Origin of the sequence: Luteibacter jiangsuensis, from assembly GCF_011742555.1 — a bacterium.
GTDB lineage: Bacteria > Pseudomonadota > Gammaproteobacteria > Xanthomonadales > Rhodanobacteraceae > Luteibacter > Luteibacter jiangsuensis.
Map to the genome: position 1 here is coordinate 1 of NZ_JAAQQR010000003.1, position 113,862 is coordinate 113,862.

Annotated in this window: 109 protein-coding genes and 1 pseudogene (1 of these 110 only partly in view); 67 read left to right on the forward strand and 43 right to left on the reverse strand. The window is 65.1% G+C overall.

Annotated features, from left to right (window positions below):
* Nucleotides 1-466: 466 nt before the first annotated feature.
* Both HBF26_RS06820 and HBF26_RS06825 read right to left on the reverse strand, forming a co-directional pair.
* Nucleotides 467-1,339, reverse strand: coding sequence for a DUF481 domain-containing protein (locus tag HBF26_RS06820; protein ID WP_167124429.1), 873 nt, complete (start codon nt 1,337-1,339; stop codon nt 467-469).
* 28 nt (nt 1,340-1,367) lie between these two features.
* The gene (locus tag HBF26_RS06825) at nt 1,368-2,300 is read right to left on the reverse strand and encodes a hypothetical protein (RefSeq protein WP_167124431.1); all 933 of its coding nucleotides are present in this window, start codon (nt 2,298-2,300) and stop codon (nt 1,368-1,370) included.
* A 193-nt stretch (nt 2,301-2,493) separates the two neighbouring features.
* Here HBF26_RS06825 and HBF26_RS06830 point away from each other — a divergent pair, with 193 nt between their 5' ends.
* Together HBF26_RS06830 and HBF26_RS06835 are read left to right on the forward strand one after the other, a co-directional pair.
* Complete coding sequence (locus HBF26_RS06830) at nt 2,494-3,483, forward strand: helix-turn-helix transcriptional regulator (protein WP_167029695.1); 990 nt, start codon at nt 2,494-2,496, stop codon at nt 3,481-3,483.
* 10 nt (nt 3,484-3,493) lie between these two features.
* Complete coding sequence (locus HBF26_RS06835) at nt 3,494-4,438, forward strand: patatin-like phospholipase family protein (protein WP_338039641.1); 945 nt, start codon at nt 3,494-3,496, stop codon at nt 4,436-4,438.
* A 365-nt stretch (nt 4,439-4,803) separates the two neighbouring features.
* Here the strand turns inward: HBF26_RS06835 and HBF26_RS06840 are convergent, their stop codons facing one another.
* The 5 genes from HBF26_RS06840 to HBF26_RS06860 form a co-directional block, all read right to left on the reverse strand.
* Nucleotides 4,804-5,520, reverse strand: coding sequence for a glycosyltransferase (locus HBF26_RS06840; protein ID WP_167029692.1), 717 nt, complete (start codon nt 5,518-5,520; stop codon nt 4,804-4,806).
* A 180-nt stretch (nt 5,521-5,700) separates the two neighbouring features.
* Entirely contained in the window at nt 5,701-6,435 is a 735-nt protein-coding gene (locus HBF26_RS06845; protein WP_167124433.1) for a DUF3379 family protein, read from the reverse strand.
* Nucleotides 6,432-6,965, reverse strand: coding sequence for a sigma-70 family RNA polymerase sigma factor (locus tag HBF26_RS06850; RefSeq protein ID WP_167124435.1), 534 nt, complete (start codon nt 6,963-6,965; stop codon nt 6,432-6,434). Before HBF26_RS06850 ends, HBF26_RS06845 begins: the two co-directional genes overlap by 4 nt.
* Nucleotides 6,966-6,994: 29 nt before the next feature.
* Entirely contained in the window at nt 6,995-7,867 is an 873-nt protein-coding gene (locus HBF26_RS06855; RefSeq protein WP_167124437.1) for a ParB/RepB/Spo0J family partition protein, read from the reverse strand.
* Nucleotides 7,868-7,882: 15 nt separating this feature from the next.
* On the reverse strand, nt 7,883-8,737 hold the full coding sequence (locus HBF26_RS06860) for a ParA family protein (RefSeq protein WP_167124439.1): 855 nt from the start codon (nt 8,735-8,737) through the stop codon (nt 7,883-7,885).
* Nucleotides 8,738-9,016: 279 nt separating this feature from the next.
* On the opposite strand from HBF26_RS06860, the gene HBF26_RS06865 reads away from it, so the two are divergent.
* Together HBF26_RS06865 and HBF26_RS06870 are read left to right on the forward strand one after the other, a co-directional pair.
* On the forward strand, nt 9,017-10,336 hold the full coding sequence (locus HBF26_RS06865; RefSeq protein WP_167124441.1) for an ABC transporter permease: 1,320 nt from the start codon (nt 9,017-9,019) through the stop codon (nt 10,334-10,336).
* Between the two features lie 10 nt (nt 10,337-10,346).
* Nucleotides 10,347-11,606: an ABC transporter permease gene (locus HBF26_RS06870; RefSeq protein WP_167124443.1), complete on the forward strand. Its 1,260-nt coding sequence runs from the start codon at nt 10,347-10,349 to the stop codon at nt 11,604-11,606.
* Nucleotides 11,607-11,612: 6 nt separating this feature from the next.
* Here the strand turns inward: HBF26_RS06870 and rsmG are convergent, their stop codons facing one another.
* On the reverse strand, nt 11,613-12,242 hold the full coding sequence (gene rsmG / locus HBF26_RS06875; RefSeq protein WP_167124446.1) for a 16S rRNA (guanine(527)-N(7))-methyltransferase RsmG: 630 nt from the start codon (nt 12,240-12,242) through the stop codon (nt 11,613-11,615).
* Between the two features lie 139 nt (nt 12,243-12,381).
* Nucleotides 12,382-12,816 carry an SPFH domain-containing protein gene (locus tag HBF26_RS06880; RefSeq protein WP_167124448.1) on the reverse strand — a complete coding sequence of 145 codons (435 nt, stop codon included), beginning with the start codon at nt 12,814-12,816 and terminating at the stop codon, nt 12,382-12,384.
* A 246-nt stretch (nt 12,817-13,062) separates the two neighbouring features.
* On the opposite strand from HBF26_RS06880, the gene HBF26_RS06885 reads away from it, so the two are divergent.
* From HBF26_RS06885 to HBF26_RS06935, 11 genes and pseudogenes are all read left to right on the forward strand, one after another.
* Nucleotides 13,063-13,332 (forward strand): hypothetical protein, encoded by a 270-nt coding sequence (locus tag HBF26_RS06885; protein WP_167124450.1) that lies wholly within the window; start codon nt 13,063-13,065, stop codon nt 13,330-13,332.
* Nucleotides 13,332-13,592: a hypothetical protein gene (locus HBF26_RS06890; protein WP_167124452.1), complete on the forward strand. Its 261-nt coding sequence runs from the start codon at nt 13,332-13,334 to the stop codon at nt 13,590-13,592. Before HBF26_RS06885 ends, HBF26_RS06890 begins: the two co-directional genes overlap by 1 nt.
* A 2-nt stretch (nt 13,593-13,594) precedes the next feature.
* The gene (locus tag HBF26_RS06895) at nt 13,595-15,193 is read left to right on the forward strand and encodes a PepSY-associated TM helix domain-containing protein (RefSeq protein WP_240151249.1); all 1,599 of its coding nucleotides are present in this window, start codon (nt 13,595-13,597) and stop codon (nt 15,191-15,193) included.
* A 293-nt stretch (nt 15,194-15,486) separates the two neighbouring features.
* Nucleotides 15,487-16,509 (forward strand): substrate-binding domain-containing protein, encoded by a 1,023-nt coding sequence (locus HBF26_RS06900; protein WP_167124454.1) that lies wholly within the window; start codon nt 15,487-15,489, stop codon nt 16,507-16,509.
* A 235-nt stretch (nt 16,510-16,744) separates the two neighbouring features.
* Nucleotides 16,745-19,774: a TonB-dependent receptor gene (locus tag HBF26_RS06905; RefSeq protein WP_167124456.1), complete on the forward strand. Its 3,030-nt coding sequence runs from the start codon at nt 16,745-16,747 to the stop codon at nt 19,772-19,774.
* A gap of 102 nt (nt 19,775-19,876) precedes the next feature.
* Nucleotides 19,877-21,397, forward strand: coding sequence for a tryptophan halogenase family protein (locus HBF26_RS06910; protein ID WP_167124458.1), 1,521 nt, complete (start codon nt 19,877-19,879; stop codon nt 21,395-21,397).
* 119 nt (nt 21,398-21,516) lie between these two features.
* On the forward strand, nt 21,517-22,995 hold the full coding sequence (locus HBF26_RS06915) for a glucoamylase family protein (protein WP_205287600.1): 1,479 nt from the start codon (nt 21,517-21,519) through the stop codon (nt 22,993-22,995).
* 8 nt (nt 22,996-23,003) lie between these two features.
* Entirely contained in the window at nt 23,004-24,275 is a 1,272-nt protein-coding gene (locus tag HBF26_RS06920; RefSeq protein WP_167124460.1) for a sugar ABC transporter substrate-binding protein, read from the forward strand.
* The gene (locus HBF26_RS06925) at nt 24,272-25,150 is read left to right on the forward strand and encodes a carbohydrate ABC transporter permease (RefSeq protein WP_167124462.1); all 879 of its coding nucleotides are present in this window, start codon (nt 24,272-24,274) and stop codon (nt 25,148-25,150) included. The genes HBF26_RS06920 and HBF26_RS06925 overlap by 4 nt, the downstream gene beginning before the upstream one ends.
* The gene (locus HBF26_RS06930; protein ID WP_167029643.1) at nt 25,147-25,968 is read left to right on the forward strand and encodes a carbohydrate ABC transporter permease; all 822 of its coding nucleotides are present in this window, start codon (nt 25,147-25,149) and stop codon (nt 25,966-25,968) included. The genes HBF26_RS06925 and HBF26_RS06930 overlap by 4 nt, the downstream gene beginning before the upstream one ends.
* A 1-nt stretch (nt 25,969) precedes the next feature.
* A pseudogene (locus HBF26_RS06935) lies at nt 25,970-28,726 on the forward strand (discoidin domain-containing protein); the annotation flags it as partial.
* Between the two features lie 376 nt (nt 28,727-29,102).
* Here HBF26_RS06935 and HBF26_RS06940 read toward each other — a convergent pair.
* The 12 genes from HBF26_RS06940 to HBF26_RS06995 form a co-directional block, all read right to left on the reverse strand.
* Nucleotides 29,103-29,459 carry a hypothetical protein gene (locus HBF26_RS06940; protein WP_167029637.1) on the reverse strand — a complete coding sequence of 119 codons (357 nt, stop codon included), beginning with the start codon at nt 29,457-29,459 and terminating at the stop codon, nt 29,103-29,105.
* Between the two features lie 88 nt (nt 29,460-29,547).
* Complete coding sequence (locus HBF26_RS06945; RefSeq protein WP_167029634.1) at nt 29,548-30,231, reverse strand: HAD family hydrolase; 684 nt, start codon at nt 30,229-30,231, stop codon at nt 29,548-29,550.
* A gap of 126 nt (nt 30,232-30,357) precedes the next feature.
* Nucleotides 30,358-31,191, reverse strand: coding sequence for a pirin family protein (locus tag HBF26_RS06950; protein ID WP_167124466.1), 834 nt, complete (start codon nt 31,189-31,191; stop codon nt 30,358-30,360).
* 240 nt (nt 31,192-31,431) lie between these two features.
* A complete protein-coding gene (locus HBF26_RS06955; protein WP_167124468.1) occupies nt 31,432-32,103 on the reverse strand; it encodes a YecA/YgfB family protein in 672 nt (223 codons plus the stop codon).
* Nucleotides 32,100-32,867 carry an exodeoxyribonuclease III gene (gene xth, locus HBF26_RS06960; protein WP_167124471.1) on the reverse strand — a complete coding sequence of 256 codons (768 nt, stop codon included), beginning with the start codon at nt 32,865-32,867 and terminating at the stop codon, nt 32,100-32,102. Before xth ends, HBF26_RS06955 begins: the two co-directional genes overlap by 4 nt.
* A gap of 53 nt (nt 32,868-32,920) precedes the next feature.
* A complete protein-coding gene (locus HBF26_RS06965) occupies nt 32,921-34,966 on the reverse strand; it encodes a M3 family metallopeptidase (RefSeq protein WP_167124473.1) in 2,046 nt (681 codons plus the stop codon).
* Nucleotides 34,967-35,043: 77 nt separating this feature from the next.
* Complete coding sequence (locus HBF26_RS06970; RefSeq protein WP_167124475.1) at nt 35,044-35,583, reverse strand: gamma carbonic anhydrase family protein; 540 nt, start codon at nt 35,581-35,583, stop codon at nt 35,044-35,046.
* Between the two features lie 59 nt (nt 35,584-35,642).
* Nucleotides 35,643-35,978: a hypothetical protein gene (locus tag HBF26_RS06975; protein ID WP_167124477.1), complete on the reverse strand. Its 336-nt coding sequence runs from the start codon at nt 35,976-35,978 to the stop codon at nt 35,643-35,645.
* A 144-nt stretch (nt 35,979-36,122) separates the two neighbouring features.
* Nucleotides 36,123-36,419 carry a hypothetical protein gene (locus HBF26_RS06980; protein WP_167124480.1) on the reverse strand — a complete coding sequence of 99 codons (297 nt, stop codon included), beginning with the start codon at nt 36,417-36,419 and terminating at the stop codon, nt 36,123-36,125.
* A 98-nt stretch (nt 36,420-36,517) separates the two neighbouring features.
* Nucleotides 36,518-37,051, reverse strand: a complete 534-nt coding sequence (locus HBF26_RS06985; RefSeq protein WP_167124482.1) for an energy transducer TonB — start codon at nt 37,049-37,051, stop codon at nt 36,518-36,520.
* A 186-nt stretch (nt 37,052-37,237) separates the two neighbouring features.
* A complete protein-coding gene (locus HBF26_RS06990; protein WP_167124484.1) occupies nt 37,238-38,152 on the reverse strand; it encodes an alpha/beta fold hydrolase in 915 nt (304 codons plus the stop codon).
* 27 nt (nt 38,153-38,179) lie between these two features.
* Nucleotides 38,180-39,109, reverse strand: coding sequence for a PNPOx family protein (locus tag HBF26_RS06995; protein WP_167124486.1), 930 nt, complete (start codon nt 39,107-39,109; stop codon nt 38,180-38,182).
* 162 nt (nt 39,110-39,271) lie between these two features.
* Here HBF26_RS06995 and HBF26_RS07000 point away from each other — a divergent pair, with 162 nt between their 5' ends.
* The gene (locus HBF26_RS07000) at nt 39,272-40,171 is read left to right on the forward strand and encodes a LysR family transcriptional regulator (RefSeq protein ID WP_167124488.1); all 900 of its coding nucleotides are present in this window, start codon (nt 39,272-39,274) and stop codon (nt 40,169-40,171) included.
* A gap of 10 nt (nt 40,172-40,181) precedes the next feature.
* On the opposite strand, the gene aroE is transcribed toward HBF26_RS07000, so the two are convergent.
* Nucleotides 40,182-41,018 carry a shikimate dehydrogenase gene (gene aroE / locus HBF26_RS07005; protein WP_167124490.1) on the reverse strand — a complete coding sequence of 279 codons (837 nt, stop codon included), beginning with the start codon at nt 41,016-41,018 and terminating at the stop codon, nt 40,182-40,184.
* Nucleotides 41,019-41,270: 252 nt separating this feature from the next.
* Here aroE and HBF26_RS07010 point away from each other — a divergent pair, with 252 nt between their 5' ends.
* On the forward strand, nt 41,271-41,489 hold the full coding sequence (locus HBF26_RS07010) for a hypothetical protein (RefSeq protein ID WP_167124492.1): 219 nt from the start codon (nt 41,271-41,273) through the stop codon (nt 41,487-41,489).
* 116 nt (nt 41,490-41,605) lie between these two features.
* On the opposite strand, the gene HBF26_RS07015 is transcribed toward HBF26_RS07010, so the two are convergent.
* The gene (locus HBF26_RS07015; protein ID WP_167124495.1) at nt 41,606-43,090 is read right to left on the reverse strand and encodes a RimK family ATP-grasp domain-containing protein; all 1,485 of its coding nucleotides are present in this window, start codon (nt 43,088-43,090) and stop codon (nt 41,606-41,608) included.
* Nucleotides 43,091-43,313: 223 nt separating this feature from the next.
* Here HBF26_RS07015 and HBF26_RS07020 point away from each other — a divergent pair, with 223 nt between their 5' ends.
* The 14 genes from HBF26_RS07020 to rbsB all read left to right on the forward strand — a co-directional run bounded on the left by HBF26_RS07020 (nt 43,314) and on the right by rbsB (nt 54,514).
* A complete protein-coding gene (locus tag HBF26_RS07020; RefSeq protein ID WP_167029597.1) occupies nt 43,314-43,784 on the forward strand; it encodes a GNAT family N-acetyltransferase in 471 nt (156 codons plus the stop codon).
* Nucleotides 43,785-43,827: 43 nt separating this feature from the next.
* The gene (gene lptM, locus HBF26_RS07025) at nt 43,828-44,040 is read left to right on the forward strand and encodes an LPS translocon maturation chaperone LptM (protein ID WP_167124497.1); all 213 of its coding nucleotides are present in this window, start codon (nt 43,828-43,830) and stop codon (nt 44,038-44,040) included.
* 7 nt (nt 44,041-44,047) lie between these two features.
* Entirely contained in the window at nt 44,048-44,875 is an 828-nt protein-coding gene (gene dapF / locus HBF26_RS07030) for a diaminopimelate epimerase (protein ID WP_167124499.1), read from the forward strand.
* Between the two features lie 68 nt (nt 44,876-44,943).
* Nucleotides 44,944-45,630: a DUF484 family protein gene (locus tag HBF26_RS07035; RefSeq protein ID WP_167124501.1), complete on the forward strand. Its 687-nt coding sequence runs from the start codon at nt 44,944-44,946 to the stop codon at nt 45,628-45,630.
* A complete protein-coding gene (locus HBF26_RS07040) occupies nt 45,627-46,544 on the forward strand; it encodes a tyrosine-type recombinase/integrase (protein ID WP_167124503.1) in 918 nt (305 codons plus the stop codon). The genes HBF26_RS07035 and HBF26_RS07040 overlap by 4 nt, the downstream gene beginning before the upstream one ends.
* 205 nt (nt 46,545-46,749) lie before the next feature.
* The gene (gene hslV / locus HBF26_RS07045) at nt 46,750-47,283 is read left to right on the forward strand and encodes an ATP-dependent protease subunit HslV (RefSeq protein WP_167124505.1); all 534 of its coding nucleotides are present in this window, start codon (nt 46,750-46,752) and stop codon (nt 47,281-47,283) included.
* Nucleotides 47,284-47,287: 4 nt separating this feature from the next.
* Nucleotides 47,288-48,625, forward strand: coding sequence for an ATP-dependent protease ATPase subunit HslU (gene hslU / locus HBF26_RS07050; protein WP_167124507.1), 1,338 nt, complete (start codon nt 47,288-47,290; stop codon nt 48,623-48,625).
* Between the two features lie 39 nt (nt 48,626-48,664).
* On the forward strand, nt 48,665-49,282 hold the full coding sequence (locus HBF26_RS07055; RefSeq protein ID WP_167124509.1) for a hypothetical protein: 618 nt from the start codon (nt 48,665-48,667) through the stop codon (nt 49,280-49,282).
* A 124-nt stretch (nt 49,283-49,406) separates the two neighbouring features.
* Nucleotides 49,407-49,760: a gamma-butyrobetaine hydroxylase-like domain-containing protein gene (locus HBF26_RS07060; protein WP_167124511.1), complete on the forward strand. Its 354-nt coding sequence runs from the start codon at nt 49,407-49,409 to the stop codon at nt 49,758-49,760.
* 82 nt (nt 49,761-49,842) lie between these two features.
* Complete coding sequence (gene rbsK / locus HBF26_RS07065) at nt 49,843-50,739, forward strand: ribokinase (RefSeq protein ID WP_167124513.1); 897 nt, start codon at nt 49,843-49,845, stop codon at nt 50,737-50,739.
* Nucleotides 50,736-51,134, forward strand: coding sequence for a D-ribose pyranase (gene rbsD / locus HBF26_RS07070; protein ID WP_167124515.1), 399 nt, complete (start codon nt 50,736-50,738; stop codon nt 51,132-51,134). The genes rbsK and rbsD overlap by 4 nt, the downstream gene beginning before the upstream one ends.
* Nucleotides 51,134-52,615, forward strand: a complete 1,482-nt coding sequence (locus HBF26_RS07075) for a sugar ABC transporter ATP-binding protein (protein ID WP_167124517.1) — start codon at nt 51,134-51,136, stop codon at nt 52,613-52,615. The genes rbsD and HBF26_RS07075 overlap by 1 nt, the downstream gene beginning before the upstream one ends.
* Nucleotide 52,616: 1 nt before the next feature.
* The gene (locus tag HBF26_RS07080; RefSeq protein WP_167124519.1) at nt 52,617-53,561 is read left to right on the forward strand and encodes an ABC transporter permease subunit; all 945 of its coding nucleotides are present in this window, start codon (nt 52,617-52,619) and stop codon (nt 53,559-53,561) included.
* Nucleotides 53,562-53,578: 17 nt separating this feature from the next.
* A complete protein-coding gene (gene rbsB / locus HBF26_RS07085) occupies nt 53,579-54,514 on the forward strand; it encodes a ribose ABC transporter substrate-binding protein RbsB (RefSeq protein WP_167124521.1) in 936 nt (311 codons plus the stop codon).
* Between the two features lie 152 nt (nt 54,515-54,666).
* Here the strand turns inward: rbsB and HBF26_RS07090 are convergent, their stop codons facing one another.
* Nucleotides 54,667-57,180, reverse strand: a complete 2,514-nt coding sequence (locus tag HBF26_RS07090; RefSeq protein ID WP_167124523.1) for an FtsK/SpoIIIE family DNA translocase — start codon at nt 57,178-57,180, stop codon at nt 54,667-54,669.
* A gap of 157 nt (nt 57,181-57,337) precedes the next feature.
* Nucleotides 57,338-58,132, reverse strand: coding sequence for an SDR family NAD(P)-dependent oxidoreductase (locus HBF26_RS07095; RefSeq protein ID WP_167124525.1), 795 nt, complete (start codon nt 58,130-58,132; stop codon nt 57,338-57,340).
* 80 nt (nt 58,133-58,212) lie between these two features.
* Here HBF26_RS07095 and HBF26_RS07100 point away from each other — a divergent pair, with 80 nt between their 5' ends.
* Nucleotides 58,213-58,656 carry a winged helix-turn-helix transcriptional regulator gene (locus HBF26_RS07100; RefSeq protein ID WP_167124527.1) on the forward strand — a complete coding sequence of 148 codons (444 nt, stop codon included), beginning with the start codon at nt 58,213-58,215 and terminating at the stop codon, nt 58,654-58,656.
* Between the two features lie 102 nt (nt 58,657-58,758).
* Here HBF26_RS07100 and HBF26_RS07105 read toward each other — a convergent pair whose 3' ends face one another.
* Nucleotides 58,759-59,808, reverse strand: a complete 1,050-nt coding sequence (locus HBF26_RS07105) for an NAD(P)-dependent alcohol dehydrogenase (protein WP_167124529.1) — start codon at nt 59,806-59,808, stop codon at nt 58,759-58,761.
* Between the two features lie 109 nt (nt 59,809-59,917).
* Between HBF26_RS07105 and HBF26_RS07110 the strand changes: the two genes are divergently transcribed.
* Together HBF26_RS07110 and HBF26_RS07115 are read left to right on the forward strand one after the other, a co-directional pair.
* Nucleotides 59,918-60,808 (forward strand): LysR family transcriptional regulator, encoded by an 891-nt coding sequence (locus tag HBF26_RS07110; protein WP_167124531.1) that lies wholly within the window; start codon nt 59,918-59,920, stop codon nt 60,806-60,808.
* 258 nt (nt 60,809-61,066) lie between these two features.
* The gene (locus tag HBF26_RS07115) at nt 61,067-62,287 is read left to right on the forward strand and encodes an MFS transporter (protein ID WP_167124533.1); all 1,221 of its coding nucleotides are present in this window, start codon (nt 61,067-61,069) and stop codon (nt 62,285-62,287) included.
* Between the two features lie 131 nt (nt 62,288-62,418).
* Here the strand turns inward: HBF26_RS07115 and dinD are convergent, their stop codons facing one another.
* The 5 genes from dinD to rpmH form a co-directional block, all read right to left on the reverse strand.
* Nucleotides 62,419-63,288, reverse strand: a complete 870-nt coding sequence (gene dinD / locus HBF26_RS07120) for a DNA damage-inducible protein D (RefSeq protein ID WP_167124535.1) — start codon at nt 63,286-63,288, stop codon at nt 62,419-62,421.
* Between the two features lie 181 nt (nt 63,289-63,469).
* Entirely contained in the window at nt 63,470-64,813 is a 1,344-nt protein-coding gene (mnmE, locus tag HBF26_RS07125) for a tRNA uridine-5-carboxymethylaminomethyl(34) synthesis GTPase MnmE (RefSeq protein ID WP_167124537.1), read from the reverse strand.
* 52 nt (nt 64,814-64,865) lie between these two features.
* Nucleotides 64,866-66,572 carry a membrane protein insertase YidC gene (yidC, locus tag HBF26_RS07130; RefSeq protein WP_167124539.1) on the reverse strand — a complete coding sequence of 569 codons (1,707 nt, stop codon included), beginning with the start codon at nt 66,570-66,572 and terminating at the stop codon, nt 64,866-64,868.
* Nucleotides 66,573-66,637: 65 nt separating this feature from the next.
* On the reverse strand, nt 66,638-67,018 hold the full coding sequence (rnpA, locus tag HBF26_RS07135; protein WP_167124541.1) for a ribonuclease P protein component: 381 nt from the start codon (nt 67,016-67,018) through the stop codon (nt 66,638-66,640).
* 14 nt (nt 67,019-67,032) lie between these two features.
* A complete protein-coding gene (gene rpmH / locus HBF26_RS07140) occupies nt 67,033-67,167 on the reverse strand; it encodes a 50S ribosomal protein L34 (RefSeq protein ID WP_008211413.1) in 135 nt (44 codons plus the stop codon).
* Nucleotides 67,168-67,358: 191 nt separating this feature from the next.
* On the opposite strand from rpmH, the gene dnaA reads away from it, so the two are divergent.
* From dnaA to HBF26_RS07185, 9 genes are all read left to right on the forward strand, one after another.
* A complete protein-coding gene (gene dnaA / locus HBF26_RS07145; RefSeq protein WP_167124543.1) occupies nt 67,359-68,714 on the forward strand; it encodes a chromosomal replication initiator protein DnaA in 1,356 nt (451 codons plus the stop codon).
* A 213-nt stretch (nt 68,715-68,927) separates the two neighbouring features.
* Entirely contained in the window at nt 68,928-70,028 is a 1,101-nt protein-coding gene (gene dnaN, locus HBF26_RS07150; RefSeq protein WP_167124545.1) for a DNA polymerase III subunit beta, read from the forward strand.
* A 131-nt stretch (nt 70,029-70,159) separates the two neighbouring features.
* Nucleotides 70,160-71,239, forward strand: coding sequence for a DNA replication/repair protein RecF (gene recF, locus HBF26_RS07155; RefSeq protein ID WP_167124547.1), 1,080 nt, complete (start codon nt 70,160-70,162; stop codon nt 71,237-71,239).
* Between the two features lie 271 nt (nt 71,240-71,510).
* Complete coding sequence (gyrB, locus tag HBF26_RS07160) at nt 71,511-73,955, forward strand: DNA topoisomerase (ATP-hydrolyzing) subunit B (protein ID WP_167124549.1); 2,445 nt, start codon at nt 71,511-71,513, stop codon at nt 73,953-73,955.
* A 285-nt stretch (nt 73,956-74,240) separates the two neighbouring features.
* Entirely contained in the window at nt 74,241-75,542 is a 1,302-nt protein-coding gene (locus HBF26_RS07165; protein WP_167124551.1) for a tetratricopeptide repeat protein, read from the forward strand.
* Between the two features lie 197 nt (nt 75,543-75,739).
* A complete protein-coding gene (locus HBF26_RS07170; protein ID WP_166700194.1) occupies nt 75,740-76,402 on the forward strand; it encodes an energy transducer TonB in 663 nt (220 codons plus the stop codon).
* A 59-nt stretch (nt 76,403-76,461) separates the two neighbouring features.
* Nucleotides 76,462-77,232, forward strand: coding sequence for a MotA/TolQ/ExbB proton channel family protein (locus HBF26_RS07175; RefSeq protein WP_167029502.1), 771 nt, complete (start codon nt 76,462-76,464; stop codon nt 77,230-77,232).
* A gap of 13 nt (nt 77,233-77,245) precedes the next feature.
* Nucleotides 77,246-77,665, forward strand: a complete 420-nt coding sequence (locus HBF26_RS07180; protein ID WP_167029499.1) for an ExbD/TolR family protein — start codon at nt 77,246-77,248, stop codon at nt 77,663-77,665.
* Between the two features lie 5 nt (nt 77,666-77,670).
* Nucleotides 77,671-78,078: an ExbD/TolR family protein gene (locus HBF26_RS07185; RefSeq protein ID WP_072323403.1), complete on the forward strand. Its 408-nt coding sequence runs from the start codon at nt 77,671-77,673 to the stop codon at nt 78,076-78,078.
* Between the two features lie 168 nt (nt 78,079-78,246).
* Here HBF26_RS07185 and HBF26_RS07190 read toward each other — a convergent pair whose 3' ends face one another.
* Together HBF26_RS07190 and HBF26_RS07195 are read right to left on the reverse strand one after the other, a co-directional pair.
* A complete protein-coding gene (locus tag HBF26_RS07190) occupies nt 78,247-78,990 on the reverse strand; it encodes a pyridoxine 5'-phosphate synthase (RefSeq protein ID WP_167124553.1) in 744 nt (247 codons plus the stop codon).
* Nucleotides 78,991-79,132: 142 nt separating this feature from the next.
* On the reverse strand, nt 79,133-79,762 hold the full coding sequence (locus HBF26_RS07195; RefSeq protein ID WP_167124556.1) for a 4'-phosphopantetheinyl transferase family protein: 630 nt from the start codon (nt 79,760-79,762) through the stop codon (nt 79,133-79,135).
* A gap of 89 nt (nt 79,763-79,851) precedes the next feature.
* On the opposite strand from HBF26_RS07195, the gene HBF26_RS07200 reads away from it, so the two are divergent.
* Nucleotides 79,852-83,334 (forward strand): NahK/ErcS family hybrid sensor histidine kinase/response regulator, encoded by a 3,483-nt coding sequence (locus HBF26_RS07200; RefSeq protein WP_167124558.1) that lies wholly within the window; start codon nt 79,852-79,854, stop codon nt 83,332-83,334.
* Between the two features lie 3 nt (nt 83,335-83,337).
* On the opposite strand, the gene HBF26_RS07205 is transcribed toward HBF26_RS07200, so the two are convergent.
* Together HBF26_RS07205 and acs are read right to left on the reverse strand one after the other, a co-directional pair.
* On the reverse strand, nt 83,338-84,003 hold the full coding sequence (locus HBF26_RS07205) for a response regulator transcription factor (protein WP_167124560.1): 666 nt from the start codon (nt 84,001-84,003) through the stop codon (nt 83,338-83,340).
* Nucleotides 84,004-84,019: 16 nt separating this feature from the next.
* Complete coding sequence (acs, locus tag HBF26_RS07210) at nt 84,020-85,960, reverse strand: acetate--CoA ligase (RefSeq protein ID WP_167124562.1); 1,941 nt, start codon at nt 85,958-85,960, stop codon at nt 84,020-84,022.
* Nucleotides 85,961-86,118: 158 nt separating this feature from the next.
* Between acs and HBF26_RS07215 the strand changes: the two genes are divergently transcribed.
* The 3 genes from HBF26_RS07215 (at nt 86,119) to HBF26_RS07225 (ending at nt 89,729) form a co-directional block, all read left to right on the forward strand.
* The gene (locus tag HBF26_RS07215) at nt 86,119-87,588 is read left to right on the forward strand and encodes a bZIP transcription factor (RefSeq protein ID WP_167124564.1); all 1,470 of its coding nucleotides are present in this window, start codon (nt 86,119-86,121) and stop codon (nt 87,586-87,588) included.
* 12 nt (nt 87,589-87,600) lie between these two features.
* The gene (locus tag HBF26_RS07220) at nt 87,601-89,265 is read left to right on the forward strand and encodes an MFS transporter (RefSeq protein ID WP_167124566.1); all 1,665 of its coding nucleotides are present in this window, start codon (nt 87,601-87,603) and stop codon (nt 89,263-89,265) included.
* Between the two features lie 89 nt (nt 89,266-89,354).
* Nucleotides 89,355-89,729, forward strand: coding sequence for a VOC family protein (locus HBF26_RS07225; protein WP_167124568.1), 375 nt, complete (start codon nt 89,355-89,357; stop codon nt 89,727-89,729).
* Between the two features lie 23 nt (nt 89,730-89,752).
* Here the strand turns inward: HBF26_RS07225 and HBF26_RS07230 are convergent, their stop codons facing one another.
* The gene (locus HBF26_RS07230; RefSeq protein WP_167124570.1) at nt 89,753-90,505 is read right to left on the reverse strand and encodes a DNA/RNA non-specific endonuclease; all 753 of its coding nucleotides are present in this window, start codon (nt 90,503-90,505) and stop codon (nt 89,753-89,755) included.
* Nucleotides 90,506-90,770: 265 nt separating this feature from the next.
* Between HBF26_RS07230 and HBF26_RS07235 the strand changes: the two genes are divergently transcribed.
* A complete protein-coding gene (locus HBF26_RS07235) occupies nt 90,771-91,589 on the forward strand; it encodes an alpha/beta fold hydrolase (RefSeq protein WP_167124572.1) in 819 nt (272 codons plus the stop codon).
* 44 nt (nt 91,590-91,633) lie between these two features.
* Here HBF26_RS07235 and HBF26_RS07240 read toward each other — a convergent pair whose 3' ends face one another.
* On the reverse strand, nt 91,634-92,410 hold the full coding sequence (locus HBF26_RS07240; RefSeq protein ID WP_167124574.1) for an alpha/beta fold hydrolase: 777 nt from the start codon (nt 92,408-92,410) through the stop codon (nt 91,634-91,636).
* Nucleotides 92,411-92,592: 182 nt separating this feature from the next.
* Between HBF26_RS07240 and HBF26_RS07245 the strand changes: the two genes are divergently transcribed.
* The 9 genes from HBF26_RS07245 to HBF26_RS07285 all read left to right on the forward strand — a co-directional run bounded on the left by HBF26_RS07245 (nt 92,593) and on the right by HBF26_RS07285 (nt 100,269).
* A complete protein-coding gene (locus HBF26_RS07245; RefSeq protein WP_167124576.1) occupies nt 92,593-93,657 on the forward strand; it encodes a PA0069 family radical SAM protein in 1,065 nt (354 codons plus the stop codon).
* 372 nt (nt 93,658-94,029) lie between these two features.
* A complete protein-coding gene (locus tag HBF26_RS07250) occupies nt 94,030-94,689 on the forward strand; it encodes a hypothetical protein (protein ID WP_167124578.1) in 660 nt (219 codons plus the stop codon).
* A gap of 53 nt (nt 94,690-94,742) precedes the next feature.
* Nucleotides 94,743-95,114: a radical SAM family protein gene (locus HBF26_RS07255; RefSeq protein WP_167124424.1), complete on the forward strand. Its 372-nt coding sequence runs from the start codon at nt 94,743-94,745 to the stop codon at nt 95,112-95,114.
* Nucleotides 95,042-95,359 (forward strand): DUF4265 domain-containing protein, encoded by a 318-nt coding sequence (locus HBF26_RS19950; RefSeq protein WP_167124580.1) that lies wholly within the window; start codon nt 95,042-95,044, stop codon nt 95,357-95,359. The genes HBF26_RS07255 and HBF26_RS19950 overlap by 73 nt, the downstream gene beginning before the upstream one ends.
* 293 nt (nt 95,360-95,652) lie before the next feature.
* Nucleotides 95,653-96,237 carry a methyltransferase family protein gene (locus HBF26_RS07265; RefSeq protein ID WP_167124582.1) on the forward strand — a complete coding sequence of 195 codons (585 nt, stop codon included), beginning with the start codon at nt 95,653-95,655 and terminating at the stop codon, nt 96,235-96,237.
* A 300-nt stretch (nt 96,238-96,537) separates the two neighbouring features.
* Nucleotides 96,538-97,659: a hypothetical protein gene (locus tag HBF26_RS07270; RefSeq protein ID WP_205287601.1), complete on the forward strand. Its 1,122-nt coding sequence runs from the start codon at nt 96,538-96,540 to the stop codon at nt 97,657-97,659.
* Nucleotides 97,660-97,947: 288 nt separating this feature from the next.
* Complete coding sequence (locus HBF26_RS07275) at nt 97,948-98,433, forward strand: Ig-like domain-containing domain (RefSeq protein ID WP_167124586.1); 486 nt, start codon at nt 97,948-97,950, stop codon at nt 98,431-98,433.
* Nucleotides 98,434-98,435: 2 nt separating this feature from the next.
* Nucleotides 98,436-99,452, forward strand: coding sequence for an MBL fold metallo-hydrolase (locus tag HBF26_RS07280; protein WP_167124588.1), 1,017 nt, complete (start codon nt 98,436-98,438; stop codon nt 99,450-99,452).
* A gap of 67 nt (nt 99,453-99,519) precedes the next feature.
* Nucleotides 99,520-100,269, forward strand: a complete 750-nt coding sequence (locus tag HBF26_RS07285) for an SDR family NAD(P)-dependent oxidoreductase (protein ID WP_167124590.1) — start codon at nt 99,520-99,522, stop codon at nt 100,267-100,269.
* Nucleotides 100,270-100,288: 19 nt separating this feature from the next.
* On the opposite strand, the gene HBF26_RS07290 is transcribed toward HBF26_RS07285, so the two are convergent.
* Complete coding sequence (locus HBF26_RS07290) at nt 100,289-101,212, reverse strand: LysR family transcriptional regulator (protein ID WP_167124592.1); 924 nt, start codon at nt 101,210-101,212, stop codon at nt 100,289-100,291.
* 112 nt (nt 101,213-101,324) lie between these two features.
* Between HBF26_RS07290 and HBF26_RS07295 the strand changes: the two genes are divergently transcribed.
* Nucleotides 101,325-102,128, forward strand: a complete 804-nt coding sequence (locus HBF26_RS07295) for an alpha/beta fold hydrolase (RefSeq protein ID WP_167124594.1) — start codon at nt 101,325-101,327, stop codon at nt 102,126-102,128.
* Between the two features lie 141 nt (nt 102,129-102,269).
* Here HBF26_RS07295 and HBF26_RS07300 read toward each other — a convergent pair whose 3' ends face one another.
* Both HBF26_RS07300 and HBF26_RS07305 read right to left on the reverse strand, forming a co-directional pair.
* Entirely contained in the window at nt 102,270-102,968 is a 699-nt protein-coding gene (locus HBF26_RS07300; protein WP_167124596.1) for an outer membrane beta-barrel protein, read from the reverse strand.
* Between the two features lie 96 nt (nt 102,969-103,064).
* Entirely contained in the window at nt 103,065-103,667 is a 603-nt protein-coding gene (locus HBF26_RS07305; protein ID WP_167124598.1) for a DUF3011 domain-containing protein, read from the reverse strand.
* Between the two features lie 207 nt (nt 103,668-103,874).
* Here HBF26_RS07305 and HBF26_RS07310 point away from each other — a divergent pair, with 207 nt between their 5' ends.
* The 7 genes from HBF26_RS07310 to HBF26_RS07340 all read left to right on the forward strand — a co-directional run bounded on the left by HBF26_RS07310 (nt 103,875) and on the right by HBF26_RS07340 (nt 111,529).
* On the forward strand, nt 103,875-104,519 hold the full coding sequence (locus HBF26_RS07310) for a hypothetical protein (RefSeq protein WP_167124600.1): 645 nt from the start codon (nt 103,875-103,877) through the stop codon (nt 104,517-104,519).
* A 170-nt stretch (nt 104,520-104,689) separates the two neighbouring features.
* The gene (locus tag HBF26_RS07315; RefSeq protein WP_167124602.1) at nt 104,690-105,259 is read left to right on the forward strand and encodes a fimbrial protein; all 570 of its coding nucleotides are present in this window, start codon (nt 104,690-104,692) and stop codon (nt 105,257-105,259) included.
* 93 nt (nt 105,260-105,352) lie between these two features.
* A complete protein-coding gene (locus tag HBF26_RS07320) occupies nt 105,353-106,093 on the forward strand; it encodes a fimbria/pilus periplasmic chaperone (protein ID WP_167124605.1) in 741 nt (246 codons plus the stop codon).
* A 107-nt stretch (nt 106,094-106,200) separates the two neighbouring features.
* Nucleotides 106,201-108,894 (forward strand): fimbria/pilus outer membrane usher protein, encoded by a 2,694-nt coding sequence (locus tag HBF26_RS07325; protein ID WP_167124607.1) that lies wholly within the window; start codon nt 106,201-106,203, stop codon nt 108,892-108,894.
* Between the two features lie 31 nt (nt 108,895-108,925).
* Nucleotides 108,926-109,462: a fimbrial protein gene (locus tag HBF26_RS07330; protein ID WP_167124609.1), complete on the forward strand. Its 537-nt coding sequence runs from the start codon at nt 108,926-108,928 to the stop codon at nt 109,460-109,462.
* 13 nt (nt 109,463-109,475) lie between these two features.
* Nucleotides 109,476-110,051 carry a fimbrial protein gene (locus HBF26_RS07335; RefSeq protein ID WP_167124611.1) on the forward strand — a complete coding sequence of 192 codons (576 nt, stop codon included), beginning with the start codon at nt 109,476-109,478 and terminating at the stop codon, nt 110,049-110,051.
* A 23-nt stretch (nt 110,052-110,074) separates the two neighbouring features.
* Entirely contained in the window at nt 110,075-111,529 is a 1,455-nt protein-coding gene (locus tag HBF26_RS07340; RefSeq protein ID WP_167124613.1) for an APC family permease, read from the forward strand.
* Here HBF26_RS07340 and HBF26_RS07345 read toward each other — a convergent pair.
* The 3 genes from HBF26_RS07345 to HBF26_RS07355 all read right to left on the reverse strand — a co-directional run bounded on the left by HBF26_RS07345 (nt 111,518) and on the right by HBF26_RS07355 (nt 112,863).
* Entirely contained in the window at nt 111,518-111,727 is a 210-nt protein-coding gene (locus HBF26_RS07345) for a hypothetical protein (protein ID WP_167029422.1), read from the reverse strand. The genes HBF26_RS07340 and HBF26_RS07345 overlap by 12 nt on opposite strands.
* Before the next feature lie 22 nt (nt 111,728-111,749).
* Nucleotides 111,750-112,508: an EAL domain-containing protein gene (locus HBF26_RS07350; protein WP_167124615.1), complete on the reverse strand. Its 759-nt coding sequence runs from the start codon at nt 112,506-112,508 to the stop codon at nt 111,750-111,752.
* Nucleotides 112,509-112,575: 67 nt separating this feature from the next.
* Nucleotides 112,576-112,863 carry a hypothetical protein gene (locus HBF26_RS07355; RefSeq protein WP_167029416.1) on the reverse strand — a complete coding sequence of 96 codons (288 nt, stop codon included), beginning with the start codon at nt 112,861-112,863 and terminating at the stop codon, nt 112,576-112,578.
* A 119-nt stretch (nt 112,864-112,982) separates the two neighbouring features.
* Between HBF26_RS07355 and HBF26_RS07360 the strand changes: the two genes are divergently transcribed.
* Together HBF26_RS07360 and HBF26_RS07365 are read left to right on the forward strand one after the other, a co-directional pair.
* Nucleotides 112,983-113,417, forward strand: a complete 435-nt coding sequence (locus tag HBF26_RS07360; protein ID WP_167029412.1) for a hypothetical protein — start codon at nt 112,983-112,985, stop codon at nt 113,415-113,417.
* Between the two features lie 280 nt (nt 113,418-113,697).
* Nucleotides 113,698-113,862, forward strand: partial view of a response regulator gene (locus HBF26_RS07365; RefSeq protein WP_167029409.1) — the beginning only. The gene runs 495 nt beyond the window's last position; only the first 165 of its 660 coding nucleotides appear in the window; its start codon is at nt 113,698-113,700; its stop codon lies off the right edge, out of view.

Consider the following 113,862-nt stretch of genomic DNA (forward strand, 5'->3'; position numbering starts at 1 on the left):
TCGTAGCCACCGGTCGCCTCGATCGTGATGTGCCGGACGTCCAACGTCGCCAGGGCAAGCAACAAGGCCCGGTGCCCCTGGGCGGTGTTGGCGAAACACTCGTTGCGGCCGGTGGGATAAAAACCCACCTCCAACAAGGATTTGCCGGTATCGATACCTACATAGATGCTCATGAACTCACTCCGGAGTACGATTGGAAGTGAGAGCACCTCCACCATGCCCCGGCTTGTGAATTCGAGGTACGACTCGAGCAACTGTTCGGGCTATAGCGGAGGGAGTGCGGCGGCCCTAGCTCCCACACGTGCTCGCAGCACCGCCGCTAAAACGGCTTGCCGCACTCCGCTCTCACCTCAAGCCTACCCCGACGCAAAGACACAAGCCGCTTCAGCGGCGATGGGTGCTCGCGGCAAGCCTGCCCGCTACCGCGGGATCGCCGCTGAAGCGGCTCCCACAAGGATGGCTGCCGTCAGAAGTTGTAGACCAGGTTCGTCGTCGTCAGCTTGTCGGTGCTCTGCGTGCCGGGCTGCGTGTCGCTGTTGTAGCGGATCTGGTAGCCGACCTTCAGCGCCATCTTCTTCGTCATGCTGACGGAAAGACCGATGTCGTTCTGGTAGTACTGGTTCTTCGAGCCCGCTTCCACCAGCAGCGTGTCTTCCAGCGCCGTGTTGTCGGTGAGGCGGTACTTCGCGTTGACCAGGCCGCGGCCGACCACTTCGCTTTCCGCATCGGGCTTGTACGTTTCCGACACCGCGTTGCCATCGGCGTCGAGGATGGGCGTGCCGTCGGGATTCAGGGCGGCACGTTCCGATTTCGCCGGCTGGTAGCGCTTGAAACCGGGGCCGATTTCGAAGGACAGCTCGGCACGCTCGTTCTTCAGCGCGATGTAGCCGTAACCCACCGAGACGATGCCCTGCCACAGGTTGGCGCCGAAGTCGTCGTGCTCATAGCGTGCCGCCGTAACGATGTAGCTGCGCGGGTCGAACTTGTAGCCCACGGACGCACCGGTGTCGTAGCGGTTGGCCGTGGTGCTGAACTTGTCCACGGTATTGCCGTTTCCGTCCTCGACCGATACCTCGCCCTTGGAGCGCAGGCCGTTGAGGAAGAAGTTGTTCTTCCAGACCTCGTTTTCCTGGCTCAGGCCCAGCTTGGCGTTGGCATTCTCGGACCGCGAGTTGCCGCGCGAGGAGGCGAAACCGAACTCACCCGAGCCGGTCCAGCCGCCGTTCTGCGCGGCGTCCGACGAATTGGCGTTGGCCGTGGTGTTGGCGTTGGCGTCCTGGGCCGATGCCGTGAAGGGCAGCGCGGCGAGGACGAGCGTGGCGATAAGGAGCTTTTTCATCGTCTACCTGGAAGTGGAAGGGAAATCGTCATGCCTGGCCCGCGACGAGCCGTCCATATGCGTGGCCGTAGAGCCTCTGCTCGAGGCATTGACCGACAACGCAGCTTAACGCGGCCAGACCGGCGGCCATGGCCTGGGCCGAGCCGCCTGGATGGGAAATGAGGAGCAGGCTGGGCAGGCCCACCGACAGCATGGCGACCGCGACGCGTCCGCCGAGGAGCGTCATGGCTCCACGGCCCCCGGCCAGGTGCCCGCTCATGCCCCGGTCCTGCGCCAGCTGCCGCAGCGCCCGCCAGCGCATGCCCTCGACGATGCCGAGCGCCAGTGCCACGGCGAGCAGGGCCAGCCGCCAGGGGTTGAACGGCTCCATGGGGGTGTCCGTCTGCAACGCCACGCAGAGCCAGAACCACAGCCCCCCGGCGAACAGCGCCCAGGTGGCGCGGCCAAGGGGCAGCGTGTTCGCGACCGAGGCCATCGCGACGGACAGACCGCGGGACAGGCCGCGGGCGGTCTGAATCAGGGTGGCCAGGCTGCACAGCATGAGCGCCGCGCCAGCGAGGCGGGTCGCCCAGAAATCGTTCCCGCCGCGGGCCAGTCCCGCCAGGGCAAGCATCGGGAGGAAGTTCACCATCGCGACCATGCCTTCGACGGTAGGCATCATCCGCTTGGCCGGATTCCACCCGTGCCAGTCCGCGGCGAACGGCAGGCGCAGCCACGTGGCCACGAGGCCGGATGCCACGAAGACGAGGCCGATGCTGAGGGGCACGAGAACTTCGCCACGGCCGTCAGGGTAGGTGCCGAGCGCCAGCGCGGTACCGAGCACCATCCACAGGCCGTAGCCGGTCGCGGTGGCCGTCTGGACGACCACGCTCGGGATGGAAAACAGGTCGTGGGCAGCCCCCGCGCCGTCGGACTGTCCATGGTCCATGACGGCGGAAGAGGTGTCGTTCGGTTCCGCCATGGTCGGGGAAGGCCTTCGGCGAATCGCAAAGCAGCATTTTTGCGCCTTACGCCGCCGGGCGCAAACTCGGGGGCTCTTCCGGGCGATGCTCCCTTGCGGAGCGGCCCTGCCGACGCCATGCTTCGGGCCGTAGATACGGGCGTCACGCCCACGCGGACACACTTACCCGAAGCTCCATCTGCCGGCGACACCCATGGACCGCTACGAGCGCATTCTCACCCTGCACCGCCTGCTGAAGTCCGCCCATTATCCGGTGCCGCTGTCCCGCCTGATGGACGAACTGGAATGTTCGCGCGCCACGCTGTATCGCGACGTGGCTTTCCTGCGTGACGCGCTCGGCGCGCCGGTGCAGAGCGTCGCCGGCGAACAGGCTTCGTTCCGCTACGAAGCGGGCGAGGGCGACAGTTTCGAACTGCCCGGCCTTTGGCTGACCAGCGACGAACTGGCCGCGCTGATGGCCCTCAACGAGTTGATCGGGCGCTCCGATCCGGGCGTGCTGGCCGGCGCGCTCGCGCCGTTCAAGGCACGCATCGAGCGCCTGCTGTCCGACCACGGCAGCGGCAAGGCCCTGCCCGTCGACCGCATCCGGGTCATTTCCTGGGGCGCGCGCAAGATGGACCAGCAGGTGTTCCGCATCGTCGCGGGCGCCGTGCTCGAACGCCGGCAGCTCAGCTTCCGCTACCGCGCGCGCACCACGAATTCCGACACGAAGCGCACGGTGTCGCCGCAGCGGCTCACGCATTACCGCGACAACTGGTACCTGGACGTCTGGGACCACGATCGCGAGGCGCTGCGCAGCTTCGCTGTGGATCGCATCGCCGATCCCACCGCACTGGACGCAAAGGCGAAGGACGTCGAGGAAGCCGAGCTCAACGATCTCCTGGCCTCCAGTTACGGCATCTTCGCCGGCAAGCCGAAGGCCTGGGCCACCATCCGTTTCTCGTCGCACGCCGCGCGCTGGGTCGCCGACGAGCACTGGCATTCGCAGCAGAAGGGCGAGTGGCTTCCTGACGGCCGTTACGAGCTGAAGGTGCCTTATTCGAATTCGCGGGAACTGCTGATGGACGTCCTGAAGTACGGGCCCGATGCGGAAATCGTCTCGCCGTTGCCGCTGCGCGAGGAAATGAAGATCCTCCTGCAGCTCGCGCTATCGGGCTACCAGGCCAACGGAAACCACCACTGAAGGCCGGTTCGTGAGCGACTTCGACATCGCCGATCCGGGCGCGCTTCCCGTCGCGAACGCGGTGTCGCGCAAGCCCCGCATTGCCCTCGCGCTTGGTGCCGGCGCGGCAAAGGGGCTGGCCCACATCGGCGCGATCGAGGCCCTCGAAGAGCACGGCTACGAAGTCGTGGCCGTGGCGGGCACCTCGATGGGCGCGCTCATCGGCGGCATCTACGCCATGGGCAAGCTCGACATCTACCGCGATTGGGTGTCCACGCTGGCCCGCTTCGACGTGCTGCGGCTGGTCGACTGGAGCTTCTCCGGTGGCGGCTTCATCAAGGGCGACCGGATCATGGCCGCGCTGCGCGAGCTGATCGGCGAAGTGAACATCGAGGAACTGGAACTCGCCTACACCGCGGTGGCCACCGACATCGACAGGGAGCGCGAGGTCTGGCTCACGCGCGGGCCGCTGTTCGACGCCATCCGCGCGTCCATCGCCATCCCGACACTGTTCCGGCCCTACACGCATGAGGGCCGGCGGCTCGTCGACGGCGCCCTGCTGAATCCGCTCCCGGTGTTGCCGCTGATGCGCGAAGACGCCGACTACGTGGTGGCGGTGAGCGTGGATGGCGCCGCGGAAATGCAGAAACCGCCGGAGAAAGACGTCGCCGCCGTGGCCGACAAGGGCTATGCGGCGAAGCTGGGCCGCCTTATCGGGCGGGTGCTGCCGCAGGCAGAACAGAAGATCCGCGATCCCGGCGCCTTCGAGTTGATGACGCAGTCGATGGACCTCATGCAGGCCAATCTCTCGCGCCTCCGCCTCGCCGCCTACCCGCCCGACCTGCTGATCGAGATCCCCCGCAACGTCTCCACGGTGTACGAGTTCTACCGCGCGCGCGAACTCATCGAGCTGGGGCGCGAGCGGACGGTGCAGGCGCTGGAGGCGTGGAAGCCGCGGCTGCCGGCGACGCGCTGACGAGACGACGAGGTTTCTCTGTGGGAGCCCCTTCAGCGGCGATGAGTGCTCGCGGCAAGCTGGCCCGCTGCCGCGGGATCGCCGGCACAGCCGGCTCCCACACAAACAAGATTCCCCAAGCGAGGCAACGCCGCGAGCTTTGTGTGGGAGCCGCTTCAGCGGCGATGGGTGCTCGCGACAAGCATACCCGCTGCCGCGGGATCGCCGGCATAGCCGGCTCCCACACAACAAGATTCCCCAAGCGAGGTAACGCCGCGAGCTTTGTGTGGGAGCCGCTTCAGCGGCGATGGGTGCTCGCGGCAAGATGGCCCGCGGCCGCGGGATCGCCGGCATAGCCGGCTCCCACAAACAGCCAGCGCCTCCGATCAGACTTCCTCGGTGCGGGTGACCTTCGCGCGGCGCATCAGCCAAGCCACGCCGCGCAGATCGGCAAGGCCGACCCAGAGGCGATCGAGCATGCCGTACTTCGACGTGCCCGCCGTGCGGGGGCGGTGACCCACCGGCACGCTCTGGCTGGCAAAACCCGCACGCTTCACCAGCGCCGGCAGATAGCGGTGCATGTGGTCGAAGTAGGGCAGGCGCAGGAAGGTCTCGCGCTCGAACAGCTTGAGGCCGCAACCCGTGTCGGGCGTGTCGTCGCGCAACATGCGGGAGCGCACCGCGTTCGCGATCTTCGAGGAAATGCGCTTGTTGAAGCTGTCGCGGCGCGTGACACGCCATCCGGCGAACAGCTTCAGTTCCGACGTGGCGCCTTCGCGGGCGGCCAGCAGCTTCGGAATGTCGGCGGGATCGTTCTGGCCGTCGCCATCCAGCGTGGCGATCCATGGCGCGCGCGCCGCGCGCACGCCGTTCCATACCGCGGTGCTCTGACCGCTGCGGGTGATGTGGCGGATGATGCGAAGTTCCGGGTACTGCGCGCGGGCCGCCGTGAGCACGGCCACGCTGTCGTCGGTGCTGTCGTCGTCGACGTAGATGATCTCGAAATCGATCCGTCCGCGCAGTGCCGAGGCGATCTCGGCGAGGAGGGGCGGGATGTTGTCGCGCTCGTTGAAGACGGGCACGACCACGGCGAGTTCGGTCATCGCGGTTCCGGGGGTAGCGGGATTCGGGCCGCATTATCGCCCAAGCGGCCGACGGGGGACACCGGCCTCTGCGACACCGGCCCTCTGTGGGGGAGCCGGCTGTGCCGGCGATCCCGCGGCAGCGGGCATGCTTGCCGCGAGCACCCATCGCCGCTGAAGCGGCTCCCACAAGGTGGCAGGCTAGATCTGGCCTACGGTCGGGGCCGCGGGGCCTTCGATGGCGGCGCGCCAGCCGCGCTCCACGGCCGCCATGGTGCTGCGGCTGGCTCCCTGGGCCAGCACCACCAGGGTGCCGCCGCTCAGGGGAACCTCGCGGCCGTCCCAGCCATCGCGATGGAAATCGCCGCCCTTGTCGATCATCTTGCCCGGCATGTAGAGCGCCACGACCGGCTCGTCATTCATTCGGGTGACCGCGTGCACCGCCGGATACGGACCCACCATGCAGTCGTGCACATAGGTGACACCGGCCGGCGCCGGGCCCCTGAGCCGGGTGGCCCGGCCTACGAAGCCGGCTTCCACCTGCGCATCGGTGATCGGCTGGGTGAGGTTCAGCGCGCCCATCTCCTCGGGCATGTGCGCCACGGCCAGCGCGGGCAGTGACCGGAGATCGGCTTGGCGCCAGAAGAGGCCGGCGCCGGTGAAGGCGATGAGCAGCGAGGCGGCCAGTGCCATGAAGGCACGGCGGCGCCCCACCTGCCGCCGGCGTTCGCCGGTGGCCTGGGCGAGCAGGATGCGGTCGGCGAGGCCTTCGGGCACGGGCACCGCCAGCGCCGCTTCGAGGTCGTCTTCGAAACGCTGGGCGCGCTGCCAGAAAGCGGCGCAGCCTTCCTTGCAGGCGTCGCGGTGGGCGAGCAGTTCGGGATCGCGCGAGCGCGGCTCGGCGCCGATGCGGCGGCGAAAGTCGAGGCAGTTCATTTCCGGCCCCCCTCGGCCGCGGCGCGCCCGCCGAGCAGGGCCTTCAGGCGCTGGCGGGCACGGAACAACTGGGTCATCACGGCGCCGGGCTGCTGCCCGGTGCTCTCGGCGATTTCCTCGCACGTCATGCCGCCCAGCACCTGCATGGCGAGCGGATCGCGATACTTGTCGGGCAGCTTCAGCATCGCCTCACGCACCTGCGCGGCGTCGCCGCTGCGCTCGGGGCTGGCGAAGGCGGTGTCCTCGGCCACGTTGTCGTCCAGGTCCACCAGATCGAGCCGCTTGCGCTCGTACAGGCGGGCGTGTTCGCGGCGGAGGATGGTGATGAGCCAGGGCTTGGCCGCATCCACTTCGCGCAGGGCGTCGAGGTTCTTCCACGCGCGCAGGAAGGTCTCCTGGACCAGGTCCTGGGCGACGGTTTCGGAGCGCGACAACCAGAAGGCGTACCGGTAAAGGTCGGCCGACAGGGCGCGCACCATGGCTTCGTACTGGCGCTGCTTCGGATTCACACCCTCTTTGACCGGCGCCATGGCGTTTCTCTTACAGGCGATGCCGCGCTTCAGCGGACCTTGCTGAGAATGCCGTCCAGCTCGTCGAGGCTGTGGTAATGGATGACCAGCTTGCCTTTCCCGCCGCGGCCGTGGGCCACTTCGACCCGCGTGGCGAACCGTTCGGCCAGTTCGCGCTCGAGGTTGGCGATGTTCGGGTCCATCGGGGCCGACTTGGCCTTGCCCTTGGGTGCCAGTTGGGCCTTGCGCGCGCCTTCTTCCAGCTCGCGCACCGTCCAGCCGTTGCGCGCGGCCTCGAGTGCCAGCGGCTCGGCGACCGTCGAGGGCAGCGTGAGCAGGGCGCGGGCGTGGCCCATTTCCAGCTTGCCCTCGTCGAGCAACTGCTTGATGGACGGCGGAAGCTCCATCAGGCGAAGCAGGTTGGACACCGCCGCGCGCGAGCGGCCGACGGCGTCGGCGGCCTGCTGGTGGGTCAGGTCGAACTCGTCGATGAGGCGCTGCAGTGCCTGGGCTTCTTCCAGCGGCGTCAGCTCCTGGCGCTGGATGTTCTCGATGAGCGCCATGGCGAGCACCGACTGCTCGGGCACGTCTTTCACCAGCGCCGGAATGTCGCTCATCGACGCGCGCTGCGCGGCGCGCCAGCGGCGCTCGCCGGCAATCAGCTCATAGCTGTTCTTGCCGATGGCACGGACCACCACCGGCTGGATCAGGCCCTGGGCCTTGATCGAGGCAGCCAGTTCGTCCAGCGCCTCGTCGTTCCAGTGGCGACGGGGCTGGTACTTGCCGGCCTGGATCTGCTGGATCGGCAGCGTGCGCAGCTCGCCCTCCTGTTCGATGACCGAGGGTGCCGCTGCGGGACCCGCGCCGCCGCCGAGCAAGGCGTCGAGGCCACGGCCAAGTCCACGTTTCTTCGCTGCTGCCATGGGTACGGGTGCTCCTTAAGAGGTCGTCGGGGCGGCGCCCGGGGCCGCCTGTGCTGCGTCGTCGGGACCGGCCGCGTCCGCTGTTTCGGCACCGGTGCCGCCGCTCATCGCCCGCTCGCGACGGATGATCTCGCCGGCCAGGCCAATGTAGGCGATGGCGCCGCGCGAGCCGCGGTCGTACAGGTGGATCGGCTGTCCGTGGCTGGGCGCCTCGGCCAGACGCACGTTGCGCGGAATGATCGACCGCAGCACCTTTTCGCCGAAATGCTGGGTCAGCTGGGCCGAGACCTCGTTGCCGAGGTTGTTGCGCACGTCGTACATGGTGCGGAGCAGGCCTTCCACTTCCAGCCGCGGGTTCAGGCGCTGGCGCACGGCCTCGATGGTGTCGAGCAGGCTCGACAGGCCCTCCAGCGCGAAGTATTCGCACTGGACGGGGATCAGCACGCCGTCGGCTGCCGTCAGGGCATTGAGGGTGAGCAGGTGCAGCGAGGGGGGGCAGTCGATCAGGATGGTGTCGTAGCGGTCGGCCACCTTCGCCAGCTGTTCCTTCAGACGCTGCTCACGGGCCAGGCCGTCCATCAGCTTCAGTTCCGCTGCGGTGAGGTCGCCGTTGCCCGGCAGGAGGTCGAACCCTGCTTCCGTCCGCACCAGCACGTCGGCGATCTGCGCTTCGTCGAGCAGCACCTCGCAGCCATTCGGCTTGGCCTCGTGCTTGTCCACGCCGGAGGCCATGGTGGCATTGCCCTGCGGATCGAAGTCGACGAGCAGCACCTTCCGCTTCGCGGCGGCCAGGGCCGCGGCAAGGTTCACGGAGGTGGTGGTCTTGCCGACGCCGCCCTTCTGGTTGGCGACTGCGATGATGCGGGCCATGGGGTATCGGTAGCTGCCGTGCGCGGAAAGGGCGCTAGGTTAGCATCGACGGGGCGCCGCGCCCTAGGCGAGCGCCGGCTACCGCCCGACAAGGTGGCGTCGTCCGTGGCGAGGTAGGGGATGTCCGGGTCTCGTCCGTGTCCGGTGTCCGCGGACACGCTTCTCGTCCGACGGCCGTGGGCCAAGTGCTGCGCCAGCGGGGGCTTTCCCGGGTTTGCCGCGCATGGCACGACACTTGCTCCGCAGCCTGGGCGGACACGTGTCCGCGAGGGGACTCTCATGCTTGGTTACTACGTTGAACTGGCTTTGCGCAGTCTGAAGCGCAGTCGGGGCCTGACGGCACTCATGGTTCTGGCGATCGGCTTCGGCGTGGCCGCATCCATGACCACCTACTCCGTGTTTCGCGCGGTGTCGGGGGATCCCATCCCCTGGAAATCGTCGCGGCTGTTCGTTCCACAGCTCGATGCATGGGGGCCGAGCACCTTCGGTAACCCCAACAACGAACCGGTGGACGCGCTGACTTACACCGATGCCATGGCCTTCGTGCGCGATCACCGGGCAAAGCTGCAGTCGGCGATCTACGTCATCTATCCCTCGGTCGTGCCGTCCCGGCCTGGCGAACATCCGTTCAATGTGGGTGGCCACGCGGTCTACGCCGAGTTCTTTCCCATGGTGGAAGCGCCGTTCAAGTTCGGCGGCGCCTGGAGCGACGACGACGACCGGCAACGCTCCGCCGTGGCGGTGATCGGCAGCAAGTTGAACCAGAAACTGTTCGGCGGCGAGAACAGTGTGGGCAGGTCGATCGATGTCGACGGCAAGAGCTATCGCGTGGTCGGCGTGCTGGACAACTGGAACCCGCAACCTCGCTTCTACGACATACAGAACACCGGCGGATTCTCCGTTGCGCCCGACGAACTCTTCCTGCCCTTCACGCGCGCCATCGAATCGGGCGTGGCGAACGACGGCAACACCAACTGCGCCAAGCCTCCGAAAGAGCCCGGCTTCGTCGGGCTGCAACGTTCGTCCTGCGTGTGGGTGGGCTACATGGCGCAACTGGACGATGCCACGGCCGTCGCCGCATACCGCAGTTACCTCGAGAACTATGCGCGCGAGCAGCAGAAAGCGGGGCGGTTCAATTGGGCGCCGAACTACCGCCTGCGCGATATTCCCGCCTGGTTGGAGAGCCAGCAGGTAGTGCCGTCGGACACCAAGGTGTCGCTGCTGGTGGCGCTCGGCCTGCTGGTCGTGTGCCTGGTCAACACCTCCGGCCTCTTGCTGGCGAAGTTCCTGCGCCGAAGCGGAGAGATCGTGGTGCGGCGCGCCTTGGGCGCCGCACGCTTCGCCATCTATGCCCAGTTCCTCACAGAAGCCGGACTGATCGGACTGGCCGGCGGGGTTCTGGGCCTCGCGCTTACCGGCGTGGGCACCCTGGGCGTGGGGCTCGTGCTGCCGAGAGATATCGCCGAACTGGCGAAGGTGGATCTTCCATTGTTGCTGATGACACTCGCGATGGCTGTCGGCTCCACCCTGGTGGCGGGCATCTACCCGACGTTCCGAGCCGCGCGCCTGCAGCCGGCCCTGCAGCTGAAGTCGAACTGAGGACAAAGGCATGACTCTTCATCCCATACTCGCGGCGCTGCGCAAGCACAAGGCGGGCGTCACGCTGATCGCATTGCAGATCGCCTTGACCCTGGCCATCGTCTGCAATGCCCTTTTCATCATCGGCCAGCGGTTCGCCAGCATCAACCAGGCCACCGGTCTGGACGAAAGCGATCTGGTGCTCGTGTCACAGCAATGGGTCGGCGCGCCCAACCCCGACCTGCCCGAAGGCGTCGAAAAACTGGACGCCATGTTTAAAGAGGATCTGACAGCCCTGCGAAACATGCCGGATGTGCAAGCCGTAACGTCCACCAATTCCTTGCCGCTATTTACCTCGTCGCGGGCCGGTTCCGTCGGTATCAACCCTGGCGACGGTTCTTACGACGGGACCAGCCCGGGCACCACGCGCACCAGCTATTTCTTCTTCGACGAGCAGGGAATCGCCGCGCTCGGACTGAAACTGGTGGCCGGGCGCTACTTCGACGCCGGCGAAGTGCAACATTACTCCCTGCGCGAGGATCGCCCGCCGGCAGTGATCGTGATCACCAAGGCCATCGCGGACAAACTGTTTCCGGGCAAGGACGCGGTGGGGCAGGTCCTGTACGTCGACGGCACCGCCAAGCCGTCGAGGGTGATCGGCGTCGTCGACCGCCTGCAGGGCGCCGTGTGGGCAAAGACGTTCGCATGGAATGTCGTGGTGATACCCGCGCGCCAGAACGGCAACTTCTCCCGTTATGCCGTGCGCGCAAAGCCGGGACGGAGGGATGCGGTCATGAAGGCCATACCGTCATTGCTCTACGGCATCAATCCCATGCGGGTGCTCGACGAGCAGACGGCGGTGATGTCGTTCGAGCAGATCCGCAAGAATGCCTACCGGGGCGATGTAGGCATGGCCATCCTGATGGGATCGGTGTCCATCATCCTGATCGGCGTGACCGCCGCGGGCATCGTTGGTCTCACCAGCTTCTGGGTGGGCCAGCGGCGCAAGCAGATCGGCATCCGGCGTGCCTTGGGTGCAAGGAAGGTCGACATCCTGCGCTACTTCCAACTGGAGAACCTCGCCATCGCGAGCGGAGGCGCCACGGCGGGCATCGTGCTGGCGGTTGCCCTCAACTTCTGGCTCATGCGGGACTTCGGGATGGACCGCATTCCGGTGCCATGGGTGCTGTTGGGCGTGGCGACGGTGCTGATGCTGGGCCAGTTCGCCGTGTTCGTTCCGGCTCGGCGTGCTTCCACGGTGCCGCCAGTGGTCGCGACGCGAACGATCTGAGGTAATTCAGGCCCGGCGGATGACCACCAGGTGCCGCTCGCCTTCCACGCCCGGCACGGTCAGGGCGTGGATCGCTTCCACGCGAAAACCTTCCGGCACGCCGTCCAGTTCCTCGGCCGGGTGCCTGCCCTTCATGGCCAGCCAGACGCCGTTGGGCGCCAGCAGGTGCCCGCCCCAGCCGAGCATGTCGGCAAGCGAGGCGAAGGCGCGCGCGGTGACGCACTCGAACGTGCCTTCCACGTCTTCCACTCGGCTTTGCAGGGCGCGAGCATTGGCAAGCTTCAGCGAGCGGATGGCCTCGCGCAGGAAGCGCACCTTCTTGCCGTTGGAATCGACCATGAGCACTTCACGCGCCGGTTCGGCGATGGCGAGCGGGATACCGGGAAGCCCCGGGCCGGTGCCGAGATCGGCCAGGGAACGTCCGTGCACGTAGGGAAGGATGGCCAGCGAATCGAGCAGGTGTCGCGCCACCATTTCGCGGTCGTCGCGAATCGCGGTGAGGTTGTAGGCCGAGTTCCAGCGCTCGAGCAGTTCGCGATAGTCGAGCAGTCGCTCCACGGCGCCGTCGGGTAGCGACGCACCGAGGGTGGCGATGCCATGTTCGAGCTGGGTTTGCAGGGCTTCGCGCGCGGTCATGCGACTTCGCTGTATCGGAGGGGACGGAGAGTATGAGCGGCGCCCCGCCGCACCGCCAGCGCCGATACCGACACATGGCTACGACGCAAAATACGCCATTGGCCAGTCGGCCAATGGCGTTGTTCGAGCGTCGAACGAATCAGGCGGCGTCGAGTTCGACGCGGGTGACGAGCATGCCGCGGGCGCGGAGCGAACCGTTCACGGCGTGCTTGAGCTGCGTACCCACGGCGCGGCGGTCGGCCGCGTGGGCGGTGGCCGTGTCGCGCAAGGCGGCGACGACGTTGGTGCGGATGAGTTCCGGCGCCTCGTCGATGACCTCGTCGGCCACTTCGGGCTCCAGCACCTGCCAGTAGACGGTGCCACCCTCGAAACGCAGCACCTGCCCGCCGAGATCGATCTTGTGTGCCACGCGGTCGATGACCGGGAGCACGACATGGGTGCCGGCGGTAAGGAGGGCGGGAGCGCGACCCAGGCGGCGAACCGAGTAGACCTGACCCTCCGGAATGCGCCGGACCGAGATCGCCGCAAGGGCGAAGGCAACGAGGGTCGTGGCGATGAGGGCGGTCGTCAACATGGCTGCTACATCAATGGGTTATCGGCTTTTCCTGTCGCATCGCGCAACGAGATGTTGCAGAACGATGAATCGATGGGGTGTTAATCCTAATTTAACGGCATGGGTTAACGCAAGTTTTACCCGGCACCGTTATTCAGTTAACGGCCGGGTTGGTCACGACTTGAGCAGCAGGCCGGCACCGTCGGTTTGACCGGCCGGACTCAAATGATAATAATTATCAATCAGTCAACGACCCGGCTTTCGCCCATGGATATCCTCGGCTGCGTGGCGGCCCTCGCCGCCATGGCTCTCGCCTACCTTTCCGCCCGCAACCAGCGGCTCCTGACGCGAGCGCTCGGCCGTCCGGCGAGGTTCGCCGCTGGAGCACTCGCGGTTCTGGCGTTGGCCCTGTGGATCGCCGGCGAGACCTCGCTTCCCGGGGTCTTCGCGACGCTGACCGCCTTGATGCTCGGCGCTGTGGCCTTGCCCTACCTCACGTGGTTCTTGCGTCCCGCCACCGAACGGAAGCCGCGCTGATGCTCGCCAAGACCTTCGCCGGCGTGCTACTGGGCCTGCCGCTGTCCATGGCACTGGTGTCCCTCGCCATCTGGCTCTGGCCGCACAGCGAATCGGTCGTCATCCCGATGCTCGTCCTTTTCTTCCCCGTGTGGATCGGCATCATGGCTGCCACCTTTCTCTTCCGTAGCGGCCCCCGCGCATGGGCATGGCTCGCGGCGGCCAACGCCGGCGCGTTCGCCGCGCTCTTCCTCGCCAAGCACATGCTGCCCGGGCTCTGACGATGAAAGCTTCCACGATCCGAACGTTCACCACGGTGCACACCTGGGCCGGCCTGCTCGCCGGTTTCGCCCTTTTCATCGCCTTCTATGCGGGCGCGTTGACCATGTTCCACGAGGAGATCGATGCCTGGGCGCTTCCGCAGGCGACGATGGCCCGTGCCGACACCATGGACCGCGCGCATGCGATGCTCGACGACATCGTGGCGAAACACCCCGCCGCGCGCGACCAGGTGGGCGTGACCTTTCCCGCGGACCATCCCTCGCACGAGGTGGCCGCGTACTGGATGGAGAAGGACGGCTCGTGGAAGACGCAGTCGCTGGACGAGGCGGCGCCGCGCGACTCCGAAGATCACGAGCATGGCCTCGCGGACTTCATCTACGAACTGCATTACGACCTGGGCATTCCCACCGTCGGCATCTACCTCATGGGTGTCGTCAGCATCATCTACGGGCTGGCGCTGCTGACCGGCCTGCTGATCCACCTGCCGAACCTCGTGCGCGAACTGTTTGCGCTGCGACCCGGTCACAACCTCAAGCGACTGTGGCAGGACGCGCACAACGTCATCGGCATCCTCAGCCTGCCCTTCCACATCATTTTCGCCATCACCGGCGCACTGCTGTGCCTGACGCTGGTGACCCTCGTCGCGTTCAACACGGTGGCGTTCGACGGCAAGCTGATGGGCGCGTTCGAGCGGATGACCAGCTCCCTGCCCGAAACAAAGGACAAGGGCGGGAGCGCGGTGATGCTCTCGCCCGCCGAACTGGGCGCGCGCGCCCGGCAGGCGGCACTCGCGGCAGGCGCCGCGACATTCGATCCCGACTACATGCGCTATGTGCATTACGGCCGGCAGGGCGCCACGGCCGAAGTGCGCGGCACCTCGAAGAAGACGCTCGGCGAATACGGCTCGGTGTCGCTCGACGCCGTGGACGGCCGCGTGCTGAACATGCAACTCAGCGGTAAGCGGGATGCGAACCACGCCACGTACTCGGCCATCTTCGGACTGCACTTCGGTACCTTCGGCAACCTCTCCCTTCGCTGGCTCTACTTCCTCCTGGGCTTGGCCGGCGCTTTCCTCTTCTATTCGGGCAACCTCCTGTACATCGAAAGCCGGCGCAAACGCCGGCAGGCCGACCAGCCGTTGAAGGTGCGCGCCATGGCCACGGCCACGGTGGGCGTCTGCATCGGCGCGTGCTTCGCGATATCCATGACCTTCCTCGGCAACCTGCTGCTGCCCCTGTGGGGCGCGTCGCCCACCGCGATCGTGCAGCCGGTCTGCTTCGCCAGCTTCGCCGCCGCGATTCTCTGGACCTTCTGGCGGCGGCCGGCCCGGGCGGCCGTGGATTTGCTCTGGGCGACGGCGGCCGTGAGCATCGCTGTCGGGTTGCTCGATGTGGTGATCCATAGCGATCGCCTGGTGCGCACGGTCGGCGAGGGCGACTACGCGGCGCTGGGTGTCGATCTGGTCGCCATTGCCATGGGAGCGGGCTTTGCGTGGCTCGGCATTGCCACCCGCAAGCGAACGGTGGAGGGCGACCCTTGCAGTGTGTGGTCGTCGCGGCGCGGGCAAAAGCCGGCCGTGCCTGAGTTACAGGAAGTCTAAGAACTTCCCCAGATGTAACGCGCGTTACGTAGTTCTATGCATGACAGGTATTTAGCTGGGTGAACGTTTCGTGTGCGTTCACTGCGGCGGCGCAGCAATTTGCCGAATACCACTCATCGGCCTGATAAAACACGAATTTTTAACTCACGCTGCAGAGTGGTATTGCGACTGCCTGGCGATCTTGCGGCGGCGCAGCAACCGGTTGTTTTTGCACGCTTTACAAGCTCGTGTGAAAACGTTTACGTTCCGCGCCGTCGAGCCCCGGGAGGGGTTGGCTCAAGGGCGAGAACCACGTGAGTGTGACGATCAAAGACGTCGCGAGAATGGCCAACGTATCGGTGGCCTCGGTCTCGCGCGCACTGAATGGACACGGCGGCGTGACCGCGGAGACGCAGAAGCGGATCCGCGAGGTGGCCGCGCGCCTCCGCTACGTGCCGCACAACGCGGCGCGCAGCCTGATCACCCGCCGCACGCAGACCATCGGCGCCCTCCTGCCCGATCTGCACGGCGCGTTCTTCTCCGAACTCATCCGTGGCATCGACCTCGCCGCCCGTGCCCGTGGCCTGTACATGCTGGTGTCCAGCTCGCACGGCGACGCCACCGAGGCCGCCATCGCCCTTCGTGCCATGCAGGGGCGGGTGGATGGGCTGCTGGTGATGTCACCGCATGCGGACGAGGTTTTCCTCGACGAGAACCTGCCGATCGTGCTGCCCACGGTGCTGATCAACAGCCATGTGCGTTCCGATCGCCACGCCGCGCTCGATGTCGACGACTACGGCGGCGCACGCACGATGACCGAGCATTTGCTGGGCCTCGGCCGCAAGCGTATCGCGTTCATCGCGGGCCCCGAGGTGAATCACGACGTGCAGGAGCGCTGCCGCGGTTATCGCGAGGCGCTGGCCGCGGCGGGACTGGCCGATCGCGCCATCGTGCTGCCGGGCGATTTCACCGAGGAATCCGGCTACCACGCCGGCAAGCAGGCGCTGGCCATGGTGCCGCGTCCCGATGCGATCTTCGCAGCCAACGACATGATGGCCATCGGCTGCCTGTCCGCTTTGTCGGAAGCCAAGGTACGCACGCCCGAGGACATCGCCGTAGCCGGCTTCGACGACATTCCGATGGCGCGCTATGTCACGCCTCCGCTTACCACTGTCCGTGTGCGCATCGCCGAACTGGGCGAAGCCGCACTGGAACGCCTCGTTCGCATGATCGAGGCACCCGACGATGCCGCGCCCGAGCCGCGCACCGTCGTCGGCACCGAACTCGTCGTACGCGCCTCTTGCGGCGGTAACGACGCTGTACGACGACGAGCCTGATCGCTCGTTTGATTAGCGGGGCTGGCCGGGCCCTGGAAGGATTCTGCAGGACGGCGTCTTCACAGGATATCCGCTTTACCGGCCGCGCCGCCCTGCAGGGGAGGACGCGACACACGGGGAAGAACGTTTGCATAAGAGTGGCCAGACCACCGCGTCGCGACGAAAGTCGACCACCGTGTTTCGCGCTACGGCCGGGATAAGAAAACACACACGGGACATTTGGGAGAGGGGAACAATGAAAGCCTCGATGCAGTTGAAGAAAAAGATTCTCGCCAGCGTCATCACCGCGTCGGTCGCCGCCGCGGCCATGACGCCCTCGGCGTTCGCGCAGTCCGCCATCGCCACCCTGCGCGGCAAGGCCGCACCGGGCGCCACGGTCACCGCGTTCAATCCGCAGACCGGCCTGAGTCGCAAGGCCACCGCCGGCGCCGACGGTACCTACGTGATCAACGGCCTGCCGCCGGCCACGTATCAAGTGGACGCGGGCCCGGGCACGCAGCAGAACGTGACCCTGACGGTCGCTTCGACCGCCACGCTGAACCTGGCGGCACCGGCCTCTGCCGCACCGGCTGACGCCTCTGCCGCCACCGCGATGGAAGGCGTCACCGTGAGCGCCACCACGCTCAACGAAGTGCGCACGCCGGAAGTGGCCAAGACCATTTCGCTGCACCAGATCCAGACCATTCCGCAGGTTTCGCGCAACTTTCTTGAATTCGCCGACACCGTGCCGGGCATGGTGTTCAGCGTGGACGACAAGGGTCACACCTCGCTCCGCGGCGGCGCCCAGAACAACAGCTCGGTGAACGTGTTCATCGACGGCGTGGGCCAGAAGAGCTACGTGAAGGAAGGCGGCGTCTCGGGCCAGGTCAACAGCCAGGGCAACCCGTTCCCGCAGCTCGCCATCGGCGAGTACAAGGTCATCACCTCGAACTACAAGGCCGAGTACGACCAGGTGTCGTCGGCCGCGATCACCGCGGAGACGAAGTCCGGCACGAATGAGTTCCACGGCGAAACGTTCTATACCTACACCTCGGACAAGTACCGCAGCCGCACGGCCGCCGAGGAAGACGGCGACAAGGCGCGCTCGTTCGAGAAGGAATATGGTTTCGCGCTCGGCGGTCCGATCATCAAGGACCAGATGCATTTCTTCGTGACGTTCGAACAGAAGAAGTTCGACACGCCGGTCACTGTGTCGCCGGGCGACGGCGCTCCGCTTGATTCGATCAACTATCTCCCGGCCAGCGTCCGTGCGCAGCTGGGGCCATCGAACCTGCCGTTCGACGAGAAGCTGTACTTCGGCAAGATCGATTGGGAACTGACCGACCGTGATCGCATCGAGATCAGCACCCAGGTACGTCGCGAAACGCAGGCAGACAACATCGGTGCCGGCACCGCCCGTTCGGCCTCGATCGAAACCGAGAACCACGACACTCGCGGAACCTTCCGCTGGCAGCACAGTGGCGAGTGGTTCTTCAACGAGTTCAAGGCCAGCTACGAGAATTCCTCGAACGATCCGCTGCCGGTCAACTACGGCAATGGCTTCCATTACGTGTGGCGCCCCAACAACGACACGGAAATTGTGAAGGTCGGTTCGGCGGATGCGCTTGCTACGCAGGTCAAGGGCCAGGAAGGTCCCATGATCTCGGACGATTTCACCTTCAATGACCTGACCTGGCATGGCGATCACATCGTCAAGATGGGTTGGAAGTACAAGGAAGTGACGCTGCATGCGCAGGATGCGCAGAACGTTAACCCGCAGTTCTTCTACAACGTGGGCACAGACGGCGTGGAGCCGCTCCCGTACAAGGCGCAGTTTGCCAATCCGGTACCGGGGCTCAACCCCGTTTCCGAGACGAACAGCAAGCAGTACGGCGCTTACATCCAGGACGACTGGTCGGTCAACGACCACCTGACCTTGAACCTCGGTGTGCGTTGGGACAAGGAAAAGACGCCTTCATACCTCGATTGGGTCACGCCGCAGAACGTTATCGACGGCTTCAACTCACTTGATCCTAACGCGCAGGACTTGTTCCCCGGCCAGACCTACGCCCAGACCCTGGCCAAGGGTGGCATCAACTATCAGGACTACGTCAGCAACGGGCACAACCGTCACGCGCAGAATCAGTGGGCCCCGCGACTTGGCTTCTCGTACGATCTCTTCGCCGACGAAGAGCACGTGATTCACGGTGGTGCAGGCCGTTCCTACGATCGCAACCTCTACGACTATCTTCAGCTTGAGCAGACGAAGTCCGCGCTGCCGAACCAGGAAATCTTGTTCAACATCCCGGGACGTTCGTGCACGGTGGGCCCGAACACGAACTGCGTCGAGTGGAATCCGGCCTACCTGAATGGTATCGAGAACTTGCAGGCGCTCGTCGCCGGCTCGAACAAGGGCCAGGAAGTCGACATGCTCAACAACGATCTGAAGGCGCCTTATTCGGACCAGTTCAGCATCGGTATGGCGAACAAGCTGGGCGACTGGAACACCGATGCCACGATCACGCGCGTGCTGTCGTATGACGGCTTCGCGTTCACGCTGGGCAACCGTTATCCGGACGGCTCGTTCTTCCAGGGCGGCTCGCAACCTTGGGGCAATGGTATCCCGGGCTTCGGCTCGATGATCATCGGTAACAACGGCATCCGTACGCGCAGCACGCAGGTGCTGCTGTCGGCCGACAAGCCGTACACCCGCGAATCCGGCTGGAGCGCCAACTTCGCATATACCTATACCCGTGCGAAGCAGAACCGCGACATCGGCGAGCACTACTCGTTCGACGAGGCGACGATCAACGACTACCCGTTCATCACGTCCAATGCGGCTTCCAAGCATCGCTTCGTGGCGACCGGTTCGATCGACGGCCCTTGGGGCTTCAGCTTCTCCGCAAAGCTGACGCTGGCCACGCCGCTGCCGTGGAACGGTAACTATGGTTATGGCGCAATCTTCCCGGACGGTTCCCAGAACATCCCGAGTGCTTACACCCCGCCGGGTTCCAAGTTCCTGGTCGGTGGCAAGATCTGGGGCTATCGCGACCTCGACGTTCAGGCTACGAAGGATTTCCCGATCGGCGAAGGCGACATGACGAAGTTCTACATCCGCTTCGACATCCTCAACGTCTTCAACTGGAAGAACTTCAGCCAGTACACCACCAACTTCGGTGCAAATGGCATCCCGAGCAACGCCAGCGATCCCGTGGTGTTCAACAAGACCGGCAACATCCAGTTCGTGCCGCGCACCGCGCGCTTCACGGCTGGCTTCAAGTTCTAAGCGCTTCACCGGCGCATCCGGTTTGCATGGCCGGATGCGCCGTCATTGGCGCCCGCGAGTCTCCCCGCGGGCGCACTTCTTTTTCCCTTGCGTGCGACGGTCATGACCTACGGCATCACCCATATCGTCGTTGTCGGTGGCGGTACCGCCGGCTGGATGGCGGCATCCGCGCTTGCACGCGTGCTCGGCAAGCAGGTCACTGTCCGGCTGGTCGAATCCGACGAGATCGGCATCGTCGGCGTGGGCGAGGCGACCGTTCCGCACATCAAGCTGTTCAACAACCTGCTCGGGCTGAACGAAGCCGAATTCGTCGCGCGCACGCAGGGCACGTTCAAGCTCGGCATCCAGTTCAGGGACTGGGGCAGTCTGGGCAGTTCCTACATCCATGGATTCGGCACGATCGGCCACGACGTGGGCCTGACGCCGTTCCACCAGTATTGGTTGAAAGGACGGCTCGCGGGTTTCGCGGCCGACCTGGACGAGTATTCCGTGAATACCGTGGCGGCGGCACGCGGCAAGTTCATGCCGGCACCCGTCGATGTACCGGCGAGCAATCCGCTGGCCGGCATCGGCTACGCCTACCACTTCGACGCCGCACTGTACGCGCGCTTTCTTCGTGCCTACGGCGAGGCGCGCGGCGTGCGCCGCACCGAGGGTAAGGTTCAGCACGTGGAGCTACACCCGGAATCCGGCGATGTCGCCGCCGTGGTGTTGTCCGACGGCGAGCGGGTGGAAGGCGATCTCTTCATCGATTGCTCCGGCTTCCGCGGCATCCTCATCGAAGGCGCCCTGAAGACGGGCTACGAAGCCTGGACCCACTGGCTTCCGTGCGACCGCGCGCTCGCCGTGCCGTGCGAGCGGGTGGCCACGCCGACGCCCTATACCCGCTCCACCGCCCGCGAGGCGGGATGGCAATGGCGCATTCCGCTCCAGCATCGCACGGGTAACGGCTATGTCTATTCCAGCGCGCACATCGGCGACGACGAGGCCGCCGCGACGCTGCTGGCCAACCTCGATGGCAAGGCGCTGGACGACCCGCGCCCGCTGCGCTTCACGACCGGCCTGCGCAAGAAGGCATGGAACCGCAACGTCGTGGCGCTCGGTCTTGCGAGCGGCTTCATGGAGCCGCTGGAATCGACCAGCATCCACATGATCCAGATGGGCATCTCCCGCCTGTTGCAGCTTTTCCCGGCCGACGGACGGATCGATCCTGTGCTCGTCGATCGCTACAACGCGCAGACCCGCTTCGAAGCCGAGCGCATACGCGATTTCCTCGTGCTGCACTACAACGCCACGACGCGCGACGATTCGCCGTTCTGGAACCATTGCCGCACCATGGCCATTCCCGACTCGCTGCAGTCGTACATCGATCTCTTCCTTCACAGTGGACGCTTCTTCCGCAATGCCGATGAAATGTTCGGCGTGGTGAGCTGGGTGCAGGTGATGATCGGGCAGGGCGTCATGCCGCATGGCTACGATCCGCTGGTGGACCAGATGCCGGAACAGGACCTCCCGAAATTTCTCGCGAGCGTGCGCGACGTGGTGTCGAGGAACGTCGACCTGATGCCCACGCACCAGCAGTTCATCGATCGCGAATGCCGGGCGCCGGCGGTCGCGGCTTGATGGCCGTGGCAATTGCCACGCGGCGATTCGGCCCGTATGGTTCCAGAGTCCACCAAGGCCCTCCGGGGCCTTTATCCGACCTCTCGATGTAAACGTTTACGCCATCAGGAATTCGCTTCATGCAAGCCAAGACGACCAAGCGCCTTTCCCTCGCCCTCGGGCTCGTGCTCGCCTGCACCGCACCGATGGCGATGGCCCAGAAGGCAGTGGCAAAGCCGAAGCCCGCGGCGGTCGGTGTGCGCGACGTCCATCCCGTGCCGCCGATGATCGCGGACCTTGAGAAGCGTACGTTCCAGTGGTTCTGGGACAGCGCCAACCCGTCCAACGGACTGGTGCCGGATCACTACCCGACCAATTCGTTCGCCTCCATCGCGTCGGTGGGTTTCGGCCTAACGGCATACGGCGTCGGCGTCGAGCGCGGCTACATCACGCGCGACCAGGCCGTGGAGCGCACGCTTGCCACGCTGCGCTTCTTCCACGATGCGCCGCAGAACGACTCGGAAGACGACGCCACCGGGTACAAGGGATTCTTCTATCACTTCCTCAAGATGGACACCGGCAAGCGCCACGACCGCTGGGTGGAGCTGTCCACGGTCGACACCACGTTGTTGCTGGGGGGCGTGCTGTTCGCGCAGAGCTATTACGACCGCGACGATGCGAAGGAGATGGAGATCCGCCAACTCGCCGACGACATCTACAAGCGTGTGGACTGGACCTGGGCGCAGAACCACAAGCCGCTGATCAGCATGGGATGGACGCCCGGCGGCAAGTTCATTCCGCACGACTGGGCCGGCTACAACGAGGGCATGCTGGTGTATATCCTGGCCCTTGGCTCGCCCACGCATGCCGTGGGTGACGATGCATGGCCCGCCTGGACGAAGACATACGACAAGACCTGGGGCGAGTTCCACGGCCAGACCTTCCTGAACTTCGCACCGCTGTTCGGTCACCAGTATTCGCATGCGTGGGTCGATTTCCGCGGTATTCGCGACGCATGGAACACCTCGCACAACCTCGACTACTTCGAGAACAGCCGGCGCGCCACGTACTCGCAGCAGGCCTATGCGGTCGCCAATCCGGGCGGCTGGAAGGGCTACGGCAAGAACGTGTGGGGCCTCACGGCGAGCAACGGCCCCGGTGGCCTGATCGTGAAGCAGGGCGACAAGGAGCGCACCTTCTACGGCTACACCGCCCGTGGCGCGGGCCGCGACTATATCTCCGACGACGGCACCATCGTGCCGACCGCGGCCGGCGGCTCCGTGGCGTTCGCGCCGGAAATCGCCATTCCCGCGCTGGAGGAGATGAAGAAGAAGTACGGCCAGTACATCTACACGAAATACGGTTTCGTCGACGCGTTCAACCTGAGCTTCGACACCCGCACCGATCTGCGCACCGGCCGTCTGGTGCCGGGCTTCGGCTGGGCCGACACGGTGCACCTCGGCATCGATCAGGGTCCCATCGTGCTGATGATCGAGAACTACCGCAGCGAGTTCGTCTGGAACGTCATGAAGAAGAATCCGTACATTCGCAAGGGCCTGGAGCGCGCCGGCTTCAAGGGCGGCTGGCTCGACGACGACGCGGCGGCCGACCTGTGGTGAAACGCGGCATGCGCGCGGTTTGCCTGAGCGTGGCGCTTGCCGGTGCCGCGTTGGGCGGCTGTGCGAAGGAGGAACAAGGCTCGCGCACGCTGCAGTTCTGGACCATCGGACGCGAAGGCGAAGCCGTCGCCAAGCTGCTGCCCGATTTCGAACGCGAGCATCCCGGCCTGCACGTGGCCGTGCAGCAGCTTCCGTTGACGGCGGCGCACCAGAAGCTGCTCACGGCGTATGCCGGCGATTCCACGCCGGACATCACGCAGCTGGGCAATACCTGGATTCCGGAGATGGTGGCGCTTGGCGCGCTCGAACCGCTCGATGCGCGCGTGGCCGGTTCCAGGGTCGTGGATCGCGACGATTACTTTCCCGCCATCTGGTCCACCAACGTCATCGACGGGCATCTGTATGGCGTGCCCTGGTACGTGGACACGCGCCTCCTGTTCTACCGGAAGGACCTGCTGGCGAAGGTCGGCTACGACCACCCGCCCCGCGACTGGGCGGAGTGGAAGGCCATGATGGCGAAGCTGTCGCAGCCGCCCGGCAAGACCTACGGCGTGCTGCTGCCGACGAACGAGTTCGAGCAACTGCTTGCACTCGCCCTGCAGCAGGACGATCCGCTGCTGCGCGACGACGGCCGCTACGGCAATTTCCGCAGTCCGGGGTTCAAGAAGGCGCTGGCTTTCTACGTTTCCCTGTTCAAGGATCAGCAGGCGCCCATGATGACGAACGTGGGCATCGGCAATCCCTGGGCCGCGTTCGGCCAGGGCTTCTTCACGTTCTACCTCTCCGGCCCCTGGAACATCGGCGAGTTCCGCAAGCGCCTGCCGCCGGAGCAGCAGGGCGGCTGGGGTACCACGCCATTGCCGGGTCCGAATGGCCCCGGCGCGTCGAACGCGGGTGGTTCGAGCCTGGTGATCTACCGCAGGTCGAAGCACAAGGACGATGCCTGGGCGCTGGTGGAGTTTCTTTCGCGCCCGGAGATCCAGGACCGGTTCTATCAACTCCTCGGCGACATGCCGCCGCGACGTTCGTCGTGGAATGCGCCAGCCCTCAGGAACGACGACAAGGCCGCCGCGTTCCGTGACCAGCTCGAGCGCGTGAAGCCCACGCCGCCGGTGGCCGAATGGGAACGCATCGTCACCGAGATGCAGCTGGTGGCTGCGCAGGCGGCCCATGGCGACCTCACCATCGATCAGGCCGCGGCGGAAATCGACCGCCGCGCGGACCGCCTGCTCGAGAAACGGCGCTGGATGCTCGACCACGGCCACAAGGCTTCCCCATGACCACTTCCCGTGCCGCCTGGTGGTTCATCACGCCCGCGCTGATCGTGCTGGGCGTGTTCTTCCTTCTGCCCGTGGTAGCGGCCCTGGTGCTGTCGCTCACGGACTACGACCTCTATGCGCTGGCGGATATCCGCAACCTGCGCTTCGTTGCCCTGGAGAACTACTGGGCCCTGTTGCAGCGTCCGCTGTTCTGGTCGGCGCTGGGGCATACGGTCTACTTCGTGGTGGTGGGCGTACCGTTGTCCATGGCGGCGTCGCTGGGTGCGGCCATGCTGCTGAACTCCCCGCTGGCTCGTTTCAAGGCCTTCTTCCGCACGGCATTGTTCGCGCCGGTGGTGACCACGGTCGTGGCGGTGGCGGTGATCTGGCGCTACCTGTTCAACACCAAGTACGGCCTCGTGAACTATGCCTTCGACTCGCTCGGCATACCCACCGTGGACTGGCTGGGCGACCCGCACTGGGCCATGCCCACGATCATCCTGTTCGCGGTGTGGAAGAACTTCGGCTACAACATGATCATCTTCATGGCCGGACTCCAGGCGATTCCGGGCGATCTCTATGAAGCCGCGCGCATCGACGGCGCGTCGGCCATGGCGCAGTTCCGCCATATCACGCTGCCCATGCTGAAGCCGACCATGGTGATGGTGAGCATCCTCACCGTATCGGGTTATTTCCAGCTGTTCGCCGAACCTTACGTGATGACCGAAGGCGGGCCGCTGCAGAGCACCACCTCCGTGCTGTACCTCATGTACGAGGAAGGCTTCAAATGGTGGAACCTCGGGTCCGCTTCGGCGGTGGCGTTCATCCTCTTCGTCATCATGTTCGTCGTGACGGCAGCGATCCTTCGCGTCTCGAAGCAGGGAGCCCCGGCATGAGCCCGCGCGTGGCGAAAGCCCTCATCAATGGCCTGCTCATCGGTGGTGCGGCCATCGCCATCGCGCCCCTGCTGTACATGGTGTCGGTGTCGTTCATGCCGCAGGGACAGGCCAGTTCGCTGCCGCCGCCCGTGCTACCCACGCATGCCACTCTGGACAACTACCGGCAGCTTTTCATGAACGCGGGCATGGGTCGTTACCTGTTCAATAGCCTGCTGATCTCCACCTGTATCACGGTGATCTCGCTGGCGTTCAACCTCATGGCGGGATACGCGTTCGCGAAGCTCGAGTTCAAGGGCCGCCAGCGCATCTTCCAGGTGCTGCTGGGAGCCCTGGTGATTCCCGCGCAGGTGGCGATGCTGCCGTTGTTCCTCCTGCTGAAATACATGGGCCTGGTGAACACCTATGGGGCCGTGATCGTGCCCGCGCTGGCGACGATCTTCGGCATCTTCCTCGTGCGCCAGTACGCCAGCGGCATTCCGAACGACCTGATGGAAGCCGCGCGCATCGACGGCGCCGGCGAGTTCCGCATCTTCGCCACCATCGTGATGCCGCTGCTCAAGCCGATCATGGTCACGCTGGCCATCTTCACCTTCCTGGCCGCGTGGAACGACTTCATGTGGCCGCTGATCGCATTGACGGGGCAGGAACACTACACGCTGCCCATCGCGCTCGCCTCGCTCTCCCGCGAGCATGTGCAGGACAGCGAATTGATGATGGCGGGCTCCGTCGTCACGATCCTGCCGGTGCTCGTGCTGTTCCTCGCCTTGCAACGTTACTACCTCGAAGGGCTGCTCATCGGCAGCGTGAAGGGCTGAGATGACCAAGACACGCCGTAGGAGCGCGCCCTGCGCGCAACAGCCTTTTGCGAACACGCTGGTGACCCTGTCACGTCTCGCGAAAAGATGTCGCGCGCAGGGCGCGCTCCTACTTTTGCTTTCGTTCTCCGCGCATGCCGGCGTGCTGGATACGTTCGACACCGCGAGCGGCTGGGAGGCCACGCACACCGACGACGTGACCGCCAGCTTGAGCACCGTGGCGGGGGCGACAGGGCAGGCCGTGTGCCTGAACTACGACTTCAACGGCGTGTCCGGCGCGGCGTCCATCCGCAAGACGCTTCCGATCGATTTTCCGGACGCCTTCGCGCTCAGCTTCGACGTGCGCGGCAGCATGCCGCCGAACACCCTGCAACTGAAGTTCATCGACGACAGCGGCGACAACGTCTGGTGGTTCCAGAAGACGTCGTTCTCACCGCCGGCAAAGTGGCAGACGATCGAAGCGACCAGCCGGCAGGTGGAATTCGCCTGGGGGCCGACGAAGGATCGCACCCTGCGACATACGCGTGAGGTGGAGTTCGTCATCTACAAGGAAGCGCTCCCGTCGTCTTCGCGCGGGCGCGATAACCGGGGCGAGGTGTGCTTCGACAACCTGCGCATGGTCGCGCGCACACCGGAAGCCGTGCCGGCCCCGCCGCCCACACCGAACGCGGTTTTCGAAGCGCGCGCGAAGCAGGTTCGGCGCGGTCTGTATCCGCGCGGCTTTTCGGGCGAGCAGTCGTACTGGACGATCGTCGGCGTGGACGGCGGCAGTCGTGATTCCGCGCTCATCTCGGAAGATGGGGCCGTCGAGGTGGCACGTGGCGGGTTCTCCATCGAGCCCTTCCTCATCGAAGACGGCAGGCTGGTCACCTGGGCCGACGTCAGATCCTCCCAGTCGTTGCGCGAACGCTACCTGCCGATGCCATCGGTGCGATGGGATGCGGGTACGCTGGCTCTGACCACGACGGCGTTCGCGCAAGGCACGCCGGGGCATTCGCAGCTGGTGGTGGCCTATCGCGTGGCGAACGACGGCGATGCGCCGCGCGATGTCACCCTCGCACTGGCGGCCCGGCCGTTCCAGGTGAATCCTCCCACGCAGTTCCTCAATGCACCGGGCGGCACGAGTCGCATCGACGAGCTTTCGTGGGACCGCGGCGTGCTCACCGTCAATGGCACGCGCACCGTGCTGCCGTTGCAGCGGACGACAGCGTTCGTGGCCAGCGGCAACCAGCCGAAAACGCTCGCCGAGCGCCTCGACGCGGGCGAGCGTCCCGTGGTGAAAAAGCTGCATGACGCTGAAGGCTTCGCACAGGGTGCGCTTCTCTACGACCTGCGTGTGCCGGCCCATGGTCATGTGGACCTCGGCGTGGTCGTACCCGCAAACCCGGCGGAGCGTATTCCCCAGCCCCGTGATGCCGGCGCGTGGCTGGCGACGCACGCCGACGCGGTGGCCGCGGCCTGGCGCGACAAGCTCGATCGCGTGACCGTGGAGGTACCGGCAGCGGCACAGCCGCTGGTGGACACCGTGAAGAGCGGCATCGCGCAGATTCTCATGTCGCGAGACGGCCCGGCCCTGCAACCCGGTACGCGCTCCTATTCGCGCACGTGGGTGCGCGACGGCGCGATGATGCTCGAGGGCCTGCTGCGCACTGGACACGAGGACGTGGCGCGCGACTTCATCCGCTGGTATGCCCCGCACCAGTTCTCCAACGGCAAGGTCCCGTGCTGCGTCGACGCGCGCGGCTCCGATCCGGTGCCGGAGAACGACAGCCACGGCGAACTCATCTTCAGTGTCGCGGAGCTATGGCGGTACACGCACGACCGCGCCACTGCGAAGGCCCTCTATCCGCACGTGCAGAAGGCCGTGTCGTACATGGACCGGCTGCGCGCCAGCGAGCGACAGCCCGCGAGACTCGGCGGAACGGATCGCGCGCTTTACGGGCTGATGCCGGCGTCGATCAGCCACGAGGGCTATTCGGCAAAGCCGATGCATTCCTACTGGGACGACTTCTGGGCGCTGAAGGGCTACGACGATGCGGTGGATCTCGCCAGGGCGCTGGGGAACGAAGGCGACGCCGCGCGTTTCGCCGCTTCCCGCGACGAGTTTCGCGGCGACCTGCACGCGTCGATCGCCGCCGCCGTAAAGGCGAAGGGCATCGACTTCATTCCCGGCTCGGCCGAACTCGGCGACTTCGACGCCACCTCCACCACGATCGCCTTGTCGCCGGGCGGCGAGCAGTCGCGCCTGCCGCGAAAGTTGCTGGAGAACACCTTCGAGAAATATTGGCAGGGTTTCGTCGCCCGCCGCGACGGCAAGACGGCATGGAAGGATTACACGCCGTACGAGCTCCGCACGGTGGCCACGTTCGTTCGCCTTGGCTGGCGCGACAGGCTGGACGAACTGCTGGCCTTCTTCTTCGCCGATCGCCGGCCTGCCGCGTGGAACCAGTGGGCGGAAGTGGTGGGTCGCGACCCTCGCGAACCGCGTTTCGTCGGCGACATGCCACACGCGTGGATCGCTTCGGATTACGTGCGCTCGGCGCTCGACATGTTCGCGTACGACCGCGAGGCCGATGGGGCACTGGTGATCGCCGCGGGCGTGCAGTCGTCATGGCTGGAAGGCGAAGGCATCGCCGTCCGCGACCTTCGCACACCGTACGGGCGGTTCGGATACACGTTGAAGGCGAAGGGCGGCGAGGTACTGCTGACCGTGACCCAGCCGGTGAAGGCGCCGGGGGGCATGGTGCTGTCGCTACCCTCCGGCGAGATAAAACTGCCCCAAGGGCAGTTAACTCTCCGCGCACCGCTTTAGAGGTGCCTACCCTGTTGAAGCCGCTTCAGCGGCGATGGGCGCTTGCGGCACGCATGCCCGCTGCCGCGGGATCGCCGGCACAGCCGGCTCCCACATAGAGCAGACTGGCTTTTTGTTGAAGCCGCTTCAGCGGCGATGGGTGCTTGCGGCACGCATGCCCGCTGCCGCGGGATCGCCGGCACAGCCGGCTCCCACATTGAGCAGACTGGCTTTTTGTGGGAGCCGCTTCAGCGGCGATGGGTGCTTGCGGCAAGCGTGCCCGCTACCGCGGGATCGCCGGCATAGCCGGCTCCCACAACAGTGGGGCGGTTCCCGAGCCCGGTCAGTGCGTCGCCACGCGGGTGCGGAGCAGGGCGTCCACCGCTTGCTGCCACTCTGCGGAGCCGGGCTGGCTCTGCGGGGCTTCCTGACCCAGCTTGCGATTGACGGCCTGATTCCATTCCGCGGTGCCGGCTTGCGGACCGTGCCCGTCGTCGCTGACGGCGAGCACCCTGTCCACCCAGGCATACCACTCGGGCGAACCGAGCGCGGCGTTGGCCGGGGCCGTCTTGCCGGGAGCGGGCGACGCAGCCGTGGACGCCGCCGCCGGGGAGGCGACTGGCGCGGTGGGCTCGGAATGCGAGCAGGCCGCGATGATGAAGGCGGCGATAAGAGGAACCGCAGTGAAGACAAAGCGCATGGTCGGTCAAATCCTTTTCTTACGGGCCAATGCTACGAACCCCTACCCGTCCCCCGGCTAAACGCCGTAGGGAACTTATTGAATCCGTTCAGCTTCGCGCCGCGATTTCGTCGATGTGCCGGAGCATGTCCGCCGGGTCTTCGAACACCCGGTAGGCCCCCGCCCGTTCCAGTTCGTTCTCGCCGTAACCGCCCGAGAGCAGGCCGATCCCGAGGGCCCGGGCCCGCTGGGCGGCCAGCATGTCCCAGATGGCGTCGCCGATCACCATGGCGTCGCGAATATCGGTGCCGAGGCGCTGAGCCGCCGTGACGAACAGGTCGGGGTCGGGCTTGGCATGGCGCACCTGGTCGCGCGTGACCACCGGCACCTTGGCCGGATCGACGCCCAGGGCGGCGATGTTGTGCGAGGCCGTTTCCATGCGCCCGGAGGTGGCGATGGCCCAGGGAATGCCGGCGTCCGTCAGCCAGGCAAGCAGTTCGACGGCGCCCGGCAGCGGCCGCACGGCACCGGCTTCGGCCAGCCGGCCATAGGCCGCCGCGTGGTTGCGACGCAGGCGGTCGATGCGGTCCGGGGTGATTTCCGTGCCGGTCTCGCGCAGCAGGATGTCCGTGAACAGGCCACCGCTCATGCCGATCTTGCGATGGATGCGCCACACGGAAAGGTCGATGCCCTCCATGTCGAGCGATTCCTTCCACGCGAGCACGTGCTGGTAGACGCTATCGACCAGGGTGCCGTCGAGGTCGAACAGAAAGGCATGCTTTTGTCTGGACATGCCCATCAGAGTACAGGCAGGCGGGTGGTTTTGTCGTGCGCGGCCAGGCGAACCGGGAGATATGGCCCCTGCGATGGCGCACTGCGAAAAGCGCTCCCGGTCCTGGGAGCGCTTCCTCGGGGTCCGTCAGAACTTGCCGGCCCGGAAATCCGCGATCGCCTCGTGGATCTGCGCCGGTGTGTTCATGACGAACGGGCCGTACCGAGCCACCGGCTCGGCGAGCGGCCGCCCGGCCACGAGCAGGACCCGGGCGGGCTGCGCGGCGGCGAAGCTCACCGAATCGCCCTTCGAAAGCACCGCCAGTTCGCTACGCGCCAGCGATTCGCCGGCCACGGTCGCGGACTCGCCGTCGAAGACATAGGCGAAGGCGCTATGGCCCTCCGGCAGCGCCAGGTCGAAACGCGCACCGGCGTCCAGGGCGATGTCGAGGTACACAGGTTCGGTGCTGATGCCGCTGACCGGGCCCTTCGCTCCCGCCAGTTCGCCGGCCACCACGCGCACCGTGACGCCCTCGGCCGGCCGCACGACCGGGATCGAGGCAGGCGGAATGTCCTGATAGCGGGGCTCGACCATCTTGTCAGCGGCGGGCAGGTTCACCCACAGCTGGAAGCCCCACATGAGGCCCTCTTCCTGCTGCGGCATCTCGGAATGCAGGATGCCGCGGCCGGCGGTCATCCACTGCACGCTGCCGGGACCGAGGTCGCCGCGATTGCCATGGTTGTCGCCGTGCTGCATGCGGCCGGCCAGCATGTAGGTCACCGTCTCGAAACCCCGGTGCGGATGCTCGGGGAATCCTTCGATGTAGTCGCCGGCCTGGTCGGAACGAAATTCGTCGAGCAGCAGGAACGGGTCCAGCATGTCGAGCGCCGGCTGGCCGATCACGCGCTTGAGCTTCACGCCCGCGCCGTCGGTGGTGTCCATGCCGCGCACGCGGCGGGTGATGTGGCGTTGGGTGGTCATGGGGTGCTCCTTTGTTGAAGCACAAGATGCGCTCTGGGCAACCCTGCGCCAAGACATCCCGCACGAACGCTGCGTTTCCAGGCGGCACCCTTTATGCGAGCCACTTCAACGGCGACGGAGCGCTGGCCCGCTGCCGCGGGATCGCCGGCACAGCCGGCTCCCACACAGACCGGACTGGCTTTTTTGTGGGAGCCGCTTCAGCGGCGATGGGTGCTCGCGGCAAGTCGGCCCGCTGTGCGCTCAGTGCACCCAATGGCCGGCGCGCTGTCTTGGCGGGCCTTCCTCTCCCTCCGCGCGGGGGCGGACGAGAGCCTGGAGCTCGGCCTCGCTGGGCGGGTTTTCGCGCCAGTAGTCGCCGACGGCGTTGAGCACGCCGGGCAGCTGGCCCAGGCACTCGTCGTATTCCTCGTCGGTGAGCTTCTCGAACTCGGTATCCGCCTGGAGTACGCCTTCGTCCACGGCCAGGGCCATGATCGGACCGAGCAGCTGCATCAGCGTGGGGTCTTCCGCCAGCCGGTTTTCCCAGATCTGGGCGCGCATGTCGATGCCGCGGCTGAAGCCTTCGCACCAACCGGCGGCCGAGAGCAGCGGGCCTTCTTCCGTGTCGACCTCGCCCAGGATCGGCTCGTACGCGTCGACGTCGAGTTCGGCGCTGATGGAATCGTTGAGCTTGGCCAGGAGGGCGAGCACCCGATTGCCCTCGTCCTCGTCGTCGAAGGCGTCGTGCAGTACCTCGTGCAGCCACTCTTCGGGCTTGACCTCCAGCGGACCGATGGCCACCGCCGAAAGAAGCCCGTGCACGCCGTCGAGCATGAGGTCGCCCTCACCGCCGTGCGCGCGCAGATACGTGTCGAGTTCTTCGAGTTCCTTGTCGTCGAGGGAGCTCGGCCATTCGGACTTGGGTGTATTCAAAGGTTCAACTCCAGCGCGACGGGCGCGTGGTCGGACGGCTGTTCCCACTTGCGCGGTGCCTTGTCGATGATCGACGAGGTCGCGACGGATTTGAGCGCATCACTGATCAAGATGAGGTCGATCCGCAGGCCCATGTTGCGACGGAACGCGGCCTGCCGGTAGTCCCACCAGCTGAAAAGGCCGGCATCTTCGGTGAAAAGACGGAAACTGTCATGAAGGCCGACATCGAGCAGCGCCTGGAGCGCGGCGCGCTCCGGCGGCGAGCAGAAGATGTCCTCGCCCCATGCCACGGGGTCGTACACGTCGCGGTCGTCGCGGCAGATGTTGAAGTCGCCGAGCACCACCAGCTTGGGATGACGGGCGATTTCCGACGCGAGGAAATCGCGCACGCGGGCCAGCCAATGCAGCTTGTAGGCGTATTTTTCGTCGCCGATGGCCTTGCCGTTCACCACATAAAGGTTCACGACACGGATGTCGCCCACGGTGGCGGCGAGGATGCGCCGCTGGGGGTCGTCCAGGCCCTCGATGTCGGTCACGGCGTCGACGGGCTGGTCGCGCGCGAGGATCGCCACGCCGTTATAGGTCTTCTGGCCCGAGAACACCGCCCGGTAACCCATGGCCGCGATTTCGTCGACGGGAAACTTCTCGTCGACGATCTTGGTTTCCTGCAGCGCGAGGATGTCGGGCTGAGCTTCCGCCAGCCACTGCTGGAGGTGGGGCAGCCGGACCTTGAGGGAGTTGACGTTCCATGACGCGATCTTCATGGCGCCATTGTAAAGGAAAGCCGCGCGGCGACCCGCGCCGCGCGGCAGCCGGCTCAGGCCAAGCCGTAGCTCTTCAGCAGCGCGTCCGGACGCGGTTCGCGCCCGCGGAAGGCCTTGAACGATTCCAGCGCGGGACGCGTGGCACCCACCGCCAACACCTCCTTGCGGAAGCGTTCGCCCGTGGCGCGGTCCAGCACGCCGACCTCTTCGAACGCCTCGAAGGCGTCGGCGGAGAGCACCTCCGCCCAGAGGTAACTGTAGTAACCGGCCGAATAACCGCCCGCGAAAATGTGGGTGAACGCATGCGGGAAGCGTTGCCATGCCGGGGGATGCAACACGGCCACATCCCTCCGCACCTCCTCCAGTACGTCCAGCGGGCGGGCACCCCGGGCCGGGTCGTATTCGAGGTGCAGGCGGAAATCGAACAGGCCGAATTCCAGCTGGCGCACGAGGAACAGGCCGGCATGGAAGTGGCGCGCGTCGAGCATGCGCTGGTACAGGTCGTCGGGCAGCGGCTCGCCGGTTTCGTAATGCTTTGCGAACGAGCGCAGTGCATCGCGATCCCAGGCGAAGTTCTCCATGAACTGGCTCGGGAGTTCCACGGCGTCCCATTCCACGCCGTCGATGCCGCCCACCGACGGAATGTCCACCTCCGTCAGCATGTGATGCAGCCCGTGGCCGAATTCGTGGAACAGGGTGAGCACGTCGTCGTGCGTGAGCAGGGCGGGTTTGCCTTCGGTCGGCGGCGGGAAGTTGCAGGTAAGGAAGGCCACGGGCAGCTGCAGCCGCTCGCCGTCGCGGAAGCGGGCCGCGCACACGTCCATCCAGGCACCGCCGCGCTTGCCCGACCGCGCATAGAGATCGAGGTAGGCACCCGCGAAGACCGTACCGTCGGCATCGATCAGGTCGTAGTACGTGACGTCCTTGTGCCATGTGTCGACGTCGGTGCGCGGCGCAAAGCGGATGCCGTACAGGCGCTCCACCACCATGAGCAACCCGTCGATGGCGGCGGATGCGGGGAAATACGGTTTGATCTGTTCTTCGTCGATGGCGTAGAGACGCTGGCGCAGGCGCTCCGCGGCGAAAGCCACGTCCCACGGTTCCAGGTTGTCGATCTTCAGCTCCTCGGTGGCGAAGCGGCGCAGCTCGTCCAGTTCCTTGCGCGCCACCGGCTTCGCCCTCGCGGCCAGGTCGCGCAGGAAGGCCAGAACCACGTCGGGCGAAGTGGCCATCTTCGTAGCGAGCGATTCTTCGGCGGCGTTGGCGAAGCCTAGCAACTGGGCGGCCTCATGGCGCAGCGCGACGATCTTCTCGATGCGTTCGGAGTTGTCGAACTTACCTTTCGAAGGACCCTGGTCGGAGGCGCGCGTCTGGTACGCGTAGTACACCGCCTCGCGCAGATCGCGATTCTCGGCGTAGGTCAGCACAGCCTGTACGCTCGGCTGTTTCAACGTCACCAGGAAACCCTCGAGGTTTTCCTCGCGCGCGTATTCGCGCAGCACCGCGCGGCCCGACGCCGGAATGCCGGCGAGATCGCGCTCGTCGGTGATGTGCCTGTGCCACGCTTCGGTGGCATCGAGCACGGCATTCGAGAACTCGGTGGTCAAACGGGAAAGCTCCACGCCGATCTCGCGGAAGCGGCTGCGCGCGGGTTCTTCCAGCGCCACGCCCGAAAGGCGAAAGTCACGCAGCGCATGGTCGACGGCGGCACGCGCGGCCACGGGAAGGGAAGCGAAATCGTCGCGGTCGGCCACCGACTGCACGGCGGCATAAAGATCGCGGTTCTGGCCGACCTCGATGCCCAGATCGGTGAGCTTCTCCTCGGCATTGCCGTGCGCCTTGCGCAGGGCCTCGGAGTCCGCCACCGAATGCAGGTGGCTCACTGGCGCCCAGGCCCGGGCCAGCGTCTGGTCGAGGCGCTCCTGGGCGAGCATCACATGCTCGAAATCGCGCACGCCGTCGGCTGCGGCGATGTGCTGGATGGCGGCCCGCTGCTCCGCCACCAGGGCGTCGATGGCCGGTTCCACGTGCTCGGGCCGGATGGCCGAGAAGGCGGGCAGGCCGTTGGGGTCGAGCAGGGGGTTGGTCTGGGTATCCATGGCTGATCTCCTGTCAGGCGATCAGCGTGGTGCCCCGGCGCATCCAAATCAAGCAGGAAGACGTGCAGGGGCGCCGGCTACACGCTGCCCAGATACTCGTCCTTCAGGCGGACGTAGTTCGTGGCGGAGTAGTAGAGCTGTTCGACCTGGGCGTCGGACAGCACACGCACCATCCGGGCCGGGTTGCCCAGCCAGAGTTCGCGTTCGCCGACCACCTTGCCGGGCGCGACCACGGCGCCGGCACCCACGAATCCGTTCTTCCTCACCACGGCCCCGTCCAGGACGGTGGCATGCATGCCGATGAGACAACCGTCCTCGATCGTGCAGGCGTGAATGACGGCGCCGTGGCCGATCGTTACGTCACTGCCGACGATCGTGGGGAAACCGCCGGGCGTGTACGGGCCGTCGTGGGTCACGTGGACGACGGCGCCGTCCTGCACGTTGCTACGCGCACCGATACGGATATGGTGCACGTCGCCGCGGAGCACCGCTCCCGGCCAGATCGACACGTCGTCGGCCAGTTCGACGTCGCCGATGAGCGTGGCGGCGGGGTCGACATAGGCGCGCGCGCCGAGGCGCGGAAGGATGCCCCGGAAAGGGCGGATCGCTGATGACATGGCGCCATTGTAGTCGCTGGCCGCGGGGAGGGAACGCCCTGGCGGGCGTTCCCGGCGTCTTACTCGAAGTAGCCGCCCACGATGCGGCCGAACGAATCGACTTCGGCGAAGTAGCGGCTGTTGTCGTGACGGAGCTCGCGGGTGGAGAAGTCGCCCGGAAGAACCAGGTTCACGCAGCCGTATGCCGCCTGGAAGGCCGAGACGGTCGGCCGTCCCGCGATGAACTGTGCAAAGGCTGCGAGGTCGGTCACGCCGCACGAACCGCCGCCGGCGACGAGCACGCCGTTGCCGTTATGCCCGCTGCGCGCGGCCTGGGAGGAACCGGTTTCCGCCGTTGCGGCGAGCGGGGCCGCAACGAGCAGGGCGGCAAGGGCGGTGCGGATCATCTTTTCCATGATTCTTGGACTCCAATGGGCGTTGAAGGGCTTCACCGCGACCTGCGGTGGGATACCCGCAAGCACGTTGGCCTACACAGCACCTGCGTTACCTGAATCAGCCCTTCTGTCATGCCCACAGAAATCGTAGGCCTTTGCACCGCGTTACATGAACGATCCGCCGACGATGCGGCCTTCCGCATCCATCTTCGGAAAATAGCGACTGTTGTTCTGGCGCATTTCCCTCGTCGTCATGGTGCCGGGCGTCACGAGCAGGACGTCGGGATAGGCGAGATGGAACTGTTCGGGGGTGGGCTTCGTCGCAATGAACGCGTCGAACGCTTCCATGTCGGTGACGAAACCGGCAACGGGTTTGGTAGGCGTCGTCGCCCCCGCATGGCAGCCGCTGACAGCGGCCACGGCGAGAATCAGCGGGAAAAAGAGCGAACTCGCTCGGCTCATGGAAAGGCTCCTTGCCTGATTGGTGCCGGCATTATGGCGCCGCGAGCCGTCCCGAGCATGACCCCCGGCCAAACGCTATGTCCCCGACCTGAATTCGGCTAGCCGTTGCGCCGCCGCATCGCGTCGGCCTTCGCCTCGTCTTCGGCGGTGACGACCTGTTGCTGGGCATCGAGCTTCGCACCCAGGATGATGAGCGTGTAGTTCGTCGCGTCGTAGTCGCGGAGCAAGGCGATTTCACGACGTGCCTCGTCCAGCTGCCGGCGGTTGATCAGCTGTTCGATTTCCTGGGCGGCGAAAGGTAGCGTCTCGCGCAGTGCATCCTGCGCGGTGGCGTTCGTCGGCTCCAGCTGAATCACGCTGAGATAATACTCGTACGCATTGTTGCCCTGCGGCGACACGAGGCGACCGTCGCGCGTGGCCTCGCGCGCCAGCCCAAGGAGGATGTCGACGCCGCTCGAACCGGCATCGTCGCTCGCGGCGGTCGTGGGGGCGTCGGTGTCGGACGTGCCTGCGGCGCCCGTGCGGTGCAGGTGCATCGACGCGAACACGGCAGCCGCTGCCACGGCGACGACCGCGGCGGCAACGAGGATGGCCGCGCGGCGGGGAGGCGCGGCAAGGTGGAGCTTCAACATGGGGAAATCCGGAGGAGCATCCCGCAACCAGGCAGGCCCCCTGTCGGCCGGCCCCGGCGGGCGCGCCATCTTCCCGCCCGATTGTTGCAGCCCGGTGGCAGCGGCTTCGCGGCCAGGCTCGACACGAACCGTCACGCGCGCTCCCGCCTTCGGGCGGGAGCGGTCGTTGCCGGTCTTGCCGTGAACTCACCCCTTCGCGTGGCCGATGCGGCGGTCGAGGAAGTCGCGGATCATCGGGATGACTTCGTCGCCACGGTCCTCCAGCACGAAGTGGCCGGTGGGGATCAGGTGGAACTCCAGGTCCTCAAGGTCGCGCTTGTACGGATGCGCACCGTCGGCGGGGAAGATCGTGTCCCGCTCGCCCCACACGATGAGGGTCGGCGGCTGGTGCTTGCGGAACAGGCGCTGCACCTCCGGATAGAGCGGCACGTTGTTGCGATAGTCGTACATCACGTCCATCTGGATGTCTTCGTTTCCGGGCCGGTCGAGCAGCGCCTGGTCGTGGATCCAGTTGTCGGGCGAGATGCGCTCCTTGTCGTCGACACCGTCGGTGTACTGAAAGATGGTCGTGTCGAGCTTCACCAGCCAGCGCAATGCGTCGCGGCTCGCGGCCGCACCGTCGGCCCAGTACACCCTGATCGGATCCCAGAACGCCTTGAGGCCTTCTTCGTAGGCGTTGCCGTTCTGCACGACGAGCGCGGTGAGCTTGTCCGGATCCTTCACGAAGAGCTGCCAGCCCACGGGCGCACCGTAGTCCATCACATACATGGCATAGCTATCGACGTGGAGGCGTTCGAGCAGCGTGCGAATGAGGTTCCCGAAGTTGGCGAACGTGTAGTCGAATGTCGAACGATCGGGGCTGCCGCTCTCACCATAGCCGGGATAATCGGGCGCGATGACGTGGTAGCGATCAGCCAGCGCGGGAATCAGATGGCGAAACATGTGCGACGACGTGGGGAATCCGTGCAGCAGCAACACCACCGGCGCGTCGGCGGGGCCGGCTTCACGATAGGCGAGCTTGACGCCGTCGATCTCCATGCTGCGGTGGTAGACGACGGGAAGGCGTGCGGTAGGGCGGCTGGCCGCGGCGTTGCTGCTCATGTCGTGCTCCTCTGAGGTTGGGAAGTTTCAAGCCCGCGGATGCGGGTTGTACGGCGATGCGTCGATGTAATCCCAGGTGGCGCGCTGCATCGCGTCGCGCAGTACCCAGTGCCGGATGCGGAAATCCCACGACCGTCCCGTGCCCCCGGTGTCGTCGCCCGGGCCTTCGTCGTTCCAGCGCAGCGTTGCCGTGCCGGTCAGTTGCAACAAGCGTCCGTTATCGAAGTCCGGGATCGCGATGGCCGCGTGGGGATCGACGGCGAAGTTGCCCAGGGTGTTGAAAAGGCTGTTGCCGGCGTAGTCGGGGATACGCAGGGTGGCCGGGTCGACAATGGTGACGAAGCCACGATCACCGCCGCGATGCGACACGTCGAGACCAGCGCTTGGATGGCGGCTCGCCACGAACAACGTGTCGGTTTGCCGCACGATCGCGGCGACGCTGCCGGCAAGCACGGTGCCCGACGCCGATTGCGCCCGTCGCGGCGCCTCGTCCAGCGCGCGGAGCTGCCGCCGCTGGATGTACTTCGGGCAGTTCGGGAAGGCCTCGCGCACCGTGACGTCGAAGCCACCTTCGTCGATCTCGCGCAACACGCCGTTCACGCGGTAACGGCGGCGAGTGCCCAGGTCGATAAAGAGCAGACTCACCGGCACGCCGGCGCGCAAGGCGCTCCAGAGGGGGTCTTCCATGTCCCGGGTGCCGGAGGGCGCGTCGATGCGTACCGTGCTTCCATCGGACGAACGCGCGAATCCTGGCCGGCCGTAGAGCACCGAGGCCCAGAGTCTGTCCTGCCCGTCGACGCTGCCGACGACCACCATGAACTGACTCTCGATGAACGGTCGCGCGCCACGAACCACGGTCGGCGCCACCATGGCCCCATTGCGCTCCGCGATGAAGGCTTCACCGGCGCGGCGTTGTACCGCGCGTTCACCGTCATGGAAGTTACTGAGGTCGTTCATCGCGATCGTTCCGCCGTGGGTGTACGCATTCTGCGAACCGGCGGAAGGGGCGGGAACGTGGCAGGCCGGAATTCACTGTTGCGCCAGGCGCAAGGAATGCAAGCCATGGGCGCGCCGTATGCCGCAATAATCCCTTGAGGCAATTACCGCGGGCGACAGACGATGGACCAGCTCCACCTGATGAAGGTGTTCGTGGGCGTGGGCGAGGAAGAGAGCTTTGCCGCCGCCTCGCGCCGGCTCGACCTGTCCCCGGCCGCCGTGACGCGTGCGATCGTTGCGCTGGAAGAACAGCTGGGCGTGAAACTGCTGACCCGCACCACCCGCAGCGTGCGACTGACCGAACCCGGCCGGCGGTACCTCGACGATTGCCGGCAGATCCTGGCCAGCATCGCCGAAGCGAACGACGCGGTCGCGGGCGAGAACGCCGCACCGCGCGGCCATCTGTCGGTGACGGCGTCGGTGCTGTTCGGCAAGGCATTCGTCATGCCGTGCATCGTGCGTTACCTCCGGGAGAATCCAGCCGTGGAGGTGTCCGCGTGGTTTCTGGATCGCACGATGAACCTGATGGACGAAGGTATCGACGTTGCCGTGCGCATCGGCCACCTGCCCGACTCCGGCATGCACGCCATCCGCGTGGGCCAGGTGCGGCGTGTGCTATGTGCTTCCCCGGAGTACCTGGCGCAGCACGGCGTGCCCGAACATCCCGCCGATCTCCTGCATCACACGGTGATCGCCGCCAGCGGCATCTCGCCCCGTGTGGACTGGAAGTTCGGCGGCCCCGACGATGCCACGTCGGTTCGCATGCACCCGCGGTTGACGGTCACCAGCAACGACAGCGCGCTCGTCGCCGCCCTGTCCGGCCTCGGCGTCGCCCGCTTGCTGTCGTACCAGGTGAACGAAGACGTGGCGGCCGGACGGCTACGCCTCGTCCTCGAAAACTATGAGGAAGAGCCCTGGCCGGTACACATCCTGCACCGCGAAACCCGCTTCGGCTCCGCGAAGGTGCGGGCATTCATCGATATGCTGGCGCAGCACCTGCGAGAGCATCCGCACCTGCGGTAGGAAAGAGAGGTCAATAACGCTGGCGAAGCATCGCGTAGACCGGATCGGTATCCGGGCGCTGCCCATGCCAGCGTTCGAATGCGTCGGCGGCCTGTTCCACTAGCATGCCAAGGCCGTCGCGAAACCAGTCCGGGCGCACGCCCGCGGCCAGCGACCATCCCTTGAATGCCGCGGCCGCCGTGCCGTAGCAGAGGTCGTAACAGGTGGAATGGTCTTTCAGGATGGACGTGGGCAGGTCGAAGCTGCCGCCGGTCACCCCGATGGAGGTGGCGTTCACCACGAGATTGAAGGATTCGCCGTCGAGGCCGTCCCAGTAGCGCGTGTAGCAGCGGCCCGGCTCACCGATGGCATCGGCCAACTCGTCGGCGCGCTCCGGGGTGCGGTTCACGATGGTGAGGCTCTGCACGCCCGCATCCATGAGGGCCCAGGCCACAGCCTTGGCCGCGCCACCGGCGCCCAGCAGGAGGGCATCGTGGCCGCGCAGGTCGAATCCGTGCCGGTCGGCGATGTCGCGCACGAAGCCGCTGCCGTCCGTGTTGTGCGCCTCGATGCCGCCGTTCACCAGCGGCGTGAGGGTGTTGGCCGAGCCGGCCCGCGTGGCGGCTTCGGTGCGATTGCCGGCCAGCGCGAAGGCCGCCCCCTTGTGGGGCAGGGTGACGTTGGCGCCAAGGCCACCATCGGCGAAGAACCGCCGGACGGCATCCTCGAACTGCTCCGGGGCGACATCGACGGTCTCGTAACTCAGGCGGATGCCGAGTTGCGCGGCGAAGGCCTGATGGATCTCGGGGGACAGCGAATGCGCGATCGGATGACCGAAGACGGCGTAGCGGTGCGCTTCAGCGCTCATGGATTTTCCCTTGGCTCATGCTCGGGGCAAATTATGGCAGGAGCGGTGCCTTGTAGGAGCGCGCCCTGCGCGCGACGTGTTTGAGGCCGTGTCCCGGAACTGGCGCGCTAGATTGGGGACTGGCCCGAAAAGATGTCGTACCCGATGCGGGCATAGACGCGCAGGGCGCACTCCTACGGGTGTCCGTCGCGGGTTTTGAGACGATGGCTGCCTAGGCTCCTCCCATCCCCCACCGATGCCAGGAGTCAAGCCATGCACGACATGCTCTCGCCGCGCCGCCTGCGCGCCCTCATCGCCCTGGCCTGGCTGGTCGGCGGCGCCTTGCTGCTCCTGCTGACGCCGCTTTCCGGACACAGCGAAACCCTCGGCTGGACGCCGGCGTTCTGGCTGCTGATGGCACCGGCAAGCGTGCTGGTGGCGATGAACCCGGCACTGCCGATGTCGTTGCTGGCCGCGCTGCTGCGGCGCTGAGCCTGCCGGGCTCGTGTGGGAGCCGCTTCAGCGGCGATGGGTGCTCGCGGCAAGCTTGCCCGCTGCCGCGGGATCGCCGGCGTAGCCGGCTCCCACAGACTCCTCGCCCCGGAAGATCAGCCCTGGATGCCCAGGCGCTTCAGCTCCAGCCGCCGCAGGAACTCCTGCATGATGCGCACGTAGAGGTCCTCGCCCAGGTAGGCGTCTTCGACACCCGCATCGATCGAGGGGTTGTCGTTCACCTCGATCACCACCGGCCGGTCGCCGACCTGCTTCAGGTCGACGCCGTACAGACCGTCGCCGATCGTCTGCGTGGCCTTGAGCGCCAGCTTCACCACCTCGGCAGGTGCCTCGCGCACCGGCACCGTGCGGAAGCCGCCGGATTTCGCCGTACCCTTGGCGCCGTGGTTGTAGATCTGCCAGTGACCGCGCGACATGAAGTACTGGCACGCATAAAGGGCCTCATGGTTCAGCACGCCCACGCGCCAGTCGAATTCCGTGTAGAGGTATTCCTGCGCGATGAGCAGCGCACTGTGCGAGAACAGTTCGCCTGCGGCTTTTTCCAGGGCCTCGCGGGTTTCCACCTTCACCACGCCCCGCGAAAACGAACCGTCCGGAATCTTGAGCACGATGGGCAGGCCCAGCCGGTCCGGCAGGTCGCGCAGCCGGCGGGTGTCGTCCCGGTAGAGGATCTCGGTGGCCGGCGTCGCCAGCTTGCGGGCGACCATGAGATCGTTCAGGAAGATCTTGTTCGTGCAGCGGAGGATGGACGTGGGATCGTCCATCACCACCATGCCTTCCTTCTCCGCGCGGTGCGCGAAGCGATAGGTGTGGTTGTCGCTCGCCGTGGTCTCGCGAATGAACAGTCCGTCGTATTCGGCCAGGCGCTGGTAGTCGTTCTTGCCGATCGGATCGACCTCGATGCCGAGGTGCTTGCCCGCCTCGATGAAGTGCTTCAGCGCCTTCTTGTTCGAAGGCGGCATCGCCTCGTTCGGGTCGACCAGCATCGCGATGTCGTAGCGGAAGCGGCGCCTCGCGCGAGGCTTGCGCCAGATCTTCCGAGAGAACTTGTCCAGGGCCTGCGCGAAGGCGTCTTCCTGTGCGTCGTCCAGCGTCTGCAGGCCCACGGCCTTGATGGACGACACCTGCCATACACGGTCGCGCTCGAATTCGATGCGCATGAGCGGGCAGGGGAACAGATCGAAGAGCTGCCTCGCAAGATCCTGCAGATCCGGATAGGCGGTTTCGCCGAAGTACACCAGGATGCCGAAATCGGTGGTGTCACGCCCGCCAGCGGGCAGGAAGTTGGCGAGCTTCTGGTTGAGGTCGTCGATGTCGAGGCCGTAGAGCGAGCGGCGGCGCAGGTCGTTCACGGTGCGCACCGAGGGGATGACCTTGTGCCCGCGCGCTTCCGCCAGCAGCGATACGTAGTAACCGGTGCCCAGGTACTTGTAACTGCGGCAGAGGTTGATGACGTGGGTACGCTCGTCGTCGCTGCCCACCGGCTGACGCAGGTAATCCATGGCGGTGACGACATCGGCGGATGGGTAATACGAGCCCCAGTCCGAGGCTTTTTCCACGACGATGACGAGCCGGCTCATGAGACCTCTGCAAGCGGCGAATGCCATTCCTTCGACCCCGCCTGGGATCGACCGTATCGCCGGTGCCGCAGTGTGAGCTTCCAGCGGCGCGACGCACAAGCCGGGCGCCGCCGGGGTTCATGAAAAAGTCATTGATCCGTGCGTCGCCGGGGTCTACAGTGCCGCGCTTGCCCGACCCGCCCCATCCCTCTCGTCCCCCATTCGCGCCGGAGTTTCCAAGCGCATGCGTCCAACCCCGGTTACCGCCGCGGTGCGCGTTCGTCGCGCCGAAGTCAGCGATCTCGACGATCTTGTCGCGCTCGAGGAATCGAGTTTCGCGCAGGATCGGCTGAGCCGCGCCCAATATCGAAAGCACCTCGACAGCGAGAGCGCCCTGGTGCTCGTGGCAAGCGCCAATCATCGCCGCTTCCTGGGCACGGCCGTGGTGTTCTTCCGCAAGGGCACGACCGTTGCGCGGCTCTATTCGCTGGCCTCGAGTCCGCAGGCACAGGGCAAGGGTGTGGGCACGGCGCTCGTCGAGGCCTCGGAGGAGGCGGCGCGCGCGCGCGGGTGTCGCGCATTGCGACTGGAAGTGCGCAAGGACAACGCTGTGGCCATAAGGCTTTACGAGCGGCTGGGTTACACGCGCATCGGCGAGTATGCGAAGTACTACGCCGACGGCGCCGACGCGTTCCGTTTCGAAAAGCAGCTTTGAGCGGCCCCGAGGCTATACTGGCGTTCGTTCAAAGGAGTTGCCCATGCGCCGACTCATCCTGCCCGTTGCCCTCGCCGTCACCGCAACCGCCCTGACCGGCTGCGGCAACAAGGGCCCGCTGTACCTCCCGCCGCCGCCCGCGGCCGGCGCCACGGCCACGCCGCAGGCTGCCTCTCCTGTCAGGAGCGATGACGCGCACGCGCCGCCGCCGGCGAGCACGTCCAGCCAGCCGTTCAACTCCGTCATCCATCCGTAGAACCGCAATGCCCTCCCGATTCACCAAGATGCATGGGATCGGCAACGACTTCGTCATCGTCGACTGGCGGGAAGACCCGCCCCGCGTCCCGAATGCGGCGCGCGTGGCGGCGCTGGCCGACCGTCACACCGGCATCGGCTTCGACCAGCTGATCAGCATCGAAGCGGCGCGCGACCCATCCTGCGCCTTCTATTACGGCATCTGGAACGCCGACGGCTCGCCGTCTGGCCAATGCGGCAACGGCGTCCGCTGCGTGGCGGCGTGGCTGTACCGCGACGGCGCCATCGATCGGAACACCGACGTTCGGCTGGAAAGCCCCTCCGGCCCGGTGACGGTTCGCGTGCTGGACGAGGGCACGGTGGTGGTCGACATGGGCGAGCCCGACTTCGACCCTGCATCCCTCCCGCTCGACCTGCCGGCGCATGCGACCTACACCGTGCATGTGGACGGCGAGGACGTGACCTTCGGCGCCGTCTCCATGGGCAATCCGCACGGGGTGGTGTTCGTCGACGACGTGTCCGATCCCCGGGTGGATCGCCTCGGCCCGCTGCTCACGTCGCACCCGGTCTTTCCCGAGGGCGCCAACATCGGCTTCGCACAGCGACTGGGACCGGACCGTATCCGTCTGCGCGTGCACGAACGCGGCAGCGGGTGGACACGCGCCTGCGGAACCGGCGCCTGCGCGGCCGCGGCGGTCGCCCATGCGCTGGGTCTTGCCGCTCCGGTCGTCGCCGTGGAACTGCCCGGCGGCACGCTCACCATCGAATGGCACGGGCCCGGTCGCACCTTGTGGATGACGGGCCCCGCCGCCTTCGTCTTCGAAGGCGAAGTGTGAAGGCGGAAGGCGCAGCGCGCTTTCCACAGACTTGCTAAGTTACCCGCAGGCATTCCGAGGACATCCCCATGACCGACACCACGATCGACGGCGCCATCGAGCCAGCCACCGTGGCGTCCTACCTGCGGCAGCACCCGGACTTCCTGGTCGCTTATCCCGAACTGGCGCACGAACTGGTGCTGCCGGGCATGAACGGCAACGCGTCGTCGCTGGCCGTGCACCAGTTGCGCGGCCTGCGCGAAAAGAACGCCGAGCTGGAAACGCGGCTGAAGGAACTGACCGCCGTGGCCGGCGACAACGAGAAACTGATGCGTCGCGTGCACGGCCTGATGCTCGCGCTGCTGCGTGCCGGCGGCATCGAGGACACCGTGCGCCAGGTAGTCCGCCGCCTCACCGACGACTTCCAGTCCGAGCGCATCCGCCTCGTGTTCTTCGGCGATCTGGCTGGCCTGCCCGATGAACCGTGGCTCCTGCGCGAGCCACACGGCGCCGCCGGTCTGCCGGAGTTCGCATCCTTCCTGGAACACGGCGACCCCGTGGCCGGTCGCCTCGCACCCGACAAGCTGCATCGCCTGTTCGGCGAGGCGGCGCCGGAGGTTCGCTCCGCCGCGCTCATGCGCGTGGGCAACGACGCCTTGCTCGCCATCGGCAGCGCCGATCCGGACCGCTTCCACCCGGGCATGGGCACATTGTTCCTGGACATGATCTCCACCACGGTCGGCTCGGCGATCGAACGGGCGCGGAAGGTGGCGTGAGCCCCCGCGCCGCCGTCGAGGCCTTCCTCGGCCATTTCGCCGCCGAACGGGCGCCCTCGGCCCACACCCTCGCGGCGTACCGGCGCGACCTGGACAAGCTCCTGGCCTTCATGGAGGAAGAGGGCCTGGACAGCTTCGACCGGCTCACGCCCGACCGGATGCGAACCATGATCGCGCGCCTGCACCGGCCGCCGCCGGGCAGGGGGGGCAAGGCCCGCGAAGGCCTCGAGCCCACCAGCATTCAGCGCCTGCTGTCCGCCTGCCGCACGCTGTTCCGGTACCTGAGCCGGGAAGGTCGCCTGGATCATGACCCCGCCGCGGGCGTCCGCGGCCCCAAGGTGCGGCGCAAGCTGCCTCAGGTGCTCGACGCCGACGAGGCGAAGGAGCTGGTGGAAACCAGCCTGGGCGGGCCTCTGGCGCCGCGCGACACGGCGATGATGGAGCTGTTCTACTCAAGCGGCCTGCGCCTTTCCGAGCTCTGCGGCCTGCACTGGGGCGACCTGGACCTGGAAGACGGGCAGGTCCGGGTGCTCGGCAAAGGCCAGAAGACGCGCATCCTGCCCGTGGGGCGCTTTGCCGTGGCCGCCTTGAAGGCGCTGGCCGCCTTGGGCGGCGCCGGGCCCGGCCAGCCGGTGTTCAAGGGCCGGGACGGGGCGTCCATCAGCCCCCGCACCGTGCAGCAACGGCTGGCCAAGCTGTCCAGTGGCCAGGCGAAACGGGTGCATCCGCACATGCTCCGGCACACCTTCGCCAGCCACATGCTGGAGTCCTCCGGCGACTTGCGTTCGGTGCAGGAACTGCTCGGCCACGCCGACATCGCCACCACGCAGATCTACACCCACCTCGATTTCCAGCACCTCGCGAAGGTGTACGACGCCGCGCATCCCAGGGCCAAGCGGAAGACCCGCCCGTAGCGGCCGCGATCCTGTGGGAGCCGCTTCAGCGGCGATGGGTGCTCGCGATTGCCCTTGCGGGAAGCGCGCTGGAGCGCAAACGGGCGGTCGCGACAAAGTGGCCCGCTGCCGCGGGATCGCCGCCGTGGCCGGCTCCCACAGGGTGCGCTCCTTGGGTCGGGACCGGAGCACCCCCACCTCTGGCCTCTCCCCCAAGGAACGCACTATGGAACCGATGCACGCCACGACCATCGTCTGCGTCCGCCGCGACGGCAAGGTCGTCATCGGCAGCGACGGGCAGGTCACCCTCGGCAATACCGTCATGAAAGCCAACGCCCGCAAGGTCCGCCGGCTGGGCAAGGGCGACGTGCTGGCCGGCTTCGCCGGTGCTACGGCGGATGCCTTCACCCTTTTCGAGCTGTTCGAGGAAAAGCTGGTCAAGCACGGCGGCAATCTCACCCGCTCGGCCGTGGAAATGGCGAAGGAATGGCGCACCGACCGCCGCCTGGGTCGCCTGGAGGCCATGTTGGCCGTGGCGGACAAGGATGCCTCGCTGCTCATCTCGGGCAACGGCGACGTGCTGGAACCCGAGCACGGCCTCATCGCCATCGGCTCTGGCGGCCCCTACGCCCAGTCGGCGGCCTTGGCCCTGATGGAAAACACCGAGCTGGATGCCCGCACGATCGTGGAAAAAGCGCTCAAGATCGCCGGCGATATCTGCATCTACACCAATCACAACTATTCGATCGAAGAGCTCTGAGCCGATGTCCGAACTCACTCCCCGCGAAATCGTCAACGAACTCGACCGCTACATCATCGGCCAGCACGACGCCAAGCGCGCCGTGGCCATCGCGCTGCGCAACCGCTGGCGCCGCATGCAGCTGGATCCGGGCATGCGCGACGAGGTCACGCCGAAGAACATCCTCATGATCGGGCCCACCGGCGTAGGCAAGACAGAGATCGCACGCCGCCTCGCCACGCTGGCCAACGCGCCGTTCGTGAAGGTCGAAGCCACGAAGTTCACCGAAGTGGGCTATGTCGGCAAGGATGTGGAGTCGATCATCCGCGATCTCGCCGATGTCTCCTACAAGCTGCTGCGGGAGCAGGCCAAGAGCCGCGTGCGCAGCCAGGCCGAGGACGCCGCGGAAGACCGTCTGCTCGACGCGCTGCTTCCCCGGCGCCAGGCGAGCGGCTGGGACGACACCGGCAGCGCCGCGCCCGCCATCGACAGCGACACCCGCCAGAAGCTGCGCAAGCAGCTGCGCGAAGGGGCGCTGGACGACCGCGAGATCGAGCTGGATTTCGCCATGAACGTCGGCGTGGAGATCATGACCCCGCCCGGCATGGAGGAAATGAGCCAGCAGCTCGGCAAGATGTTCCAGAACCTCGGCGGCCAGAAGGCGCAGAAGCGGAAGATGACCATTCGTCAGGCCCGCCCGCTGCTGGTCGAGGAAGAGGCCGGCAAGCTGCTCAACGACGAGGAACTGCGCAGCCGCGCGGTGGAATCCGCCGAGCAGAACGGCATCGTCTTCATCGACGAGATCGACAAGGTGGCGCAGCGCTCCGAGTGGGGCGGGGCCGGGGTGAGCCGTGAAGGCGTGCAGCGCGACCTGCTGCCCCTCGTGGAGGGTTCCACCGTTTCCACCCGCTACGGGTCGATCAAGACGGACCACATCCTGTTCATCGCCTCGGGAGCGTTCTCCCTGGCGAAGCCCTCGGACCTCATTCCGGAGTTGCAGGGCCGCCTGCCGATCCGCGTGGAGCTCAATGCCCTCTCGGTGGACGACTTCAAGCGCATCCTGCGCGAGCCGAACAACGCGCTGACCAAGCAATATGTTGCGCTGCTCGATACCGAGGGCGTGTCCCTGGAGTTCACCGATTCGGGGATCGACCGGCTCGCCGACGTCGCCTTCCAGGTGAACGAGCGCACCGAGAACATCGGCGCCCGCCGCCTGCACACGGTGATGGAGAGGCTCCTGGAGCGCATTTCCTTCGAAGCTGCGGACAAATCCGGCGAAAAGTACCTGATCGACGACGAATATGTCGACAAGCATCTGGGTTCGCTGGTCAAGGACGAGGATCTCAGCCGTTACATCCTCTGAACACCGGAGGGGACCCCCTCTGCTAAACTATTGACGTATATGGGCAAGGTTATCCAACTCAAAACCAACGGCCAGCGAGCGACCCTGCGCGAAGCGCAGGACAACAAGCAGCTGGTGCGTCTGTGGCGCAGCGAACTCGAGCACGGCAGCTTCTGCGGCTATGTCGGTGGAGTCGGCCGCGAGTTCTTCCTGTTGTGGGTGGTCGGCGACGGTGTCAGCTATGACGGCATGTACATCATGCGGCACCGCGACATCTCGGAATTCGAGGCGCCTGACAAACACGCGGGCTTCCTCGAGAAGGCCCTGGCGATGAAAGGCATCCAGCCGACACCGCCGGCCGACTTCCCGCTCGACGACATCTCGCAGGTCGTGCAGGCCGCCGCGGCGCATGCGCCGGTCATCGGCGTGCACGTCGACAGCGAGGACGAGTCCGAGGTCTGCTACATCGGCCGCGTGGTCAGCGTGGAAGACGAAGGTTTCAACATGCAGGAAATCACCCCCGACGCGGAGTGGCTGCGCGAGCCCTCGTTCTTCGCATGGGACGAGGTGTCCACGGTGAGCATGGAAGACGCCTACGCCATGGCCCTCCTGGCAGTCGCCGGCGATCCGCCTCCGCTGGAGCAGGGCACCGGCGACGGCTTCGGTCGCGCGAACTGACCCTGTGACGAATATTGCGATGGCGGTGAACTGTGGGAGCCGCTTCAGCGGCGATCCCGCGGCAGCAGGCCAGGTCGCCGCGAGCTCCCATCGCCGCTGAAGCGGCTCCCACAAGAAGCACGCCGTGTCCCACCCCCGCCCCACCGACATCGTCCTCCACGCCACGTCGCGCATCCTCGAAGTGGCGTTCGACAACGGCGAGCGGTTCCGCCTTCCGTGCGAATACCTTCGCGTGAATTCGCCGAGTGCCGAGGTGCAGGGCCACGGCCCGGGTCAGAAGGTTCTGGTCTCGGGCAAGCGCGAGGTCGGCATCGCGGCGCTGGAACCCACGGGCCACTACGGCGTGTTGATCCGCTTCGACGACGGCCACGCCAGCGGCATCTTCGGCTGGGACACCTTGTACGAACTCGGCCGGGCCTACGACACGGCGTGGCCCGCCTACCTCGCCGAACTCGAGGCGAAAGGGCTTTCCCGCTAGGGAAAGGCAAGCCGATGAAAGCCGCACTCGCTTCGACGACGTATATTGGCGCGTCATACCGCGCATTCCGGAGCGAACCAGCATGACGCGAATCGTCGTCGTCGGCAGCATCAACATGGATCTGGTCACGCTTTCGCCGCGTTTCCCCGATCCGGGCGAAACGCTCACCGGCGATCGTTTCCTGACTATTCCCGGCGGCAAGGGCGCCAACCAGGCCGTGGCCGCTGCCCGCCTGGGTGCGAACGTGTCGATGGTCGGCTGTGTCGGCGACGATGCCTTCGGCAAGCAGCTGTACGAAGGGCTGGTGGCGGAGGGCGTCGATGTCGCCCATGTCACCCGCGTGGAAGGCGTCGGCAGCGGCACGGCATCCATCACGGTCGCCGGCGGCGAGAACAGCATCGTCGTGGTACCTGGCGCCAATGGCCGGGTCACTCCCGCGCAGGTGGAAGCTGCTCGCGACATCGTGCGCGGCGCCGATGCCGTGCTCGTGCAACTGGAAATTCCCCTCGACGCCGTCGAGGCCACTCTGCGCGTCGCGCAGGAGGAAGGCGTTCCGGTGATCCTCAACCCCGCCCCAGCGCAGCGCCTGCCCGCCGAATGGCTGTCGCGCCTGCGTTTCCTCACGCCGAACCAGCACGAGCTGACCACGGTGCTCGGCGCGCAAGGCGAAACGGATTTCCAGGAACTCATCCGCCGTGCGCCCTGCCCGGTCGTCCTGACCCGCGGCGAGGACGGCGCCTGGTTCCGCGAACAGGGCGAACCGCCGCGACACCAGCCGGGCTTCAAGGTCGAGCCGGTGGACAGCACCGGCGCCGGCGACACCTTCAACGCCGCGCTCGCGGTCTATCTTTCGGAAGGCCTCGACACCGCCGTGCGCAAGGCATGTGCCGCCGCCGCCATCGCCGTGTCGCGCCTGGGCGCGCAGGCCGGCATGCCGCGCGCCGACGAGGTGGACGCTTTCCTGGCTTCGCAATCGTGAGACGCAGCGGACTCCTCCACGCCGAACTCAACCGGGTGGTGGCGGCCATGGGCCACACCGACACGCTGGTGATCGGCGACGTCGGCCTGCCCGTACCGCCCGGCGTACCGTGCATCGATCTTGCCGTGGTTCCGGGCACGCCGTCCTTCGGGAGCGTGTTCGACGCCGTTTACGCGGAGCTTGCCGTCGAACGCGCGACGGTGGCCCGCGAGATCCACCAACGAAACCCTGCGATGGTGGCGCTGGTGGCCCGGCTTCGTGGCGACGGCATCGCCGTGGACGAAGTCGCCCACGACGACCTGAAAGCGCTATGCGCACGCGCGGTGGCCGTGGTGCGTACCGGCGAAACCTCGCCGTACGCGAATGTCATCCTCCATGCGGGCGTCACCTTCTGATGAACACGCCGCTCGTCCGGATGCATGGCATCCACAAGTCCTTCGGTCCGGTGAAGGTGCTGGAGGGCGTGGATTTCGAGCTGCTGCCCGGCGAAGTGCACGCGCTGATGGGTGAGAACGGCGCCGGCAAATCAACGCTCATGAAGATCCTCACCGGTATCCACGCGCCGGATGCGGGCGGCATCGAGGTAGACGGCAAGGCCGTGACGATCGCCACGCCGGCCGATGCCGAAAAATACGGCATTGCGATCATCCACCAGGAACTGAACCTGATTCCCTCGCTCAGCGTGGCGGACAATCTGTTCCTCGGCCGCGAGGTCCACCGCTTCGGCCTGCTTGATCGCCGCGCCATGAAACGGCGCGCCACGGAATGGCTGGCACGCGTGGGCATGGAGCGGCTCGACCCCGGCACGCTCGTCGAGCGCCTGTCGGTCGGCCAGCAGCAGATGGTGGAAATCGCACGCGCGCTCGGCCAGGAAGCGCGGGTGCTTATCATGGACGAGCCCACCGCCGCCCTGACCGAACACGAGACCGCCACACTCTTCAAGCTTATTCGCGAATTGCGCGAGCAGGGCAAAGGCATCGTCTACGTGTCGCATCGCATGGAAGAAATCTTCGCCGTCTGCGACCGCATCTCGGTACTGCGCGACGGCCAGTTCGTCGGTACGCGCCCGATACCGGGCCTGGGATTCGACGAAGTGGTGAAGATGATGGTCGGGCGCACGCTCGACACGCGCTACCCCGCGCGCACGCCGAAGATCGGGGAGGTTCGGCTGAAGGCCGAGCATATCGGCGGCGGGCCGGTGCACGACGTGAGCTTCGAACTGCATGCCGGCGAAGTGCTCGGTGTGGCCGGGCTGCTGGGGGCGGGCCGCACCGAACTCGCGCGGCTGATCTTCGGCCTGGACCGGCGCTCGTCGGGCAAGGTCACACTCGACGGCGTGGAAGTGACACCGAAATCGCCCAGCGAAGCCATCCACGCCGGTTTCGGCTTCGTCACTGAAGACCGCAAGGCGCAAGGCCTGGTACTAGACCTCAGCCTGCGCGAAAACGTGAGCCTCCCGCGCGTTCCGGCCCACGCGGGCCTCGTCGATCGTCCGGCGGAGAAGAGGCAGACACGCGGACTCATCGATGCGCTGAAGATCCGCACGCGCGACATGGAACTGGAGGCCCGCTCACTCTCGGGCGGGAACCAGCAAAAGGTGGTGCTTGCGAAATGGCTGGCGCTGAAGCCGCGCGTGCTCATCCTCGACGAACCCACGCGCGGCGTGGACGTCGGCGGCAAGGCCGAGATCTACCACATCATCAACCAACTCGCGGAGCAGGGCGTCGCCATCCTCATGATCTCCTCGGAACTGCCCGAGGTGCTGGCCATGAGCGACCGCATCCTCGTGATGCACGAAGGCCGCGCCACAGCCCTGCTCGACGCCCATGGCGCCACGCAGGAAGCCGTAATGACCGCCGCGACCGGAGGCAAGTGACATGACGTTGCATTTCGACCGGAGCCGGGCCACCACGCTCCTCCAGCGCCTGGGCTCGGTGATCGGCCTCGTGCTCCTTTTCATCGTGCTCTCGATCATGAGCCCCGACTTCCTCACGACGGGCAACCTGCTCACGGTGCTGCGCCAGGTCTCGATCAACGCGTTGATCGCCTTCGGCATGACCTTCGTGATCCTCGCGGGCGGCATCGATCTTTCCGTCGGCGCGATTCTCGCGCTGACGGGCGCGGTGACCGCCGGTCTGATGGCCGCCGGTCACGGCATGCTGCTGGCTGCGAGCGCGGGGCTGGGGCTCGGCCTCGTTCTTGGCATCGTCAACGGTGCGCTGGTCTCGTGGGGACGTGTCGCGCCGTTCATCGCCACGCTCGGCACGATGACGCTATTGCGCGGGCTCACGCTGTCGTATACGCAAGGCAGCCCGATTCCGGTGACGAACACCGGTTTCGCCCTGATCGGCGGTGGCTACGTCGCTCACCTGATCCCACTGCCCGTCATCTGGATGTTCGCCGCCTTCCTCGTATGCGGCTTCCTGCTGCGCGGCACCGTCTTCGGCCGCCACGTCATGGCGATCGGCGGCAACGAGGAAGCGGCGCGTCTCTCCGGCGTGCGCATCTCGCCGATGAAGCTGGCGATCTACGGTCTCTCGGGGCTGCTTTCGGCATGTGCCGGCATCGTACTGACCTCGCGCCTGTACTCCGCGCAGGCCACCGCCGGTGCCGGCTACGAACTCGACGCGATCGCAGCGGTGGTGCTCGGCGGCACGAGTCTGTCCGGTGGCCGCGGCTGGCTGTTCGGCACGCTCGTCGGCGCGCTGCTGATTGGATTCCTCAACAACGGCCTCAACCTGCTGGGCGTCAGCTCGTTCTACCAGCAGGTCGTCAAGGGCATCGTCATCCTGATCGCCGTCCTGCTCGACAGGCGGCAGTGAACCACGAGGTACTTCCCATGCGCATACCAGGTCTCCTTACCGCCGCGGCGGTCACGTTGCTCGCCGGCTGTTCCCAACAAGGGCCGGGCGAATCGGCTCCTGCCGCCGCCGGCACGGCCGCGGGCACCGCTTCCTCAGGGAAGCCGGTGGTGGGCCTCGCGCTCTCCACACAGAACAATCCGTTCTTCGTCGAACTGAAGGACGGCGCGCAGAAGGCGGCGAGCGCTGCCGGTGTGAACCTCCTGGTCGTGGATGCGCAAGACGACCCGGCGCGGCAGATCTCCAGCGTGGAAGACCTGATCCAGCGGCACGTGTCGGTGATCCTGCTCAATCCCACCGATTCCTCGGCGCTCGCCGGTGCGGTGCAGTCGGCGCAACGCGCCAACATCCCCGTGGTGACGCTTGATCGCGGCGTCGACGGGGCCGACGTCGCGTCGCATATCGCTTCCGACAACGTCGCCGGCGGCAAGATGGCAGCCGACTACCTGGCCAAGGCACTCGGCGGAAAGGGCAACATCATCGAATTGCAGGGTGTGGCCGGCACCTCCGCCGCACGCGAGCGCGGCAAGGGCTTCGACGATGCGATCGCCGGCACCGGCATGAAGATCGTCGCCAGCCAGCCCGCAAACTTCGACCGTGCACAAGGCCTGTCCGTCAGCGAGAACCTGCTGCAGGCCCATGGCGATGTGCAGGCGATCTTCGCCCAGAACGACGAAATGGCACTCGGCGCGGTTCAGGCGCTTGCGGGCAAGAACAAGAAGGTTCTCGTCGTGGGCTTCGACGGCACGCCCGACGGCAAGACCGCCGTGCAGAACGGAACGATGGCGGCAACGGTAGCCCAGCAACCCGAGGAAATCGGCAGGCTCGGCGTGGAAACGGCGAAGAAGCTGATCGACAAGCAGCCGGTGGAGAAGTCGATCGCGGTGCCGTTGAAGCTGTTGACGAAGGAATAGAGCCATCCCCTCCCTGGGAACTCCGCTCCCGGCGACAAAGCCGCTGTTGTGGGAGCCGCTTCAGCGGCGATCCCGCGGCAGCGGGCACGCTTGACGCTAGCACCCATCACCGCTGAAGCGGCTCCCACAGAAGGCCGATTGTCGCTAACGCATCAATCCTGCGGGCCGGGCGCGATGACTTCGCGCTGGCCGTTGATGCCCATCGACGACACGAGGCCGGCGGCTTCCATGGCTTCCACGAGGCGCGCCGCGCGGTTGTAGCCGATGCGGAACTGGCGCTGCACGAACGAGATCGATGCGCGGCGCGAGCGCAATACGAATGCGGCGGCTTCGTCGTAGAGCGGATCCAGTTCCGCGTCTATGCTTTCGTCGCCGGGCTCGCCGTCGGCGGCTTCGCTGGCGGGGCCGGCAAGGATCTCGTCCTTGTAGTCCGGCTCGCCGAACTGCTTGAGCCACGCCACGATGCGGTGTACTTCCTCGTCGGCCACGAAGGCGCCGTGGATGCGCTGCGGGTAACCCGTGCCGGGCGGCAGGAACAGCATGTCGCCCTGGCCTAGCAGGCTTTCCGCGCCCATCTGGTCGAGGATCGTGCGCGAGTCGATTTTCGACGACACCTGGAAAGCGACACGCGTGGGGATGTTCGCCTTGATGAGGCCGGTGATGACGTCGACCGACGGCCGCTGCGTGGCAAGGATGAGGTGGATGCCGGCCGCGCGCGCCTTCTGGGCGAGGCGCGCGATCAGTTCTTCGATCTTCTTGCCCGCGACCATCATGAGGTCGGCCAACTCGTCGATCACCACCACGATCATGGGAAGGGTGTCGAGGTGCTCGGGCACTTCCGGGTGGGCAGGGAACGGATTGAACAGCGGCTTGCCGGCCGCGCGCGCTTCGTGCACTTTCTGGTTGTAGCCGGCCAGGTTGCGCACGCGCAGGTCCGACATCACCTTGTAGCGGTTTTCCATTTCCGCCACGCACCAGTTCAACGCGTTGGCCGCGAGCTTCATGTCGGTGACCACGGGCGCCAGCAGGTGCGGGATGCCTTCGTAGACGGAAAGCTCCAGCATCTTCGGATCGATCATGATCATGCGCACGTCTTCGGGCGTGGCCTTATAAAGCATCGACAGAATCATGGCATTCACCGCCACCGACTTGCCCGAGCCGGTCGTTCCGGCGACGAGCATGTGCGGCGCCTTTGCGAGGTCCGCGACGACCGGCTCGCCGGTGATGCCCTTGCCCATCGCCAGTGTGAGCTGGGAGTCCGATTCCCGGTACTCGGCAGAATCGAGGATCTCCGACAACGCGATCATCTGCCGTTGTTCGTTCGGCAGTTCGAGGCCCATGCACGTCTTGCCGGGAATCGTTTCGACCACGCGAATGGACGTCCGTCCCAGGCCCCGGGCAAGGTCCTTCATCAGCGCCACGATCTGGTTGCCACGGACCCCGACGGCAGGCTCCACTTCGTAGCGCGTGATCACCGGCCCCGCGGATGCGCCGACCACTTGCACCGGCACCTTGAACTCACGAAGGCGCTGCTCGATCAGCTCGCCGGTCTCCGCAAGCTCGCCATCGGAGATCGACAAGGCGTCGTGGCGTGCGGCTGCCAGCAACGACAGGGGAGGCAGGGTCGGCGATTCGCTGCGGCTGCCGCGCAACGGCGCCGCCGTGGCGAGCGTGGCGGTGCGTCGCGGCGGCGCTTCGTCGAGGGTCTCGTCATTCGCCGCAATGGCGAAGCGCGAGACCGGCCGGGGCACCGGCACCTCGGGCGCGGCGAATGCGCTGGCGGGCACCGGCGTGTTCTCTTGGACGACAGGACCACGTTCGTGGACCGGCTCGAGCTGCACGCCGAACGCCTCGTTCTCGGGCGTCGGTCGCCCGGGGACAGTGAGCGCATCGATCGCATCCTCGGCATCGGGATACGCCGGCTGGCGCGCTGTCTGCCGCCCGGCGGACCGAAGCTCCGACGTCGGCAGGCGACTTGTCGCCATGCCGCTTGCCATGGTGTTGGAAGAGGTTTCCACCTTGCGTGGCGCCAGCCACGGTTCGCGAATGACCGTTTCCGCCTGAGTGTGATGTCGCGTCGGCGCGGGCGCGGGCGGTGCTTCGACATGACCGGCCACGTGTCGCGCCGGCCGCGCGGGAGGCACGGCGTCCTTCTTGGCGTCCACCCTCGCCCTTCGCCGCACGGGTGGGCGATCCGCTCGCCGCACGGCGGCGGCCTGGCGGCGGCTCGTGGCACGGGACCCCGTCCGCGCGAGCAGCCCACGTGTTCCCGCGATGGCCAGCGCGCCCAGGGGTTCGAGCATGGCGTTCGCGCGTGCGAGGAACGACGACCATGGCACGCCGAGGTACCAGGGGAGCGCCAACGCAAGAACCGCGACACTGAGCAGCGCCGCGAGAGCGCCGCCCGGGAAGCTCGCCGCCGCGTTGCCGAGCGCACGACACACGACGCCACCCACGGAGGGATCGTCGGTGTAGTGGGAGACGACAAGCCCCTCCAACGTGGCGCTTGCCAGCAGCACCAACACGAATCCCGTCCAGAAGCGGATCGCACCGGGCCCGACCGTGGGCGGCCGGCGGCGGCGGATCAGGGCCGCGGCCACACGCCAGAGCAAGGGGATGAACCAGACCGTGGAAAGTCCGAACGCGCCGAACACGAAGGAAAGCATGCCTAACCGCAAGAATCGAGCGAGTCCGCTAGTTTAGCCGGCATTCGTGCCGAATGACGCACAAATGACGCGTAAGCTGCTGGCAACGCTCGGAGGATGGCATGCCTGTCGAGCGGCGGTCCCGGCGAATCGCTGTGGCCGGGACCGCTTCAACGGGTTACGCCCGGTAGCGCGTCCCCACGTCCTTGCGGGACAGGTTGGGTGCCATGGCAAGGCGCGCCGCCTCGTACGCCTTGTACTGGCCTTCGTCTTCGAGCGGCGGGATGGTCACCACTTCGCCACGGTCGTAGCCGATGAGTGCGGCGTCCACGAGGTCCGCCGTGTCCATGACCATGCCCGGAAGGATGGCGTCCACGTCCTTGCCCGATTTCTCCCAGATCTCGGAACGCGTGGCACCCGGCAGAACGGCCTGCGCGCGCACATTCGTTCCCTGGAGCTTGGAGGCGAGGCCAAGCGTCATGTTGATGAGGTGGGCCTTCGTACCGCTGTAGAGGCCATCCATCATTTCCGGAACCAGCGCCAGCACGGAAGCGATGCTGATGATGCCGCCCTTGTTGCGCGCCACGAAGGCTTTCGCGGCGGCGGCGGCCAGGAGCGTGGGGGCCAGAGTGTTCACCACGATCAGCTGCTCGATCTCCTTGCTGCCGTTCTCCAGGATGCTGCCGTTGAGGGAGATGCCGGCGTTGTTCACGAAGAGGGTGATCTCAGGGTCTTCGGCCAGACGGCGTTCGACGGCGGCGATACCTTCGCGCGAGCCGAGGTCGGCCTGCAGGGTTTCCGCGTGTCGGCCCGTGCGCGCGCCGATGTCCTTCGCCAGGGTTTCGAGGCGATCCAGGCGACGCGCGACCAGGATCAGGTCGTAGCCGCGGTCGGCCAGGCGCCGGGCGTAGACTTCGCCGATGCCGGACGAAGCGCCGGTAATCAATGCCTTACCTTTATTTTCAGTGCTCATGAACGTCGACTCCGTATGGTTAGTTGCAAAACGATAGCTACTACGTTGCCATACGATAGTGACGTCGCTATCATAATGCAATGGACACCGACAAACTTTCTTCCGGCACCTGCGCCATCTCTCGCGGCCTCGCCCTGGTGGGGGACGCCTGGAGTGCGTTGATCCTGCGCGACGCGAGCCTGGGCATGACCCAGTTCGACCAGTTCCGGACGAGCCTCGGCATTGCGCCGAACATCCTGTCGCGTCGATTGAAGGCCCTGACCGAGGCCGGTGTCTTGGAGAAGCGGCGCTACAGCGAGCGCCCGCCGCGCGACGAATACGTGCTGACCCAGGCGGGCCGCGATTTTCTTCCCATCCTCGCCGCCATGGGCGAGTGGGGCCGTCGCTACAACGGCGGCGGACGTGCGCTGTCGCACCTGGTCGACGATCGCACCGGGCAGCCGATCGATGCGGTGGTGGTGGACGGGAATACCGGCAAGCCGCTGCGCGACACGCCGATGCATCTGGTCATGCCGACGGTGTAGTTCGTTCCGGTTGCGGACACGAAGGCCACGCCGAGACGGCGGCAGAAACGACGAAGGCGCCGACAAGCGCGGCGCCGACGCCTATGCTGCGGACGATGCGCCTCAAGCGGGCATCGTCGCCATGTCGATCACGAAGCGGTAGCGCACGTCGTTCTTCAGCAGACGCTCGTAGGTTTCGTTGATCGAGGCCATGTCCACCACCTCGATGTCGGAGACGATACCGTGCTCCGCGCAGAAATCCATCATTTCCTGGGTTTCCGCCAGGCCGCCGATGGCCGAACCCGCAATGTTGCGGCGGGGAAGCATCAGCGCGCCGCCGATCATGCCGTCGATCGGGGTGAGCACGCCCACCAGCACCATCGTGCCATCGAGCCGCAGCAGATTGATGTACGGGTTGAGGTCATGCGACACGGGGATGGTGTTGAGCAGGAAGTCGAAGCTCAACGCCGCGGCCTTCATCGCTTCGGCGTCGGTCGAAACGAGCACCGCGTCCGCACCCAGGCGCTTCGCATCTTCGCCCTTGGAAGCCGATGTCGTGATCATGGTGACGTGCGCACCCATCGCCTTCGCGAACTTCACGCCCATGTGGCCGAGACCACCGAGGCCGATGACGCCCACCTTCTGGCCCGGACCGACCTTCCAGTGACGCAGCGGCGAATAGGTGGTGATGCCGGCGCACAGCAGCGGTGCGGTGGCCTTGAGGTCGAGCTTTTCGGAGATCTTCACGGCGAAGCGCTCCTGCACCACGATGTCGGTGGAGTAGCCGCCATAGGTGGGCGTGGTCTTGTCCTGCTCGGTGCCGTTGTACGTAAAGCTGGTATGCGTGAGGCAGTACTGCTCGAGGTCGCGCTTGCACGACTCGCATTCGCGGCAGGAGTCCACCATGCAACCTACGCCGGCGTAATCGCCCACCTTGAACTTGGTGACGCCAGTGCCGACGGCCTTCACCCGGCCGACGATCTCGTGGCCCGGCACCATCGGGAAGATGCCCGGGCCCCAGTCGTCCCGCGCCTGGTGCAGGTCGGAATGACAGACGCCGCTGTAGAGAATTTCGATGTGGATGTCGTTCGGGCCCACGTCGCGGCGCGGCACCTTGAAGGGAGCGAGGGGCGCGTTGGCCTGGGGGGCGGCGAATCCGCGAACTTCGAACATGGGAGTCATCCTTATCTTGGGTGGCTTGAGGCCGCTCACGATAATGGTTCAACAATCTCTTGCGCCAACGGGAATTTCTCGATGAATCGTTGAGTTATCCTTGATAATCATGCGCCCCGACAACCTCTCGCACCTTGCCGCCTTCGCCGCCGTGGCCCGCCATGCCAGCTTCCGCAAAGCGGGCGCCGAGCTGACCCTGACCACCTCGGCCATCAGCTATGCCATCCGCAGCCTGGAAGAGCGGCTCGGCGTAGTGCTGTTCCATCGCACCACGCGCAGCGTCTCGCTGACCGAAGCCGGACAGCGCCTGCTGGAACGTCTCGAACCGGCGCTGGCCGACGTGGGCGAGGCGCTGGAGGAAATGAACAACTTCCGCGCCACCCCGGCCGGGACGCTGCGGATCAACATGCCGCGAGTCACCGCACAGCTGCTGCTGCCGGGCCTGCTGCCGCGTTTCCTCGCGTTGTACCCCGACATCCACTTCGAGGCTGTGGACAACGACGGGCTCATCGATATCGTGGCCCTCGGTTTCGACGCCGGCATCCGCTTCCACGAGCAGGTGCCGGAGGACATGATCGCCGTGCCGATGGGCGGCCAGCAGCGCGGCGCGTGCGTGGCATCGCCCGATTACATCGCAAGGCACGGCGTTCCGGAGCACCCGAACGACCTCTTCCAGCACGACTGCATCCGCTTCCGCTTTCCCAGCGGGCGTCTCTATAAGTGGGAGTTCGAACAGGGGTCGAAGAAACTCGAACTGGACGTGCGCGGCCGCGTCACCTTCGGCGACCTGCGCCTCGCACTCGACGCCGCGGTCGCCGGCATCGGCTTCACGCTCGTGCTCGACGAACAGGTAACCGAGCTTGTGGAGCAAGGCAGACTGGTGAAGGTGCTGGAAGACTGGTGCCCGCCCTATCCGGGTTTCATGCTCTATTACCCTCGCCAACGGCGCATCACCTCGGCGCTGCGGGCCTTCATCGAATTCGTGCGCGAGGAGCGATAGGCCGGCGATAACGGAGCCGGCCATGCGGGAACCTGCTTTGTGTGTGGGAGCCGGCATTGCCGGCGATCCCGCGGCAGCGGGCAACCTTGCCGCGAGCACCCATCGCCGCTGAAGCGGCTCCCACACAAAGCCCAGGATCCCTCACATTCCGGGGCGAGAACCTTCCGTCGGGCATGGCCTCGGAGAGCACCCGGGCGTATCCTAGCCGCTTGCTGCGACGCATCACAGCGTTGCGCCCCAACGTCCCCGAGTGCCGCCATGACCTCTTCCCCTCCCGTGCCCGACGCGGGCACGCCCCCCGTTCGCGCTCCCCACGTCGGCCTGGTGATCCTGGCGCTGGCCGTCGGGGGCTTCGCCATCGGCACCACCGAGTTCGCTTCCATGAGCATGCTGCCCCTGTTCGCACAGGGTCTCGGCATCGATGCGCCCACGGCAGGTCACGTGATCAGCGCCTATGCACTGGGCGTGGTCGTCGGCGCGCCGATCATGACGGTATTGGGCGCTCGCGTGCCGCGTCGCCGGCTGTTGCTCATGCTCATGGCGATGTTCACGGTGTTCAATGGCCTCACCGGCTTGTCGCCGAGCTACCACTGGATGCTGGTGTTCCGCTTCCTGGCCGGACTGCCGCACGGTGCATATTTCGGTGTCGCCGCCTTGGTCGCTTCGTCGCTGGTACCGGCGAACCGGCGCACGCGGGCGATAGGCCAGATGTTCCTCGGGCTCACCATCGCCACCGTGGTCGGCGTTCCTCTCGCGAGCTGGCTCGGACAGGCCGTAGGCTGGCGTTGGGCCTTCGCGCTGGTGGCGCTGCTCGGCATCGCCACGATGTCCGCCGTCGCGGCGTTCGCGCCCGAAGTGCCTGCCGATACAGACGCGAGCCCATTGCGCGAACTCGGTGCACTGAAGCGTCCGCAGGTGTGGCTCACGCTGGGCATCGGCGCCATCGGTTTCGGCGGTCTGTTCGCGGTGTACACCTATCTCGCCGATATGCTGCTCTCGGTGACGCACATGCCGCTCAGCGCGGTGCCGTGGGTCATCGGCGTCTTCGGCATCGGTCTCACCGCGGGCAACATGATCGTACCCGTGTTCGCGGATCGCGCGCTCATGCGCACAGCTGGCGTGTTGCTCGTATGGAGCATGGCGATGCTGGCGGCCGTGCCGTTCACCGCAGGCAACGTGTGGACGCTGGGCTTGAATGTCTTCCTCATCGGCGTCGGTGGTGCGCTCGCTACCGTGCTGCAGACGAGGCTGATGGACGTGGCCGGCGATGCGCAGGGGCTCGCCGCTGCGTTGAACCATTCGGCGTTCAACACGGCGAATGCGCTCGGGCCGTTTCTCGGCGGGCTGGCCATTGCGCATGGTTACGGCTGGACGTCGCCGGGCTGGGTGGGGAGCGCCCTCGCGCTGTGCGGTCTGGGCATCTGGGCGGTGTCGGTTAGTTCAGGCCGCGAGCAGAGAGTGGCCGCCGAGTCGTATTAAGGAACGTCACTTCCGATACAGAAGCGGCTCCCCGGGCGTGTAGATCAGCCGCGAGCTTGGGCGCGAGGGGATGAAGCTGAGTGCTCAGTTGGAAAGCTTGTTCAAGCTCAAACCTCCAAAATCGTCTCCAGTCAGTCTGTGTCTTGCTGCTTGGAAGCGGGGAGTTTCCCTGCCTGTATTACGAGCTTCCTCTCTTCGGTCTTCACGCGACGCTCTAGCTTCTTAATGTCTTCTTCGGCGGGAAGTCGCTCAGGCTGGATGCCGCGCTGGCCGAGCATGTCGCGCACACTGCTGTTGTTCTGCTCGTGCTCGCGGGTGATCAACGATTCGCCATGCAGCCGGTCCTGCGTGACGTTATGGTTGGTCATTTCGGTCGCAAGATTCTTGGCCGCTATGGTCAGCGTGGGCAGGAAGTCGGCCAGTGGGCGGGTCTGGGTGATGCCATAGCGATCTTTCATCATCTGGGTGGTGTGGCCGCCGAACAGTGCGGCATCGCCCTTGGAGCGGATACGGCCAAATCCCTTATCGTCCACGCCACGCTCGTAGAGTTTCTGCGATAGAGTCTTTTCCGATTCTCGCAGGCGCTCTCGGGCGTCCAGACGGGCCTGCAGGCGCATGCGGTCTTCGATCACTTCCTGCTTGCGCGTCTGGATCGCGAAGTAGCTCTGGGCGAAAGCGATAGCCTGCTTTCGCGGGTCGCCGTTCTGGGCGACGAGATAGCAGGCATAGCGGGTGAGCATGAAGTCTTCGACCGGGCGTTGACCTCCCTTGCCGATCTCGATCATTTTCGTGACGCCACGAAAATGATCCGCTTGTTCATAACCCGTTGTTCTGCAAGACTCTATGGCACGCTCGATGGCAGTCTTGAAGTTCTCCCAGCGTACATAGCCAAGGGGCTCCATCAGGTCACGGGCGAACCAGAAAGTCACGCCTTCTTCGGGGATGGTCTGACTCAAACCATCGAAATGGCTTTTCAGCAGCTGGATGTCATGGGATTCCATTCGGCTTCTCCGAGTGTCAGGCGATCTTCCATCGCGCCGCGGATGCTAGACGACGGATGGTCACGAAGGGCGTTGTTCAGGTCTCTCGTCTCTATCTCTCGCGCTCGATTATAGAGTCTTCAACAGGTGGCGATTGAGTGCCTCGGCTCGACCAAGTGGCTCGGAAGTCCTTGGATTCATCTCACTTCCCGATACAAAACGAACTGAAGATCGCACCCAGCAAATCGTCGGACGAGTAGGCGCCGGTAATTTCCCCTAGCGCCTGCTGCGCCTGGCGCAGTTCCTCGGCGGCCAGTTCGCCCGCATGGCTGTCGTGCAATGCATCCGCCGTTCGCGCGAGATGATCGCGCACGACCTCGAGCGCCACCACGTGGCGTCGCCGCGCGCTGAAGGCGCCTTCGCCTGCGCCGGCCGTGGCCAGGTCACGGAGCAGGGCGCGAAGCGCATCGAGGCCTTCGCCAGTGCGCGCCGAGAGCCACAGCGTCTCGTGATTTTCGCGGGTCTCGCGATGAGCGGCTTTGTCGGCAAGGTCGATCTTGTTGATGACGACGATGCGCGTGGCATGTGCCGGCGTGCCGTCGAAGAAAGCGAGGTCGCTGTCGGCGTGGTCGGTGTCGGTGACGAGGAGGGCGACATCGCAGCGCTCGAGTTGCGCGCGTGCGCGGCGGATACCTTCGCGTTCCACGATGTCTTCGGACTCGCGCAGCCCCGCGGTATCCGCCAGTTCGAGCGTGGCGCCGTCGATGGTGACGGATTCGCGCAGCACGTCGCGCGTGGTGCCGGGAATATCGGTGACGATGGCGCGTTCCTGCCCCGCCAGCGCGTTCAGCAGGCTGGACTTGCCGGCATTCGGACGGCCGACGATCGCCACGGCAATGCCGTCGTTCAAGCGCACGCCGCGACGCGTTTCCACCAGCAATGCATCCAGGTGCGCGCGTAGCGCGGCAAGCTTCTCGCCGATGACGGGATCGGCGAGGAAGTCGATTTCCTCTTCCGGGAAATCGATGGCGGCCTCGATGTGCACGCGCAAGCCGATCAGTTCGGCAAGCAGCGATTCCACGCGCGCGGAGAACACGCCTTCCATGGAGCGCAGCGCGGCACGCGCACCGGCTTCGGAGGTGGCGGCGACCACGTCGGCCACCGCTTCCGCCTGGGCGAGGTCCAGCTTGCCGTTGAGGAACGCGCGCTCGGTAAATTCGCCCGGACGGGCGAGGCGGGCACCAAGCGATACAACGCGGCGGAGCAGGGCGTCCAGCAGCACCGTGCTGCCGTGGCCTTGCAGTTCCAGCACGTGTTCGCCGGTGTAGGACGCCGGCGCAGGGAAGTGGAGCAAGATGCCGCGATCGATCAGTTCGCCGTTGCCATCGCGAAACGCGGTGAAGTGCGCATGACGCGGAAGCGGTTCGCGGCCGAGCATCGCGCGCGCGATCTCCGGCACGCGTGGCCCGGACACGCGAACGGCGCCGACACCCGCCGCGCCGGCGCCGGTGGCGATGGCCGCGATGGTGTCGTCGCCGTGGTTCATGCGTTGCCTTCCAAAGCCGGACGGCGCGCCTTGCGACGCGCCGTCCGGTGAATCATGCCGTCTTGGCCTTGAGGTCGGCCTTGTCGACGCTGCGGTTGATCCACCACTGCTGCAGCAGGCTGGTGGCACCGTTCACCGTCCAGTAGAGCACGAGGCCGGCCGGGAAGAAGGCGAAGAACACGCCGAAGATCAGCGGCATCACCTTCATCATCTTGGCCTGGGTCGGATCCATGCCCGCGGTGGGCATCATGCGCTGCGTGAGCAGCGTGACCAGGAAGTAGAGCACCGGTAGCACGTAGAGCGGATCGGGCGCCGACAGGTCGTGGATCCAGCCGACGAACGGCGCCTGGCGCAGCTCGATGGATTCGGAGAGGACGCGCAGCAGGCCGATGAAGATGGGGAAGGTGATGAGGATGGGCAGGCAGCCCGCCATCGGATTCACCTTCTCCTTCTTGTACAGCTCCATCATTGCCTGCTGCATCTTCATGCGGTCGTCGCCGTAGCGCTCCTTGAGCGCGGCGACACGCGGCTGCAGCTTGCGCATGCGCGCGCCGGAACGGAACTGCGCATCGGTGAGCTTGAACAGCGCGGCCTTGATGAGCAGCACGAGCAGGATGATGGCCACGCCCCAGTTGCCGCTGATGGCGTGCAGCTTCGACAGCAGCCAGTGCAGGGGCTGGGCGATGATCGTCAGCCAGCCGTAATTGCTGGTGAGTTCGAGGCCCGGCGCGATGACGTCGAGCGTGCCCTGCAGCTTGGGACCGACATAGAGGCGTGCGACGCTATCGGCGCTCTGGCCGGGCGCCACCTGGATGGCGGGGCCAAAGGCGCGCACGAGATAACGCGGGGTGGCGGAGTTGGGATCGACGATATTGCTGCTGTACGTCACACCCTGGTCGGCCGGCGGAATCCAGGCGACGAAGAAGTAGTGCTGCAGCATGCTGATCCAGCCGCCGGTGATCTGGCGGTTGAGCGGCTTCTTCGCGAAGTCGTCGAAATGCAGCGATTCGAACTTGTTGTCGGGGCTGTACCACGCCGCACCGAAGAAGCTGTGCTGCTCGGGATCGGTATAGGCCTTGAGCCAGCTGGCCTTGGGTGCCGGCACGCGTTGCAGCTGCTCGTACGCGTTGCCCGTCCAGGCCGCGGCCGAACCGTTCTCGATGCGCTGATCGAGATCGACCACATAGTTGGTGCGGTTGAGCGTGTAACGCTTCACCACCTTCACGCCGGACGGGTCGGTCCATGTGAGGTCGATGCTGGCCGTCTTCTGGCCATCGGCCAGCGTGACGTTGGTCTGGTCGGCGTGGAAGAGGGCGCGATGATCGGGCGCGGCACCGGTGCTGCTGACGAGGCCATTCTGGGCCGCGAAGAAATGCGCGGGGTCGTCGTTGAGCAGGCGGGCCGGCGGCGGATTCGGATCCTTCTTCGTCACCGGGTCGCGCGGGTAGGCCAGCAGTTCGGAACGTACGATGCTGCCGCCGCGGGTATCGATCGTCAGGCGCAGCACGTCGTTCGACAGCGTGACCAGTTCTCCCTTGCCGTCGGCGGGCGCTGCCGTCTCGTTCGGCACGGCGGCCGGTGCGGTGGAACCTGGGACGCTGTTGTCGGCGTTCGCCTTGCCGGCGCCTGCGGCTGCGTCGGTCTGTGCGGCGGGCGTCGGTGCGACCGGCTGCGGGCCGTAGTCCTTCTCCCATTCCGTCCACAGCAAGTACGCCACGAACATGAGCGCGAAGAAGAGGAGCGTGCGCGTTTGATTCATTGCTTAGGCCAGATCCGAAGGGAGCCACGGCCTGCTGGCCGGGAAAGGCGGGAAGAACGGTGAGGTCAACGCACGATTGTGCCGTCGGCACCCTCGCGCTTCAACGGCCGGATACGGCGGAACAGACCGTCGAGCTCGGCCAGCAGGACCGAGCCCGGCTCGCCAACGGCGCTGTCGCGGGCCATGACGAGGATGTCGACCGGCGGCAGCGCAGGGCGCGCGCGACGAAAGGCCTCGCGGGCGAGGCGCTTGATCCGGTTGCGATCCACCGCGCGCTTGGAACACCGCTTGGAGATGGCCAGGCCGAGCCGGGCGGTGCCGGCGTCGTTGTTTCCGAAGCGCAAAAGAAAACAGCGGCCGCCGAGGCGACCGCTGACTGTTCGCAATGCGGCGAAGTCGGCGGCGCGGCGTAGCCGCGCATCGCGCGGCAAGGCGGCGGCGCGCACGACAGGCGAGCCGCTTACGGGATCAGGCGCTTGCGACCCTTCGCACGACGGGCGTTGAGGATCTTGCGGCCGTCGGCGGTGGCCATGCGGGCGCGGAAGCCGTGCGTGCGGGCACGCTTGAGCTTGCTGGGCTGGAAAGTACGCTTCATGGCGCTACATCCGGATGAAGATGGAAAAAGGCCCGAGAGTATGCGTGACATTCCGTAGGACTGTCAACCGCTTGGGCGAAGGACGACATGCAGGCCTTGCGATGGCCGGAGCCCGAGGCGGGGGCGGAACACTGGTAGACTTCGTCGTCCACCCCGCGCGCACGCGCCCTAAGCTGTGGCAAGAATACCTGATGAGTGATCTCTGGAGGCGCTGTCTCGAGCGTCTTGAAGGCGAGTTGACGTCCGAGGACGTCCATACCTGGCTGATGCCGCTGCAAGCCAGGGAGGACGGGCACGGGCTGTTCCTCTACGCGCCGAACCCCTATTCGCTGGACACCGTGCGCGAGCAGTACCTGGACAAGATCCAGTCGATCGTCGAACACCTGAGCGGCCGCGCCCTGCCCGTTCGCCTGGAGGTCGGCTCGTCCGGCACCCGCGCGATGCCGGGCCGCCCGGCGTCGTCCATCGCGCCCACGCCGTCCCAGGCGGCGCCGCGCATGGCAGAGCCCGCGCACGAGCCACCGCACGTGCACAACCTCGACCCGCACTACACGTTCGAAACCTTCGTCGAAGGCAAGTCGAACCAGCTGGGCAAGGCCGCGGCCATGCAAGTGGCCATGAACCCGGGGCGCGCGTACAACCCGCTGCTGCTCTACGGCGGCACCGGCCTCGGCAAGACCCATCTCATGCATGCCGCCGGCAACATGCTCATGCAGAACAATCCGGGCGCGAAGGTGCTTTACCTTCGTTCGGAACAGTTCGTCAGCGGCATGGTGAAGGCGCTGCAGCAGAAGAACATGGACGACTTCAAGCGCCGCTTCCGTTCGGTGGACGCGCTGCTGATCGACGACATCCAGTTCTTCGCCGGCAAGGACACGACGCAGGAGGAGTTCTTCCATACCTTCAATGCGCTGTTCGAGGCGAAGCAGCAGATCATCCTCACCTGCGACCGCTATCCGAAGGAACTGGACAAGCTCGAGCCGCGCCTGAAATCGCGCCTGGGCTGGGGCCTGTCGGTGGCCATCGAGCCGCCCGATTTCGAGACGCGCGCCGCCATCCTGCTCTCCAAGGCGGCGGAGAAGGAGATGGAAGTGTCCGAGGACGTGGCGATGTTGCTGGCCAAGCGCATCCGCAGCAACGTGCGCGACCTGGAAGGCGCCCTCAACACGCTGGCGGCCCGCGCCAACTTCTATCGCAAGCCGATCACCACCGACTTCGCCGAAGAAACCCTGCGCGACCTGCTCAACACCCACGCGCAGGCCGTCACGGTGCCGAACATCCAGAAGACCGTGGCCGATTACTACCAGGTGCGTCTGTCCGACCTGCTCTCCAAGCGCCGTGTGCGCTCGCTGGCGCGTCCCCGGCAGGTGGCCATGGCCCTGTCCAAGGAACTGACCGAGCACAGCCTCCCAGAGATCGGAGAGGCGTTCGGCGGGCGCGATCACACGACGGTGCTGCACGCCTGCCGCACGATCCGCGGTTTCTGCGAGAAAGATGTACGCATGCGCCAGGACTGGGAGCAGCTCATACGTATATTGACGGGCTGAGAAGCTGTGGATAATAGGTGGATGGACGGAGGACGGTTTCGATGCCCAAAGTTATCCACAAGGCACCCACACGAAACCGCGTGTTGAAGCCAGTCGATATCTTGAATCAAGTTTTTGAATCCTAAGTGGTTTTCTGGCTTTTCAAGATATCCACCGGCCTAACAACTACCACCAATAAAATCTTAAAAACTTAAAAGCAGGAGTAGGGGACGCATGCAATTCAGCATCCAGAGGGAAGTACTGCTCAAACCCCTGCAGCAGGTGGTGGGCGTCGTGGAACGCCGCCAGACGCTGCCCGTGCTGGCCAACCTGCTGGTTCGCGCCTCCGGTAGCGAGGTGTCCTTCACCGGTACCGATCTCGAAGTGGAGATGATCGCCACCACCGCCGCCGACGGCGTGCAGGAAGGCGAGATCACCATTCCGGCGCGAAAGCTTTTCGACATCGTTCGTGCACTGCCCGACGGCGCGAAGATCGACATCAAATTGAACGGCGAGCGCATTGCGGTGAATGCCGGCCGCAGCCGCTTCACGCTGGCCACGCTCCCGTCCAGCGAATTCCCCACCGTCGACGAGATCGAACTGGTCGAGCGCGTCACGCTGCCGGAAGAGGTGCTGCGCGATCTCATGGACCGCACCGCCTTCGCCATGGCGAACCAGGACGTGCGCTATTACTTGAACGGCATGCTCCTGGATCTGCAGGAGCACACGCTGCGCTGCGTGGCCACTGACGGTCACCGTCTTGCGCTCAAGGAAACGAAGCTCGAAAGCTCCGTGTCGGCACGCCGCCAGATCATCATTCCGCGTAAGGGCGTGAACGAGCTGATCGGCCTGTTCGAATCGGGTGAGGGGTCCGTCGAACTCGAGTTCGGCCGCAACCATCTGCGTGTACGTCGTGGCGGCGTGGTGTTCACCTCCAAGCTCATTGACGGCCGTTTCCCGGATTACGAGGCCGTGATCCCGCTCGGTGCCGACAAGACGGCCACGATCGAGCGTGACGTGCTGCGCAGCGCGCTGCAGCGCGCGGCCATTCTCTCTAACGAGAAGTACCGTGGCGTGAAGCTGGAACTGACGCCGGGCCGTATCAAGATCGTTGCGCATAATCCGGAGCAGGAAGAGGCCCAGGAAGAGGTGGAAGCCGAAACGGTCGTCGACGATCTGGCCGTGGGTTTCAACGTGGGTTACCTGCTCGACGCCCTGGGTGCCCTGCGTGGCGAGAAGGTACGCATCAATCTTCGTGACGCGCAGTCGAGCTGCCTGCTGCAGGAAGAGGGTAACGACGAGGCCCGTCACGTGGTGATGCCGCTTCGTCTCTGATGCGCCGTAGAAGCGGACTTGTCCGCGACAGCGTTTCGCGCCAGTCTTAACCTCTTGCGCGGTTCGGCCCCAGACGCCGGGATGTCTCCGACACCCCGGCGTCGTCCGTTTTGGATGGAACAAAGGCTGGTATGAAGTTCGAGTCGCTCCGGATCTCTGGATTACGTTGCCTGGATGGGGTGGCTGTGACGCCTGCGGCCGGGATCAATGTATTCGTCGGTCCAAATGGCGCGGGGAAGACCAGCGTTCTGGAGGCGGCTTATCTGCTCTCCCATGGCCGTTCGTTCCGGGCTGGCTCCCGGGATGTGCTTTTGAAGCGTGGGGCTGGCTCGCTTTCGGTCTATGCCGAGGTAAGGAAGGCCGACGGGAGCCTCCGCCGTCTGGGCCTCGGTCGCGAAGGCGGCCGATGGCAGGCGAGGGTGGACGGTGACCCGACTGCCTCCCTCGGAGCCCTGGTGCAGGAATGCGCCGTGGTTTGCTTCGAACCCGGGTCGCACGACCTCATTGCGGGCTCATCCGACGAGCGGCGGCGCTATCTCGACTGGGGCATGTTCCACGTGGAACATGGTTTTGTGGGCCAGTGGCGGCGCTATCAGCGAGCCCTGAAGCAGCGAAACACGCTGCTGCGCCAGGGAGGCTACCCGGACCCATCGCTTCTGGAACCCTGGGAAATGGAGCTTGCCGCTGCGGGGGAGTCCATCACGACCTACCGGCGCGACTATCTTTCCAGAGTGGTCCCCCACATCCAGGGCTTCATGGGAAACGTGCTGCCCGAACTGGGCGCGTTTTCGCTCAGGTATCGGCCTGGCTGGGACGAGAGTTCCGATCTCGCTGCCACGCTGGTCGAACGGAGGCAGCGGGATCTGTCCCGCGGGCACACGACCGTGGGGCCCCACCGGGCCGACTTTTCCGTGGCGTTCGAGCACGCGCCACTACGCGAACATCTTTCCAGGGGACAGGAAAAGCTTTGCGCGCTGGCCTGTTTGCTGGGGCAGGCTTCGCTTCACGCGGAACTGCGTGGCGAGTGGCCGGTTGTCTGCCTCGACGATCTTGCATCCGAGCTCGATCGCACCCATCAAGAGTGGGTGGTGGGGCAACTTCTCGGGCGCGATGTGCAGGTGTTTGTGACCGGCACGGAGGTGCCGTCGGCGCTCGTTGGTCAGCCTGTTGCGTTGTTCCACGTGGAACATGGGTTGGTCGGCCCAGGTTAGGGATGCGGCGGCCCGCGCGTTTGTTCCACGTGGAACAGTAACGGTTTATCTGGGAGAGCCGGCCTCCACGCTGAAGTGACGCATACGCGGACGCCAGCGGCCCCTGCACGCACGATCAGCCTCCCCCCATCCCCCGGCCCCTCCGAGAGCAATCCGGCTCCCGGGCCCCTTACCGGCCGTGCCAGAGAGCCCCCCCCCCAAATTTGCTATAATTTCCCGATTGCCCCGTCGCCCATCTGCGCTGCGCTGGGGCCCCATCACTGGGTATCGCATGAACGAACCTCTCGATCCGACGACGAATTCGACCGCCTACGACTCTGGCAGCATCAAGGTCCTGAAAGGGCTCGATGCCGTCCGTAAGCGCCCCGGCATGTACATCGGCGATACCGACGACGGCACCGGCCTCCACCACATGGTGTTCGAGGTGGTGGACAACGCCATCGACGAAGCCCTGGCCGGCTACTGCGACTACGTCAAGGTCACCATTCACCAGGACGGTTCGGTCGGCGTCGACGACAACGGCCGAGGCATTCCGGTGGACATCCACCCGGAAGAGGGCAAGTCCACCGCCGAGGTGGTGATGACCGTGCTCCACGCCGGCGGCAAGTTCGACGCGAATTCCTACAAGGTGTCCGGCGGCCTGCACGGCGTGGGCGTCTCGGTCGTGAACGCGCTCAGCGAGAAGCTGTGGCTCACGATCTGGCGTGACGGCAAGGAATACCGGCAGGAGTACTCCCACGGCGAGCCGCTGGCTCCCATCGAGGCCGTGGCAGACGCCAATCGCCGCGGCACCCTCGTGCGCTTCCTGCCCAGCCCGGCTACCTTCACCAACAACATCGAGTTCCACTACGACATTCTGGCGAAGCGCCTGCGCGAGCTGGCGTTCCTGAACTCGGGCGTCACCATCGAACTGGTGGACGAGCGGAACGACCGTAAGGACGTCTTCGCCTACGAAGGCGGCATCAAGTCGTTCGTGCAGCACCTGGCCCAGCTGAAGACCGCGCTGCATCCCAACGTGATCAGCTTCAGCTCGTTCTCCGAAGGCATCACCGTCGAAGTAGCGATGCAGTGGACGGACGCGTACCAGGAAACGATGTTCTGCTTCACCAACAACATCCCGCAGCGCGACGGCGGTACCCACCTCACGGGCTTCCGCGCGGCGCTTACGCGCACGCTGCAGAGCTACATCGAGAAGGAAGGCCTGGCCAAGAACGCCAAGGTCGGCCTCTCCGGCGACGACATGCGCGAAGGCCTGATCGCCGTCCTCTCGGTGAAGGTGCCTGACCCGAAGTTCTCCTCGCAGACCAAGGACAAGCTGGTTTCCAGCGAGGTGAAGACCGCGGTCGAGCAGGTCGTCAACGACAAGCTCGCCGAGTTCCTGCTCGAGCACCCGGCCGAGAGCAAGGCCATCGCCTCCAAGGCGGTGGACGCCGCCCGCGCGCGCGAGGCGGCCCGCAAGGCGCGCGAGATGACCCGCCGCAAGGGCGCGCTGGACATCGCCGGCCTGCCGGGCAAGCTCGCCGACTGCCAGGAAAAGGATCCGGCGCTTTCCGAACTGTTCCTGGTGGAGGGTGACTCCGCAGGCGGTTCCGCGAAGCAGGGCCGCAACCGCCGCACGCAAGCCGTGCTGCCGTTGAAGGGCAAAATCCTCAACGTGGAAAAGGCCCGCTTCGACAAGATGATTTCCTCCGCCGAGGTCGGCACGCTGATCACCGCGCTGGGCACGGGCATCGGCAAGGAGGAGTACAACCCGGACAAGCTGCGCTACCACCGCATCATCATCATGACCGACGCGGACGTAGACGGCTCGCACATCCGCACGCTGCTGCTCACTTTCTTCTACCGCCAGATGCCGGAGCTCATCGAGCGCGGCCATGTCTACATCGGCCTGCCGCCCCTGTACAAGGTGAAGCAGGGCAAGCAAGAGATGTACATCAAGGACGACAGCGTCCTGAACGAGTACCTTATCGCCAGCGCGGTGGACAACGCCTCGCTGACGCCGGAAGAGGGTGCACCCGCCATCGACGGCGTGGCGCTCGAGAAGCTGCTCCGCGATTACCAGGCGGCGCTCGACCAGATCCAGCGGCTCAGCCATCGATTCGACGTGGCGGCGCTCACCGCCATGATCGAGCACGCACCGCTGGAAGACGGACACTGGGCGGACGCGGCCCGCATGCAGGCCTGGCTCGAAGGTATTGCCACGCGCCTCAGTGCCAGCGGTCTTGGCAAGCCCACGTACGCGCTGCGTTTCCGTCCGGCACTGAACGAGCAGGGCGCCGCTATCGAAGTGGAGCGCATGCAGCACGGCCTGAGCCACACCTGGATCATGCCGCAGGCGTTCTTCGCCGGTACCGAGTTCCGCGCGATCCAGGCGATCGCCCAGCAACTGTCGCAGCTGGGCCTGCAGCCGGGTGCCGTGGTTCGCCGCGGCAATGCCTCGCGCGGCGTGCTCTCGTTCGCCGACGTGCGCAACTGGCTGCTCGACGAAGCCAAGAAGGGCCGCACCATCCAGCGCTTCAAGGGCTTGGGCGAAATGAATCCGGAGCAGCTGTGGGAAACCACGGTGAATCCGGAAACCCGGCGCATGTTGCAGGTGGGCATCGAAGACGCCGTGGCCGCCGATCAGATGTTCTCGATGCTGATGGGCGAGGCCGTGGAGCCGCGCCGCGACTTCATTGAATCGAACGCGCTGAAGGTCGCCAATCTGGACATCTGATTCGTCCTTAAACGAGTGTGTGACATCCCAAACGCCCGGTCGAACGACGACCGGGCGTTTTTTATGCGCTCCGTCACAGTTCCTCGCCGGGTGGATAAAAATGGCGTTTTCAAGGCAACCTTTTACCTACAAATCGGTAAGCGCCAACATTCTCCTAACAAGTCATTGTTTTGACTCTTCTTTTTTCTTGCGCTGCGACTTGTTCTTAGGAATCGAATCGGGTTAACCTCTGTAGTCCCCCGGAGAGCTGCCTTGTGCGGTGACTCCTACAACCGAGGTCATTCAATGAAACAGGGTTCCCTCAGCAAGTTCGCGCTCGCCACGGCCATCGCACTTTCCCTCGTCAGCGGCGCGGCTGTCGCTCGCGACACCAAGTCCCAGGACAAGAAAGAAGCGCTGTATCCGAACGCAACCCGTACGGAACCCAAGCTCGACCTCAAGAGCGAGAAAGACCAGAAGGCCCTGAACGAAGGTCTCGACGCCGCCAACAACGGCGAGAAGGACAAGGCCCTGCAGCTCCTTCAGCCGCTGGCCGACGGTTCGGGCACCAGCAGCAAGTACGCCCAGGCGCTGGCCCTCCAGGGCATCGCCAACATGAAGTACAACGACGGCGACGTTAAGGGCGCCATCGCCACGCTGAAGCAGGCCCTCGACATCGGCGTGATGCCGAACGACACCTACTTCCAGCTGAAGTACATGTACACGCAGTTCCTCGTCGCCGACGAACAGTACGCCGCCGCGCTGCAGTCCCTGCAGGAATGGCGCAACGAAGGCAAGAAGGAAACCGCCGACTCCTACGGCCTCGAAGGCAACATCGACTATCGCCTCGAGAAGTATCCGGAAGCGATCGCCGCGATCACCAAGGCCAAGTCCATGCCGGACGCGAAGCCGCAGGGTTCGTGGGACCAGATCCTCGCCGCCAGCTATGCCGAGACCGGCCAGGGCGACAAGGCTGCCGAGCTCGCGACCGAAGCGCTGCAGAAGAACCCGAACGACGCCACGGCTCTCAACAATGCCGCCTCGTCGCTCATCCAGGCGCAGAAGTATCCGGAAGCCATCCAGCTCCTCGAAAAGGCCCGCAGCGCCGGCGCCTTCAAGGACGAGAAGCAGTACGTGAACCTCGCGAAGGTGTACCTCATCGACGGCCAGGATCACTCCGAGCGCCAGGTGGCGAATGCCGGCAAGGCCGCCGCGGTGCTGAAGGAAGGCTTCGACAAGGGCGTGGTGCAGAAGACGGGCGAGAACTACAACCTGCTCGGCGACTCGTACGTCACGGGCGACGACATGAAGAACGCGCTTGCCGCCTACCAGGAAGCCGCGAAGGTCGCCACGAACGGCGAGCCGGCCCTGAAGGTCGCACGGGTGCAGCTCCAGGAAAACCAGTACGCCGCCGCTGAAAAGTCGGTGACGGATGCCATCAGCAAGGGTGTGCAGCATAAGGGCCAGGCCTACATGCTGCGTGCGGAAGCCAAGCGTGGTCAGAAGAACAAGCAGGGTGCCATCGCGGACATGAAGCTCGCGGCCCAGGACCCTGAAACGTCTGCCAAGGCCAACGCCTGGTTGAAAACCGCAGGTACCGGCAAGTAAGCGCTTGTAAAGACCCGGAAGGGGGGGGTATGAATCGATATAAATCCTCCCTTCAGGTGCTATACAAACGCCATATGCTGGTGTAACTTGCATATCTTTCCGCTTGCAGAAACCTGCGTTTTCGGCATTGTCAAGCCGTCGACGCCGGACGAGCAGTGCGGGCTCACTTCCGCTTGATTAGCTCTTGATAGTGACTGATGGCCTCAAGTAACGAATCAACCGGCCAAGCGCCGTTCAGTTGGGGGCGCACAAGTGCGTTGGCAGTAGCCATCGCGCTGCACTCGTTCGCCTTCCTGCTGCTGGTCGCGCCCATGGCGCCGCCCAAGACGCAGGAAAAGCAGAAAGAGAAGGTCGTGCAGGTCGACTTCATCGAACCGCCGCCGCCTCCCCCGCCTCCCCCGCCGCCGCCGCCGGAACCCCCGAAGCAGCCGCCGCCGAAAATCATTCAGCAGGTGAAGCCGCCGCCGACACCGCCGCCGCCGGCTCCGCCGCCGCCGGCCGTCGAAGAGGCGAGCACGAATGCCGTTCCGGCTCCGCCGCCGGCGCCTCCCGCGCCGCCTGCACCGCCGGCCGACATCGCGCCGAGCGAGAATCTGTCGTACCGTCAGCGCAACCCGCCAAGGTATCCGCCGCAGGCGATCCGTCAGCGGCATGAAGGTACGGTGGTACTTCTGGTCCTCGTGGGTGTCGACGGTTCGCCGAAGGACATCAAGGTCGACCAGTCGAGCGGTTTCCGCGAACTGGACAAGGCAGCGCAGGATGCGGCAAGGAACTGGCGATTCAACCCGGGCAAGCGAGGCGGTCAGGCCGTCGAAGGCTATGCACGTGTCCCCGTTACGTTCAACCTAAACCAGCTGTAAGTTAGTCCTCACACTTACTTACATCTTTAGTTCACGCTTGACTTCCCAAGGGTAGCGTTATGTTGCAAGACACCTCCGCTCAGCCTGCTAATCCAGGTCAAAACTCCAATGCCGACGCCCTCAAGCAGATGGGCTTCGACCACCTGATCCACAACTTCGACTTCCTCGGTTGGATTGTGTTCGTGGTGCTGGTCGCGATGTCCGTGCTCTCGTGGTACTTCATCGTCGCCAACTTCATCCGTAACAGCATGGTGCGTGCTCGCGCCGACAAGGTCATCCAGGGCTTCTGGAACACCTCGTCGACGCAGGAAGCCATTCGTATGCTCGAAGAGCAGCCGAAGGGCGAACCGTTCTCGAAGATCGCTCTCGATGCCGCTTCGGCCGTGGCTCACCACCAGCAGGCTGCTGGCGGTCGTCTCGCCGAGACGCTGTCGCGTTCGGAATTCATCGACCGCGCCCTGCGCCAGGCCGTCGCTCGCGAGAGCCTGCGTCTGGAAGGCGGCCTGACCCTGCTCGCCACGGTCGGTTCGTCGGCCCCGTTCATCGGTCTTCTCGGTACGGTGTGGGGTATCTACCACGCGCTGATCGGTATCGCCGCTTCGGGTTCCGCGTCGATGGACAAGGTGGCCGGCCCCGTCGGTGAGGCGCTGATCATGACCGCGTTCGGTCTGTTCACCGCTATCCCGGCCGTGCTTGCGTACAACTTCTTCATGCGCTCGAACCGCCTCACCTACGCCCAGTTCGACGAATTCGCGCACGACCTGCACGACTTCTTCGCCACGGGCGCCCGCGTCGAAGGCACCGCTCCGGCTGCCGTCGTCAAGAAGTAAGAGGAACTGACCCATGGCTATGAGCAGCGGGGGCAACTCCGGTGGTCCGATGTCGGAAATCAACGTCACGCCGCTGGTCGACGTGATGCTGGTTCTGCTGATCATCTTCATGATCACGGCGCCGCTGATGTCCCACAAGGTCCAGATCGATCTGCCGAAGGCTAATCCGAACGTTAAGGATGACACCCCGGTCGAACCGATGGATCTCGCGGTCAAGCCGGACGGTACGTACTTCCTCAATGACGGCGAAGTCACTGAGGCTGAACTGAAGGCCCAGTTCGCGGTTGCGGCGGCGAAGTCGCCGCAGCCGGAACTCCAGATCCGTGCCGACCGCACCACCGAATATCGCGTGGTGAAGAAGATCCTTGGCGATGCCAAGGAAGCCGGTATGGTCCACGTCGGCTTCATGTCGACTGGCAAGGCGGGGGAGTAACGAACATGGCATTCAGCTCAGGCAACTCCGGTGGCCCGATGTCGGACATCAACGTCACGCCGCTCGTCGACGTGATGCTGGTGCTCCTGATCATCTTCATGATCACGGCTCCGATGCTGTCGCATAAGATCAAGATCGATCTTCCGCAGCCGAACCCGAACATCGTAAACCCAGAGAATCCGCCGGATCCCGTCCGGCTGCAGATCCGCCAGGATGGCTCGCTGTATTGGAACGACACACCGGTGGACGAACTGGGCCTGCGCGCCCAGATCGCGGTGATCGCCCAGCAGTCGAACCAGCCGGAACTGCAGATCGACGCGGATGACGCGGTTCAGTACGAGGTCGTGGCACGCGTGCTTTCCGACGCCAAGGGCCAGGGCCTGACCAAGATCGGTTTCGTCAACGCGCAATAACCGATCGGTTTGTCCGGTAAGACGAGAAACCCCGCCTCACGGCGGGGTTTTTTTGTGTTCTTGTGATCTGTGTGGGAGCCGCTTCAGCGGCGATGGGTGCTCGCGGCAAGATGGCCCGCTGCCGCGGGATCGCCGCTGAAGCGGCTCCCACAGAGTGCTTCTCGGGCCCTACTTCAGAATGTCGAGGTACGCACGAACCGTGTTTGCCAGCCCCTGATACAGCGCCTCGCTAATCAGCGCATGCCCGATCGACACCTCGGCAAGACCGGGAATGGCGGCCTTGAACGTACCGAGGTTCGCCTGGCTCAGGTCGTGACCCGCGTTCACCGCAAGACCTGCCTGTTGCGCGCGTCGCGCGGTATCGGCGAAGGCAGCCAGCTCCGCGCGCGCGTCGCCGTCGTGGAAAGCCTTCGCATAAGGGCCGGTATAGAGCTCGATACGCTGGATACCAATGGCTTTCGCGGATTCGAATCCGTTGCCCCCGGCGTCGACAAACACGCTGACGCGACAACCCAGTTCACGAAACGCCGCCACCACAGGCTTCAGTGTGTCGATGTCCCTGGTGAGGTCGAAGCCGTGATCGGAGGTGATCTGCGCGTCGCTGTCCGGCACGAGCGTGACCTGCGTGGGGCGCACTTCCCTTGCGAGCTCGAGCAGGCCCGGATAGGCGCCACGCGGCCCCGCGAACGGATTGCCCTCGATGTTGTATTCCACCCGCCCGCGCAGCAGGCCGGCCAGGGTGCGCACGTCGTCGGGCGTGACGTGACGCATGTCGGGACGGGGGTGCACCGTGAGGCCGCCGCATCCGGCATCGATGCAGCAATTGGCGGCGGTGGCGATATCCGGTTCGTCGCCACCGCGGGAATTGCGCAGGACGGCGATCTTGTTGAGGTTGACGCTGAGGAGGGTCATCGACGGTCCATAAAAAATCGCACGCCGCCAAGCGCAGCGTGCGTAATGACTGTCATCCCAGCATAACTCGCCACGTCCCTGTGGCGCACTCCACGGTCACACTCACACACAGGTAATGAGACACGGCTCGCCGGGAAAAGGTTCAAAGCGGAAATGTGAAGACGCGGAGTGTGCGTTTCTCACCGCGCCACGCGACGGCAGACACCAGTCCTTCGTTCAGCGCGAGACGATGCACCTGCCACTCCCCCGCCTGGCCAACATCGCCGTCGAACCTTGCGGGCACGGCCCCCTCGTCCCCCAATGTGAACGACACGCGGTGCAAGCCATAGGACAGCCCGCCGCCGTGTGCCTTCAACACGGCCTCCTTCGCCGTCCACAAGGTGAGGAAACCTTGCAACCGTGCACCTTCGCCGAGCGCGCGCAGGCAAGCCGTCTCCTCGGGAGCGAAAAACCGTTGCGACAGTTCCAGCGCGCGCGCGCGCGGCCGCACGGCTTCCACATCCACGCCGACCTCGAAGCCCTCGGGACCGCGGCCGACGGCCAGCAACGCGACATCGCCGCTGTGCGACCAGTTGAAGCCCAGCGTGTCGTGCGGGGATCTGAAAAGCGGCTTCCCATGCTCGCCGCGCGCGATGGCGACGTCTTCGTCGCCGGCGTAGCGCCGCAGAAGACCCGCGAAAGCGCGTTCCCCGGCGCCGCCGGCCCAGCGGCAGCGCCAGATGTGGATCTCGTCGGGGGATAGCGGCGGCAGGTCGAATTCGTCATGGCTCATGGGGTGAATCGTAACGCCCCCGGCGCGCTCCTACCCCCTGCGCCGCCCCTTCCCTACAATGGGGCCGTATCGCCCGGGGGAGCCCATTCGTGATCGCAGGCTGGCTACTGCTGCTGGTGTCGCTGCTCTATGTGGGCCTGCTGTTCGGCATTGCCTGGCTGGGCGATCGTCGGCCGCTCTATCCCCGCCAGCCGAAGCTCCGGCCCCTGGTTTACAGCCTTGCGCTTGCGGTGTACTGCTCGTCGTGGACCTTCTACGGCGCGGTGGGCACCGCCGCCGTCTCCGGCCTTTCCTATTTGCCGATCTATCTCGGCCCGCTGCTGCTGTTCGTGCTCGGCTTCGGCCTGTTCGAACGCCTGGTGCTCGTGGCGCGCGAACGCAACATCACGTCGATCGCCGACTTCATCGCTGCACGCTTCGGCAAGTCGCACGGATTGGCGGCCCTGGTGGCCGTCATCGCCGTGGTCGCGGTCATTCCCTATATTGCCCTGCAGTTCAAGGCAGTGGCCATGTCGTTCACCGTGCTCGGTGCCGGCAATTCTGCTTGGTGGTTCGGCGACACCGCGCTATGGTGCGCGGCGCTGCTCGCCGTGTTCGCCATCCTGTTCGGCACGCGCAACATCGACGCCACCGAACACCATCACGGCATGATGCTGGCGGTGGCCGCGGAGTCTCTGGTGAAGCTGCTGGCCTTCGTCGCCATAGGTGTCTATGCGTACATGCACGGGCCCGGCTTCGTCGAAACGCTGCGTGCCCCCATGCTGCAGCTGGACAAGGGCAACATGCCGCCCGGATTCGTTGCGCAGACGTTATTGGCGTTCTGCGCGATGTTCTGCCTGCCGCGGCAATTCCAGATCGGCGTGGTGGAATGCGAAGACCCCCGCGACCTGAACCGGGCGCGCTGGTTCTTTCCCATTTACATGATCCTGATCTCGGTGGCGGTGCTGCCGATCGTCAGCGCGGGATTGGGCCTTCCGCAGGTGACACAGGGTCACGTGGATGCATGGGTGCTCAACTTGCCGATCGCACTCGGCGACAGCGGCGTGGCCTTGCTCGCGTTCGTGGGCGGATTCTCCGCCGCCACCGGCATGGTCATTGTCGCGGCCGTCGCACTCGCCACCATGATCAGCAACGACCTCGTCATGCCGGCCCTGCTTCGTGTGAAGCGGTTCGACCTGGAGCGTCGCGGCGACCTGTCCCATGTCGTGCTGCTGGTACGCCGCGTGGCCATCGTGGTGCTGGCAGCGCTTGCGTATGTTTATTACCGCATCATCGCCGATGCCGAAAACCTCGCGGCAACCGGCCTGCTCTCGTTCGCGGCGGTGGCACAGTTCGCACCGGCCATCGTGTCGGCCTTGTACTGGCGCGGTGCGAGCCGCGTAGGTGTCTACGTTGGCTTGCTGGCTGGCTTCACCGTCTGGGCATACACACTGCTTCTCCCCGCCATGACGCGTGCCGGCTGGCTGCATTCCGCGTGGATGGACGAAGGCCCCTTCGGCATGAGCTGGCTCAAGCCGACCGAGTTGTTCCACCTCACAGGATGGGAGTCCGTCACGCACGGCACCTTCTGGTCGTTGCTGTTCAACGTGGCGTTCCTCGTGTTCATTTCGCTGCGTTTCCGCCCCAGTGTGGCGGAGCGACTGCATGCCGCGCTCTTCGTCGACCCCTTCGTTCGCAGTGCTACCGGCGCCGGCGACTGGCGCGGCCGGGTAACGGTGCGCGACCTCGGCACCATCGCGGGACGTATCGTCGGCGACCGGGTGACGATGCGTGCCTTCAACGAATACGGGCAACGTCACGGCGTGACGCTCTCCCCCACCGATTCGGCCGACCGCCCGCTCATCCAGTTCACCGAACGTCTTCTCGCGAGCGCCGTCGGTGCCGCGAGCGCGCGCCGCATCCTCATGGGCGCGCTCTCGGGCACCGGCCTCGACATCGCCGAAGCCATGGCGCTGATGGACGAAGCATCGCAGGAACTGCGCTTCAATCGCGAACTGCTTTCCACGACGCTGGAAAACGTATCGCAAGGCATCAGCGTGGTGGACGGCGAGATGCGCCTGGTCGCCTGGAACCGGCGTTACCTCGAACTCTTCGGTTATCCGGACGGCATGGTCTACGTGGGCCTTCCCGTGGCCGACCTCATTCGCTGGAATGCCGAGCATGGCGAATGCGGCCCCGGTGAGGTGGACGAGCACGTGGCCAAGCGCATCCGCTACATGCGCGCTGGCTCGCCACACGTATTCCAGCGCGTGCGCCCCGACGGCACCGTGATCGAAATGCGCGGTCGCGCACTGCCAGGCGGCGGCTTCGTCACCACGTTCACCGACGTCACCGCGTACAAGAGCGTGGAGCAGGCCCTCATCGACGCGAACGAGACGCTGGAACAACGCGTGGAAGACCGCACGGCGGAACTTTCGGAAGCGCTCAACGCCACCGCCATCGCACGGCGCGAGGCCGAGGCGGCCAACGCATCGAAAACACGCTTTCTCGCGGCCGCGAGTCACGACCTCCTGCAACCACTGAACGCGGCCCGTCTCTTCACTTCGGCCTTGCGTCAGCATCCGGGGCTCGATGGCGAAGTAGCCCAGCTGGCGGAACGCATCGATGCGTCGTTCCGCGCGGCGGAAGACCTGCTCGATGCGCTGCTCGACGTGTCGCGTCTCGACGCGGGAAGCTATCGTCCCGAAGTGGCGCCTTTCGCGCTGGCCGACCTATTCGATTCGCTGCGGCAACAGTTCGCCGTGGTTGCCGAACAGCGTGGCCTCACCCTGCGCGTTGCCCCGACCTCGCTCGCCGTGCGCTCCGACGCGCAGCTGCTGCGCCGTATCGTCGCCAACTTCCTGTCGAACGCGCTGCGCTATACGCGCTCCGGTGGTGTGCTGCTTGGCGTTCGGCGCAACGGGAACAACGTGCGCATCGAGGTATGGGACAGTGGCCCCGGCATCGCCGACGAACAGCAGGCGAGAATCTTCGGCGAGTTCCAGCGCCTGGAGCGTCCGTCACCGTGGGGGGAAAAGGGACTGGGCCTTGGCCTCTCGATCTGCGATCGCCTTGCCGGCATCCTCGCCCATCCGCTGGGCCTGCGCTCCCGCGTGGGTGCGGGCAGCTGCTTCAGCATCACCGTGCCGCGGGCGGAAGCGGTATCGCGCAAACTCGTTCCCGCCGTCGTCCGGCCGGGTGGCGAGCAATTGCCGCTGACCGTGCTGTGCCTGGACAACGACGAGGCGATTCTCGAAGGCATGTGTGCGCTGCTGGGGCGCTGGGGCGTGGACTGTCGCGTTGCGCTGGACGCCCATGCCGCGCTGGAGATCCTCACGGCCACGCACGTCGACCTGATTCTGGCGGACTACCATCTCGGCGATGGCATGGACGGCCTGGAGGCCCTGCATTTCATCGGCAGCAAACTGGCACGCGTGCCGCCGGCGGCCATGGTCACGGCCGACGGTAGCACCGAGCTGAAGCAGCGTGCCCGCTCGCTCGGCTATCCCCTGCTACACAAGCCGATACGCCCGGCGGCGCTGAGGGCCCTGCTGGTGGCGTTGGTGAAGCGCACGGGAACGCACGCGGCCTGACCTTCAGCCTTCCTGCGACACCCCGGGGAACGCTTCCTTCTCCACATCCAGGTGGCTGGCAGCCAGCGCGACCTGTGTGCGGTTGGACACGCCGAGCTTTCGCATGATCGCGGTCATGTGCGCCTTCACCGTGGCCTCCGAGACACCGAGGTCGAAGGCGATCTGCTTGTTGAGCAGGCCCTCGGCGATCATGTTCAGGACCCGGAACTGCTGCGGCGTGAGCGAGGCGACGCGCGCGGCCACATCGGCCTCGTCGGCCTTCAGCTCCACGCTGCCGCCAACGAGCTGATGCGGCAGCCACACATCGCCGTCGAGCACTGCGCGCACCGCTTCCACGATCTGTTCCACCGCGGCCGACTTCGGAATATAGGCCGACGCACCGTGTGCGAGCGCGCGTCTCGCGATCTGCCCTTCCTCATGTCCTGACACCACGATCGTCGGCAGCCCCGGAAACTGCCCGCGGATATGTGCGAGCGCGGAATAACCCCGCGCTCCCGGCATATGGAGATCCATCAAGAGCAGATCCGCATCCGGCAACGACTCGATCAGCGCGAACAACGCAGGCACGTTGTCGGCCGTGTGCACCGTGGCGCCCGGCACCGCCGCCAGCACCGCGCGCTGGAGCGCATCGCGGAACAGGGGATGGTCGTCGGCAATCAAAACGTGCATGGAGTAGACCCGCTTCCTACTTAATCAACCGCTCTTCCACGAGGTTCTTCACCACACCGGGATCGGCCAGCGTGGAGACGTCGCCGAGCTGGTCGGGCTGGTTCTCCGCGATCTTGCGCAGGATGCGGCGCATGATCTTGCCCGAACGTGTCTTGGGAAGGCTCGGCGCCCATTGCAGGTAATCCGGCGCCGCGATGGGGCCGATCTCCTTTCGCACACCGGCGATCAGTTCCTTCGACAGCGCTTCGCTGCCGGTTTCGCCGGCCACCAGGGTCACGAAGGCGTAGATGCCCTGTCCCTTGATATCGTGCGGGCAGCCGACCACGGCCGCTTCCGCCACCTTGGGATGCGCCACCAGCGCGCTCTCCACTTCCGCCGTGCCGATGCGATGGCCGGACACGTTGATCACGTCGTCGACGCGTCCCGTGATCCAGTAATAGCCATCCGCATCGCGGCGCGCGCCGTCGCCGGTGAAGTAGTTGCCGGGATAGGTCTTGAAGTAGGTATCGACGAAGCGCTGGTGGTCTCCGTACACCGTGCGCATCTGGCCGGGCCAGGAATCGGTGATGACGAGGTTGCCGCTGCATTCGCCTTCCTGCGGCTTGCCGTCGGTATCCACGATGGCGGGCTTCACGCCGAAGAACGGGAAGGTGGCGGAGCCGGGTTTGAGACCAATGGCACCGGGCAACGGCGTGATCATGAAGCCGCCGGTTTCGGTCTGCCACCAGGTGTCCACCACAGGGCAGCGCTCGTCGCCCACCACACGGTAGTACCAGTTCCAGGCTTCCGGATTGATCGGCTCGCCCACCGTGCCCAGCACGCGCAGGGTCTTGCGCGAGGTTTTCCTTACCGGTTCCTCGCCCTCGCGCATCAGTGCGCGGATGGCAGTCGGTGCCGTATAGAAAAGCGTGACCTTGTGCTTGTCCACCACCTGCCAGAAGCGGCTGTAGTCGGGATAGTTGGGCACGCCGTCGAACATCACCACCGTGGAACCGTTCGCCAGCGGGCCGTAGACCACGTAGCTGTGGCCGGTGACCCAGCCGACATCCGCCGTGCACCAGTAGATGTCGTCTTCGCGCAGGTCGAAGGCCAGTTCATGGGTGAGGCTGGTATAAACGAGGTAACCGCCGCTGGTGTGCAGCACACCCTTGGGCTGGCCGGTGGAGCCGGAGGTGTACAGAGTGAACAGCGGATCTTCCGCGTTCATCGCCTCCGGTTCGCACACCGCGGACTGGCCTTCCATCAGCGTGTGGTACCAGCGATCGCGCGGCGACTGGAACTGCACGGCCCCGCCGGTACGCCGCACCACTACCACCGTTTCCACGCTGTTCGTGCGCGGGCGGGTCAGGGATTCATCCACGTTCGCCTTCAGCGGAATCTTCTTGCCGCCGCGGCAACCTTCGTCGGCGGTGACGATGAGCTTGGCGCCGGAATCCGCGATGCGGCTGGCGAGGGAATCCGGCGAGAAACCGCCGAACACCACGGAGTGCACCGCGCCAATGCGCGCGCAGGCGAGCATGGCCACGGCCGCTTCGGGAATCATCGGCAGGTAGATCACCACGCGATCGCCCTTGGCGATGCCAAGGTTCTTCAGCGTGTTCGCAAACTTGCACACCTCGGCATGCAGCTCGCGATAGGTGAGGCTGCGCGTCTCGCCGGGGTCGTCGCCTTCGAAAATGATGGCCGTCTTGTCGCCGCGCTTTGCCAGGTGGCGGTCGAGGCAATTCGCCGACACATTGAGCTGGCCGTCCTCGAACCAGCGGATGTACAGGTCGGCCGGGTCGAACGAGACGTTCTTGATCTTCGTGGGCGGCACGATCCAGTCCAGGCGCGCGCTCATGTCCTTCCAGAAACCCTCGGGATCCTGGACGGACCGGGCGTACATGCGTTCGTAGTCGTCCTTGCGTATGCGCGCAGTGGCGGCGAAGGCGGGATCGACCGGGTGAAAATCGGACATGCTGGCTCCAGGGCTGTGCTATGGCATGAAGTTTAGCGTCGCGGCGCAGCATTAAGGTGCGGAGCCGCTACGACTTTGGTCGAGGTTCGACCTTTGGCGAATGGCAGGGCCAACGGGTGTGTCACATGCTCGGCCTGCCAATGGTTGGGGAGACCATGATGAAAACCACTCGCTCCGGTGGCCGGAAGGCCATCGCCCTCAGCGTCGCCTGTGCCCTGATGCTGCCCATGGCGGCCATGCCGGACCAGGCCCATGCCCAGTCGAGGGCGAAAAAAACAACGCGCGAAGCGCAGCTCGAGTCCCGTGTGAGCCAGCTCGAGCAGCAACTGGCCGAGCTGAAGGCAATGATCCAGGAGCAGAAGACGGCCACGAGCCAGGCCACCGCAACCGCCCAGGCGGCGCAGAGCCAGGCACAGCAGACCGACGAAAAGGTGGCCAAGGTCGAGAAGACCGTGGCGGCCGTTCCGGCGAAACCCACCTTCACCTCGGCGCCCGGTGTCTCCGTCGCACTGCACGGCTTCATCAACGCCAACGCGTTCAGTCAGAGCAAGGCCTTTACCTACGGCAACGGCGCCAACGCGGAATATCCGATTCCGGGGCAGGGCGGACGCGTGAACGATTCGCTGAGCGGTGTGGACATACGAAACACCCGCTTCTGGCTCGACTTCACCGGGGCCAAGTTCAATGAGAACTGGGCCGGCAGCGGCCGCATCGAGATGGACTTCTTCGGCGGTTTCAACGGCACCGGCCCGTATAGCCAGCAGCAACCCACGCCGCGACTGCGCCAGGCGTACATGGACCTCGCCAACGCATCAACGGGCACCACGTTCCGCATCGGCCAGATGTGGGATCTCATGTTCCCGCTCGAATATGTGCCGCAGTCCCTGTCGCACATCGCCTTCCCGCTGGGCTATGGCACCGGCATGATCGGCTGGCGCTATCCCGGCATCATGGTGATGCAGGAACTCAACCACGGGTCGGAAGGCGTGAAGTGGCGCTTCGACCTGGGCGTGTTCGAGGGCAGCTGGAACGGCCCGGGCCTCACGACCAACTACCTCACCGCGGGCAATGCGGGCTTCAAGCCCCAGGTGGAGGCACGCATCACCGCCAAGGGCAGCAATTGGCAGGTATTCGGTTCCACGCACTACAGCAAGCTGGACCTCCACGGCGTGGACGGCCAGACCGTCACGCCGATCAAGAGCAACATCAAGAGCACGGCGTATGAAGTGGGCGGCATGTGGATGCCCGGCAACTTCATCGTGAAGGGCGCCGTCTATACCGGCACCGCCATTGCGCAGATTTTCGGCGACCTTTCCCAGTTCGGCGACATCAAGGACAAGGGCGGCTTCCTCCAGGTGGGTTACAAGTTCACCCCGAACTGGAGCCTCTACGGCACGCTGGCCGCCAGCAAGCCGAACGAGAACGACGTGCTGCGCTGGCGCGCCGCGAATGCTCCCGGCCTGCTGAAGAACCGCCAGCAGGCCCTCAGCCTGCAGTACACGGCAGGCGCTTACGACTTCAGCGTCGAGTGGCTGCACTCCAACCTCAACTCGACGACGGCCAATGGCCTCGGCCGGCAGAAGACGTCGGCCAACGAAGTCACCCTCAACGGCAATTACCGGTTCTGATCGGAGATCCACATGGCAACTACGGCAGGCGGCCTTCGCGCCGACGGCACCATCGGCAGCAGCCACAAGCGGGTGATCTTCGCATCCAGCCTGGGCACGGTATTCGAGTGGTACGACTTCTATCTCTATGGCTCGCTGGCCGCGATCATCGGCAAGCAGTTCTTCACCGGCCTCAATGAAACGAGCCAATTCATCTTCGCCCTCCTCGCGTTCGCCGCCGGCTTCTTCGTGCGGCCGTTCGGCGCGATCGTGTTCGGTCGCGTGGGCGACCTCATCGGACGCAAGTACACCTTCCTCGTCACGATCGTGATCATGGGTACGTCCACGTTCCTCGTCGGCGTGCTGCCTGGCTACTCCACCATCGGCGTGGCGGCGCCCGTGCTGCTGATCCTGCTGCGATTGCTGCAGGGTCTGGCACTGGGCGGAGAATACGGCGGTGCCGCTACCTATGTGGCGGAACATGCGCCCATGGGCAAGCGCGGTCTGTACACCAGCTTCATCCAGATCACCGCTACCTTCGGCCTCTTCCTCTCGCTGCTGGTGATCCTCGGCACGCGCATGGGCATGGGTACCGAGGCGTTCGAGGCCTGGGGCTGGCGCATTCCGTTCCTGATCTCGTCGGTGCTTGTGGGCGTTTCGGTCTACATCCGCATGCAGTTGCAGGAGTCGCCGGTCTTCCAGCAGATGAAGGCGGAAGGCAAGCACTCGAAGGCGCCGCTCACGGAGGCCTTCGGCCGCTGGCCGAACCTGAAGCTGGTGATCCTCGCGTTGCTGGGTGCCACTGCAGGCCAGGCCGTGGTCTGGTACACGGGCCAGTTCTACGCGCTCTACTTCCTCACCCAGAGCCTGAAGATCGACGGCACCACGGCGAACCTGCTGATCGCCGCCGCCTTGCTCTTCGCCACGCCGTTCTTCGTGTTCTTCGGCTGGCTGTCGGACAAGATCGGCCGCAAGACGGTGGTGCTCGCAGGCTGCCTGATCGCCGCACTCACCATGTTCCCGATCTTCAAGGGCCTCACCCACTTCGGTAACCCGGCCGTGGAAGCCGCGGCCGCCTCGGCCCCGGTGGTCGTCACCGCCGATCCGAACGCCTGTACCTTCCAGTTCGACCCCGTGGGCAAGAAGACTTTCACCAGTTCCTGCGACGTGGCCAAGAGCGTGCTGGCGAAGAAGGGCATCCCGTACTCCAATGCGCCGGCGCCGGCCGGCACGCTGGCCACGGTGAAGATCGGCGATGAAGTCATCGAGTCGTTCGAAGGCGGCCAGCTGGACAAAGCGGCGTTCGCCGCGCAGAGCAAGGAGTTCACGGCAAAGATCGGTGCCCAGGTGAAGGCGGCGGGTTATCCCGAAAGAGCCGACCCGGCCGCGATGAACAAGCCGATGCTCGTGGTGCTGCTTTTCCTGCTGGTGCTCTACGTCACGATGGTTTACGGCCCGATCGCCGCGTGGCTGGTGGAGATGTTCCCCACCCGTATCCGCTACACCTCGATGAGCCTTCCGTACCACATCGGCAACGGCTGGTTCGGCGGTTTCGTGCCCACCATCGGCTTCATGCTCGTAGCCTGGAAGGGCGATATCTACTACGGCCTGTGGTACCCGGTGATCGTCGCGCTCATGACCGTCGTCATCGGCCTGTTCTTCGTGCGCGAGACGAAGGATCTTCCGCTGGAGCACTGAGCCTCGATAGCCGGCGGCGCGGGAAGCGCCGCCGACTACGCCCCGAACCTTGTACGATCGCCCTTCCTTACCTGCAAGGATAGGCACGCGTGACGTTCGAAACGGTCGAGATAAAGGCATTTGTTCCCGCGCGGGACTTCGATCTTTCCAAGGCGTTCTACACCGACCTCGGATTCGAGGTGGCGTTTTCCGACGATAGCCTGGCTTACATCAAGTCCGGCGAGTGCGCTTTCCTGCTACAGCGCCTCTACGTGAAGGAACACGCCGAGAACTTCATGATGCACATGCTGGTGACCGACGTGGACGCCTGGTGGCGTCGCGTGGAAGAGAGCGGACTGGCAGCGAAATACGGCGTGCAGGCTTCTCCTCCGCAAGACCGGCCCTGGGCCATCCGCGATTTCACCATCAAGGATCCGACAGGGGTCCTCTGGCGCATCGGCACCAACATCGATCGCAAGGGCTAGCGCCCGAGCCCGTCGTGCAGTCACTACGGCAGCGGCAGGCTGATTGCATGCGACTTCATCGAGGCCGACAGGCTGGGAAACGGGTCGACGCCCGACATGGTGGTGATATCGCTCACCGACACCACCGTGCAGGCGTACTGCTGGAGGTTGGTGCAGAGGTACGCACCCGTGCCGACGCCCGGCTCGTAGATGGCCTTCCACGTATAGTCGGGCACCGCCACCTGGTCGGCACCGATGGTGGCGGTGGAACCTGGCTCGAACGCGGGTCCGGTCACCACGTAGACTTCGCCCTGGTCGGTCGCGACCGAGCGCACGTAGTTTTCGATACGCTCCCACTGCCCCGCGTTGAGCGAGTGGAACTGCGGCACCACGTTGGCCATCGAGAAGGTTTCCTTCTCGTTCGACAGCGTCGAGGCATCGCCGGCGGGGGACATGTGGCCGCGGTCGTAGCCGCTGTTGGTGTAGTCGGACGATTGTGAGCGGTCGGCGGTCGGGATGCCGGTTTCCGCGTGCCACGAGCCGGTACGGCCGATCGATTCCGCGCCCGCGATCTGCTTGCCAGTGAGATGTTCGGCCGAGTAGATCGGGCCCTTGGTGACGCCCGATGCCAACAGCACGTATTCGGTGTGGCATATCTCGGTGGTGCGCGCGGTCAACGACATATCGATGGCCGGCTCGGCGCCACCGGTAAACAGGTCAGGACATGCTGTACCCGCATAGCACGAGCCGGACACGACGAAGCACGCGACGAACAGCCAACCGCTCAGACGATTCATGTGGTTTTCTCCCCAGGGTGTCGTGCGGCGAGTGTAGGTGCGTCATGTTTCAGACCCGCGCGATTCATGCGCATGAACCTGCGGAATCGCTGGTTTTGTGACAAACGGCACGCCGACTGTTCTTTTGCCGGATCGGGGTATGGCGAAGCGATACTGTTGTGCATCGGCAGCCATGCCGATCCGTTTCAGCCGATTGAGAGGAGTGGTTTCCGCGGCATCTCAAGTAGCGACATGGGCCGCCGTTAACCTGAGCAGAGGGCGATATATGCAGATTCCCGTCGTGTATGTCCAAGGATTCATCGGCCATCTCGACTTCGCGGAGTTGAGGGAGGGGCTCGATCCGAGCCGCACGTTGAGTCCCACGCTCCTGGGCTACGGCGCGCTGGCGGGCACGTTACCCACCGGGCTGGGCGACCAGGTGGCGCACCTCGACCGGACGTTGAAAGCCCATTTCGGTGATGAGCCCGTCGTTCTCGTGGGACATTCCGGCGGAGCGGCCATCTGCGTGGAGTTCGCCACCCAATTCCCGGAGCGTGTGGCGGCTTTCGTCAGCGCGGAAGGGAATCTGGCCCCCAGCGATGCCTTCCTGTCGTCCCGCCTGGCGCCGATGACCCGTACCCAGGTCGAGCAGTGGCTGGCAACCGCCCAGGCGGACCCGGCCGCCTTTTCTGCTCGCAAGCGCCTGGACCTGGACGACGCGTTGCTGGATCGCCTGCGAGACTGGTTACACCACCAGCCCGCGGCAACCATTCATATCATGGCGCGCTCGCTCTTGATGGAGACGGTCAGCCCCAGATACGCATCTCGCGTGGTCCAGGTCATGACCCACATCCCCACCTATCTGGTCCGCGGCGCCCGCTCGGAAGTAGCACTGGGCGCTCCGCCGCGACTTCGCACATTGGCGGCCGGGACGTTTGCCATCCCGGATACCGGGCATTTGATGATTCTGGAGCAGCCCGGCGCAGTAGCGGCCATCGTGCGCACCATCCTCGAGAGCATCACGGCGGCCGGCGATAACTCCAGGCCGCCGCGATGGACAGAGCAGTCCATCGAACGCGCAGACTCGTCGGACGAGCTGAGCTGAGCAAAGGCCCCGAATGCCCGAAAGGGTCTCCGGGGCCGGTTACATCACTCGCCCTTGGCCGCTGCTTCGATCAGCTGTGCCACCTGCTTCGGATGCGAGATCATCACGACGTGCGACGCGCCGTCGACCACCACGGTCTTCTTCGACTTCGCACGTTCGGCCATGAACTTCATCGACTCCGGCGGAATGTTCTTGTCCTTCGTGCCGTAGATGTGCCACGACGGGATGTGCTTCCACGCGGCGGCGGCTTCCGCCTCATTGAGGGCGCCGGCCGTGATGGGACGCTGCTCGGCGGCCATCACCTTCGCCGCCTTCAGCGGAACGTCGCCGGCGAACTGCGCAGGGAACTTGTCCTGCTGCACGTAGAGGTCCTTGTCGCCACCCGACAGCGGCACCGGCGGCGCGAGCGCGGGACCGAGCGTGCTGCCCGGGAACTTGCTGGAGAGCCCCGCCGAACTCTCGCCCACTTCGGGCGAAAACGCCGCCACGTAGACCAGCGACTTGACGTTGTCGTGGCCCTCGGCGGCTTGTGTTATCACGGCGCCGCCGTACGAATGGCCGACCAGCACGACGGGCGTCTTGATGCCGGCGAGCACATCGCCGATGTACGAAGCATCGCTGGCCACGCTGCGCAGCGGGTTCGCGGCGGCGACGACGGTGTAGCCATCCTTCTGCAGGATATCCACCACGCCGTTCCAGCTCGAGGCGTCCGCGAAGGCGCCATGGACGAGCACGATGGTGGGCTTATCGGCGGCGAAGGCCGCGGGGCTGAGCGCGAGCGCGGCCAGCATGGCGGCGCGGGACAACAAACGGTGCGGCATGGGGATCCTCGGGTTCGTGGACAACTTGTCCGGGGCGTGGATTTGACCAGCTTGTTCGCCGCCCGCCTTGTCTGACTCCACCGTGGCAGGCACGAAATCGGCAAAAGTGCCGGAATGCCGACCGTATCGCGCTTCCTGAGACAGAAAAGACGTACATTTGTACGATGTCAGACCCGATTCCCATGACCCGACGTCACAAGGGCCGCGGCGCCGCCTCCAACCCGGAGGGCCGCTTCGAGTCCACGCGGTACCAGGCCGAAGACGACGGCTGGCACCGCGAGGACGACGAGCGGCGCCCGGCCACGGAAGTACGCGAGGAACTGGCCCGCAGCGTCATCAGTCGCAACGATTCGCCCGACGTCGGTTTCGACCAGGCGACCAATCCGTACCGCGGCTGCGAACACGGGTGCATCTATTGCTTCGCCCGCCCGTCGCATGCGTACCTCAACCTCTCCCCCGGTCTCGACTTCGAAACGAAGCTCTTCGCCAAGACGAACCTTGAAGAGATCCTTCGCGGCGAACTTTCGAAGCGCAACTACGTGTGCAAACCGATCAACATCGGCAGCAACACCGATCCGTACCAGCCGATCGAGAAAAAGTGGCGGCTCACGCGCGCCGCATTGGCATTGCTCAACGAGTGCAACCACCCGTGCACCATCGTCACGAAGAACGCGCTGGTGGAACGCGATGTCGACATCCTCGCACCCATGGCCGAGCGCAAACTCGTGCAGGTGTTCGTGTCGATCAACTCGCTGGACAACAAGCTGGCTTCCAAACTGGAGCCGCGTGCATCCGCGCCGCATCGGCGCATGAAGGCGGTCGAAACGTTGGCGAATGCCGGCGTACCCGTCGGCGTGCTCGTCGCGCCGATCATCCCGGCACTTAACGAGCGTGACGTCGAAGCCATCATCGAACAGGCCGGCGCAGCCGGCGCCAATTCCATCGGCTATACCTGCGTGCGGCTACCGTACGAGTTGAAGCAGCTGTTCCGCGAGTGGCTGGACCTGCATTACCCCGACCGCGCGGCGCATATCATCAGCCTGATCCAGCAGATGAATGGCGGTAAGGATTACGACTCGAACTTCGCCACGCGTATGCGGGGGCAGGGGGTGTTCGCGGACATCATCCGGAAGCGGGTGCAGGTGGCTACGCGGAAGGCCGGGCTGGATCGGGCTTGGGATACGGTGCTGGATACGTCGCATTTCGTGGCGCCGCGGATGCATTCGCCGCAGGGGGAGTTGTTTTAAGCGCCTGTGGTTATCCAAATGCTACGTATTAATCTGGCATATTCGTTGTCATCACTCTATCGGATCAAGATAGGCCTGCCGTGGACACGCGAAGCAGTTCGGACCTGATCCGTGGCGTACAAGCGCGGTCTGGGATTGACATCTCCACTTGATCGCAAATAAGTTCGCAAAGCGCCATTCTGGCGCCCAGGGGACAACGGACTTAGCGTCGATTCGCATCAACTCACGACCCAAGCGTCGTGAGTTGATGCGCGGGCATCGCTGCTTGTTGGCTATGTAACCACGTGTTGCCAGAGGGACCTATGCCTCACTTGCTGGTAGGAATGACGCAAAGAAGGAAATGACTGTGACGGTGCAATTCAACGAGAGGCATTGATCGTGCTGACGGGAAGATGCTTTCTCCTCGCGGCGCTGTTGTGTTCGCTTCCGATGGTGTCTTCGGCGAGAGACCTCTGGGCAAAGAACAGCGAAAAGTTGTCCGAGACCGACGAAACCATCGATTGGACCTCACCTGGTGAGGTCGCGAGGATCCATGCGAACTTCAACAAAGGCCAACTCATTGTGCATGGGAATGTCATCGACGTCCGGAGCATGATGAATCCTGGCCTGACCGAAGTGAATTGGTCCAAGGAAGCAAACGCTTTGTTCATTAACTCAAGCGATGGCGGCGGTGTAGGGACTTGGTCGACTCGGGTCTTTGTGATCTCGAGAAGTGAGGTGCATGAAGTGAAAGTCGGTGAGGCTATTTCGAAGAAGGCTTTCCCCTCGGACACGCCCCACGAGTATTTGAATGTCATGTCTATCGGCTGGATCAATCACGGGTCCGCCCTCTTGGTTTTACGCCAAGTTCCAAACAGCTCCAGCTACAAGGATATGGACCTTGCAAGGTTTTACCTGGTCGACATCAATTCCGGTCGTGTCATCGAGCAGCTGACGCCGGCCGATGCCGCGAAGAAGTATCGTGCGGTATTTGGCCCTGGTGCAGAAGCTGTAGTGAGTCAGTCATCCAATGACGCGAGGTCGCGTCAATAGGCGGCACTGCGACCGGTTCAAGAAGTGATGAACGAAAGCTTGGCAGCTCTCCATTGCATGCCGGCGAACGCGACGTCGAACCCATCATCGAACAGGCCGACGCAGCCGGCGCCAACTCCATCGGCTACACCTGCGTACGTCTACCGTACGAACTGAAGCAGCTGTTCCGCGAGTGGCTGGACCTGCATTACCCCGACCGTGCCGCGCACATCATCAGCCTGATCCAGCAGATGAATGGCGGGAAGGACTACGACTCGAACTTCGCCACGCGTATGCGCGGGCAAGGGGTGTTTGCGGACATCATTCGGAAGCGGGTGCAGGTGGCTACGCGGAAGGCTGGGTTGGATCGGGCTTGGGATACGGTGTTGGATTCGTCGCGGTTCGTGCCCCCGCGGGTGCATTCGCCGCAGGGGGAGTTGTTCTAAAAGGTGGAGTTGTAGCGCGATCGCAGAATTCGCTCATTCGTATACTTTTTCACGAGAAAGAAGCACTGGTCCGCGTGGACGAGTGGCTTAAAGCCCAGGGCTGCACAACCGAGTACTCGGGTGACTTCAACCTACTGGCCGTCAGCATTCCCGAACGTGTAAATCTTGCGCACATTCAAGAGTATCTAGGCTCCGAAGAGGCTTCTGGTACGGTCGGTTACGAGGAACCAATTCTCAGGCACTGACAACTAACCGCACCCATCATCGCCTTCATTCACAAGGGCGAACTGACGGCCACTGCCTTTCGTCCGAAGACAGGCATCTTTGGAGCTGCCCATACCATTAAGTTCACGGACGCCAGCCACACCGACTACTCAGCCTTCGGGTCGCCCACCGAACGGCCCGGTGGCTGAGCGTCCTGCCACAGACAGGACACTTGTCGCCCCTCGAATCGCCCGCCGGACTGGCTCGGCTCGTAGCTCAGTTTGCTTGCGGGGTCTGATCGCCTAACCTGAGGGGAAACAGGGGGAACAATGCGATGACCACCGAGGACATACTCAAGCGAGGAATCGACCTGGCCTGGTACACGTTGCTGGCGTACTGGCTATGGAATGCACGGGGCAACAAAGCGGCGATCCGCACCGAAGGCTGGGTGGTGCAGGCACTGCTGTACTGGATGCCGCTCGTGGTTGCCTTCCTCCTGCTGGGTCCGGGCGACTGGTTCGGTCACAGCTGGTTGCGCGAGGGCATCGTGCCGCATACGGTGCCGTTCTTTGCGCTGGCGTTCGTTCTGGTGGTGAGCGGCGTGGCACTGGCCTGTTGGTCGCGCTATCTGCTCGGGCGCAACTGGAGCAGCGTGGTGCAGGTCAAGCAGGAGCACGAGCTCGTGGAGGATGGCCCTTATCGCTACATCCGCCATCCGATCTACACGGGGCTATTGCTCGCTTTCGTCGGTAGTGCGGTGGCTGTCGGCGATGTGCGTGGCATCTTCGCTGTGCTGATCGTCTTCGTCTCGTTCTGGCGCAAGCTCAGGATGGAGGAACGCCTGCTGGAAAGCACCTTCGGTGACACCTATCGGCATTACCGGAGTCGCACGGCGGCACTCATTCCAGGGTTGCTCTGATCGTTCTGACGGAGACCCACCAGCTGCCGCGGCCCAGGTTACGCGGCGACCCCGAATGCTTGGGGGAAATTGCCGTCATTGTCGTCGCGAACACACCACGGTGGTGCAGCCTCCATGGCTACTGCCGCAGGTCCCCTGTGCATACCCTTGTTGCGACCGACACGCCGTCGCAGCACGGGCAAGGGGACACCCATGACATTCCGTACCATCGTCGCAGCCAGCCTTCTCGCGATTTCGTTGCCATCGTTCGCCGCCGACATCGCGTCCATCTCTCGTCTCGAAGCCGGCCCTGGCAATGTCTTGTTCGTCGCGGACTGGAAGACCGCCCGGATTCACGCGATCGAGCTTCCACCGGCAGCGCACAGGGCGGCGGGCGAGTCCTTCAATATCCTCGACCTCGAGTCGCTGCTGTCCCGGCAGCTCGGTGGCGCGCGGATCACGGTCGAGGACATGGCGACACGCCAGGGCACAGGCGAGGTGTACGTCGCCGTGAGCTATGGCCCGGCGAAGGCACCGGCGCTTTTCGCGGTTACCAGCGACGGCAAGGCTCGGCGCATCGACCTGAGGGCCGCTACCGAGACATCGATCGCATTGCGTGAAGCGCCGACGACGAACGCCGCGTTCTGGAAGGAAACTCCCGAGCGTAGCTTCACGGTCACGGATATGAAGTGGCGCGATGGCGAGCTCTTCGTGGCTGGTCTGTCCAACCAGGAGTTCGCGTCGACGCTCCGCCGCATCCGCTTTCCCTTTGCCGGCTCCGAATCCGTGACTTCGGTCGAGATCTTCCACGGCGGACATAACCTGGTAGAAACGCGTGCACCCGTGCGTGCCATGAGCTTTGCCAATCTGGGTGGACAGCCGTATCTCGTCGCGGCGTATACGTGCACGCCTCTGGTGCTGATTCCCCTGTCCGAGCTGAAGGACCACGCCCATATTCGCGGCAAGACGGTGGCGGAGCTTGGCTACGGCAACACCCCGGCGGACATGATCTCCTACTCCGTGACTGCAAACGGCAAGACGACCGATCTCCTGATGCTGGTCAACTTCAATCGCGTCTCGAACATCATTCCCATCTCTGAGCTGGAGGCCGCCAACGAGCGGCCGGGCATCGAGAAGCAGGTGCCGTTCGGCCAGATTGCCGGCTTGAACGTCATGCAGGCGCCGCTGGCGGGCGTGCTCCGCATCGACAACCTGGACGACCAGTCTTTCGTGATGATCCGGCGCGAGCTCGAGAAGGACCAGTTGCAGATGGTCTCCATGGGTAAAGACCTGAGCTTTCGCCTGACGGACCATGTGTCGGAGTACGCCTTCCCGGACTTCAGCTTTAAGGGCAAGGCGTTCCAGATCGAAAACATCAAGCCACGGCAGGACGTCCTGCTCAAGGCCGAAGGCTTCCCCGATCTGATCAAGTCAGCGGACTGAGCCATGCAGGCCCGGCGCATCCGACTCGCGATCAGCGTCGCCGCGATGGCCATGGTGGCTTTCGGCGCCACGGCGTCGACGCTACCTGCGGTCCAGCCGTCGGGATCGAGTGTTCCCGCCAACCTGCTACGAATCTCGCTCGTTTTCTCCAGGCCGATGGGGCGGTCCCTACTGCCGGAGATTACGCTACGCCACGCGGATGGGCGCCCCATCGATCAACCGTTTCTTCCGCAAGAGCTATGGTCGCCGGATGGTCGCGTACTGACGCTGCTTATGCACCCCGGGCGCGTGAAATCCGGCCTCGTGGCGCACGAGCAGCTCGGCCCCATCGTGTCTCCCGGCGACGACATCGTGCTTGCACTGCGCGGCCGGCCCCTGAAGGCCTGGCATGTCATCGAGGACGACACGCAGGGTCCGCGGGTTTCGAGCTGGCGCCTGTCGCACGTCCAGGCCGGATCCAGGCAACCTCTCGTCGTGACCCTTGACGCGCCCATCGACGGGCGGGACGCCGACCACGTCGCCGTGGCGGGTCCGGATGGTTCGCGGCTTGCGGGAATGGCGTCGCTGGGCATGGCCGAAGCCACCTGGGTGTTCACGCCGCGCGCCGCATGGCGCGCAGGCGACTACCGCGTCGTCGTGCGGGGAACGATCGAGGATGCCGCCGGCAACCGTCCCGACGATCCGTTCGAGGCAGAAGGCCTTTCCAAGCCACGTGTCGAACCCACCGATCTCTTCATCGCGTTTCAAGTCAACGCATCAACCGGGCAGCCCTAATTATGAAATGCCACTTCAATTCCCGAGCCATTCTTCTTGCTTCGTTGGCGGTCGCGACAGGTGTCCCGCTGATCGCCACGGATGCCCGCGCCGCCGCCCCACTTGCCGGCTCGCAGGCGCCTGGCTATTACCGCGTGATGGTCGGAGATATCGAAGTCACCGCGATTAGCGACGGGACGATCGACTTTCCTATGGATACCCTGCTGGTCGGTGAATCGCAGGTACGGATTCGCAGCGCTTATAAGGAGGCTTTTCAAAAGCTTCCCGCCGAGTCGTCGATGAACCAGTTTCTGGTCAACACCGGCACCAAGCTGGTGCTCGTCGATGCAGGCGCAGGCATTTACCTCGGACCCACTCTGGGCAACACCGTCGCCAACCTTCGTGCGGCAGGCTACACGCCGGAGCAAGTCGACGAGGTGGTCATTACCCATATGCACGCCGACCACATCGGTGGACTTGTCCATGATGGAAAGCGCGCGTTCCCGAATGCCGTGCTGCGCATTGCGAAAGCCGATCTCGCCTACTGGATGAACCCCGCGAATGAATCCGGCGCCCCTGAAGGCGTACGTCCGAGCTTCACCGCAGCCCAGGAGGCCATCCGCCCTTACATCGAAGCCGGCAAGCTCCAGCCATTCGAAGGGAGGACGGACATCGTTCCGGGTGTCACGGCCCTGCCTGCACCAGGACATACCGCAGGCCACACCTACTATGACATCGAGAGCCGCGGGGCGCGGCTGCTCGTCATGGGAGACGCGGTTCACTCGGCGGCCGTGCAGTTCCGCGATCCATCGGTGCGCATTGTCTGGGACAGCGACGACCACGCCGCAGAGAACGCACGGAAAAAACTCTTCGCCGAGGCGGCATCGAAAGGCTATCTGGTCGCCGGGGCGCACATCCCGTTTCCCGGCATCGGACACGTCACGAACGCCGGTGAGGCGGGGGAGTACGCCTTCGTTCCACTGACGTATTCCGTCAACCGCCGGCCCAATCCGCCGGTGTCATCGGGTGGCACGAAGTAGCCGACCATCCCTTACACAGAGGACGTCATCCTCAATGGGTGGCGCCTCGTTTACACAGGCACTCATCATGAACCGACTCAAAGGCAAGGTCGCCCTGATCACGGGTGGAAGCAGCGGCATTGGCTTGGCGACCGCGTCGCTATTTGCGCGCGAGGGAGCACAGGTCATTGTCACCGGCAGGCGCAAGGACATTCTCGATGAGGCAGTCCGTGCCATGGGTCATGGTGCCATCGGCATAAGCGGCGACGTTGCGGATGTCGAACATCACGCGGCCGTTGCAAATTCCGTTCGCGACCGATTCGGCGGACTGGATATCTACCTGGCGAACGCCGGCGTCCTTACGATCCGTCATTCGGCCGAAGTGAGCCCTGCCGAGTTCGACCATCAGTTTGGCGTCAATGCGCGGGGCGTGTTTTTTGGTGTGCAGGCAGCCATGCCGTTGCTACATGAAGCGGGCAGTATCATCGTGATCAGTTCGCTCGCGTCGGCCAAAGTCCTCGATGGCCATGCGGTATATGCAGGCGCAAAGGCGGCCGTCGAGGCCTTTGCCCGGAGCTGGGCCCTGGAACTGCGCGACAGACGTGTTCGCGTCAACACGCTGAGCCCGGGCCCGGTGGACACGTCTATCCTCGAAAAGCTGGGTGTCCCGGAGGCAGAACAGCCGGAGTTCATCCGGATGATGGCAAGCCGGATACCGGCGGGCCGTTTCGGTGAGGTCGATGAAATCGCTCACGCGGCACTTTTCCTTGCCTCCGACGAAAGCAGGTTCGTCAATGGCGCCGAACTTCGCGTGGACGGCGGGATGTACCTCACGTGACCGGCCTTCGCATATCCCTTTAAAGGTCGCTGGTCGGACAAGCCAGGAAGGTCGATTCGCCGTTGAGCTCGGCCGCCAGGCGGTCGACAAAATCCCTGACCATTCGTGGGATGTAGCGTGCGGTCGGAAAGACCGCATGCACAGGAAGTACAGTTGTCCGATAGTTTTCGAGCACTCTGACGAGACTGCCGTCACTCAGAGCATCGGCCAAGGCAAAGTCGGGGCCGTATACGATGCCGCCGCCCGTGATGGCTGTTGCGCGAAGCATGTCCATATTGTCGGCCTGCAGGCGTGCATCCGTGATTCCAGCGTGGCGTTCGCCGTCCGGCCCGATGAACGTCCAATCCCCCGTCGACAGGGCACCCTTGAAGGCGAGGCAGGCATGCCGGCTCAGTTCGGACGGCGTGGCTGGCACACCGTGTTCCTGAAGATAGCCGGGTGCGGCGCATGCGACCATGTGGCATGAGGCGAGCCGTCGCACCGTGAGGTTTTCGTCGAACAACTCGCCGATACGGATGGCTACATCGATGCCGGCTGCCAGCAGATCGACATGCCGGTCCGTGAGGCTCAGTTCCACGCGCATTCCCGGGTGTGCGGCGAGATAACGCGACACCGTGGAGCCGAGGTGGCGGTGGCCAAAGGTGACGGGGGCGGACACGCGCAGGGTGCCCCGGAGAGGCTGATTACGATCGGCCACCTCGCGGCTGGCGTCATCGAGTTCCGCGAGGATGGGTTTGCAACGCTCGACGTATCGCTGACCGGCCTCCGTTACCGATAGCTGCCGGGTGCTGCGCTGAAGAAGCCGCACGTTGAGATGGTCTTCCAGTGCGCGCAGGTGCCGGCCGGCCATGGCCGGCGATAACCCCAGCTGCCGCCCTGCCGCCGCAAGGCTGCCGCTTTCCACGGCACCAACGAACACGCGGATGGCGAGCAATTGATCCATGCCCCCATCATGTACCGAGCGTATCGATTGTCAATATTTTCCATCCATTCCGTACACCAATGATCGACGCCATGATTTCGGCAACGGCCACTGATGAACGAAGGAGTCGACTATGAAGATCCACACCAATGGGGTGTCGCTGAATGTCCGCGTGCAAGGTGACGGGGAGACTTCTCTCGTCTTTCTTCACTACTGGGGCGGATCGTCGCGCACGTGGCACCACGTGACGCATGCGCTTGCCGATCGTTTCCAGACGGTTGCCCTCGACCAGCGGGGCTGGGGCGATTCGGACGCAGGAGACGGAAATTTCCTCGTGGCCACCCTTGCAGACGACGTTGAGGGTGCCATCGATGCTCTCGCGCTCGAGCGCTATGTGCTGGTGGGACACTCCATGGGCGGGAAGGTAGCCCAGCTTCTCGCCTCGCGCCGTCCCAAGGGGCTTGCCGGGGTCGTACTGGTCGCACCCGGGTCGCCGGGTCCGTCGGTGTTCCCGCTCGAGCAGCGAACGATGATGACCCACGCCTACGAGACACGAGAATCGGTGGCTGCCACGGTCACCCAGGTCCTGACCGGGAAGGCACTGTCGACCTCAGATTTCGAGCAGGTCATCGACGATAGCCTCCGGGGCGCGCCGGAGGCCAAGGTCGCCTGGCCCATGGCCACGATGATGGAAGACATCCGCAGTGAAGTCGCCAACATCGGCGTGCCGGTACTCGTCGTCGGAGGCGAGTCGGACAAGGTGGATTCGGTGGAGCTTCTCTCCTCCCACGTCCTTCCTTTTCTTCGCGGTGCGACGCTGACCGTCTTGCCACAGACAGGGCACCTGTCGCCCCTCGAATCGCCTGACGAATTGGCTCAGCTCATCGCTCGGTTTGCCTGCGGAGCCGCAAACTCGGAATGGAGCAACGCCCGCTGAAAAGCACCTTGGGCTACACCTATCGGCACTGCCGCGGTCGCACGGTGGCGTCCATTCCAGGGCTACTCGGATCGTTCCGACAAAGACGCAACAGCCGCCGGCCTACCAACCGGCGGCTGTTGCGTGGCTAACACCGAAGCATCAGAAACGAACGCCCACGTCCACCGCGGCGAGATTCACACTGCCGCCGTAGCGGCGGTCGACCTGGAAGCGATCGAAGTTCACGCTCACGTCCATGTTCGGGCTGATTGCATAACCCACACCGACACCCGCGAAGGCGTCAATGCGATGCGTATTGCGCTCGTGGCGGGTCACGTTGGTACCGACCGTGTTGCTGCTCAGGCTGGACACCACGGTGGTGTCGGTGGTGAGCCGGGAGTGGGCACGGAAAGCACCCAGCTCGGCGGTGGCGAAGAAGTCGCCGCCGAAGGCCATGCGTGTGTTCGCGCCGACGAAAGGGCCGTCGAGGCGAAGCGTGCTACGCGCGGATACGGTGGCGTGCGGATGCATTGCCGCTGCGGCGCCCTGGCCGTTGGCGGGACCCGGCCCGGTGACGAGGTCCGGGCCATGATGGCCAGTGTTGCGCGAGGACACACCGCGCGCACGCGCGGAGCGCAGGTAGCCGCCTTCGGCGCCGAGCGAGAAGCTGTCGCTGAGGGCCCAGCGATAGCCGCCCTTGATGGCGAAGGCATTGACGGTGTGCTTCGACAGACCGCTGTTGGTGAAGTTGGCGCGGCCGGCGCCGAGATCGGCGAAGGCGCGACCGTCAGCCGCATGGCTCACGAAAGGCGCTGCCGACAGGGCGGCTACCAGCGCCGTGGAAACGAGAAGCTTGTTCAAGAAAATCTCCGGATACGAAGGTTCGGGGTTGGCCGGATCGGCCCAATGGCAGGTTAAGGAAGCGCCGAACCGTCATGGATGGGATTTGTCTCCTCTTCACCAGGAGCCGATATCGAACTTCCCGCGGCAGCCATGTGCGGCCCAGATGCCCTGTTCCGTGAATCCATAGCTATAGCCCTCTTCGCAACGTGCGTTGGACGTCTGCTCGACCAGGTGCGCGCCGGACCCTATCGGCCAACTGCAGAACACGCGGCGATTGTCGTTGCTGTCGCAGGAAACGATCTTCCCGTGCCTGGGCTCGGGACGTGACATGGGCTGGGTACCGCCGCCGATCGGCGGATACGGCTCATAGCCGCCGCCGCGGCGATGGGGACGGTTTCCCCAATGGTTATGCCGATCGTACGTGGCGTCGGCGAACGTGCCGCGGCAGCCGTCGGTCACCCAGATGCCCCGACTGCTGAGATCCCAGTTCTCGCCGCGAATACAGGGGGTTTTCGACTCCTGCTCCAACAGCCTGGCGTCACCCCACATGACACGACAGAACGAGCGCTGACCGTTCACGCTGCCGCAGCGGACCGTGTTCGGGTAATCCTGACCATGCGCCGTCGTCGACGTCAGGCTGAGCACGCCGATGAACGATACCGCCACCAGCCACCAGATATAGAACGCCGCCACCGCGGGCCGTTTATGGGTCTGCATATCGCGATCCTCGAAAGTGATAAGGAACGCGCAGAGGATCGTCCGGGCCTAGGCGACGATCCCAGGGGATTCGTCTCAGATGAGACTTTTCCGCCCGTTGCAGGAAGGACCGCCGCTTATCGTGGGGAGTTACTCCGTTAGACCCCCAAGGCCATGCGAAAAGACAACTACATCGCTGCCATGCTGCGCCTTATCCGATCGACCCCAATGAACGGAAAGGACCGGGACGCTCTCCTGAGCGAGTTCGAAACCCACGGATATGCGGCATCGTTCCCACCGGACGAGCCCCTTCCCGAGGTGTGCGCCGTATTGAATGCGACGATGCTTGCGCTCCTGGCGCGCGCCGAGCACCTTTACGGACGTGCACCGGCCGGAAGCCCCGCCTCAGTCATCGACCACCCCGGTACGGACCGCCTTCCGGTTGCACTGGACCGCAAGGATCCCCGTCACTACTGCGTGCTCGTCAACAGCCTCGCAAACACCTGGGAAGAAGCGTTCTATGTGCTCGCGCACGAGGTTGTCCACCTGCTGAATCCGGCGTCGTCGGAAAGCGACGCCGTGGCAACGCTGGAAGAAGGCGTCGCCATCGCTTTCGCGGAAACCGCGTATACCGAATACATCACGCCGTATACGGGGAGCGGCGCACAACGCTCGCCTCTCCGTGGCGAATACACCGCCTACATCGCCGCCTACGACGCCGCTGCGCTCATTACCGCGAGCACATTGGCCCGCGTGAGAGAAACGTTCGGGAGTTTTGCGCATGCCATGGACAAGGCAACGATGCAGCGCATCTGCGGCGATGAGATCACGGATAAACAGGCGCACTTGTTGACCGCGCCCTTCGAGTTCTGATCCGGATGAGACAAGTCACCTGTTGGCGCGGTGCCGCAATTTGAACAATACATCTACTCGCCGGACGAAAGACGCCTGCGAGGACGATGGAGGCGCAGGGGGGTTCCCGCCCGTCGCCTTCGGGCTGGCACAAGCCAAACACCATTCACTCAAACCAAGGTCTCTTTACCATGAATGCCAAGTTCCTCACCTCCACCATCGCCGTGGCCCTGCTGGGCGCCGCTTCGCTCTCGGCCAGCGCCGCCGGTGCCGCCACGCTGGCCCATCCGGACGGCACGCTGTCGATCTCGGGCGCCGTGTCCGACACCACCTGCGACCTCGGCGGCACGCCGGGTGCGAACGACATCAGCGTCTCCCTGGCAACGGCTCCCATCGCTTCGCTCGCGGCTGCGGGCAACACGTACGGCGACAAGGAGTTCGACATCAACCTGACCGGCTGCACCACGCCTGCTCAGGCCAAGGCTCCGACGGTTCGCTTCGACGCTTCGGGTGTGTCGGCGAACGGCAATATCAAGAACATTGCCAGTGGCGGCAATGCAGCGACCAACGTCGAACTGCGTCTTCTCGACGGTCAGAACGCGTGGGCCCCGTTGAACCTCGGCACGGACGATCCTGCCAACGGCCCGGCTCCCACCGGTGGTACGGGAACGCTGAAGTACAAGGTTCAGTACATCGCCACGGGTGCCGCCACGGCCGGCGACGTCCAGGGTCAGATCCCGTACGAAGTCATCTACAACTGATGAACCCCGGCATGGCTCCCCGAAGGGCGGGGAGCCAGCCGAATCCACAGCACGCAACGTCATTCGAGCAACCGTCTCTTCAAGGGGTAAACCATGAAACGCACGAACCGACTCCTGGCAGCCATCGCACTCACACTCGGTACCGTAGGTGCCGCCCATGCAGGTGTTGTCATCATGGGAACCCGTGCGGTTTATCCATCCGACGCCAAGGACATCACGATTCGCCTGACGAACAAGTACGACCGTCCCGCGCTGGTGCAGAATTGGATCGACAAGGGCGAAGCGAACGAGTCGCCCGACAATCTCAAGGTCCCATTTACCATCACGCCGCCAGTGGCGCGCATCGAAGCCGGAAAAGACCAGGCGCTGCGCGTGATCTTCACCGGCGACCGCAGCAAGCTGCCTTTGGATCGCGAGTCGGTGTTCTGGTTCAACATGCTCGACGTTCCGCCGAAGACCAAGACCGAAGGCAACTTCCTCAAGCTGGCCTTCCGCACCCGTATCAAGCTCTTCTATCGTCCCAGCGGTTTGCCGGGTTCGCAGTTGGACGCCGAGAAGGGAATCCGCTGGAGCCTCGTGCCGAAGGGCAACGGGTATATGCTCCATGGCGTAAACGATTCCCCGTATTTCGTCTCCTTCAACCACCTTGACGTTAAAGCAGGCGGAAGCACGTTCCCGGTGCAACTCGGTACGACCGGCATGGTGCCGCCGAAAGCGAGCGCGGACTTCCCTGTGGCCAGCGCTTCGGGAAACCTCTCCGGCGCCACCGTTTCCGGCGCTGCCGTGACCGACCTCGGCGCGTTCACCGACATCGAGCAGCCGATCGCGCGCTGACGCGCTGATGCGCGGCCCCGGCCGGGGGCCATGTCCCTTTCCCATTCACTCAGACGCGGCGGCAAACGCGCGCGGCGGATGAGTCATGCCCACATCCTGGATTCGCCATGTTCAACGCCGCACGCAAATCGACGAGCAACACCACGATGCCGCTGTCCGGCATGCGCGTGAAGATGTGTGCCGCGGCCCTCGTCGCGGCCCTCTGGGGTGGCCCGGTATACGCGGAGGCACCTGCCGCCGCGGCCGCCTCTCCCTCCGAAGTGGACTTCGATTCGTCCTTCCTCATGGGCGGCGGAACTGGCATGGACGTGTCCCGTTTCGATAAGGGCAACGTGGTATTGCCGGGCGAATACAGCGTGGACGTGGTGGTGAAGGACGGCTGGTCCGGGCATCGCAATGTCACCTTCAAGGCGCCGAACCCCCATGCCAACGCTGAGCCGTGCTTCGACAGGAACACGCTCACGTTGTTCGGTGTGGACCTGGCTCGAGTGCAAGCGGAGGCACGCAAAAGCGGCCATGCCGTGCCGGCGCCGTCGGATACGCTTGAGTGCGGCACCATTGCCACGTACGTGCCGGGTGCGAGTACCAGTTTCGATGCCGGCGAACAGCGGCTCGACATCAGCGTGCCGCAGATCTACCTGCTCCGCAACGCGAAAGACAGCGTGGACCCGTCGCTGTGGCAGCACGGCATCGATGCCGGCCTGCTCAACTACGATTTCAGCAGCTACAGCTCGCGCGTCGGCGGCATGCGGGACGATAGTGCCTTCGTCGGCCTCACGGCGGGCGTGAACGTAGGCGGCTGGCGCTTCCGCCACCAGGGCAATCTGCAGTGGTCCAACCGTGGCGGCAGCCAATATGTTTCCGGCCTGGCTTATGCGCAGCACGACCTCACCCGCTGGAAGGCCCAGCTCACGGTTGGCGACACCGCCACGGACGGCAGCATGTTCGATGCGGTGCCCATTCGCGGCGCCAGCATCACGTCCGATCCCCGTATGCTTCCGAACCGCGACAACGTGTTCGCACCGATGGTGCGCGGCGTGGCCGACAGCAATGCGCAGGTCACCGTGCGTCAGCATGGTCAGGTGATCTACCAGACCAGCGTGCCGGCCGGTCCGTTCGAGCTTTCGGATGTGAATCCGATCAGCAACGGTGGCGACCTCGATGTGTCCATCAAGGAAGCCGACGGCCGCCAGCACGGTTTCACGGTGCCGTACTCGGTGGCGCCGGGCATGCTTACGCCTGGCACCCAGCGCTTCAGCCTTGCGGCGGGTACCGCGAACCTCACGAACCTGCACCGACGCGTGCCGATGTTCCAGGCCACGCTCCAGCGCGGCCTGTCCAATCGCCTGACGGCCTACGCGGGCCTCACGGGTGCCTCCGGCTATGCGGCGGCCGTGGCCGGCGCTGCGCTGAATACGCACCTCGGCGCCTTCAATGCCGACGTGACGGTGGCGCACCTGCACCTGCCTGGCGGCCCGACGGAGCAGGGCCACAGCATTCGACTGGCCTATTCCAAGGGCCTCAATGATCTGGGTACCAACCTGTCGCTCGCCGCCTACCGGTATTCGAGCAGTGGTTACCACTCGCTCAGCGATGCGGTGACACTGCGCGGCAATTGGGCGCATGGCGCTGGCAGCGATACGTTCCAGCCCGCGCATGAACGCAACGAATTCCGCGTGAGCCTCAGCCAGCGTATTGGCGAGCGCGGTTCACTGTATCTCCAGGGTTCCTCCACGCAGTACTGGCACGGCGATTCGCAAGTGACCTTCAGCGCGGGCTACAGTGCGCAGATCCGCTCGGTGAGCTACGGCGTGACGCTGCAGCGCACCCGGGTCACGCGCGATACCGCTGCGTTCGGCCGCCTGCCGGGTCCGCCGCCGCTCACCGCGATGCCGCGCCATCCGATGGACACGCAAATCATGTTCAACGTGAGCATGCCGCTGGGTTCCATGGGCAGTGCGCCGATCCTCTCCACCAGCTACACCCGAAACACGAACGGTCTGGCGAATGCCCAGGCCCAGCTTACCGGCACCGCCGGCGCCGCTCGCGCCATCAATTACGGTGTCGCCGTCAGCCAGGCTCGCGGCCGGGACAGCCGTAGCAACAGCGCCCGGGCCTACGCCGGCTACACAGGCAGCAAGGGCATGGTGATGGCGAACGCATCGACGGGAAGCGGCGCCACGCAGTTCGGCTTGAATGCCTCCGGTGGCCTCTTGGCCCATTCGGGTGGTATCACTCTATCGCAGTCGCTGGGCGAAGCCGTGGCCATTATCCATGCGCCGGGCGCTGCCGGTGCGAAGGTCGAGCAGGGTTCCAACGTCCGGGTGGATCGTCACGGTTACGCGGTGGTGCCGTACCTCACGCCGTATCGCAACAACACGGTGAACCTCGATCCGAGCGGTATGTCGCTCTCGGCAGAACTGAAGCAGACCAGCCAGATCGTCGCGCCACGCGCTGGCTCGGTGGTCCGCCTCGAATACAAGACGGTAACCGGGCGCAGCGCCATCATCGATGCAACGCAGCCGAACGGCGCGCCTCTGCCCTTCGGTGCCGACGTTACCGACGCAAGCGGCCAGTCGGTGGGTGCCGTGGGTCAGGGCAGCCAGGTGCTCGTGCGCGGCGTGCCCGACGCTGGCCAACTCGACGTGCGCTGGGGCAGTGCGCCCACCGACGCCTGCTCGCTGGAATACAGCATCGCGCCGGACAGTGGCGACGCCTATGCCCAGGCCTCAGGCACGTGCGTCGCGCCGAAGGCCGCGGCTTCCCAGACAAATCCCGCTCCGGTCGCCCAGGCGGATTGAGACCATAGCGGCACTACCGAGGCATACCGATATGAAGACGCTCTTCAAGGCCGTACCGCTGCTCTGCTGTCTCGCACTCTCAGGTGTGAGTGGGCAGGCTCGAGCCGATGCGCCGACCGAGGTCGATTTCAAGTTCTCGTTCAAGCTTGTGCCGCCGACGTGCAACATCGTCAAGCTGGACTCCCAGACCGTCGTTCTGGCCGATGTCCCTGCTTCGATGGCACAAGGGGCTGCCGGGGCGTGGGCCGACGCAAGAGTGTTTCTGCAGACGTGCGACGGCCGCATTGGCCAGTTGCAGTTCGAGTTCGACGGCGCACCTTCACCCGCGAATGCGGACGACTTCCGCCTGGGGACTCAGGATGCCCTCGCGCTCGAGATGCACGTGGGACAGAACGGCAGCGGCGAGCGGGTAAAACCCAACGTTCCCCTCACGCCTGTCAACTGGCAGAGCCAAATGCAGAACCAGTGGTACTACTTCAGTGCCCGTGCCGTTCACGCTGGTGCACAACCATTGACAGCAGAAAGCGCTGCGTCGACGACGCTGACCGTCAAGGTCAGCTATCTGTGAACGGGGAAAGGTCATGAACTGGATGAAGCCAACCGTGTTTGCTGCGGCAATCATTGCGCTCGCCGCGTCAGCCGCCACGCCGGCCCGGGCGACGCAGGCCCAACCGCTGCTCAGCGGCACATGGACGTTCACCACCAACGTCATTGCGCCCACCTGCGATTTCAGAACCTCACAGACCACCATGACCTTGCCACGGGTGGAAGCCAACGACTTGCGTGCGGCGCACGTCGACCAGATGGTGAGCGCCAGCAATACGGCTTCCGTCATTGTCGACCAGTGCCAGAACGCCGCCAGTATCGAGGTGGCCTTCGCGGGCACCTCCGATGCATCGACGCCCACACTGTTCAAGAACACAGCGGCCAGCCCCGCCACCGGCGTCGGCGTGTATCTGCAGGACAAGGACACCGGGACGCGTGTCGCCGCGAACGGAAACGGCGGCCAGCCGACCATCGTGAAGCCGGTAGCCGGTACGGGAGGCGCCGCGGGTGCCACGTTCAACCTCGTCGCCGGCTATGCGCGAACCGGGGCCGGCAGCGTCGGCCCCGGCGATGTGCAGACCGCCATCGATTTCCAGCTGACTTACAAGTAATCCTGCGTCGGAAGACCAACACAATGTCCGAGGCCATACCGGCACGTGCCACCGACGCAACCGCAGGGCCTGAAGAAGGCCAGCTACGGCGCGTGCTCACGGCACGCCATCTCGTGACGCTCGGGGTGGGCGCCGTCATCGGCGCCGGCATCTTCGTGGTCACCGGCCAGGCGGCAGCCGTGCACGCAGGGCCGGCCCTGGTCATCAGCTTCGTCATCGCGGGTATCGCTTGCGCTCTTGCCGCGCTGTGCTACGCAGAGTTCGCTGCGGTGCTTCCCGTCTCGGGCAGTGCCTATTCCTACGCGTATGCCACGCTTGGCGAATACACGGCCTGGTTCGTCGGATGGAACCTGGTGCTCGAATACCTCTTCGCCGCCTCCGCCGTGGCAGCGGGCTGGTCGGGGTATTTCAACGACGCCCTTCGCATGATCGGCCGCTCGCTTGGTGTGAACCTGCAGCTTCCGGGCGTCCTGGCAGAAGCACCCATCGATATAGTGGGCGGTCAATTCCACATGACCGGCGCGGTGGTCAACCTGCCGGCGGCGATCATCATCGGCCTGCTGTCCTCGCTTTGCTACCGCGGCATCACGCGCTCGGCATTCGCCAATGCGGTCATCGTGGCGCTGAAGGTTACCGTTATTGCCTTGTTCGTCGTATTCGCCGCGAAAGCCATCAATATCGCCAACTGGCATCCATTCATCCCTCCGTCGGAGGGCGCGGGACACTTCGGATGGGGCGGGGTGTTCCGCGGCGCCACCATCGTCTTCATGTCGTATATCGGATTCGACGCGGTCTCGACGGCCGCGGGCGAGGCGCGGAACCCGCAGCGCGACATGCCCATCGGCATCCTCGGTTCACTCGCGATCTGCACCGTGCTGTACATCGTTGTATCGCTGGTACTCACGGGCATTGCGCCTTTTCGCCTGCTGAACACGGCCGAACCCGTTGCCACGGCGCTGTCCCTCCATCCCAGTCTTGCCTGGCTGGAGGACATTGTCGTCGTGGGCGCCATCTGCGGTCTGGCCTCGGTGATTCTCGTGCTTCTGCTCGGCTTGCCGCGCGTCCTGCTGGCCATGGCGAAGGACGGGCTCTTGCCCCGCCGCCTCGGCCACGTGCACGTGCGTTTCGGTACGCCCTCCACCGGCACGGCAGCAGTGGGCGTGGTGGCGGCGGCGATCGCGGCGCTGTTCCCTATCGGTATGTTGTCGGAACTCGTGTCGATGGGCACACTGTTGGCGTTTGCCACGGTCTGCATCGGCGTGCTGGTACTGCGCTACACGAAGCCCTCGTTGGAACGCGGCTTTCGTGTGCCGTGCGTGTGGGTCACATCAGTAGGCGGAGCTGCGGCCTGCCTCTATCTCTTCTGGCAGGCCTTCGAGTCGCACTGGCAACTGATGATCGCCTGGGCGGCGATCGGGCAGGCGATCTACTTCGCTTACGGCTATCGCCACAGCGTGCGTCGTCGCTTAGCGCAATGAGGTCGCTTCGAGCGGCCCCGGCGGTGGAAGCGTGATCTTGCAGCTCTCCGGCAGCCGTTCCAGATGTGCCGTGGAACGCTCATAGCCTGCGCAGTGGCTGTGCCGCACTTCGAACTGTTGTTCCATCATGCAGGCAAAAACGAGAAAGAAAGCGAGCGCAAGAGCGATGAGCGGCAAGAGGTCGGCAAGGCGGCGCATGGGGTGCCTCCAGGCAGTGAAATCAGTGGATGCGGCGCCCGGCGATCCAGCGGCGCGTGTCGGAGAAGCTCATCGGCCGTGCCACGGCAAATCCCTGGATCACGGTGTTCGCAGGGCAGCAGGCGTGAGCCCAGGCCAGATCGTCGGGTGCTTCCACGCCTTCCAGCACCGTTCTGAGACCGAGACGCTGACCGACGTGCATCAGCCGCGCAAGTCGGCGCGCGCGGGTGCCGCACTGCGACACGCCGTGCACCAGTTCGCGTGCGATCTTCCATTCGTCGATGGGCAGGCGGCGCACGCGGCGCATGGTCGAAGCCTGTGTGCCGAAATCGTCGATAGCGATGCGTACCCCGGCCTCGCGCAGGCGTTCGAGTGCCCGCACCAATCGGCGTTCGGAGCCGTGGTACGGCGTTTCGAGCAGTTCCAGGGTGAGACTTCCATCGCCGGCGGTGCCGGCGAGCTCGTGCGTGAGCCAGGCGACGAAGCCCGGGTCGGCAATCACGTCGGGCGGCGCATTGACCGAAACATTGAGGGGGCGGCCGACCGCCGTCTGCCACGCAATCAGGGCCAGGGCACGCACGCACATGCGACGGGTAAGCGTCGCTGCGCCGCGCTCCCTGCCTACTCGCGGCAGGAACTGGTCCGGCGTGAGCAAGTCGCCGTTGGGACGTTCCCAGCGGGCGAGTGCTTCCGCGCCGTCCACCGTGCCGTCCAGGCGCTGCTGCGGCTGGAAGTAAGCGATGGGCGTGCCTGACAGTTCAAAGGGATGATCGGTGGACATGCGGGCCAGCCGTATTTGGTTGGCCTTAGCGTAGGGAGGGGCGCCGCCGCGATCGCCGGGACTTGTCTCATCCTCTTCGCATGGAAGGCGGCAGATGCCCGGCACAGCCGCTCACCAGGTAATACACCTCCATGTCGAATCCTGGCTGGTAGATCAGAGATGCACGGATGACACCGCGCTGCTTGAGGCGACTGATGATGTTCATCGCGCGCAGGTGCGTCATGGCGCACTCGCGGGCGAGTTCCAGGGATGTCGAAGCACTATCGAGCCGTCGAATGCGTTCCAGCAGACAATACACGTCCTGGCGCCGTTCGGCACCGTCGGGGTCGCTCGCGCTGTCGGGATGGTTCGACATGTGTCCTCTGCTTGGCGAGTCGACGTCCGTGGGTTGCATGAGCCCATCGTAACGAGCGCTGCTTGCATTCGCCGGGCGACATGTCTCATGTTTGTGCCACACCGGCAAAGGAGATCCACATGCTTCACATGAATCGGTTTGGTGTCCTGCTTGGCATGACCATCGCCTTCGCCATGCCCTGTTTTGCCGACCAGGCAACGTCTGCCGACGCGTTGCCACCCGCGGTAAAGAAGCGGGTGGAGGCGTCCATCGCCAAGCTTCGGCACCCGGAAGAGCGCGCACTGGCACATGATTGGTCGCCGGCCAAACAGGTGGCGGAGACGCTTTGCTCGCCGTTTGCGCTCAAGCAGTGGAAGAAAATGGACCCTACCGCCGACCGCATGGTGCTGGGCGACGACGGCGAGAAGTCTCTCGAATTGAAGGACGGTGGTTCCATTGCGGGGCATGGACAGGTGCGACACAAGGACGGCTGGACGTCGTTCCGCTTCACGTGCACGGTCGATGCGCGTGACGGTTCCGTGAAATCGTTCCAGCACACCGACGAGAACAAGTGAGACAAGTCTCATCATTCTCGCGATTTCTTGCCTCGCGCCAGCCAGGGGTGGTCTCCTGCACATGTCAGGTCCGCCATGCGCGTTACCCGTACCGGCGGGAAGCCGGCACAGCGCTACCGGGTATCCCCCCCCCGGTGCAGCCCTGGACAGATACCCCCTGTCCGCTGGCCTAACCTGGCATGGGGCCGCCTTCACAGGCGGCCCTTTTTTTGCCTTGGTGACAGCGGTCGAAGAATCTCAATATCCTTGGGCCGGATATGGGAGCTCAAGGCAGAGGGCGATGATGAACGAGTACGCCGTACCGAAAGTCTTTCTCGCGGACGATCATCCAATCATCCGCTATGGAGTGCGCATGGCCCTTGAGGCGCAGGGCGCCGCGAAGGTGATAGGCGAGGCCGGTTCCGCGAATGAGTTGCTGGAACTCCTGCGCCAGTCCAGATGCGAC

Bases quoted from the DNA above. Each gene is read 5' to 3' on its own strand.
- HBF26_RS06820 (WP_167124429.1), bottom strand. From the start codon at position 1,339: ATGAAAAAGCTCCTTATCGCCACGCTCGTCCTCGCCGCGCTGCCCTTC.
- HBF26_RS06825 (WP_167124431.1), bottom strand. From the start codon at position 2,300: ATGGCGGAACCGAACGACACCTCTTCCGCCGTCATGGACCATGGACAG.
- HBF26_RS06830 (WP_167029695.1), top strand. From the start codon at position 2,494: ATGGACCGCTACGAGCGCATTCTCACCCTGCACCGCCTGCTGAAGTCC.
- HBF26_RS06840 (WP_167029692.1), bottom strand. From the start codon at position 5,520: ATGACCGAACTCGCCGTGGTCGTGCCCGTCTTCAACGAGCGCGACAAC.
- HBF26_RS06845 (WP_167124433.1), bottom strand. From the start codon at position 6,435: ATGAACTGCCTCGACTTTCGCCGCCGCATCGGCGCCGAGCCGCGCTCG.
- HBF26_RS06850 (WP_167124435.1), bottom strand. From the start codon at position 6,965: ATGGCGCCGGTCAAAGAGGGTGTGAATCCGAAGCAGCGCCAGTACGAA.
- HBF26_RS06855 (WP_167124437.1), bottom strand. From the start codon at position 7,867: ATGGCAGCAGCGAAGAAACGTGGACTTGGCCGTGGCCTCGACGCCTTG.
- HBF26_RS06860 (WP_167124439.1), bottom strand. From the start codon at position 8,737: ATGGCCCGCATCATCGCAGTCGCCAACCAGAAGGGCGGCGTCGGCAAG.
- HBF26_RS06865 (WP_167124441.1), top strand. From the start codon at position 9,017: ATGCTTGGTTACTACGTTGAACTGGCTTTGCGCAGTCTGAAGCGCAGT.
- HBF26_RS06870 (WP_167124443.1), top strand. From the start codon at position 10,347: ATGACTCTTCATCCCATACTCGCGGCGCTGCGCAAGCACAAGGCGGGC.
- rsmG (WP_167124446.1), bottom strand. From the start codon at position 12,242: ATGACCGCGCGCGAAGCCCTGCAAACCCAGCTCGAACATGGCATCGCC.
- HBF26_RS06880 (WP_167124448.1), bottom strand. From the start codon at position 12,816: ATGTTGACGACCGCCCTCATCGCCACGACCCTCGTTGCCTTCGCCCTT.
- HBF26_RS06885 (WP_167124450.1), top strand. From the start codon at position 13,063: ATGGATATCCTCGGCTGCGTGGCGGCCCTCGCCGCCATGGCTCTCGCC.
- HBF26_RS06890 (WP_167124452.1), top strand. From the start codon at position 13,332: ATGCTCGCCAAGACCTTCGCCGGCGTGCTACTGGGCCTGCCGCTGTCC.
- HBF26_RS06895 (WP_240151249.1), top strand. From the start codon at position 13,595: ATGAAAGCTTCCACGATCCGAACGTTCACCACGGTGCACACCTGGGCC.
- HBF26_RS06905 (WP_167124456.1), top strand. From the start codon at position 16,745: ATGAAAGCCTCGATGCAGTTGAAGAAAAAGATTCTCGCCAGCGTCATC.
- HBF26_RS06910 (WP_167124458.1), top strand. From the start codon at position 19,877: ATGACCTACGGCATCACCCATATCGTCGTTGTCGGTGGCGGTACCGCC.
- HBF26_RS06915 (WP_205287600.1), top strand. From the start codon at position 21,517: ATGCAAGCCAAGACGACCAAGCGCCTTTCCCTCGCCCTCGGGCTCGTG.
- HBF26_RS06920 (WP_167124460.1), top strand. From the start codon at position 23,004: ATGCGCGCGGTTTGCCTGAGCGTGGCGCTTGCCGGTGCCGCGTTGGGC.
- HBF26_RS06925 (WP_167124462.1), top strand. From the start codon at position 24,272: ATGACCACTTCCCGTGCCGCCTGGTGGTTCATCACGCCCGCGCTGATC.
- HBF26_RS06930 (WP_167029643.1), top strand. From the start codon at position 25,147: ATGAGCCCGCGCGTGGCGAAAGCCCTCATCAATGGCCTGCTCATCGGT.
- HBF26_RS06940 (WP_167029637.1), bottom strand. From the start codon at position 29,459: ATGCGCTTTGTCTTCACTGCGGTTCCTCTTATCGCCGCCTTCATCATC.
- HBF26_RS06945 (WP_167029634.1), bottom strand. From the start codon at position 30,231: ATGTCCAGACAAAAGCATGCCTTTCTGTTCGACCTCGACGGCACCCTG.
- HBF26_RS06950 (WP_167124466.1), bottom strand. From the start codon at position 31,191: ATGACCACCCAACGCCACATCACCCGCCGCGTGCGCGGCATGGACACC.
- xth (WP_167124471.1), bottom strand. From the start codon at position 32,867: ATGAAGATCGCGTCATGGAACGTCAACTCCCTCAAGGTCCGGCTGCCC.
- HBF26_RS06965 (WP_167124473.1), bottom strand. From the start codon at position 34,966: ATGGATACCCAGACCAACCCCCTGCTCGACCCCAACGGCCTGCCCGCC.
- HBF26_RS06970 (WP_167124475.1), bottom strand. From the start codon at position 35,583: ATGTCATCAGCGATCCGCCCTTTCCGGGGCATCCTTCCGCGCCTCGGC.
- HBF26_RS06975 (WP_167124477.1), bottom strand. From the start codon at position 35,978: ATGGAAAAGATGATCCGCACCGCCCTTGCCGCCCTGCTCGTTGCGGCC.
- HBF26_RS06980 (WP_167124480.1), bottom strand. From the start codon at position 36,419: ATGAGCCGAGCGAGTTCGCTCTTTTTCCCGCTGATTCTCGCCGTGGCC.
- HBF26_RS06985 (WP_167124482.1), bottom strand. From the start codon at position 37,051: ATGTTGAAGCTCCACCTTGCCGCGCCTCCCCGCCGCGCGGCCATCCTC.
- HBF26_RS06990 (WP_167124484.1), bottom strand. From the start codon at position 38,152: ATGAGCAGCAACGCCGCGGCCAGCCGCCCTACCGCACGCCTTCCCGTC.
- HBF26_RS06995 (WP_167124486.1), bottom strand. From the start codon at position 39,109: ATGAACGACCTCAGTAACTTCCATGACGGTGAACGCGCGGTACAACGC.
- HBF26_RS07000 (WP_167124488.1), top strand. From the start codon at position 39,272: ATGGACCAGCTCCACCTGATGAAGGTGTTCGTGGGCGTGGGCGAGGAA.
- aroE (WP_167124490.1), bottom strand. From the start codon at position 41,018: ATGAGCGCTGAAGCGCACCGCTACGCCGTCTTCGGTCATCCGATCGCG.
- HBF26_RS07010 (WP_167124492.1), top strand. From the start codon at position 41,271: ATGCACGACATGCTCTCGCCGCGCCGCCTGCGCGCCCTCATCGCCCTG.
- HBF26_RS07015 (WP_167124495.1), bottom strand. From the start codon at position 43,090: ATGAGCCGGCTCGTCATCGTCGTGGAAAAAGCCTCGGACTGGGGCTCG.
- HBF26_RS07020 (WP_167029597.1), top strand. From the start codon at position 43,314: ATGCGTCCAACCCCGGTTACCGCCGCGGTGCGCGTTCGTCGCGCCGAA.
- lptM (WP_167124497.1), top strand. From the start codon at position 43,828: ATGCGCCGACTCATCCTGCCCGTTGCCCTCGCCGTCACCGCAACCGCC.
- dapF (WP_167124499.1), top strand. From the start codon at position 44,048: ATGCCCTCCCGATTCACCAAGATGCATGGGATCGGCAACGACTTCGTC.
- HBF26_RS07035 (WP_167124501.1), top strand. From the start codon at position 44,944: ATGACCGACACCACGATCGACGGCGCCATCGAGCCAGCCACCGTGGCG.
- hslV (WP_167124505.1), top strand. From the start codon at position 46,750: ATGGAACCGATGCACGCCACGACCATCGTCTGCGTCCGCCGCGACGGC.
- hslU (WP_167124507.1), top strand. From the start codon at position 47,288: ATGTCCGAACTCACTCCCCGCGAAATCGTCAACGAACTCGACCGCTAC.
- HBF26_RS07055 (WP_167124509.1), top strand. From the start codon at position 48,665: ATGGGCAAGGTTATCCAACTCAAAACCAACGGCCAGCGAGCGACCCTG.
- rbsK (WP_167124513.1), top strand. From the start codon at position 49,843: ATGACGCGAATCGTCGTCGTCGGCAGCATCAACATGGATCTGGTCACG.
- HBF26_RS07075 (WP_167124517.1), top strand. From the start codon at position 51,134: ATGAACACGCCGCTCGTCCGGATGCATGGCATCCACAAGTCCTTCGGT.
- HBF26_RS07080 (WP_167124519.1), top strand. From the start codon at position 52,617: ATGACGTTGCATTTCGACCGGAGCCGGGCCACCACGCTCCTCCAGCGC.
- rbsB (WP_167124521.1), top strand. From the start codon at position 53,579: ATGCGCATACCAGGTCTCCTTACCGCCGCGGCGGTCACGTTGCTCGCC.
- HBF26_RS07090 (WP_167124523.1), bottom strand. From the start codon at position 57,180: ATGCTTTCCTTCGTGTTCGGCGCGTTCGGACTTTCCACGGTCTGGTTC.
- HBF26_RS07095 (WP_167124525.1), bottom strand. From the start codon at position 58,132: ATGAGCACTGAAAATAAAGGTAAGGCATTGATTACCGGCGCTTCGTCC.
- HBF26_RS07100 (WP_167124527.1), top strand. From the start codon at position 58,213: ATGGACACCGACAAACTTTCTTCCGGCACCTGCGCCATCTCTCGCGGC.
- HBF26_RS07105 (WP_167124529.1), bottom strand. From the start codon at position 59,808: ATGTTCGAAGTTCGCGGATTCGCCGCCCCCCAGGCCAACGCGCCCCTC.
- HBF26_RS07110 (WP_167124531.1), top strand. From the start codon at position 59,918: ATGCGCCCCGACAACCTCTCGCACCTTGCCGCCTTCGCCGCCGTGGCC.
- HBF26_RS07115 (WP_167124533.1), top strand. From the start codon at position 61,067: ATGACCTCTTCCCCTCCCGTGCCCGACGCGGGCACGCCCCCCGTTCGC.
- dinD (WP_167124535.1), bottom strand. From the start codon at position 63,288: ATGGAATCCCATGACATCCAGCTGCTGAAAAGCCATTTCGATGGTTTG.
- mnmE (WP_167124537.1), bottom strand. From the start codon at position 64,813: ATGAACCACGGCGACGACACCATCGCGGCCATCGCCACCGGCGCCGGC.
- yidC (WP_167124539.1), bottom strand. From the start codon at position 66,572: ATGAATCAAACGCGCACGCTCCTCTTCTTCGCGCTCATGTTCGTGGCG.
- rpmH (WP_008211413.1), bottom strand. From the start codon at position 67,167: ATGAAGCGTACTTTCCAGCCCAGCAAGCTCAAGCGTGCCCGCACGCAC.
- dnaA (WP_167124543.1), top strand. From the start codon at position 67,359: ATGAGTGATCTCTGGAGGCGCTGTCTCGAGCGTCTTGAAGGCGAGTTG.
- dnaN (WP_167124545.1), top strand. From the start codon at position 68,928: ATGCAATTCAGCATCCAGAGGGAAGTACTGCTCAAACCCCTGCAGCAG.
- recF (WP_167124547.1), top strand. From the start codon at position 70,160: ATGAAGTTCGAGTCGCTCCGGATCTCTGGATTACGTTGCCTGGATGGG.
- gyrB (WP_167124549.1), top strand. From the start codon at position 71,511: ATGAACGAACCTCTCGATCCGACGACGAATTCGACCGCCTACGACTCT.
- HBF26_RS07165 (WP_167124551.1), top strand. From the start codon at position 74,241: ATGAAACAGGGTTCCCTCAGCAAGTTCGCGCTCGCCACGGCCATCGCA.
- HBF26_RS07170 (WP_166700194.1), top strand. From the start codon at position 75,740: ATGGCCTCAAGTAACGAATCAACCGGCCAAGCGCCGTTCAGTTGGGGG.
- HBF26_RS07175 (WP_167029502.1), top strand. From the start codon at position 76,462: ATGTTGCAAGACACCTCCGCTCAGCCTGCTAATCCAGGTCAAAACTCC.
- HBF26_RS07180 (WP_167029499.1), top strand. From the start codon at position 77,246: ATGGCTATGAGCAGCGGGGGCAACTCCGGTGGTCCGATGTCGGAAATC.
- HBF26_RS07185 (WP_072323403.1), top strand. From the start codon at position 77,671: ATGGCATTCAGCTCAGGCAACTCCGGTGGCCCGATGTCGGACATCAAC.
- HBF26_RS07190 (WP_167124553.1), bottom strand. From the start codon at position 78,990: ATGACCCTCCTCAGCGTCAACCTCAACAAGATCGCCGTCCTGCGCAAT.
- HBF26_RS07195 (WP_167124556.1), bottom strand. From the start codon at position 79,762: ATGAGCCATGACGAATTCGACCTGCCGCCGCTATCCCCCGACGAGATC.
- HBF26_RS07205 (WP_167124560.1), bottom strand. From the start codon at position 84,003: ATGCACGTTTTGATTGCCGACGACCATCCCCTGTTCCGCGATGCGCTC.
- acs (WP_167124562.1), bottom strand. From the start codon at position 85,960: ATGTCCGATTTTCACCCGGTCGATCCCGCCTTCGCCGCCACTGCGCGC.
- HBF26_RS07215 (WP_167124564.1), top strand. From the start codon at position 86,119: ATGAAAACCACTCGCTCCGGTGGCCGGAAGGCCATCGCCCTCAGCGTC.
- HBF26_RS07220 (WP_167124566.1), top strand. From the start codon at position 87,601: ATGGCAACTACGGCAGGCGGCCTTCGCGCCGACGGCACCATCGGCAGC.
- HBF26_RS07230 (WP_167124570.1), bottom strand. From the start codon at position 90,505: ATGAATCGTCTGAGCGGTTGGCTGTTCGTCGCGTGCTTCGTCGTGTCC.
- HBF26_RS07235 (WP_167124572.1), top strand. From the start codon at position 90,771: ATGCAGATTCCCGTCGTGTATGTCCAAGGATTCATCGGCCATCTCGAC.
- HBF26_RS07240 (WP_167124574.1), bottom strand. From the start codon at position 92,410: ATGCCGCACCGTTTGTTGTCCCGCGCCGCCATGCTGGCCGCGCTCGCG.
- HBF26_RS07245 (WP_167124576.1), top strand. From the start codon at position 92,593: ATGACCCGACGTCACAAGGGCCGCGGCGCCGCCTCCAACCCGGAGGGC.
- HBF26_RS07265 (WP_167124582.1), top strand. From the start codon at position 95,653: ATGACCACCGAGGACATACTCAAGCGAGGAATCGACCTGGCCTGGTAC.
- HBF26_RS07280 (WP_167124588.1), top strand. From the start codon at position 98,436: ATGAAATGCCACTTCAATTCCCGAGCCATTCTTCTTGCTTCGTTGGCG.
- HBF26_RS07285 (WP_167124590.1), top strand. From the start codon at position 99,520: ATGAACCGACTCAAAGGCAAGGTCGCCCTGATCACGGGTGGAAGCAGC.
- HBF26_RS07290 (WP_167124592.1), bottom strand. From the start codon at position 101,212: ATGGATCAATTGCTCGCCATCCGCGTGTTCGTTGGTGCCGTGGAAAGC.
- HBF26_RS07295 (WP_167124594.1), top strand. From the start codon at position 101,325: ATGAAGATCCACACCAATGGGGTGTCGCTGAATGTCCGCGTGCAAGGT.
- HBF26_RS07305 (WP_167124598.1), bottom strand. From the start codon at position 103,667: ATGCAGACCCATAAACGGCCCGCGGTGGCGGCGTTCTATATCTGGTGG.
- HBF26_RS07310 (WP_167124600.1), top strand. From the start codon at position 103,875: ATGAACGGAAAGGACCGGGACGCTCTCCTGAGCGAGTTCGAAACCCAC.
- HBF26_RS07315 (WP_167124602.1), top strand. From the start codon at position 104,690: ATGAATGCCAAGTTCCTCACCTCCACCATCGCCGTGGCCCTGCTGGGC.
- HBF26_RS07320 (WP_167124605.1), top strand. From the start codon at position 105,353: ATGAAACGCACGAACCGACTCCTGGCAGCCATCGCACTCACACTCGGT.
- HBF26_RS07325 (WP_167124607.1), top strand. From the start codon at position 106,201: ATGTTCAACGCCGCACGCAAATCGACGAGCAACACCACGATGCCGCTG.
- HBF26_RS07330 (WP_167124609.1), top strand. From the start codon at position 108,926: ATGAAGACGCTCTTCAAGGCCGTACCGCTGCTCTGCTGTCTCGCACTC.
- HBF26_RS07335 (WP_167124611.1), top strand. From the start codon at position 109,476: ATGAACTGGATGAAGCCAACCGTGTTTGCTGCGGCAATCATTGCGCTC.
- HBF26_RS07340 (WP_167124613.1), top strand. From the start codon at position 110,075: ATGTCCGAGGCCATACCGGCACGTGCCACCGACGCAACCGCAGGGCCT.
- HBF26_RS07345 (WP_167029422.1), bottom strand. From the start codon at position 111,727: ATGCGCCGCCTTGCCGACCTCTTGCCGCTCATCGCTCTTGCGCTCGCT.
- HBF26_RS07350 (WP_167124615.1), bottom strand. From the start codon at position 112,508: ATGTCCACCGATCATCCCTTTGAACTGTCAGGCACGCCCATCGCTTAC.
- HBF26_RS07355 (WP_167029416.1), bottom strand. From the start codon at position 112,863: ATGTCGAACCATCCCGACAGCGCGAGCGACCCCGACGGTGCCGAACGG.
- HBF26_RS07360 (WP_167029412.1), top strand. From the start codon at position 112,983: ATGCTTCACATGAATCGGTTTGGTGTCCTGCTTGGCATGACCATCGCC.